Source organism: Chromobacterium sp. FG89, assembly GCF_057808735.1.
This window is the reverse complement of record NZ_JBMDIQ010000002.1, coordinates 113,093-226,033: the sequence shown is the minus strand read 5'-3', so window position 1 is coordinate 226,033 and position 112,941 is coordinate 113,093. Positions and strand designations below refer to the sequence as shown.

General features: G+C 63.6%; 106 protein-coding genes (1 of these 106 running past the window's edge). 44 read left to right on the top strand and 62 right to left on the bottom strand.

What is annotated here, in order from left to right:
- Nucleotides 1-354 carry the 3' portion of a hypothetical protein gene (locus ACODRW_RS02960; RefSeq protein ID WP_227107018.1) on the top strand. Its footprint begins 90 nt before the window's first position, so the window shows 354 of its 444 coding nt (coding positions 91-444); the start codon falls outside the window, past its left edge; its stop codon occupies nt 352-354.
- Nucleotides 355-407: 53 nt separating this feature from the next.
- Here the strand turns inward: ACODRW_RS02960 and ACODRW_RS02955 are convergent, their stop codons facing one another.
- Nucleotides 408-1,805: an amino acid permease gene (locus tag ACODRW_RS02955; protein ID WP_227107016.1), complete on the bottom strand. Its 1,398-nt coding sequence runs from the start codon at nt 1,803-1,805 to the stop codon at nt 408-410.
- Between the two features lie 484 nt (nt 1,806-2,289).
- On the opposite strand from ACODRW_RS02955, the gene ACODRW_RS02950 reads away from it, so the two are divergent.
- Nucleotides 2,290-3,687: a methyl-accepting chemotaxis protein gene (locus ACODRW_RS02950; protein WP_227107014.1), complete on the top strand. Its 1,398-nt coding sequence runs from the start codon at nt 2,290-2,292 to the stop codon at nt 3,685-3,687.
- Between the two features lie 60 nt (nt 3,688-3,747).
- Here ACODRW_RS02950 and adhE read toward each other — a convergent pair whose 3' ends face one another.
- From adhE to ACODRW_RS02935, 3 genes are all read right to left on the bottom strand, one after another.
- Nucleotides 3,748-6,417 (bottom strand): bifunctional acetaldehyde-CoA/alcohol dehydrogenase, encoded by a 2,670-nt coding sequence (gene adhE / locus ACODRW_RS02945; RefSeq protein ID WP_488905143.1) that lies wholly within the window; start codon nt 6,415-6,417, stop codon nt 3,748-3,750.
- 428 nt (nt 6,418-6,845) lie between these two features.
- Entirely contained in the window at nt 6,846-7,931 is a 1,086-nt protein-coding gene (locus ACODRW_RS02940) for a carbonic anhydrase (protein WP_474455713.1), read from the bottom strand.
- A gap of 200 nt (nt 7,932-8,131) precedes the next feature.
- Nucleotides 8,132-8,515, bottom strand: coding sequence for an ester cyclase (locus ACODRW_RS02935; RefSeq protein ID WP_235084320.1), 384 nt, complete (start codon nt 8,513-8,515; stop codon nt 8,132-8,134).
- Between the two features lie 327 nt (nt 8,516-8,842).
- Between ACODRW_RS02935 and ACODRW_RS02930 the strand changes: the two genes are divergently transcribed.
- From ACODRW_RS02930 to ACODRW_RS02920, 3 genes are all read left to right on the top strand, one after another.
- Nucleotides 8,843-9,775 carry a LysR family transcriptional regulator gene (locus ACODRW_RS02930; protein WP_253313828.1) on the top strand — a complete coding sequence of 311 codons (933 nt, stop codon included), beginning with the start codon at nt 8,843-8,845 and terminating at the stop codon, nt 9,773-9,775.
- A 94-nt stretch (nt 9,776-9,869) separates the two neighbouring features.
- Nucleotides 9,870-11,054 carry an FAD-dependent monooxygenase gene (locus ACODRW_RS02925; RefSeq protein ID WP_488905142.1) on the top strand — a complete coding sequence of 395 codons (1,185 nt, stop codon included), beginning with the start codon at nt 9,870-9,872 and terminating at the stop codon, nt 11,052-11,054.
- Between the two features lie 120 nt (nt 11,055-11,174).
- Nucleotides 11,175-11,603 carry a hypothetical protein gene (locus ACODRW_RS02920; RefSeq protein WP_488905141.1) on the top strand — a complete coding sequence of 143 codons (429 nt, stop codon included), beginning with the start codon at nt 11,175-11,177 and terminating at the stop codon, nt 11,601-11,603.
- Between the two features lie 87 nt (nt 11,604-11,690).
- Here the strand turns inward: ACODRW_RS02920 and ACODRW_RS02915 are convergent, their stop codons facing one another.
- From ACODRW_RS02915 to ACODRW_RS02895, 5 genes are all read right to left on the bottom strand, one after another.
- Complete coding sequence (locus tag ACODRW_RS02915; protein ID WP_107798199.1) at nt 11,691-13,127, bottom strand: EAL and HDOD domain-containing protein; 1,437 nt, start codon at nt 13,125-13,127, stop codon at nt 11,691-11,693.
- A 50-nt stretch (nt 13,128-13,177) separates the two neighbouring features.
- A complete protein-coding gene (aroC, locus tag ACODRW_RS02910; protein ID WP_488905140.1) occupies nt 13,178-14,278 on the bottom strand; it encodes a chorismate synthase in 1,101 nt (366 codons plus the stop codon).
- Between the two features lie 57 nt (nt 14,279-14,335).
- Nucleotides 14,336-14,980 (bottom strand): 2OG-Fe(II) oxygenase, encoded by a 645-nt coding sequence (locus ACODRW_RS02905; protein ID WP_488905139.1) that lies wholly within the window; start codon nt 14,978-14,980, stop codon nt 14,336-14,338.
- A gap of 59 nt (nt 14,981-15,039) precedes the next feature.
- Entirely contained in the window at nt 15,040-15,957 is a 918-nt protein-coding gene (locus ACODRW_RS02900; protein ID WP_488905138.1) for an alpha/beta fold hydrolase, read from the bottom strand.
- A 389-nt stretch (nt 15,958-16,346) separates the two neighbouring features.
- Complete coding sequence (locus ACODRW_RS02895) at nt 16,347-17,558, bottom strand: MFS transporter (protein ID WP_107798195.1); 1,212 nt, start codon at nt 17,556-17,558, stop codon at nt 16,347-16,349.
- Between the two features lie 119 nt (nt 17,559-17,677).
- On the opposite strand from ACODRW_RS02895, the gene ACODRW_RS02890 reads away from it, so the two are divergent.
- Both ACODRW_RS02890 and ACODRW_RS02885 read left to right on the top strand, forming a co-directional pair.
- On the top strand, nt 17,678-19,348 hold the full coding sequence (locus ACODRW_RS02890) for an SgrR family transcriptional regulator (protein WP_488905137.1): 1,671 nt from the start codon (nt 17,678-17,680) through the stop codon (nt 19,346-19,348).
- Between the two features lie 117 nt (nt 19,349-19,465).
- Complete coding sequence (locus ACODRW_RS02885; RefSeq protein WP_107798193.1) at nt 19,466-19,897, top strand: Hsp20/alpha crystallin family protein; 432 nt, start codon at nt 19,466-19,468, stop codon at nt 19,895-19,897.
- Between the two features lie 80 nt (nt 19,898-19,977).
- On the opposite strand, the gene pepN is transcribed toward ACODRW_RS02885, so the two are convergent.
- Together pepN and ACODRW_RS02875 are read right to left on the bottom strand one after the other, a co-directional pair.
- Nucleotides 19,978-22,602: an aminopeptidase N gene (gene pepN / locus ACODRW_RS02880; RefSeq protein WP_488876946.1), complete on the bottom strand. Its 2,625-nt coding sequence runs from the start codon at nt 22,600-22,602 to the stop codon at nt 19,978-19,980.
- A gap of 82 nt (nt 22,603-22,684) precedes the next feature.
- Nucleotides 22,685-24,463, bottom strand: a complete 1,779-nt coding sequence (locus ACODRW_RS02875) for a M61 family metallopeptidase (protein WP_488876947.1) — start codon at nt 24,461-24,463, stop codon at nt 22,685-22,687.
- Nucleotides 24,464-24,935: 472 nt separating this feature from the next.
- On the opposite strand from ACODRW_RS02875, the gene ccoN reads away from it, so the two are divergent.
- The 12 genes from ccoN to ACODRW_RS02815 all read left to right on the top strand — a co-directional run bounded on the left by ccoN (nt 24,936) and on the right by ACODRW_RS02815 (nt 36,444).
- Nucleotides 24,936-26,360: a cytochrome-c oxidase, cbb3-type subunit I gene (gene ccoN / locus ACODRW_RS02870; protein WP_488905136.1), complete on the top strand. Its 1,425-nt coding sequence runs from the start codon at nt 24,936-24,938 to the stop codon at nt 26,358-26,360.
- A gap of 16 nt (nt 26,361-26,376) precedes the next feature.
- Nucleotides 26,377-26,991 carry a cytochrome-c oxidase, cbb3-type subunit II gene (gene ccoO / locus ACODRW_RS02865; RefSeq protein WP_019102681.1) on the top strand — a complete coding sequence of 205 codons (615 nt, stop codon included), beginning with the start codon at nt 26,377-26,379 and terminating at the stop codon, nt 26,989-26,991.
- A gap of 3 nt (nt 26,992-26,994) precedes the next feature.
- On the top strand, nt 26,995-27,186 hold the full coding sequence (locus ACODRW_RS02860) for a cbb3-type cytochrome oxidase subunit 3 (RefSeq protein ID WP_048410958.1): 192 nt from the start codon (nt 26,995-26,997) through the stop codon (nt 27,184-27,186).
- Nucleotides 27,183-28,100: a cytochrome-c oxidase, cbb3-type subunit III gene (gene ccoP, locus ACODRW_RS02855; RefSeq protein ID WP_019102683.1), complete on the top strand. Its 918-nt coding sequence runs from the start codon at nt 27,183-27,185 to the stop codon at nt 28,098-28,100. Before ACODRW_RS02860 ends, ccoP begins: the two co-directional genes overlap by 4 nt.
- 155 nt (nt 28,101-28,255) lie before the next feature.
- Nucleotides 28,256-29,707: a cytochrome c oxidase accessory protein CcoG gene (gene ccoG, locus ACODRW_RS02850; protein WP_107798189.1), complete on the top strand. Its 1,452-nt coding sequence runs from the start codon at nt 28,256-28,258 to the stop codon at nt 29,705-29,707.
- A gap of 3 nt (nt 29,708-29,710) precedes the next feature.
- Nucleotides 29,711-30,238 (top strand): FixH family protein, encoded by a 528-nt coding sequence (locus ACODRW_RS02845; RefSeq protein WP_107798188.1) that lies wholly within the window; start codon nt 29,711-29,713, stop codon nt 30,236-30,238.
- Nucleotides 30,238-30,657 (top strand): YbaY family lipoprotein, encoded by a 420-nt coding sequence (locus ACODRW_RS02840; RefSeq protein WP_227106993.1) that lies wholly within the window; start codon nt 30,238-30,240, stop codon nt 30,655-30,657. Before ACODRW_RS02845 ends, ACODRW_RS02840 begins: the two co-directional genes overlap by 1 nt.
- A 446-nt stretch (nt 30,658-31,103) precedes the next feature.
- Nucleotides 31,104-32,480 carry a peptide MFS transporter gene (locus ACODRW_RS02835; protein ID WP_107798187.1) on the top strand — a complete coding sequence of 459 codons (1,377 nt, stop codon included), beginning with the start codon at nt 31,104-31,106 and terminating at the stop codon, nt 32,478-32,480.
- A gap of 179 nt (nt 32,481-32,659) precedes the next feature.
- A complete protein-coding gene (locus ACODRW_RS02830) occupies nt 32,660-34,156 on the top strand; it encodes an ArnT family glycosyltransferase (RefSeq protein WP_488905135.1) in 1,497 nt (498 codons plus the stop codon).
- Nucleotides 34,149-35,162, top strand: a complete 1,014-nt coding sequence (locus tag ACODRW_RS02825; RefSeq protein WP_107798185.1) for a glycosyltransferase family 2 protein — start codon at nt 34,149-34,151, stop codon at nt 35,160-35,162. The genes ACODRW_RS02830 and ACODRW_RS02825 overlap by 8 nt, the downstream gene beginning before the upstream one ends.
- Complete coding sequence (locus tag ACODRW_RS02820) at nt 35,159-35,566, top strand: GtrA family protein (RefSeq protein ID WP_107798184.1); 408 nt, start codon at nt 35,159-35,161, stop codon at nt 35,564-35,566. Before ACODRW_RS02825 ends, ACODRW_RS02820 begins: the two co-directional genes overlap by 4 nt.
- Before the next feature lie 53 nt (nt 35,567-35,619).
- The gene (locus ACODRW_RS02815) at nt 35,620-36,444 is read left to right on the top strand and encodes a ChbG/HpnK family deacetylase (RefSeq protein ID WP_488905134.1); all 825 of its coding nucleotides are present in this window, start codon (nt 35,620-35,622) and stop codon (nt 36,442-36,444) included.
- A 28-nt stretch (nt 36,445-36,472) separates the two neighbouring features.
- Here ACODRW_RS02815 and ACODRW_RS02810 read toward each other — a convergent pair whose 3' ends face one another.
- Both ACODRW_RS02810 and ACODRW_RS02805 read right to left on the bottom strand, forming a co-directional pair.
- A complete protein-coding gene (locus tag ACODRW_RS02810) occupies nt 36,473-37,159 on the bottom strand; it encodes a TIGR01621 family pseudouridine synthase (protein ID WP_488905133.1) in 687 nt (228 codons plus the stop codon).
- Nucleotides 37,152-37,658: an acyl-CoA thioesterase gene (locus ACODRW_RS02805; RefSeq protein WP_488905132.1), complete on the bottom strand. Its 507-nt coding sequence runs from the start codon at nt 37,656-37,658 to the stop codon at nt 37,152-37,154. Before ACODRW_RS02805 ends, ACODRW_RS02810 begins: the two co-directional genes overlap by 8 nt.
- A gap of 200 nt (nt 37,659-37,858) precedes the next feature.
- Here ACODRW_RS02805 and ACODRW_RS02800 point away from each other — a divergent pair, with 200 nt between their 5' ends.
- Complete coding sequence (locus tag ACODRW_RS02800) at nt 37,859-38,524, top strand: putative metalloprotease CJM1_0395 family protein (RefSeq protein ID WP_488905131.1); 666 nt, start codon at nt 37,859-37,861, stop codon at nt 38,522-38,524.
- Between the two features lie 73 nt (nt 38,525-38,597).
- On the opposite strand, the gene ACODRW_RS02795 is transcribed toward ACODRW_RS02800, so the two are convergent.
- Nucleotides 38,598-40,838 (bottom strand): heavy metal translocating P-type ATPase, encoded by a 2,241-nt coding sequence (locus tag ACODRW_RS02795; protein WP_227106987.1) that lies wholly within the window; start codon nt 40,836-40,838, stop codon nt 38,598-38,600.
- A gap of 273 nt (nt 40,839-41,111) precedes the next feature.
- Between ACODRW_RS02795 and ACODRW_RS02790 the strand changes: the two genes are divergently transcribed.
- Nucleotides 41,112-41,582, top strand: a complete 471-nt coding sequence (locus ACODRW_RS02790) for a Cd(II)/Pb(II)-responsive transcriptional regulator (RefSeq protein ID WP_107798179.1) — start codon at nt 41,112-41,114, stop codon at nt 41,580-41,582.
- Nucleotides 41,579-42,238, top strand: a complete 660-nt coding sequence (locus tag ACODRW_RS02785; protein WP_107798178.1) for a YiaD family glycine zipper/OmpA-like lipoprotein — start codon at nt 41,579-41,581, stop codon at nt 42,236-42,238. The genes ACODRW_RS02790 and ACODRW_RS02785 overlap by 4 nt, the downstream gene beginning before the upstream one ends.
- Before the next feature lie 180 nt (nt 42,239-42,418).
- Here ACODRW_RS02785 and ACODRW_RS02780 read toward each other — a convergent pair whose 3' ends face one another.
- Nucleotides 42,419-43,102, bottom strand: a complete 684-nt coding sequence (locus ACODRW_RS02780) for an LrgB family protein (RefSeq protein ID WP_048415644.1) — start codon at nt 43,100-43,102, stop codon at nt 42,419-42,421.
- Nucleotides 43,092-43,523 carry a CidA/LrgA family protein gene (locus ACODRW_RS02775; RefSeq protein WP_488905130.1) on the bottom strand — a complete coding sequence of 144 codons (432 nt, stop codon included), beginning with the start codon at nt 43,521-43,523 and terminating at the stop codon, nt 43,092-43,094. Before ACODRW_RS02775 ends, ACODRW_RS02780 begins: the two co-directional genes overlap by 11 nt.
- Before the next feature lie 121 nt (nt 43,524-43,644).
- Between ACODRW_RS02775 and ACODRW_RS02770 the strand changes: the two genes are divergently transcribed.
- Nucleotides 43,645-44,535 carry a LysR family transcriptional regulator gene (locus ACODRW_RS02770; RefSeq protein ID WP_107798176.1) on the top strand — a complete coding sequence of 297 codons (891 nt, stop codon included), beginning with the start codon at nt 43,645-43,647 and terminating at the stop codon, nt 44,533-44,535.
- 27 nt (nt 44,536-44,562) lie between these two features.
- On the top strand, nt 44,563-45,015 hold the full coding sequence (locus ACODRW_RS02765; RefSeq protein WP_107798175.1) for an LEA/WHy family protein: 453 nt from the start codon (nt 44,563-44,565) through the stop codon (nt 45,013-45,015).
- Nucleotides 45,016-45,102: 87 nt separating this feature from the next.
- Here the strand turns inward: ACODRW_RS02765 and ACODRW_RS02760 are convergent, their stop codons facing one another.
- Together ACODRW_RS02760 and ACODRW_RS02755 are read right to left on the bottom strand one after the other, a co-directional pair.
- Complete coding sequence (locus ACODRW_RS02760) at nt 45,103-45,537, bottom strand: hypothetical protein (RefSeq protein ID WP_227106984.1); 435 nt, start codon at nt 45,535-45,537, stop codon at nt 45,103-45,105.
- A gap of 131 nt (nt 45,538-45,668) precedes the next feature.
- Nucleotides 45,669-47,555 carry a methyl-accepting chemotaxis protein gene (locus ACODRW_RS02755; RefSeq protein WP_107798173.1) on the bottom strand — a complete coding sequence of 629 codons (1,887 nt, stop codon included), beginning with the start codon at nt 47,553-47,555 and terminating at the stop codon, nt 45,669-45,671.
- Between the two features lie 291 nt (nt 47,556-47,846).
- On the opposite strand from ACODRW_RS02755, the gene ACODRW_RS02750 reads away from it, so the two are divergent.
- Nucleotides 47,847-48,491, top strand: a complete 645-nt coding sequence (locus ACODRW_RS02750; protein ID WP_081544319.1) for a TetR/AcrR family transcriptional regulator — start codon at nt 47,847-47,849, stop codon at nt 48,489-48,491.
- A 68-nt stretch (nt 48,492-48,559) separates the two neighbouring features.
- Here the strand turns inward: ACODRW_RS02750 and sucD are convergent, their stop codons facing one another.
- The 13 genes from sucD to ACODRW_RS02685 form a co-directional block, all read right to left on the bottom strand.
- Nucleotides 48,560-49,444 (bottom strand): succinate--CoA ligase subunit alpha, encoded by an 885-nt coding sequence (sucD, locus tag ACODRW_RS02745; protein ID WP_043592732.1) that lies wholly within the window; start codon nt 49,442-49,444, stop codon nt 48,560-48,562.
- 27 nt (nt 49,445-49,471) lie between these two features.
- Nucleotides 49,472-50,644, bottom strand: coding sequence for an ADP-forming succinate--CoA ligase subunit beta (sucC, locus tag ACODRW_RS02740; RefSeq protein WP_048411387.1), 1,173 nt, complete (start codon nt 50,642-50,644; stop codon nt 49,472-49,474).
- A gap of 200 nt (nt 50,645-50,844) precedes the next feature.
- On the bottom strand, nt 50,845-52,278 hold the full coding sequence (gene lpdA / locus ACODRW_RS02735) for a dihydrolipoyl dehydrogenase (RefSeq protein WP_166450602.1): 1,434 nt from the start codon (nt 52,276-52,278) through the stop codon (nt 50,845-50,847).
- Between the two features lie 49 nt (nt 52,279-52,327).
- On the bottom strand, nt 52,328-52,510 hold the full coding sequence (locus ACODRW_RS02730) for a hypothetical protein (protein WP_048411385.1): 183 nt from the start codon (nt 52,508-52,510) through the stop codon (nt 52,328-52,330).
- 54 nt (nt 52,511-52,564) lie between these two features.
- Nucleotides 52,565-53,806: a 2-oxoglutarate dehydrogenase complex dihydrolipoyllysine-residue succinyltransferase gene (odhB, locus tag ACODRW_RS02725; protein ID WP_081544315.1), complete on the bottom strand. Its 1,242-nt coding sequence runs from the start codon at nt 53,804-53,806 to the stop codon at nt 52,565-52,567.
- A gap of 52 nt (nt 53,807-53,858) precedes the next feature.
- Nucleotides 53,859-56,687, bottom strand: coding sequence for a 2-oxoglutarate dehydrogenase E1 component (locus ACODRW_RS02720; RefSeq protein WP_107798171.1), 2,829 nt, complete (start codon nt 56,685-56,687; stop codon nt 53,859-53,861).
- A 198-nt stretch (nt 56,688-56,885) separates the two neighbouring features.
- The gene (gltA, locus tag ACODRW_RS02715) at nt 56,886-58,178 is read right to left on the bottom strand and encodes a citrate synthase (protein ID WP_107798170.1); all 1,293 of its coding nucleotides are present in this window, start codon (nt 58,176-58,178) and stop codon (nt 56,886-56,888) included.
- Between the two features lie 53 nt (nt 58,179-58,231).
- Nucleotides 58,232-58,480: an FAD assembly factor SdhE gene (locus tag ACODRW_RS02710; RefSeq protein ID WP_107798169.1), complete on the bottom strand. Its 249-nt coding sequence runs from the start codon at nt 58,478-58,480 to the stop codon at nt 58,232-58,234.
- Nucleotides 58,477-59,187, bottom strand: a complete 711-nt coding sequence (locus tag ACODRW_RS02705) for a succinate dehydrogenase iron-sulfur subunit (protein WP_107798168.1) — start codon at nt 59,185-59,187, stop codon at nt 58,477-58,479. The genes ACODRW_RS02710 and ACODRW_RS02705 overlap by 4 nt, the downstream gene beginning before the upstream one ends.
- Before the next feature lie 13 nt (nt 59,188-59,200).
- Entirely contained in the window at nt 59,201-60,973 is a 1,773-nt protein-coding gene (gene sdhA, locus ACODRW_RS02700; RefSeq protein WP_107798167.1) for a succinate dehydrogenase flavoprotein subunit, read from the bottom strand.
- Nucleotides 60,973-61,317: a succinate dehydrogenase, hydrophobic membrane anchor protein gene (gene sdhD, locus ACODRW_RS02695; protein WP_043592734.1), complete on the bottom strand. Its 345-nt coding sequence runs from the start codon at nt 61,315-61,317 to the stop codon at nt 60,973-60,975. The genes sdhA and sdhD overlap by 1 nt, the downstream gene beginning before the upstream one ends.
- Nucleotides 61,311-61,685, bottom strand: coding sequence for a succinate dehydrogenase, cytochrome b556 subunit (gene sdhC, locus ACODRW_RS02690; protein WP_019103264.1), 375 nt, complete (start codon nt 61,683-61,685; stop codon nt 61,311-61,313). Before sdhC ends, sdhD begins: the two co-directional genes overlap by 7 nt.
- Before the next feature lie 235 nt (nt 61,686-61,920).
- A complete protein-coding gene (locus ACODRW_RS02685) occupies nt 61,921-62,655 on the bottom strand; it encodes a GntR family transcriptional regulator (RefSeq protein ID WP_048415654.1) in 735 nt (244 codons plus the stop codon).
- Between the two features lie 210 nt (nt 62,656-62,865).
- Between ACODRW_RS02685 and ACODRW_RS02680 the strand changes: the two genes are divergently transcribed.
- The 3 genes from ACODRW_RS02680 (at nt 62,866) to lysS (ending at nt 66,645) form a co-directional block, all read left to right on the top strand.
- Nucleotides 62,866-63,846, top strand: a complete 981-nt coding sequence (locus ACODRW_RS02680) for a malate dehydrogenase (RefSeq protein WP_227106976.1) — start codon at nt 62,866-62,868, stop codon at nt 63,844-63,846.
- A gap of 116 nt (nt 63,847-63,962) precedes the next feature.
- Nucleotides 63,963-65,067 (top strand): peptide chain release factor 2 gene (gene prfB / locus ACODRW_RS02675; protein ID WP_146176780.1). Its coding sequence is split into 2 segments (ribosomal slippage): nt 63,963-64,043 and nt 64,045-65,067, totalling 1,104 coding nucleotides; the frame shifts between segments, so codons are not numbered across the junction.
- A gap of 72 nt (nt 65,068-65,139) precedes the next feature.
- The gene (lysS, locus tag ACODRW_RS02670; RefSeq protein ID WP_227106974.1) at nt 65,140-66,645 is read left to right on the top strand and encodes a lysine--tRNA ligase; all 1,506 of its coding nucleotides are present in this window, start codon (nt 65,140-65,142) and stop codon (nt 66,643-66,645) included.
- A 141-nt stretch (nt 66,646-66,786) separates the two neighbouring features.
- Here lysS and ACODRW_RS02665 read toward each other — a convergent pair whose 3' ends face one another.
- Nucleotides 66,787-67,119 carry a monooxygenase gene (locus tag ACODRW_RS02665; protein ID WP_486636548.1) on the bottom strand — a complete coding sequence of 111 codons (333 nt, stop codon included), beginning with the start codon at nt 67,117-67,119 and terminating at the stop codon, nt 66,787-66,789.
- Between the two features lie 211 nt (nt 67,120-67,330).
- On the opposite strand from ACODRW_RS02665, the gene ACODRW_RS02660 reads away from it, so the two are divergent.
- Nucleotides 67,331-67,780: a hypothetical protein gene (locus ACODRW_RS02660; RefSeq protein WP_107798162.1), complete on the top strand. Its 450-nt coding sequence runs from the start codon at nt 67,331-67,333 to the stop codon at nt 67,778-67,780.
- Between the two features lie 8 nt (nt 67,781-67,788).
- Here ACODRW_RS02660 and ACODRW_RS02655 read toward each other — a convergent pair whose 3' ends face one another.
- Nucleotides 67,789-68,778: an aldo/keto reductase gene (locus ACODRW_RS02655; protein ID WP_488905129.1), complete on the bottom strand. Its 990-nt coding sequence runs from the start codon at nt 68,776-68,778 to the stop codon at nt 67,789-67,791.
- A gap of 103 nt (nt 68,779-68,881) precedes the next feature.
- On the opposite strand from ACODRW_RS02655, the gene ACODRW_RS02650 reads away from it, so the two are divergent.
- A complete protein-coding gene (locus tag ACODRW_RS02650; protein WP_488905128.1) occupies nt 68,882-69,784 on the top strand; it encodes a LysR family transcriptional regulator in 903 nt (300 codons plus the stop codon).
- Between the two features lie 13 nt (nt 69,785-69,797).
- Here the strand turns inward: ACODRW_RS02650 and ACODRW_RS02645 are convergent, their stop codons facing one another.
- Both ACODRW_RS02645 and ACODRW_RS02640 read right to left on the bottom strand, forming a co-directional pair.
- A complete protein-coding gene (locus tag ACODRW_RS02645; RefSeq protein WP_488905127.1) occupies nt 69,798-70,739 on the bottom strand; it encodes a GGDEF domain-containing protein in 942 nt (313 codons plus the stop codon).
- Nucleotides 70,740-70,771: 32 nt separating this feature from the next.
- Complete coding sequence (locus tag ACODRW_RS02640) at nt 70,772-73,582, bottom strand: bifunctional diguanylate cyclase/phosphodiesterase (protein WP_107798158.1); 2,811 nt, start codon at nt 73,580-73,582, stop codon at nt 70,772-70,774.
- A gap of 254 nt (nt 73,583-73,836) precedes the next feature.
- Here ACODRW_RS02640 and ACODRW_RS02635 point away from each other — a divergent pair, with 254 nt between their 5' ends.
- The 3 genes from ACODRW_RS02635 (at nt 73,837) to ACODRW_RS02625 (ending at nt 77,023) form a co-directional block, all read left to right on the top strand.
- Nucleotides 73,837-75,156: a TRZ/ATZ family hydrolase gene (locus ACODRW_RS02635; protein ID WP_107798157.1), complete on the top strand. Its 1,320-nt coding sequence runs from the start codon at nt 73,837-73,839 to the stop codon at nt 75,154-75,156.
- 2 nt (nt 75,157-75,158) lie between these two features.
- Nucleotides 75,159-75,857 (top strand): bifunctional 2-polyprenyl-6-hydroxyphenol methylase/3-demethylubiquinol 3-O-methyltransferase UbiG, encoded by a 699-nt coding sequence (ubiG, locus tag ACODRW_RS02630; RefSeq protein WP_488905126.1) that lies wholly within the window; start codon nt 75,159-75,161, stop codon nt 75,855-75,857.
- A 497-nt stretch (nt 75,858-76,354) separates the two neighbouring features.
- A complete protein-coding gene (locus ACODRW_RS02625) occupies nt 76,355-77,023 on the top strand; it encodes a GntR family transcriptional regulator (protein WP_107798155.1) in 669 nt (222 codons plus the stop codon).
- Here the strand turns inward: ACODRW_RS02625 and ACODRW_RS02620 are convergent.
- Nucleotides 77,006-77,911, bottom strand: a complete 906-nt coding sequence (locus ACODRW_RS02620; protein ID WP_107798154.1) for a LysR family transcriptional regulator — start codon at nt 77,909-77,911, stop codon at nt 77,006-77,008. The genes ACODRW_RS02625 and ACODRW_RS02620 overlap by 18 nt on opposite strands.
- Nucleotides 77,912-77,998: 87 nt before the next feature.
- Between ACODRW_RS02620 and mdtH the strand changes: the two genes are divergently transcribed.
- Nucleotides 77,999-79,201 carry a multidrug efflux MFS transporter MdtH gene (gene mdtH, locus ACODRW_RS02615; protein ID WP_488905125.1) on the top strand — a complete coding sequence of 401 codons (1,203 nt, stop codon included), beginning with the start codon at nt 77,999-78,001 and terminating at the stop codon, nt 79,199-79,201.
- An 85-nt stretch (nt 79,202-79,286) separates the two neighbouring features.
- On the opposite strand, the gene ACODRW_RS02610 is transcribed toward mdtH, so the two are convergent.
- Nucleotides 79,287-79,490, bottom strand: coding sequence for a cold-shock protein (locus ACODRW_RS02610; protein WP_019101271.1), 204 nt, complete (start codon nt 79,488-79,490; stop codon nt 79,287-79,289).
- Nucleotides 79,491-79,721: 231 nt separating this feature from the next.
- Between ACODRW_RS02610 and clpS the strand changes: the two genes are divergently transcribed.
- Both clpS and clpA read left to right on the top strand, forming a co-directional pair.
- On the top strand, nt 79,722-80,030 hold the full coding sequence (gene clpS, locus ACODRW_RS02605) for an ATP-dependent Clp protease adapter ClpS (RefSeq protein ID WP_019101854.1): 309 nt from the start codon (nt 79,722-79,724) through the stop codon (nt 80,028-80,030).
- A complete protein-coding gene (gene clpA / locus ACODRW_RS02600; RefSeq protein ID WP_227106924.1) occupies nt 80,030-82,306 on the top strand; it encodes an ATP-dependent Clp protease ATP-binding subunit ClpA in 2,277 nt (758 codons plus the stop codon). The genes clpS and clpA overlap by 1 nt, the downstream gene beginning before the upstream one ends.
- Before the next feature lie 53 nt (nt 82,307-82,359).
- Here the strand turns inward: clpA and xerD are convergent, their stop codons facing one another.
- The 8 genes from xerD to ACODRW_RS02560 all read right to left on the bottom strand — a co-directional run bounded on the left by xerD (nt 82,360) and on the right by ACODRW_RS02560 (nt 89,736).
- Nucleotides 82,360-83,268 (bottom strand): site-specific tyrosine recombinase XerD, encoded by a 909-nt coding sequence (gene xerD, locus ACODRW_RS02595; RefSeq protein ID WP_488905124.1) that lies wholly within the window; start codon nt 83,266-83,268, stop codon nt 82,360-82,362.
- A gap of 196 nt (nt 83,269-83,464) precedes the next feature.
- Entirely contained in the window at nt 83,465-83,932 is a 468-nt protein-coding gene (locus ACODRW_RS02590; RefSeq protein ID WP_107798150.1) for a methylated-DNA--[protein]-cysteine S-methyltransferase, read from the bottom strand.
- An 85-nt stretch (nt 83,933-84,017) separates the two neighbouring features.
- Nucleotides 84,018-84,386 (bottom strand): 50S ribosomal protein L19, encoded by a 369-nt coding sequence (rplS, locus tag ACODRW_RS02585; protein WP_019102875.1) that lies wholly within the window; start codon nt 84,384-84,386, stop codon nt 84,018-84,020.
- A 3-nt stretch (nt 84,387-84,389) separates the two neighbouring features.
- Entirely contained in the window at nt 84,390-85,157 is a 768-nt protein-coding gene (gene trmD / locus ACODRW_RS02580; protein WP_048415670.1) for a tRNA (guanosine(37)-N1)-methyltransferase TrmD, read from the bottom strand.
- Nucleotides 85,157-85,663 (bottom strand): ribosome maturation factor RimM, encoded by a 507-nt coding sequence (gene rimM, locus ACODRW_RS02575; RefSeq protein ID WP_488905123.1) that lies wholly within the window; start codon nt 85,661-85,663, stop codon nt 85,157-85,159. Before rimM ends, trmD begins: the two co-directional genes overlap by 1 nt.
- A 35-nt stretch (nt 85,664-85,698) precedes the next feature.
- A complete protein-coding gene (gene rpsP, locus ACODRW_RS02570; RefSeq protein WP_019102878.1) occupies nt 85,699-85,947 on the bottom strand; it encodes a 30S ribosomal protein S16 in 249 nt (82 codons plus the stop codon).
- Between the two features lie 106 nt (nt 85,948-86,053).
- Nucleotides 86,054-88,729: a bifunctional acetate--CoA ligase family protein/GNAT family N-acetyltransferase gene (locus tag ACODRW_RS02565; RefSeq protein ID WP_107798148.1), complete on the bottom strand. Its 2,676-nt coding sequence runs from the start codon at nt 88,727-88,729 to the stop codon at nt 86,054-86,056.
- Nucleotides 88,726-89,736 (bottom strand): cation diffusion facilitator family transporter, encoded by a 1,011-nt coding sequence (locus ACODRW_RS02560; RefSeq protein WP_227106919.1) that lies wholly within the window; start codon nt 89,734-89,736, stop codon nt 88,726-88,728. Before ACODRW_RS02560 ends, ACODRW_RS02565 begins: the two co-directional genes overlap by 4 nt.
- 188 nt (nt 89,737-89,924) lie before the next feature.
- Here ACODRW_RS02560 and nadA point away from each other — a divergent pair, with 188 nt between their 5' ends.
- The 5 genes from nadA (at nt 89,925) to rpoS (ending at nt 94,541) form a co-directional block, all read left to right on the top strand.
- Entirely contained in the window at nt 89,925-90,842 is a 918-nt protein-coding gene (gene nadA, locus ACODRW_RS02555; RefSeq protein WP_107798147.1) for a quinolinate synthase NadA, read from the top strand.
- A 130-nt stretch (nt 90,843-90,972) separates the two neighbouring features.
- Nucleotides 90,973-91,719 carry a 5'/3'-nucleotidase SurE gene (surE, locus tag ACODRW_RS02550; protein WP_048415674.1) on the top strand — a complete coding sequence of 249 codons (747 nt, stop codon included), beginning with the start codon at nt 90,973-90,975 and terminating at the stop codon, nt 91,717-91,719.
- Nucleotides 91,701-92,372 (top strand): protein-L-isoaspartate(D-aspartate) O-methyltransferase, encoded by a 672-nt coding sequence (locus ACODRW_RS02545; RefSeq protein WP_019102883.1) that lies wholly within the window; start codon nt 91,701-91,703, stop codon nt 92,370-92,372. Before surE ends, ACODRW_RS02545 begins: the two co-directional genes overlap by 19 nt.
- Nucleotides 92,285-93,544: a peptidoglycan DD-metalloendopeptidase family protein gene (locus ACODRW_RS02540; RefSeq protein ID WP_488905122.1), complete on the top strand. Its 1,260-nt coding sequence runs from the start codon at nt 92,285-92,287 to the stop codon at nt 93,542-93,544. The genes ACODRW_RS02545 and ACODRW_RS02540 overlap by 88 nt, the downstream gene beginning before the upstream one ends.
- Nucleotides 93,545-93,593: 49 nt before the next feature.
- Nucleotides 93,594-94,541, top strand: coding sequence for an RNA polymerase sigma factor RpoS (rpoS, locus tag ACODRW_RS02535; RefSeq protein WP_019102885.1), 948 nt, complete (start codon nt 93,594-93,596; stop codon nt 94,539-94,541).
- Between the two features lie 50 nt (nt 94,542-94,591).
- Here the strand turns inward: rpoS and ACODRW_RS02530 are convergent, their stop codons facing one another.
- The 3 genes from ACODRW_RS02530 to ACODRW_RS02520 are packed head-to-tail and all read right to left on the bottom strand — an operon-like array spanning nt 94,592 to nt 98,364.
- The gene (locus ACODRW_RS02530; RefSeq protein ID WP_488905121.1) at nt 94,592-96,529 is read right to left on the bottom strand and encodes a transglutaminase TgpA family protein; all 1,938 of its coding nucleotides are present in this window, start codon (nt 96,527-96,529) and stop codon (nt 94,592-94,594) included.
- Complete coding sequence (locus tag ACODRW_RS02525) at nt 96,516-97,484, bottom strand: DUF58 domain-containing protein (RefSeq protein WP_488905120.1); 969 nt, start codon at nt 97,482-97,484, stop codon at nt 96,516-96,518. Before ACODRW_RS02525 ends, ACODRW_RS02530 begins: the two co-directional genes overlap by 14 nt.
- Complete coding sequence (locus ACODRW_RS02520; protein WP_488905119.1) at nt 97,468-98,364, bottom strand: AAA family ATPase; 897 nt, start codon at nt 98,362-98,364, stop codon at nt 97,468-97,470. The genes ACODRW_RS02525 and ACODRW_RS02520 overlap by 17 nt, the downstream gene beginning before the upstream one ends.
- 73 nt (nt 98,365-98,437) lie before the next feature.
- Here ACODRW_RS02520 and ACODRW_RS02515 point away from each other — a divergent pair, with 73 nt between their 5' ends.
- The gene (locus ACODRW_RS02515) at nt 98,438-99,397 is read left to right on the top strand and encodes a histone deacetylase family protein (protein ID WP_107798142.1); all 960 of its coding nucleotides are present in this window, start codon (nt 98,438-98,440) and stop codon (nt 99,395-99,397) included.
- A 62-nt stretch (nt 99,398-99,459) separates the two neighbouring features.
- Here ACODRW_RS02515 and plsY read toward each other — a convergent pair whose 3' ends face one another.
- Nucleotides 99,460-100,089 (bottom strand): glycerol-3-phosphate 1-O-acyltransferase PlsY, encoded by a 630-nt coding sequence (gene plsY / locus ACODRW_RS02510; protein WP_107798141.1) that lies wholly within the window; start codon nt 100,087-100,089, stop codon nt 99,460-99,462.
- Nucleotides 100,090-100,162: 73 nt separating this feature from the next.
- On the opposite strand from plsY, the gene ACODRW_RS02505 reads away from it, so the two are divergent.
- Complete coding sequence (locus tag ACODRW_RS02505) at nt 100,163-100,522, top strand: dihydroneopterin aldolase (RefSeq protein WP_048415680.1); 360 nt, start codon at nt 100,163-100,165, stop codon at nt 100,520-100,522.
- A gap of 73 nt (nt 100,523-100,595) precedes the next feature.
- Entirely contained in the window at nt 100,596-101,021 is a 426-nt protein-coding gene (locus tag ACODRW_RS02500; protein ID WP_488905118.1) for a PaaI family thioesterase, read from the top strand.
- A gap of 62 nt (nt 101,022-101,083) precedes the next feature.
- Here ACODRW_RS02500 and ACODRW_RS02495 read toward each other — a convergent pair whose 3' ends face one another.
- From ACODRW_RS02495 to deoC, 13 genes are all read right to left on the bottom strand, one after another.
- Nucleotides 101,084-101,374 carry a hypothetical protein gene (locus ACODRW_RS02495; RefSeq protein WP_488905117.1) on the bottom strand — a complete coding sequence of 97 codons (291 nt, stop codon included), beginning with the start codon at nt 101,372-101,374 and terminating at the stop codon, nt 101,084-101,086.
- A gap of 74 nt (nt 101,375-101,448) precedes the next feature.
- Nucleotides 101,449-101,841, bottom strand: a complete 393-nt coding sequence (locus ACODRW_RS02490) for a group II truncated hemoglobin (protein WP_227106904.1) — start codon at nt 101,839-101,841, stop codon at nt 101,449-101,451.
- On the bottom strand, nt 101,838-103,046 hold the full coding sequence (purT, locus tag ACODRW_RS02485) for a formate-dependent phosphoribosylglycinamide formyltransferase (protein WP_253313797.1): 1,209 nt from the start codon (nt 103,044-103,046) through the stop codon (nt 101,838-101,840). Before purT ends, ACODRW_RS02490 begins: the two co-directional genes overlap by 4 nt.
- A 115-nt stretch (nt 103,047-103,161) precedes the next feature.
- Entirely contained in the window at nt 103,162-104,418 is a 1,257-nt protein-coding gene (locus tag ACODRW_RS02480; RefSeq protein WP_235084377.1) for a D-amino acid dehydrogenase, read from the bottom strand.
- A gap of 67 nt (nt 104,419-104,485) precedes the next feature.
- Entirely contained in the window at nt 104,486-105,337 is an 852-nt protein-coding gene (locus ACODRW_RS02475) for a CheR family methyltransferase (RefSeq protein WP_107798136.1), read from the bottom strand.
- A 62-nt stretch (nt 105,338-105,399) separates the two neighbouring features.
- Nucleotides 105,400-105,732, bottom strand: coding sequence for an iron-sulfur cluster insertion protein ErpA (gene erpA, locus ACODRW_RS02470; protein WP_197083112.1), 333 nt, complete (start codon nt 105,730-105,732; stop codon nt 105,400-105,402).
- 219 nt (nt 105,733-105,951) lie between these two features.
- Nucleotides 105,952-106,980 (bottom strand): N-acetyl-gamma-glutamyl-phosphate reductase, encoded by a 1,029-nt coding sequence (argC, locus tag ACODRW_RS02465; RefSeq protein ID WP_488905116.1) that lies wholly within the window; start codon nt 106,978-106,980, stop codon nt 105,952-105,954.
- 156 nt (nt 106,981-107,136) lie between these two features.
- Nucleotides 107,137-107,529, bottom strand: coding sequence for a 30S ribosomal protein S9 (gene rpsI, locus ACODRW_RS02460; RefSeq protein ID WP_019102900.1), 393 nt, complete (start codon nt 107,527-107,529; stop codon nt 107,137-107,139).
- A 15-nt stretch (nt 107,530-107,544) separates the two neighbouring features.
- Nucleotides 107,545-107,973, bottom strand: a complete 429-nt coding sequence (gene rplM, locus ACODRW_RS02455; RefSeq protein WP_019102901.1) for a 50S ribosomal protein L13 — start codon at nt 107,971-107,973, stop codon at nt 107,545-107,547.
- A 499-nt stretch (nt 107,974-108,472) separates the two neighbouring features.
- Entirely contained in the window at nt 108,473-109,183 is a 711-nt protein-coding gene (deoD, locus tag ACODRW_RS02450; RefSeq protein WP_043632219.1) for a purine-nucleoside phosphorylase, read from the bottom strand.
- Nucleotides 109,184-109,253: 70 nt separating this feature from the next.
- Nucleotides 109,254-110,468, bottom strand: coding sequence for a phosphopentomutase (locus ACODRW_RS02445; protein WP_488905115.1), 1,215 nt, complete (start codon nt 110,466-110,468; stop codon nt 109,254-109,256).
- A gap of 15 nt (nt 110,469-110,483) precedes the next feature.
- Nucleotides 110,484-111,809, bottom strand: coding sequence for a thymidine phosphorylase (gene deoA, locus ACODRW_RS02440; protein ID WP_107798133.1), 1,326 nt, complete (start codon nt 111,807-111,809; stop codon nt 110,484-110,486).
- A 214-nt stretch (nt 111,810-112,023) separates the two neighbouring features.
- On the bottom strand, nt 112,024-112,791 hold the full coding sequence (gene deoC, locus ACODRW_RS02435; protein ID WP_107798132.1) for a deoxyribose-phosphate aldolase: 768 nt from the start codon (nt 112,789-112,791) through the stop codon (nt 112,024-112,026).
- Nucleotides 112,792-112,941: the final 150 nt, after the last annotated feature.

Below are 112,941 nucleotides of genomic sequence, written 5' to 3'. Positions count from 1 at the left end.
AAAGACCCTTGGGAGACGCGCGCCAAGCCGTCGATGAAGGCGAAGGACAAAACCGATAAAGCGCTCAAGTACAAGGGCGCGGTGCAATTGAAGAACCTGGACGCCGGTCCGGATTTCTCGGTCAAGGCCGAAATACGCAGCCCCAGCCTGCTGGAGCGGCGGCAAAGAGAGCAAATGCAGCATTGCGTCGGCGTCAACCCGCCGCCGGGCTGCCCCGGCTTCAACCCGCTGCCGCGCTGCTTCGGCCAGAGCGACTGCGGGCAGCACGCGCCGCCGCCGGCCCATCCGCTCAGCGGCCCCACGCGGCAGCAAGCCGGCGATTACTCGTTGAGCGGCAGCTGGCTGCCGCGTTAAGACGCAAAAAAGCCCGCTCCAAAAGAGCGGGCTGACAAGACGGCGGCGCGCGCTCAGCGAGCGTTCTGCGCCAGCCGCGCCACTTCCTCGGCGCTGCGCTTGTTGTAGCCCAACAGATAATAGGCCACCACCAGGAAGGCCAGCCAACCCGGGCCGATGATCAAGGCGATGCGGGTATCCGGGAAATAGGCCATCAAGCCCACCACCAGGATCAGGAAGCCCATGGCGATGTAGGAGCCATACGGCCATAACGGCATCTTGTAGGCCAGCGCCGCCAGCTGCTCGCGGCTCAAGGTGCGGCGGAAGCGCAGCTGGGCCAGCAGGATGATCACCCAGGTCCAGATCGCGCCGAAGGTGGAGATCGCGGTCAGCCAGGTGAACACTTCCTTGGGCGCCAGATAGTTGAGCAGCACGCCAACCAACAGCGCGAACACCGACATCAGCAAGGCGAACACCGGCACGCCCTGACGCGACACTTTGGCGAAGATGGGCAGCGCCTGCTGTTGCTGGGCCAGGTTGTACAACATGCGGCCGGTGCTGAAAATGCCGCTATTGCACGAGGACAGCGCGGCGGTGAGCACCACGAAGTTGATGATGCCGGCGGCGGCGGGGATGCCCAGCTGCTCGAAGGTGAGCACGAAGGGGCTGCCGCGGGTGCCCAGCTCGTTCCACGGATAAATCGCCAGGATCACGAACAGCGCGCCGATGTAGAAAATCAGGATGCGCCAGAACACCGAATCCACGGCGCGGGCCAGCGCTTTCTTCGGGTTCTTGGCTTCGCCAGCGGTCAGGCCCAGCATTTCCACGCCCAGGTAGGCGAACATCACCATTTGCAGCGACATCAGCACGCCGCCAAAGCCGTTGGGCATGAAGCCGCCGTGGCTCCACAGATTGGAGATGCCGGTGGCCACGCCGCCGTGTCCCAGGCCGAACACGATCATGCCCAGGCCGCCGATGATCATCAGCACGATGGTGACGATCTTGATCAGCGCGAACCAGAACTCGAATTCGCCATAAGCCTTGACCGCGATGAAGTTGACGCCGCCCATGGCCACCAGCGCGGCCAGCGCCCAGTACCAGGCCGGAATGTCCGGGAACCAGATGCCCATATAGACGCCGACGGCGGTGATTTCCGCCATGCAGGTCACCAGCCACAGAAACCAGTAATTCCAGCCGGTCAGGTAGCCGGCCAAGGGGCCGAGGTAATCCAGCGCGTAGCGGCTGAATGAGCCGGCCACCGGATTGTGGATGGCCATTTCGCCCAGCGCGCGCATGATGAGGAAGATGGCGAAACCGCCCAGGGCGTAAGCCAGCATGATGGCGGGGCCGGCCATCTTGATGGCGGTGGCCGATCCCAGAAACAGGCCGACGCCGATGGTGGCGCCCAAGGCCATGAGGTTGATATGCCGCTCTTCCAAACCCCGGTGCAGGGTGTCTTGAGCAGGTTGCATAGTTGCTCCTTTAACTGTCTTTGTATTGCGTAAGGGTTGTGGCCTTGGCGCTTAAGGCCTGTTCAAAGCGTCGCGTGCAAGAGCGAGACAAGGCGAAAACGGCTGAGAAAGCGCACGGCGCACAAGGCACATCGGCGTTTCGCAGCGGTACTCGCCGCGCCGGCTTTCACGAAGCGCAGCAAACTTTGAACAGGTAAACGGCAGCGCCGCCGCCGGTGCTATGGCTTTGGATTGTCGTTATGGCCCATAACACATGGGGGTCGAGATTACCTCAAGACCCTTGTCATGTCATGTTTCAGAATATACATGCGCGCAAAAGGCATAAACGCGACGCTTTGTGATCAAGCGTCCCCGCTTAATGCCATAAGGATTTAGCGCAAGCCCCGCCGCCGTTTCCGCCGCCGGCATCCGGCGGCCCGGCCCAAGCCGACAGGTGCTATCAATAAAGCGTTGAATCGGTTTATCGAGCCGGGAGCATGCACCCATGCGGCACCACAGCATCAGCCTGAAGCTCAACCTGGCCTTCATGCTCATCATGTCCGCCCTGCTGGCGGCCTTCGGCGCGCTGGACTATTGGCGCACCCAACAGGAACTGCGTCAGGAACTGGACGGAGAAATCGCCGCGATCAGCGCGCGGCTGGCGGCGAATCTGGCCGGCCCCATGTGGAATTTCGACAGCGCCCAAGGCTTGCGGGTGCTGGAGGCGGAGATGGGCAAACGCGCGCTCCGCGGCGTATTCGTCCGCGACGCCAACGGCGTTCCCTTCGCCGGCTACCGCCGCGAGGCCGACGGCTCGCTGCTGCGCGGCGCCGCGCCGGCGCCGGACGCGGACCTGACGCGCGAACGCGCCGTGGTCTTTCACGACGGCGCGACCGCGCGCGTCGTCGGCAAGCTGAGCCTGCAAGTGTCCACGGAAGAAATCCGCGAGAAACTGCGCGCGGTGCTGTGGCGGGTGACGGCGGAAATCCTGCTGCTGGACCTGGTCACCGTCCTGGTGCTGTCCCTGCTGGTGCGCCGCCTGCTGCACCGGCCCATCCGCGAGGTGAGCCAGGCGCTGCACGCCATCGCCGACGGCGATCTGACCGCGCCGCCGCGCTACGCCAGCCAGGACGAACTGGGCGATCTGGCCGAATCCACTCGCCGGCTGGTCGCCAAGCTGGCCGGCATTCTGGCGCATATCGACGCTTTTTCCTCGGACCTGGCCAACGCCGCGCGCCAGATCAGCCAGGCGGTGGACACCCTGAGCCAGCAAGCGTCGGAGCAGGCCAACAACATCGACAAGAACAGCGCCAGCCTGGAACAGATTTCCGCCTTCGTGTGGAAGAACCGGGACGACGCCCGCACCACGGATCAGATGGCCAGCGACAGCAGCAGGCACGCGGCGGCCGGCGGCCAGGCGGTGGACGAGACCATCGCCGCGATGTGGGACATCGCCAACAAGGTGCTGATCATCGACGACATCGCCTACCAGACCAATCTGCTGGCGCTGAACGCGGCGATCGAGGCGGCGCGCGCCGGCGAACACGGCCGCGGCTTCGCAGTGGTGGCCGGCGAAGTGCGCAAGCTGGCGGCGCGCAGCCAGCAGGCGGCCAAGGAAATCAGCCAGCTGACGCAAAGCAGCGTGCGCCGCGCCGAACACGCGGGCGAACTGTTCAATCAGATGTTGCCGACGATACAGAGCACCGCCAGCTTCGTGCAGGAAATCAATCAGTCCTCCAACCAGCAGGCGCAGCGGGTGGAGCAGATCAATCAGGGCGTCAGCGAAATCAGCCGTTCCATGCAGGCTAACGCCGCGGCGTCGGAACAGCTGACCGCCACCGCGCGCGGCATGAGCGAGCAGGCGGTGGAGCTGGCGCAGACCATAGGTTATTTCAAATACTGAGCCGCGCCGTGAAAAAGCCGCCGGGCTGAGGCGCGGCGGCTTGGCGGACGGCGGCGGGACTCACACCGCCTTGAGCTTGCCCTTGGCCGGGCGCGCGTCCGGCTTGGCCTCCGCGCCGGCTTCGCGCTCCCAGCTTTCCTTGTAGGCGCGGCCGTAATAGCTGTCCAACAGCAGCTGCTTCAGTTCGCTGATCAGCGGATAACGCGGGTTGGCGCCGGTGCACTGGTCATCGAAAGCGGCTTCCGCCAGCAAGTCCGCCTTGGCCAGGAAATCCGCCTCGGCCACGCCGGCGGCCTGGATGGACGCCGGAATGTCCAGCGTGCGCTTGAGCTCGTCCACCCACTCGATCAGCTTCTCCACCCGCTCGTGGTCGCGGCTGGCTTCCAGGCCCAGATGGCGGGCGATTTCAGCGTAGCGCGCCACGCTCTTGGGCCGGTCGTACTGGCTGAAGGCGGTCTGCTTGGTCGGCACGTCGGCCGCGTTGTAGCGGATCACATTGCTGATCAAGAGCGCGTTGGCCAGACCGTGGGCCAGGCCGAACTCGGCGCCTATCTTGTGCGCCATCGAGTGGCAGACGCCGAGGAAGGCGTTGGCGAAGGCGATGCCGGCGATGGTGGCGGCATTGTGCACCTGCTCGCGCGCCTTGGGGTCTCCGGCGCCGTTGCGGTAGGCGGACGGCAGATAGTCCTTGAGCATCTTCAAGGCCTGCAAGGCCTGAGGGTCGGAATACTCGTTGGCCATCACCGAGGCGTAGGCCTCCAGCGCGTGGGTCACCGCGTCGATGCCGCCGAAGGCGGTCAGCGACTTGGGCATATTCATCACCAGATTGGCGTCGACAATCGCCATGTTCGGCGTCAGCTCATAGTCGGCGATCGGGTATTTGACCCCGGTGTTCTCGTCGGTGACCACGGCGAACGGCGTCACTTCCGAACCGGTGCCGGAGGTGGTGGGCACGGCCACCAACTCCGCCTTGCGCCCCAGTTTGGGGAACTGGTAGATCCGTTTCCGGATATCCATGAAGCGCAGCGCCAGGTCTTCGAAATGTACTTCCGGGTGTTCGTACATCACCCAGATGATCTTGGCCGCGTCCATCGGCGAACCGCCGCCCAAGGCCATGATCACGTCCGGCTTGAAGGCGTGGGCCAGGTCCGCGCCCTTGCGCACCACCGCCAGCGTGGGATCGGCCGGCACCTCGAAGAACACTTCCACCTCCAGGCCCATTTTCTTCAGCAGGCGGATGGGCTCGTCGACGAAGCCGTTGTCGAACAGATACTGGCCGGTGACGATCAGACAGCGGCGTTTGCCGGACAGATCCTCCAAGGCCACCGGCAGGCAGCCGCGGCGGAAGTAAATCGACTTGGGCAGCTTATGCCACAACATGTTCTCCGCCCTCTTGGCCACGGTTTTCTTGTTGATCAGGTGTTTGGGCCCGACGTTCTCCGAGATCGAGTTGCCGCCCCAGGAGCCGCAGCCCAGGGTCAGCGACGGCGCCAGGCTGAAGTTGTAGAGGTCGCCGATGCCGCCTTGGGACGACGGCGTGTTGATCAGGATGCGCGCGGTCTTCATCTTGTCGCCGAAGTAGCGGATGCGCTCGCCTTGCAGATCCTGGTCGGTGTACAGCGCCGAGGTGTGGCCGATGCCGCCCATCGCCACCAGCGCCGCGGCCTTGTCGCAGGCGTCGATGAAATCGCCGGCGCGGTACATCGCCAGCGTCGGCGACAGCTTTTCATGCGCAAAGGCCTCAGCGGCGGACACATCGCTGACTTCGCCGATCAGCACCTTGGTGGCCGGCGGCGCTTCGATGCCGGCCATCGCGGCGATCTTGGCCGCGCTCTGGCCGACGATGGCGGCGTTGAGGCTGCCGTCCTGCAGAATCACCTTGCGCACCGCCTCCGCTTCGCGCTTGGACAGGATGTAACCGCCGTGCTTGGCGAAGCGCTCGCGCACCGCCTCGTAGATTTCATCGACGATGATGACGGACTGCTCGGACGCGCAGACCACGCCGTTGTCGAAAGTCTTGGACATCAGGATGGAGGCGACGGCGCGCTTGATGTCGGCGGTCTCGTCTATCACCGCCGGGGTGTTGCCGGCGCCCACGCCGATGGCGGGCTTGCCGGAAGAATAGGCGGCGCGCACCATGCCCGGCCCGCCGGTGGCCAGGATCAGATTGAGGTCAGGGTGGTGCATCAGCTGATTGGACAGCGCCACCGAGGGCTCGTCTATCCAGCCGATGATGTCCGGCGGCGCGCCGGCCGCCACCGCCGCCTGCAACACCAGCCGCGCCGCCTCGCAAGTGGAACGCTTGGCGCGCGGATGCGGCGAGAAAATGATGCCGTTGCGCGTTTTCAAGGAGATCAGCGCCTTGAAGATGGCGGTGGAAGTGGGATTGGTGGTGGGCACGATGCCGCAGATCAGACCGATGGGCTCGGCGATGGTGATGGTGCCGAAGGTGTCGTCCTCGGCCAGCACGCCGCAGGTTTTATCGTCCTTGTACTTGTTGTAGATGTATTCGGAGGCGAAGTGGTTTTTGATCACCTTGTCCTCCAGCACGCCCATGCCGGTTTCCGCCACCGCCATCTTGGCCAGCGGTATCCGCGCGTCCGCGGCGGCCAGCGCCGCGGAGCGGAAGATGTGGTCCACCTGCTCCTGGCTGAAGCCGGCAAACGCGGCCTGCGCCTTTTTCACCCGCGCCACCAGCGCGTCCAGTTCCAGTTCATTGCCAACGGTCATTTCAAGTCTCCCAAACAGTTAAACCTGTCGCAGCGAGAGAATGACTAATTAGTGACATTTTACTTTCATTTATGAAAATAAAATCTAGACAATAATATTGTCCATTCACCGCCCATTCTCATCGCTTCAAAACTTTTTTGTAGCAAGCGCATTACAGCGATACGCTTTCAACACCGAAAAACCCTGTCGCCCGCAAACGCGAAACCATAGCGGCGGCATCAATAAGTCCATGCTAAGCGAAAAAACGATATTCGTTTTTGCGCATTGCCAAACAAATACGGATTAAGCGGAGAAAAAATGTCACAACCGGAATCATGAGGGGAAACGCGCGCGCATCGGCTGTAACGGCGACGCTACCGCGCCGACGCCGCGCAAATAGAATGGCCGCCTGTCGGCGGCCATGGGCGAAGCGGAAATGCGGCGCGCCGCTATTTCATGAAACTGTATTTGAAGAACTGGCCGGCGCGGCTCATTTCGCGGATCTTGGCCGGATCGGTCTCGCCGTTCAGATTGGTGATCACCAGCTTGCCATAGCCTTGCTTCAGATCGTTGCGGAAGTCGTAGAACGCGCCCAGCACCGCCAGCTTGCCCGCCTCCACCTCGCCGGCGTAGGTCATGATCGCGGTTTCCACCTGATTGTTGACGTTCAGCAGCGCGCCGTTGGTGGGGTCTATGCCCTTGGGAATGTCGATGGTGGACAGCTCTTTGCGGATTGCCGGCTCCAGCCCGCCGTAGTCGCCGGAGGCGGCCTTGATCGCGCCGCAGGCGGCATGGCCGATGATGATCAGCAAGGGGGTATGCAAATGCCTCACCCCGTATTCGACCGAACCCTCGGCGGTGGCCAATTGATTGCCGATGTCCCGCACCATGAACAGATCGTTGACCGCGTCGCCGTGGAAGGCATTGGTTTGCACCCGGGAATCCGAGCAAGTCACCACGGTGGCGCGCGGGCTCTGATGCTCGGCGAAGCGCTCAAAATAGGCTTTGTCGTGCGCCTTCATATAGCGGGCGTTGGCTTCGACTATGGTCTCCACCACGCCGCGCACTTGCTGGGCCTCGGAGGCCAAATGCGCGCCGGCGTGCGCGTCGCCGTGCTCGGCAGCAACCGCCTTGCGCTTGGGCTTGACCACGCGGCGCTTTTTCACCGGCGCGTGCACTTCCGGACTGGGTTCGCTCAAATTCTTGGCCGCCGGCGGCGGCGCCATCTTCACCGCCGGTTCCATTTTCTCCGGCGGTTTGGCCTCGGCGTGTTTGGCTTCAGCGGGCTTGGCCTCCGCCGGTTTGGCTTCCGCGTGCTTCGCCTCCGGCTTGGCCTCCGCTTTGGCCTCCGCCTTGGCGGCGGGCTTGGCCTCGGTCTTGTGTTCCGCCGCCGGCGCGGCCGGCTTGGCCGGCTCCGCCTTGTGGGCTTCCGGCGCCGCCGGCTTCAACTTCAGCGGCAGCTTGATCACCGTCTTGGGCTGAGACCCTTCGGCCGGCGCCGCCTCCTCCGCCCAAGCCTGGGCCGTCAACAACAAGAGACAAAGCGCCAGTCGGCGCCTGCGTCCAAGCATCCCCATTTACCACTCCTTATTGTCATCTTGGCGGTCATTATATTTATGCAATATCGGCTATGTTTGATAAAACTGAAAGACGATATTAATTGACCGGTAATTAGCCCAAAAAAATGACAATAACTTAAATTAACGCCGTTCAACATGCAAACGGCGCCGGCGGCTCAGCTGCTTTGTATCCAGTACTCGACAATGCGGCCATCCGCCACCCGGTAGCAGGCGCTGCCGATCTGGCGCAGCGGCTCGCCGCTGGGCGGGCGGCCGTCCAGGCCGGCCAAGTCATGTCCCAACTGGGTCCAGCGCGCGTAAGCCTTGTCTCCGTCCACCAGCAATTCGTCCACCCTCAGTTCAAAGGCGCCGTAGTCGCGCAGAAAGTCCCGCACATGGGCGGCGTAGTCGGCCGGGCTGCGCTCCAGCGTATGCGGCGACTCCGCCACCAATTGATGCGCCAATACCTTGGGCGCCAGATAATCGCCGGCCGCGTCCGGATTGCGTCCGGAACGCACCTCCTTCAAAAACCCCGTCACTACCGCTCTGGTATCCTGCATTTCGTTTCTCCTCGATTCGACATCACGGTCAATGAAACACCCGTCGGTTCCGCGCGCAATCCACCGGATTGGCGCACTGCCGCCCTCCGTTCGACGCCGCGCACCTCGCCCGCTCCAGCGCCTCGGTTTCATCGCGCAACGCCCGCCGCGTGTGGGCTTGCATGCCCTGCCACCACAAACGGCCCAGCCGCCCCCAGAATCGACTCCACGCCCCCCAGGCTCCCAATGCCATGATGCGCTCCAATTGTTCTGCTATTGATCACGCAAGCATGCTAATCTACATGCGCATACAATAAAATCCGTGAAATATCCACACACTGTTCTGAAATGAAAACAAACCACCCTCCCTCTCCGGATGCTCTGCTGGCCTTCGACGCGCTGGCCCGCCACGGCAGTTTCACCGCGGCGGCCGACGCGCTCGGCTGCGCCAAAAGCCGCGTCAGCCAATTGGTCAAGCAACTGGAGCTGGAGCTGGGCGCGGTGCTGGTGCTGCGCAATACCCGGCGCGTGGCGCTGACCGAGGCCGGCCAGCGGCTGGCCGTGCACGCGCGCCAGCTGCGCGAGATGCTGGACCGGGTGCGCGGCGACGTCGGCAATGTGCAGGATTGCGTGGAAGGGCCGCTGGTGATCAGCTCCGCGTCCGCCTTCGCCCAGTTCCTGCTGGTGCCCATCCTGTCCGAGCTGTCCAATCAATACCCGGGGCTGGAGATGCAGCTGCAAGTGGAGAACCGGCTACAAGACCCGGTGGCGGAAGGGCTGGATTTTTGCGTGCGCACGCGCAATGTCTACGACGACGGACTGGTGGCCAAACCGCTGGGCTTCATGCGCGAAACCGTCTACGCCTCGCCCGGCTACCTGGCCCAGGCGCCCAGGCTGGAACACCCGGAAGACCTGTGCCTGCACCGCGTGCTCTACGATTCCAGCAAGGCGCCCAGCGAGGCGGTGGAATGGGCGCTGGAGAAGGACGGCGTCTATGTGCGCATGCCGGTGCGGCCGGTGCTCAGCTGCAATCAGTATTCGCCGCTGGTGTCCGGCGCGGTGGCCGGCTGCGGACTGGCGCTGCTGCCCCACTACGTGGCCAGCAGCTTTCTCGCCACCGGCCAGTTGGTGCCGGTGCTGCCGGGCTGGAGCCACGATTGCTGGCCGGCCTTCCTGGTCTACCCTTACCGTCACCCGCTGCCGCGCAAGAACGAGATCTTCGTCCAGCACGTGGTGCCGCGGCTGCGCGCGCTGCTGGCGGCGGAACCGCAAACGGCTTGATCCAGGCCAAGACGCGCGGCGCCTCCCCTGGGCTATGCTGGCGCGCGACCCGGCGCTCGGCGAAAAGCGCGGGCAAACGATTGGAAAGGGATTTATGCAATACAGCGATATTCTCATCGTCGGCGGCGGCATGGTGGGCTCGGCGCTGGCCGCCGCGCTGTCCGGCCACGGCCTGAGCATTGCGGTGCTGGAGCAAGCGCCGCCCTCCCCGTTCGACGCGGCCCAGCCGCCGGATCTGCGGGTTTCGGCGATCAGTCCGGCCTCGGCTCGCTTTCTGGCCGGCATCGGCGCCTGGGACGCGGTGCTGGCGATGCGCGCGGCCCCCTATCTGCGCATGCAGGTGTGGGAGGGCGAAGAAGCCGACGGCACGCTGTTCACCGCCGAGGAGGCCGGCGAGGCCGCGCTCGGCCACATCGTGGAAAACCGGGTGGTGCAACTGGCCGCCACCCAGGCCCTGCGCCAATGCGCCGACGTCGACTATCTGGCCCCGGCCGCCATCCGCCGCATCGTCTACCAGCCCTTCGCCTCCCGCGTGGAGCTGGAAGACGGCCGTCAACTGAGCGCCCGCTTGCTGATCGCCGCCGACGGCGCGCGCTCGTCGGTGCGCGACGCCGCCGGCATCGGCGTCACCAGTTGGGACTATCCCATGCACGCGCTGGTGGCTTGCTGCGAGCAAGAGCAAACGCAGCAGGACATCACCTGGCAACGCTTCACCCCCACCGGCCCGCAAGCCTTTTTGCCGCTGACCGGCGAATACGGCTCGCTGGTCTGGTATCACCGTCCGCCGGACGTCCAGCGGCTGCTGGCGCTGGACGAGGCCGAGCTGGCCGCGGCCTTTCACGCCGCCTTCCCCCGCAAGCTGGGCGCGATCCGCCGCATCGTGGCCAAGGGCAGCTTCGCGCTGACCCGCCGCCACGCGCAGCGCTACGTCAAGGACGGCGTGGCCCTGGTGGGCGACGCCGCCCACACCATCCACCCCTTGGCCGGCCAGGGCGTGAACCTGGGCTTCCAGGACGCGGCCAAGCTGGCCGAGGTGATACGGGAAGCCGCGGCCCAAGGCCGGGACTTCGCCGCCGTCGACGCGCTGCAACGCTACCAGCGCGCGCGCAAGCCGGCCAATCTGGCGATGCAGACCGCGATGGACGCCTTCTGCTACGGCTTCGGCAACGATATCGCCCCGCTGCGGCTGGCTCGCAAGCTGGGGATGCGCGTGGCCAACCACGCCGGCCCGCTGAAACGCGAAGCGATACGCTACGCGCTGGGCTTGAAAGGCGGCTGACGCCGGCGGCGTCTCCTTGAGCGGCCGGCGTCATCGCCCCTTGGCGGCTATGCTGAAGCGTCTGGCCCTCTTCAGCGCCGCCGTCGCGGCGGGTCGGCCATCGCTCAAGGAGGCCATTCCATGACACGTCTGACATTGCTGGCGGCGCTGCTTTACGCGCTCGGCGCCCTTTCCTCCCCCGCCTGGTCCGTCTCGCCTGCCCACGGGCCGCTGCTCAGCCAGGCTGGCGGCGGTGGCGGTGGCGGTGGCGGTGGCGGTGGCGGTGGCGGTGGCGGTGGACACGAGGGCGGCGGCGGAGGTTCCGGCGGCGGCGGACATGAGGGAGGCGGCGCCGGCGGTGGCTCCGGAGGCGGCGGCAACCATGACGGCGGCCCACAGGGCGGCGGTCATGCTCCCGGCAACGCCAACGGCGGCCCGCAACACGGCGCGGCCCCCGGCAACGCGCCTTCCGGCGCGCCCCATGGGGAACCGCCGGGAGACCGCCGCGCGGCGCCGGGCGCCGACGATGCGGCCGCTCAGGGACAGGCTCCGGCCGGCAACGGCCAATAAACAAGTACAGGAAAGCAAACAGGCCGCATCTGAGGATGCGGCCTGTTTGCTGTCAGCGCGCCGTCATGCCTGATTTGGAACAGGCCCTCAAACCGCCTCCACATTGTTGTGGACTTCGCTGTCGCGCAAGACCACCTGCGCCCACACCGCGGCGTCCATATAGTACTGGTTGACCAATTCCACCTCGAAATCCAGCACCTTGGCCAAGGCTTCGATTTGCTCGGTGTCGCCCTGCTCGCAGGCCAGCGCCATCGCCAGGAAGGGCGCGAACATGCCGCGGCGCTCCACCACCGCCTCGCGCACCGGCGAGGCCAGCTCCAGCGGGTCCAGCACATCGGGAAACGGCACCCCGAGCAAAACGTCCAGCATGGAGAACATGCCGGTGAGGAACAGATGCTCGGCCTCCACCCGGTTGCCGCGATAGCTGCCCATGCGCTCCAGCAGGCGGGCGCGGATCAGCGACTTTTCCAGCAGCGACACCGCGGTGCCGTCGTCCTTGCGCGCGGTGAACAACAGCATGGACAGCCACTTGAACAAGGTTTCCCGGCCCAGCAGCAGCAGGGTTTCCTCTATGGTCTGCACCTTGCGCGACAAACCGTGCACCGGCGAATTCATGAAACGCAGCAGTTTGAACAGCAGCACCGAGTCCAGCTTGAACTGGGTCTCGATCTCGGCGGCTTCGGCATTGGCGCGCAACATGCGCATGATTTGCAGCACCCGGGTCTGGCTGGCGTCCACCTTGCCGCCCTCCAGCGCGCGCACGGTGGCGATGAAGGGGCCGTGGAACAAGGCGAAACGATTATGCCCCGGCCCGCGCAGACAGACGTCCAGATCCTCGGCAGTGCCGACGTTGCGCGCCATCCAGCGCACAGTGGGATAACGCTTGGGCAGTTGATCCAGAATGGGCTCCAGCACCTTGCCGGACGGCGCGTCGAAGTCCAGGATCATGAAGTCCATGCGGCTGAACAAATCGTTCTGCAGGTGCGCCGGCAGGCTGCCCGGATCGTAGCCGGCCGGCTCCAGCGCAAAGCGCATCGCTTTTTGCTTGAGCGCGTCCAGCTGCCGGATCATCTCCTCGGACACCGAACCGGTCTGGGACGGCTCCAGCACGAAGATCACGCTGCTGGCCGGCATATTCGACAGCATAGGCTCGTCCAGGGTGTCGATGGAGATATGGACAAAGGCGCGGCGGAAAGCCAGCAAGCGGAAGATGTCCATATTCTGCAGCGTGCTGAGCATCAGCCTGTCGAACTCTTGCTGCTTGCCGGCGGCGATATTGCGCTTGCCCTGGCGCACGAAGAAATCGTAAGCCACCACCCTTTGCAGCCTGTCCATCACCGGCTGGTGCGAAACAAAGCCCAGGGTGGGCGGCAAATCCAGCGGCGGCGCGTTTTCCAGCTGCCGGCTGGCCGGTGAGTCGTGCGCCAGCTCGGTGAACGGCGCGGGCACGACCTGTTCGTCGCTGGAGGAGTCCGAAGATTTCTTCATACGGCCGGTCAGGCCGCTGATCAGATTTTTCAGCATGTTCCATCCTACCGGATATGCCGGCGTCGTCCCGGCTTACGGTTTACAGTCTAGCCGATTCGGCCGGCAATTCTGGGAGTATCTACCGAAACATCACCGCATTGCGCGCGATGGCGCAAGGCGTGGTCGATCAACACCAGCGCCAGCATCGCCTCGGCGATCGGCGTGGCGCGGATGCCGACGCAAGGATCGTGGCGGCCGTGGGTTTCCATGGTCAGCGGCTGGCCCTGCTTGTCTATGGAGCGGCGCGGCTGGGCGATGGAGGACGTCGGCTTGATGGCGATGGACACTTCGATCTCCTGGCCGGTGGAAATGCCGCCGAGCACGCCGCCGGCGTGATTGCTGGCGAAGCCCTGCGGCGTCAGTTCATCGCCGTGCTCGCTGCCGCGCTGGGTCACGCAGCCGAAGCCGGCGCCGATCTCCACGCCCTTGACCGCGTTGATGCTCATCATCGCGTGGGCGATGTCGGCGTCCAGCCGGTCGAACACCGGCTCGCCCCAGCCCACCGGCACATTTTCAGCCACCACCCGCAGCCGCGCGCCGATGGAGTCCAGGCTCTTGCGCACGCTGTCCATATAGCTTTCCAGCTGCGGCACCACCTCGGGATCGGCGGCGAAGAAGGGGTTGCCGGACACATGCTTCCAGCCCTTGAACGGGATGGCGATTTCGCCGATCTGGCTCATGTGGCCGCGGATGACGATGCCGTAGCGCTGATGCAGCCATTTCTTGGCGATGGCGCCGGCGGCCACCCGCACCGCGGTTTCGCGGGCGGAGGAACGGCCGCCGCCGCGCGGATCGCGGATGCCGTACTTATGCCAATAGCAGTAATCCGCATGGCCGGGACGGAAGGTGTCGGCGATATTGCCGTAGTCCTTGCTGCGCTGATCGGTGTTGCGGATCAGCAGCGCGATCGGCGTGCCGGTGGTCTTGCCCTCGTACACGCCGGACAGGATTTCCACCGCGTCCGGCTCGCGGCGCTGGGTGACGTGGCGGCTGGTGCCGGGCTTGCGCCGGTCCAGCTCCGCCTGGATGTCGGCTTCGCTGATCTCCAGCCCCGGCGGGCAGCCGTCCACCACGCAGCCAATGGCCGGGCCGTGGCTTTCGCCGAAGGAAGTCACCGTGAACAACAACCCCATGGTATTGCCTGACATCTTCACTGTCCTTTGTATGCGGAATCCTTGGCGAAGATTCTAGCACGAGCCGTCGGCCTACCAGCCGGCCGCCGTCGCCATGCGGCGGCGAAACCAGCCGGTGATGGACAAACGCTGCCGGCCGGCCGGCAACACCTCGTGCCAGAAGCGGTCGGACAAAAACAGCGCCAGGGTGCCGGCCTCCGGCCGGACGTCGACATGGCGCTCGCCGTCCTCGTCCAGATAAAGCCGCATCTCGCCGCCGGCGTCGGCCGGCCAGTCGTCGTTCAGGTAGAGCACCGCGGTCAGCGCGCGCGCGTCGTCGTCGCGGAAGCGGTCCAGGTGTTTTTTATAGAAAGCGCCCTGCGGATACACGGCGAAGTGGGACTCCAAGTCCTCCAGCCCCATGTAGAAGGCCTGGTTGACCGCCTGGCGGACGGCGTCCAGCTTGGAGAAATACAAGGATGCGGCGGAATCGGCATTGTCCGGCTCCAGCCACAGCACCGAGTCGGAACGGATTTCGCTGCGGCGGTTTTGCTGCGCGGCGCGCCCGACGGCGGCTTCATGGAACTTGCCCTGCTGCCAGTGGACGAGGCATTCCTCGCGCAGCAGGCAGATGTCTTCGGCAGAGAACAGGCTGCGGTCTACGACCCAGCCCTGTTCGGCAAGGTTGTCGATAACGGGCCCTAGCAAATAGGGCGAAACTTCAAAGTCTTGTGTCATGGTTCATTCTCCCAGGCGCGATTTCTACCACAGCCGCGCGCCAAGGAAAATGTCATTTATCAGTAATTTTCGCTGACCTGATCATACTCACCATGCAGCCATGCCAATACCAGCGGGAAATGGTCCCGGATGGCATCAGGATGGGTCAATAATGACACATGGTTGTAATCGTGCAGATGGCCGACGCGCCGGGACAGCAGGCGCAGCCGCGACAGGTGCGGGCCGGATTCGTCGCGGAAACGACGCACGTCCTCCGGATGGCCGCGGCAGGGATCGTGGCCGGCGGCGAAGTACAGGGCCGGCGGCAAACAGGCGCCTTGGGCGGCGGCGCCGTAATCGAAGCCGTCGTCGCTGTCCACCCAGGGCTTGGGCTGCGCCCACAGCTTGCTTTGCAGATGGCTCTTGTCGCTCTCGTCGTCCGCCCCCAGCCGGATGCGCCGCGCCGGCAGATAGCCGAACAGGCGGATCAAGACCCGCGAGGCGATATTCCACATGAAGTCCACCTCCACCAGCTTGTTCAGATTGCGCACCCGCACGCTGCGCTTGCTGCCGAAGTAAACCAGGCTGGCCACTTGCTCAGCCAGCTCGGGAAAGCGGATCAGGCAGCTGGACATATGCACGCCGCCCCAGGAATGAGCCATCCAATGCAGCGGCGCGCCGTTCTTGAGTTCGCGGATGTGGCGATGCAGCGCCGGCAAATCCTCGCAGATGGTCTCGGTCTGCCCGTGGCGCGAAGCGCGGCTGATCTTGGGCAGGCTGCGACCGCGGCCCCGCAGATCGGCGACGAACACATCGTAGCCGGCCTCGGCCAGGTAATGAGCCAGCCCTCGGCCGGAATCGCTGTAAAAAGTGCGGCCGTTGGCCATCACCCCGTGCAACAACAGCACCGGCGGGCCATCCTCGCGGCAATAAATGCGTTTCAGATACAACTGCTCGCCGCCCACCGCGACAAAGCGGTCCTGCTGGCGCTTTTCCATGCATTCTCCTCGTATCGGCGTCTGCTTCGTCGTCTGCGCGACAATTCAAACAAGCGCTTGATCATGACAAAAAAGCCGCCAAAGAGAAAGCCCGCCCTGCGTCAGAACCTGTTCAAAGCCTCTCGAGCCAGAGCGAGACAAGGCGGACACGGCTGAAGAAGCGGAATGTACGGGTGGTAATGAGCATTCTGAAGACGTTTTCAACGCCGTATCGCCGACGCGTAGCAGATCGTAAACAAGTTCTCAGAGCCTGTTCAAAGTCTCGCGAGCAAGGGCGAGACAAGGCGAAAACGAGCGAAAAAGCGGAGTGTACAAGTGGTACATGAGCATTTTGAGCTTGTACTCACCGTGCAACGCTTCACGAAGCGCAGCAGACTTTGAACAGGTTCTCAGGTCTTCAAGGCCGAAGCCTGCCACACGCCGCCGCCCCGGGCCTGCCGCAAAGCCTCGCCGCGCAGCGCCAGCCACCAGGCCAGCGCGCACAAGCTCGCCATCGCCGCGAATAAAGTCCCGCCGGACGCGCGGGCCAGCATCCAGCCGGCCAGCATCGGCCCCAGCGCTCCGCCCAGACTGGCCAGATTCTGCGCGCCGTAGTAGACGCCCTTGCAGTCCTCCGGCGCGATCGCGTCTATGTACAGGTATTCGGCCGGCACCAGCACGATCTCGCCCACGGTGAACACCAGCATCGCCGCGCACATGCCCAGCAGCCCGCCGGGGACCCAGCCCAAGCCCAAGGTGCCCAGCCCCAGCAGCAGAAAGCCGGCGCCGATGGCCTTCATCAAGCCGGCGTCGCCTATCCGCCGGCCCAGCGGGTATTGCAGCAAGATCACGCCGACCGCGTTGCAGCTGATCAGCGCCGACATCCAGCGCAGCACCTCGGCCTCCGGCAAGCTCTGCATCAGATACAGGGGCAGATAGCTGGAAAAACGCGCGTACACCAGGTTGGCCAAGGCGCAACTCAGGGTGAACAAGACCAGCACCCGGTCTTGCCGCAAACGGCCCAGCGTCGCCAAAAAGCCCGGCGCCGGCGCGCCGGCCTCCCGGCTGGGCGCGCAAGGGCCGCGCGGCGTCGCCGCTCCGCCGGCCGCGGCCAGCGCGATCGCGCACCAGAACGGCCAGTTCCCGTCCCAAGCCAACAGCAGGCTGCACAGCAAGGGCCCCAGCGCCCAGCCGACGTTGGCCAGGGTGTAACGCAGGGAAAAGGCTTTGCCGCGCCGCTCCGGCGGCAGCAAATCGCTGATCATGGCCTTGATCGCGATGCTGTGCACCGCCTGGCCGATCTCGCTGAGCGCCAGCGCCAGCGCGCTCCACCACAGCTGCTGGCTCAGCGGCAGCACCAGATAGTTCAACGCGATCAAGGCCGCCGCGCCCAGCAACACCGGCCGCCGCGGCCAACGATCCAGCAAATGGCCGCCGTACAAGCCCATCAAGGCGGACAGCAGCAAGACGCCGCCCAGCAGCAGGCCGGTCTGCTCGCCGCTCAAGCTCAGTTGCCGTCCCAGGGTCAGCACCAGCAGCGGCGCGATCACCGCCCGGCTCATCGTCAACAACCAGGAGCCGGCCAGCAGCCAACGCACCTGGATTTCTTTTTCGCCAATCATGCCAAGGCCTATGCAAACAGGAAGTGCCCCCAGTATCCTGCTAAAAGCGGAATGTAAAAATGGATGCGAACCAAACAAATTGCTTCCGCTTTTAGCCTAGCTCTCAACCGGAAACGAGCATGAAGCTGGAACGACAATATCAGGCGCTGCACCAGGCCTACGCCGGCCGGCAGCCCGCCCAGCCGGGGCTGGCCGAGCTGTGCGCGCTGTGGGACTGCAGCGAGCGCAACGCCCGGCTGCAGCTGGCCAAGATGCGCGAGCGCGGCTGGCTGGTCTGGGAGCCGGGCCGGGGGCGCGGCCGCAAATCGCGGCTAAGCCTGCTCTGCCCGCCGGAACAGCTGGAATGGCAGCGTCTGCAGCGCTTGCTGCGCGACGGCAAGCTGGAGCAGGCCTTCGCCCAATTGCCGCCGCAGCGGCGCGAACAATTGCTGAGCGCGCTGCCGCAATACCTGGGCAGCGCCGCGCAAGGCCGCTGCCTGCGCATCCCGATACCGCATGCGCCGCTGAGCCTGGACCCGGTCACCGTCAGCGGCCGGCTGGAATCCCATCTGGTCCGGCAGATATTCGACCGGCTATGCCGTTTCGACCGCGCGCTGCAAAGCCTGCAGGGCGGCCTGGCCCATCACTGGGAAAGCGACGCCGCGGCCAGGCGCTGGCGCTTCTGGCTGCGCCCCGGCCTGCAATTCCACGACGGCTCGCCCTTGCAGGCCGACGCCGCGGCCGCCAGCCTGCTGCGACTGCGCGAATCCGACAATCCTTATCAGCGGCAATACCGCCACCTGAGCGCGGTCGAGGTCCACGATCCGCTGTCCTTCAGCTGTCGCTTGGACGACGGAGATTTTCTATGGCCGCAGCGGCTGGCCACCGCCAACAGCTCCATCGTTCCCTTGCGGCGCGGCGCCGACTTCGAACGCCTGCCGGTGGGCAGCGGTCCGTTCCGGGCGCTGCGCCACAGCGAGCAGCGGCTGAGCCTGGCCGCCTTCGCCGCCCATTACCGCGAGCGGGCGCTGCTGGACGAGATCGAGCTGTGGTTCATTCCCGCCGGCGACGACGGCCAGGACTTCCACCTGCGCCTGGATTACGCCAACGACGACGCCAACGGCACGCTGCAATCGGCCTGCACCTATTTGCTGCTGAACCCGGCCTTGCCGGACAGCGAGCGCGCTCCGCTGATGCGCTGGCTGGCCGAGCCCGCGCTGGTCCAGGTCAACGACGTTCTGCAGACGCCGGCCGCCGGCCTGCTGCCGGGCTGGCGCCACCCCTTGCCGCGGGCCGAGCGCCGCCCCGGGCTGGACCGCGCCCGCCTGCGCCTGTTCCATTACGACCTGCCCTGCTTTCCGCCGCTGGCCGCCGCCATCCGCCAGCGCCTGGCCGCCCTGTCCATCGACCTGGAGATCCACGCCCTCAGCCGGCGCGCCTTTTTTCACGATCAGGACTGGTGGCGGCAGGCCGATCTGATGTTGTGCAGCGAGGTCTTGCACGACGATCGCGACTACAGCTGCCACGAATGGCTGGGCACCCGGCAACCGTTGCAGCGCGGCCTGGGCGCGGCGGCGCAGGCGCGGCTGAACGCGCAATTGCGGGACATCCAGCGCCAGCCGGACACCCAACAGCGGATGGCCGGTTACGCCGCCATCGGCGACTGGCTGTGCGCCGAGGGCTGGGTGCTGCCGCTATCGCATGAGCGCCAGGGCCATCAAGCCAGCCCGCAACTGGCCGGCCTGCAAATGAGCGAAAACGGCTGGACCGATTTCGCCGGCCTATGGCTGAGACCTGTCCAATCGGACTGATACGCGCGCGTCCCGCCACATTCCGTCCGCGCCGGGGCTTGAGAATCCGCGCGGCGTCCCTATATCGACAACAGGGCCCGTTTTACATCTAATCCATTGATCTAAAAGGAGAGTAAGATGAACATCCTGCCTTCCCGCGGCAATGTTAGCCTGTTTGACGAACTGTTCCGCGACTTCAGCCCCGGCTTTTTCATCAAGCCGCTGCACGGCGATCCCCTGCCCAGCCAGATCAAGATCGACGTGAGGGAATCCGAAACCCAGTTCACTGTTCACGCGGAAATCCCCGGCGTCGGCAAGGAGGATATCCATGTGGAAGTGGACGGCCCGCTGGTCACCATCAAGGCGGAAGTGCGCCAGACGGACAGCGAGCGCAAGGACGAACGCCTGCTGCGCACCGAGCGGTTTTACGGCGCGGTGTCGCGCAGCTTCCAGCTGCCGGCCGAGATCGAACGCAACGCGGCCAGCGCCAAGTATGAAAATGGCGTGCTCAGCCTGACGCTGCCGAAGAAACAAGGCGGACAGGGCGGGCAACGGCTGCGCGTAGAATAAGCCGCGCCGGGCAACCCAAGCCGCCATGAAAAAAGCCCCGGTTTGAAACCGGGGCTTTGTTTTGAGCGGCGCGAGACGGCTCAGGCTTCCAAAATCTTGGACACGATCTCGTACACGTCCTTGGACAGCGTTTGCCCGGCCAGGCGCTGCAATTGCTCGCGCATCAGCGCCTGACGCGCCGGCTCCAGCTTCTTCAGCCGGCGGAAGGCGTTGACGATGCGGCTGGCCACCTGCGGATTGATCGCGTCCAGCGCCAGCACCTGATCGGCGAGGAAGCGATAGCCGCTGCCGTCGGCGGCGTGGAACAAGGCCATATTGGCGCCGAAGGTGCCGATCAGCGCGCGCGCCTTATTGGGGTTCTTCAAGGTGAAGGCCGGATGCTGCATCGCCGCCTGCACATGCTCCAGCGTGCCCGGCAGCTGGCTGCTGGCCACCAGCATGAAGAACTTGTCCATCACCAGCGCGTCGCCCTGCCAGCGGGCGGCGAAGGCGGTGAAGCAATCGTCGCGCTCGGCGCCGTCGCGATCGCGCAAGGCCAGCATCGCGCCCATCTGGTCGGTCATATTGTCCGCCTCCTGGCACTGCTTGGAGGCGGCCTCCGCCGGCCAGGCGTCGTCCAGGCGGTTCAGCATGGCCAGCGCGCGGTTCTTCAGATCGCGCTTGCCGGCGTCCTGCGGCTTGTAATCGCGGGTCTGGCTCAGCTCGTACGCCTCGCGCCACTCGCCGCGCAGCGCCTGCGCCAGCTCGTCCAGCACGAAATCGCGCACCTGATGGATGCTCGCCGGATCGGCCGCCTCCACCATCTCCAGGATTTCCGCCTCGGAAGGCAAAGCCAGCATCAAGGCCTTGAACGCCGGATCGGCGACATGGTCCTTGAGCACCGCGCGGAAGGCGGCGACGAAGGTTTCCGGCAACTTCAGCTCGCCGCCGGCGGCCAGCGTCGTCAACAGCTGCTTGAACAGGCGCTCGGCCAAGGTCTGGCCGGCCTCCCAGCGGCTGAAGCTGTCGCTGTCGTTGGCCATCAGGAAAGCCAGTTGGTCGTCGCGCCAATCGAAATCCAGCTTCACCGGCGCGGAGAAGCCGCGCAGCAGCGAAGGCACCGGCTCGGCCGGCACGTCGACGAAGGTGAAGCTCTGCTCCGCCGCCTTGACGTCCAGCACCCGGGTGCCGCCCTGCGCCTCGGCCTCGCCTTCCAGCCGCAGCGGCAGGTCGGCGCCGTCCGCGCCCACCAGACCCAGGGCCAGCGGGATGTGGAAGGGCTGCTTCTGCTCCTGGCCCGGGGTGGCCGGGCAGGATTGGCGCACGTTCAGGGTGTAACTGCGCGCCACGCTGTCGTAACGGCCGCTGACGCTGAGCACCGGGGTGCCGGCCTGGCTGTACCACAGGCCGAACTGGCCCAGGTCCACGTCGTTGGCGTCGGCCATCGCCGCGCGGAAGTCGTCGCAGGTCACCGCCTGGCCGTCATGGCGTTTGAAATACAGGTCCATGCCCTTGCGGAAGCCGGCTTCGCCCAGCAAGGTGTGATACATGCGCACTACTTCCGCGCCTTTTTCATACACCGTCATGGTGTAGAAATTATTCATCTCGATATAGCTGTCCGGGCGGATGGGATGGGAGGTGGGGCCCGCGTCCTCCGGGAACTGATGAGCGCGCAGGCCCTTGACGTCCTCGATGCGCTTGACCGCGCGGCTGCTCATGTCGGCGCCGAACTCCTGGTCGCGGAACACGGTCAGGCCTTCCTTCAGCGACAGCTGGAACCAGTCGCGGCAGGTGACGCGGTTGCCGGTCCAGTTGTGGAAGTATTCATGGCCGATCACCCGCTCCACGCCCTGGAAGTCGGCGTCGGTGGCGGTGTCCTTGCGCGCCAGCACGTACTTGGTGTTGAAGACGTTGAGGCCCTTGTTCTCCATCGCGCCCATATTGAAGTCGCCGACGGCGACGATCATATAGATGTCCAGATCGTATTCCAGGCCGAAGCGCTGCTCGTCCCACTTCATCGAGTGCTTCAGGGACTCCATCGCGTGCTGGGTCTTGTCCTGATCGGCCGGTTCGGTCCAGATCTCCAGCGCCACTTCGCGGCCGCGCATGGTGACGAACTTGTCCTTCAACGCCGTCAGCTTGCCGGCCACCAAGGCGAACAGATAAGACGGCTTCTTGTACGGGTCCACCCACTTCACCCAGTGGCGCTTCTTGTCCACCATGCCCTCGCCCACCTTGTTGCCGTTGGAGAGCAGCACCGGGAATTTGTGCTTGTCCGCCATGATGGTGGTGGTGAACTTGGCCATCACGTCGGGACGGTCCAGGTAATAGGTGATTTTGCGGAAGCCTTCCGGCTCGCATTGGGTGAACAGATTGCCGTTGGACGCGTACAAGCCCATCAGACTGGTGTTGGCCGCCGGATCGATCTCGGTTTCCACTTCCAGGATGAAGCTGTCCGGCACGCCGCGCACGGTCAGTTGATCGTTGGCCAGCACGTAGCCGCCTTCGCCCAGGCGTTCGCCGTCCAGCGTCACCGCCACCAATGCGGCGCTGCCGTCCAGCACCAGATCGTCCTGGCGCGCGGCCTTGTCGTTGCGGGTCACCACCAGACGCGCGTGCACGCGGGTGGCGTCGTCTTCGATGTCGAAGCTCAGATCGACGCGGTCGATCAGAAAAGCGGGGGCTGCGTAGTCGTTGCGGTACTTGACTTGCGGCTGTTGAGCCATGTCTACGTCTCCTTCGATGCCGGCTGCGCCGGTCTTGGCTGGAGGGGGACGACGCCGGGCAGCGGCGCCGACCCGATGAATATTAGCGGCGCAGCCACTGCGCGCCGCCGTCCTGCAACAGCAGGCGGCAGGCGTCGGCAGGAGCGGCTTGCAGCTCCACTTGCGCGCTGATCAGTTCGTCGCGGCGGAACCAGTGCAGTTTCAGCTTATCGCCGGGCTGGTAGCGCGCCAGCGCCTTGTCCAGGTCCACCGCCTTGAGCTTGTCTATGGCCACGATCACGTCGCCGCCGGACAGGCCGGCGCCTTGCGCCGCGCCGCCGTCGTAGACATTGAGCACGCGCACGCCCTGGGTCTCGGCCACGGCCTTGACCCCCAGGCTGGCCGGCGCAGGCTTGCCGCTCAGCGCCAGACCGCCGCGGTCGCCGGCGTTGGCCGCCGGCTCGAAGCGCAGCTCCACGCCCTGGGCCGCCAACAGTTCGGCCAGCGGCAGGGACTCAACGCCGCGCAGCGCGCGATCGAAAAAGGCCTTGAGGTCCAGGCCGGTGACGGCCTGCGCCTGGCTTTCCCACTCGTCCTCGGCCAGGCCCTTGCCGTCGTCCAGCCATTTGCGCCACAGCGCGCGCATCACGTCGTCCAGCGACTGACGGCCCTGGCTGTCGCGGCGTATGGTCAGGTCCAGCGCCAGCGCGGCCAGCGCGCCCTTGGTGTAATAGCTGACGATGCTGTTGGGGCTGTTTTCGTCTTGCCGGTAGTACTTGGTCCACGCTTCGAAGCTGGATTGCTCCAGCGTCTGCTTCAAGCGACCGGCGCCGCGCTCGACGCCGCTGATGGTTTCCGCCAACAGGCCCAGATAGCGCTTCTCGTCTATCAGGCCGCAACGCACCAGGCTCAAGTCGTCGTAATAGGAAGTGATGCCCTCGAAGGCCCACAGCAGACGGGTATAGCCTTCCTGGTTCAGATCGTAGGGCGTGAACGCCGCCGGCTTCATCCGCTTGACGTTCCAGCTGTGGAAATATTCGTGGCTGATCAGGCCCAGCAGCTTCAGATAGCCGTCGCCGATCTCCTCGACGCCCTGCTGCGGCAAGTCGTCGCGGTTGGCCACCAGCGCGGTGGAGGCGCGATGCTCCAGGCCGCCGTAGATGTCCTTGCCGACGAAAAGCATGAATACGTAGCGCTCGAAGGGCGCCGGCTCGCCGAACAGCTTGATCTGGTATTCGCAGATTTTCTTGGCGTCGCGCGCCAGGCGCTTGAGGTCGGCGCGGGAGCGGCCGGAGACGACGAATTCGTGCGGCACGCCGCAGGCTTTGAAGCTGACGCGTTCGAAAGCGCCCAGTTCCACCGGATGGTCGATCAACTCGTCGTAAGAGGCGGCCTGATAGCCGCCGAAGCCGGTTTTCTTGTCCGCGCCGCGCGCCGGCAAGCTGGTCGCCACCTTCCAATCGGCATAGGCCTTGCCTTCCGGCGGCAGGATCTCCACCTCGCAAGCCTCGTTCTCGTAGCCGTCCGCCGCCAGGAAAACGCTGCTGCCGTTATAGAAGCCGCGCTGCGCGTCCAGATAAGCGCCGCGCACCGACAGATCAAACGCATAAACTTTATAGCGTAGAACCAACGAGCCCTTGACTGGCGCGGCTTGCCAACTGTTTTTTGTCAGCTGGACCAGCCGCACCGCTTTTCCCGCGGATTCTGCGCGAATTTCCACAATATGTTTGGAGAACTCCCGGATCATGTAACTGCCGGGAATCCACGCCGGCAATGAGAAAATCTGGCCATTCTTGGCGGGCCGGGAAACGGTCAGGACGACCTCGAAAAGATGCGCCTCCGGGGCGCTCGGACATAGGGTGTAGCGGACGGAAACGGTCATGATCTGCCTGCAATCGTTGCAAAACCTTCTGATTTTAGCACTTGCTGCGGGTAAACGCTGCGTTTTATGACATCTTGATCCAGGTCAAGAAGGCTGGGCCGCCAGACAATACAATCTCGGTCAGTAGCAACAGTATTTGCAAGAACTGTCACGCTCGCTTGAGACATAAATAAAGACAAATGGGAAAGCGACATCCCCCGGCCGTCCAAACTGGCCCGATATGGGTAATTGATTTAGAATGCCGGGTTAACTAAATGGGGAAATTGCGCTGTCGCAATACGGGATGAACTGCTAATACAGACATCAGTACCGCTGCGATCTGGGTCAAGCGCTTGATTTTAATAAAAGTCGTTTTCCCTGCGGCATCGTCTGGATACAGTCACATCGGTACAGATGGGGACAGTTTCCCGGACTTCAAGCCGCCGATTAGATATGTCACGTTCTGAGTTAGCAACCTTGGAGAAAACCCTAAATGGAAACGCAATCCACTTATAACTATAAGGTGGTGCGCCAATTTGCCATCATGACCGTCGTGTGGGGCATTGTCGGCATGTTGGTGGGCGTCATCATTGCGGCCCAACTGGTCTGGCCCGAATTGAACTTCGGCCCCTGGTTCCACTTCGGCCGCCTGCGTCCTCTGCACACCAATGCGGTCATCTTCGCCTTTGGCGGTTGCGGCCTGTTCGCCACCTCCTATTACGTGGTGCAGCGTACCTGTAACGTCCGGCTGATCTCCGACAAGCTCGCCGCCTTCACCTTCTGGGGCTGGCAGCTGGTGATCGTGCTGGCCGCCATCACCTTGCCGCTGGGCCTGACCACCAGCAAGGAATACGCCGAGCTGGAATGGCCGATCAAACTGCTGATCGCGGTGATCTGGGTTGTTTACGCCATCGTTTTCTTCGGCACCATCGCCATCCGCAAGGTCAAGCACATCTACGTGGCCAACTGGTTCTACGGCGCCTTCATCCTGGCCGTGGCCCTGCTGCACATCGTCAACTCCGCCTTCGTGCCGGTGTCGCTGTGGAAATCCTACTCCGCCTACTCCGGCGCCGTGGACGCCATGGTGCAATGGTGGTACGGCCACAACGCCGTGGGCTTCTTCCTGACCGCCGCCTTCCTGGGCATGATGTACTACTTCATCCCGAAACAGGCTGGCCGTCCGGTTTACTCCTACCGCCTGTCCGTGGTGCACTTCTGGGCGCTGATCTTCACCTATATGTGGGCCGGTCCTCACCACCTGCATTACACCAGCCTGCCTGACTGGACCCAGTCCGTAGGCATGGTGTTCTCCCTGGTGCTGCTGGCTCCGAGCTGGGGCGGCATGATCAACGGCATCATGACGCTGTCCGGCGCCTGGCATAAGCTGCGCACCGACCCGGTGCTGAAATTCCTGGTGGTTTCGCTGTCCTTCTACGGCATGTCCACCTTCGAAGGCCCGATGATGTCGATCAAGACCGTCAACGCCTTGTCCCACTACACCGACTGGACCATCGGCCACGTGCACTCCGGCGCGCTGGGCTGGGTGGGCTTCATCACCATCGGTTCCATGTACTACCTGATTCCGCGCCTGTTCGGCCGCGAATCCATGTTCAGCCTGAAGCTGGTTGAAGCCCATTTCTGGCTCGCCACCGTCGGCGTGGTGCTGTACATCGCCGCGCTGTGGATCTCCGGCGTGACCCAGGGCCTGATGTGGCGCGCGCTGAACCCGGACGGCACCCTGACCTACGCCTTCGTAGAGGCGGTCAAGGCCACCTATCCGTACCACTTCGTGCGTCTGCTTGGCGGCTTCCTGTACCTGCTCGGCATGTTCCTGATGACCTACAACACCTTCCGCACCGTAACCGCGGGCCGTGCCGTAGACGCCAAGATCCCGGCCATCACCGCCCACGCTCATTGAGGCGCAAGGAAACATCATGGATAAGATACAAAAACTGATCGAAGAACACGTCGGCTATCTGATCGTGTTTACCCTGCTGGTCGTCAGCGTGGCCGGTCTGGTGGAAATTCTGCCGCTGGCCTTCCAGAAATCGACCACTCAGCCGGTGGCCGGCGTCAAGCCCTACACCGCCGTGCAGCTGGCCGGCCGCGACATCTACATCCGCGAAGGCTGCCATACCTGCCACACGCAGATGATCCGTCCGTTCCGCGCTGAAACCGAGCGCTATGGCCACTACTCCGTGGCCGGCGAATCGGTGTACGACCACCCCTTCCTGTGGGGCTCCAAGCGCACCGGTCCGGACCTGGCCCGCGTGGGCGCCCGTTACTCCGACGAATGGCACCGCGTGCACCTGATCAACCCGCGCGACGTGGTTCCCGAGTCCAATATGCCGGCCTTCCCGTGGCTGGCCAAGAATCTGGCCGACGCCGACATTGTGCCGACCAAGATGAAGGCGCTGCGCCTGGTGGGCGTTCCCTATACCGACAAGGACATCGCCGAGGCCAAGGCCCAGGTGGAGGGCAAGTCGGAAATGGACGTGCTGGTCGCTTACCTGCAAGGCCTGGGCCTTGCCTTGAAGAACGTTCGTTAAGCCATGGACTGGGTAACCATCGGACGCTCGCTGTTCACGGTAGTGTGCTTTGCATTCTTCATCGTGGTGCTGGGCATCGCCTACAGCAAGCGCTCCAAGAACCGGTATGAGGACGCGGCCAACCTGCCCTTCCTCGACGACGACAAGGTGCAGGAAGCGGAACAAGACCAAGCTTCCAACGGAGCAAGAAAATGAGTGATTTCGTGAGCGAATTCTGGAACATCTGGATCACCGCGATCGTGCTGGGCGGCCTCGTCTGGCTGACCTATCTGGTGTTTTCGCAATCCAAGATCAAGGTGCAAAAGGGCGAACAGGTGGAGATCACCGGCCACGTGTGGGACGGCGACCTCTCCGAGTACAACCACCCGCTGCCGCGCTGGTGGATGCTGATGTTCTACGTGACCCTGGCCTTCGCCGTGGTCTATCTGATCCTGTATCCCGGCCTCGGCACCTGGAAAGGCGTGTTCGGCTGGACCTCGGTAGACCAGTACAAGAAGGAACGCGCGCAGGCGGAAGCCAAGTATCAGCCGCTGTATGACCAGTTCCTGAAGCAGGACGTCAAGGCCGTGGCCGCGGATCCCAAGGCTCAGGAAATGGGCAAGCGCCTGTTCCAGACCTACTGCGTGCAGTGCCACGGTTCCGACGCCCGCGGCGCCAAGGGCTTCCCCAACCTGACCGACAACAAGTGGCTGTGGGGCGGCGACATCAAGACCATCCACACCACCATCTCCGAAGGCCGTCACGGACAGATGCCGGCCTGGGGCGCGGCGTTCGGCGAGGAAAAGGTCAAGGACGTGGCCAACTACGTGCTCTCCCTGTCCAAGCGCAAGCATGACGCGGAGCGCGCGGTGCGCGGCAAGGAAACCTTCGCCACGGTCTGTATCGCCTGCCACGGCGCGGACGGCAAGGGCAACCCGCAGCTGGGCGCGCCCAATCTGACCGACAACAACTGGCTGTACGGCGGCAGCGAGAAAACCATCATCGAAACCATCACCAACGGCCGCAACAACCAGATGCCGGCCTGGAAAGACTTCCTGGGTGAAGGCAAGGTGCATCTGTTGACCGCTTACGTCTGGGGCTTGTCCAACAACCCCAAAGCGCCGCAATAAACCGGTACCGACCTACTGCCCGCTCACGCGGGCAGTATTCTTTCGCGAGGATGTTATATGATTTCATATAACATCTCCGCTCCGACGCAGCCGCGCATTTCGCCAAGTCCATGCCGCGCATGGCTTTGGCCAAATCCGCAGAGAAGGAAACGCCCATGTCCGATTCGCTCAAGGAAATTCCGATCAAGGTCGAACCGCCGCGCCAGGCCGGCCAGCAGCCCGACGCCACCGAGACCGTTTCTCTGTACGAGTCGCATACCAAGATCTATCCGCGCGCCGTCAAAGGCCTGTTCAACAATCTGCGCGTGCTCTTCGTCATAGGCACCCAGCTGGTCTTCCTCGGCCTGCCCTGGCTGAGCTGGAACGGACGCCAGGCGCTGCATTTCGACCTGATCGAACGCAAATTCCACCTGTTCGGCCTCACCATCTGGCCACAGGACTTCGTCTATTTGGCCGCGCTGCTGATGTGCTGCGCCTTCGCCCTGTTCACCTGGACCACCATCGCCGGCCGGCTGTGGTGCGGTTATTCCTGTCCGCAGACGGTCTACACCGAAATCATGCTGTGGATAGAGCAATGGGTGGAAGGCGACCGCAACAAGCGCATCAAGCTGGACAAGTCGCCGATGAGCTTGCGCAAATTCCGCCTCAAATTCACCAAGCACGCCTTGATGATCCTGTTCTCGCTGTGGACCGGCTTCACCCTGGTGGGCTACTTCACGCCGATCCGCGATCTGGTGGCCGCCGCGCCGCGCTTCGACTACGGGCCCTGGGAAGCGTTCTGGATGTTCTTCTACGCCGGCTTCACCTATCTGCTGGCCAACTTCATGCGCGAGCAGGTCTGCAAATACATGTGCCCGTACGCGCGCTTCCAGAGCGTGATGTTCGACGCCGACACTCTGATCATTTCCTATGACGAAAAGCGCGGCGAACCGCGCGGCGCGCGCAAGAAAGGCAGCGACCCGAAGGAACAGGGTCTGGGCGCCTGCATCAACTGCAGCATCTGCGTTCAAGTCTGCCCGGTGGGCATAGACATCCGCAACGGCCTGCAATACGAGTGCATAGGCTGCGCGGCCTGCATCGACGCCTGCGACGAGGTGATGGATAAAATGGCCTATCCGCGCGGCCTGATCCGTTACACCACGGAAAACGCGCTGGAAGGCAAATACCCGGAAAAGGCCATCGCCTCCCGGCTCAAGCGCCCGCGCGTGATACTGTATACGCTGGTGCTCAGCGTCGTCATCGCCACCTCCATCGGCTCCATGCTGATGCGCAAGCCCTTCAAGGTGGACGTGCTGCGCGACCGCGCCTCGCTGGTGCGCGAAACCGATGCCGGCTGGCTGGAAAACACCTATATCATTAAAATTATCAATACTACGGAACAGAATCAGCATTTCAGGATCACAGCATCGGGCTTGCCCGGCCTGAAAGTGCAGGCCGACCGCAAGGACATCGCCGTCGCGGCCACCGGCAACACCGACGTCACCGTCCACGTCCAGGCCGATCCGCAGTACGCGACCAAGGGCAGCCACGAGATCCGCTTCCTGATCGAGTCCATCAACAACCCTTCCCTGCAAGTGGAAGAGAAGTCCAGCTTCATCGGAGAGTAATACATGCAGCACACCCACCCTGCTCCGCGCCCCTGGTACCGCGAGCCCTGGCCCTGGATTCTGTTCGGCCTGCCGCTGATTTCCGTCATCGTCGGCGTGATGTTCCTCGCCACCGCGATCCGCACCGACGACGGCCTGGTCACCGACGACTATTACAAAAAGGGCAAGGCCATCAATATGGAGCTGCGCCGCGACAAGCAAGCCTTCAATATGGGCCTGAGCGCGCAGCTGATGGTGGGCTCGGATCAGCGCACGCTGCGGCTGATCACCACCAGCAAGGTGGCGCTGCCCGCCACCATCACCATGCGCATGGTGCATCCGGCTCAGGACGACTTCGACCAACAAGTGGATATGCGCCAAGCCGGCCCCAATCTCTACCAAGCCACGCTGCCGACGGTTCCGGTCAAGGCCAACCACTGGTACATCCTGCTGGAAGACCAGGCCAAGCAATGGCGGCTGCAGGGCGAGTGGAAGCCGGCTGAAGGCCAGACCGTCTCGCTGGGCCACCCCAACCTGGAGCCGGCGGACTGATGATGACGCGATGGTTCCGCGCCCTGTGCGCGCTGACTCTGGGCCTGGCCATGAGCGCCGCCCACGCCGGCGGCTTCGTGCCCGCCTACCTGACCGGCAATATCGCGCCGCAGCAGAGCGCGACGCTGTCCCAGGCCAAGGACGTACTGGTCAAGGTTCGCCTGCTGGATCAAAGCCGTCAGGACGCGCCGCCGCAGCTGCTGGCCGAGCAAATCCTGGAAAAGCCGCGCAGCATCCCGGCGGACTTCTCCCTGTGCTACGACAAGCAGGCGATCAAACCCGACGGCCGCTACGTGGTGGAAGGCCAGATCTTCGTTGACGGCGAACTGCGCTACAACAGCAGCCGCCAGACCGAGGTGCTGCGCGCCGGCGCCGACGAACACCCGCAGCTGAGGCTGGACACCGTCGGCGGCAATTAAACGCCGAAGCGCTCCGCCTCCCGGCCCTGCTTCCCGCAGGGCTTTTTCTTTGTCCGCCGCCGCCGGCGCCCGATCAAGTGTTGCTGTTTTGCCTCAGCGCCGGCGAGCCCAGCCCTCAGCCTCCCCTCCAAGGCCGGCAGCGCCGCAAACACGCTTAAGCCCTTCTCCCGCCGGGATTTTCGACAATAGCCCGAATGTGAAGCCTCACAGCACCCATGTCATTTTGCTTACAAATAAATATGACAAATAAAGACAGTTAGTGACGCATTTACTCTATAAACACTGATTGTATGGCAACAAATATTAAAAAATTTTCACATCCAAACATTTCCTAGTTATTATCAAAAATTGCCTACAAAATCCAAGGCAAGTAAAAACTACAACAACACCTCACTCGATCTTGCTCGTTCAAGTGGTGTCACTCAAGTCACACAAGGAAATAATCTATGTCGACCACTTCGCATCCCAAAGGGCTCTATCTGCTTTTTGTGACCGAAATGTGGGAGCGCTTCAGCTATTACGGCATGCGCGCCATTTTCGTGCTGTTCATGATCAAGGCTCTGATGTTCGACAAGGCTCACGCCGCCGACATCTACGGCACTTATACCGGCCTGGTCTACCTGACTCCGCTGATCGGCGGTTATATCGCCGACCGCTACTGGGGCAACCGCCGTTCCATCCTGGTGGGCGGCGTGCTGATGGCCATTGGCCAGTTCATGCTGTTCTTCTCCGGATCGCTGCACGACAGCAATGTGCAAAGCGCCTCCTGGCTGCTGTACGGCGGCCTGGGCATGCTGATTGCCGGCAACGGCCTGTTCAAGCCGAACATTTCCTCGATGGTGGGCCAGCTCTACCCTGAGGGCGACAAGCGCGTCGACTCCGCCTTCACCATCTTCTACATGGGCATCAACGCCGGCTCGCTGATCGCGCCGCTGGTCTGCGGCACCCTGGGCGACACCGGCCACCCGGCCGACTTCAAATGGGGCTTCATGGCCGCCGGCTTCGGCATGCTGCTGAGCCTGGTCGTGTTCTCGCTGTTCAAGAACAAATACCTGGTGACCCCGGAAGGCAAGCCCATCGGCATGGCGCCCAAGCGCCACCACGACAGCGGCGAAAAAGTGGTTCACGCCCCGCTGACCCGCATAGAGAAAGAGCGCCTGGCGGTGATCCTGATCGTGTCCGCCTTCGTGATCTTCTTCTGGTCCGCCTTTGAGCAAGCCGGCGCCTCGCTGACCTTCTTCGCCGAAGAGCAGACCAACCGCAACCTGCTCGGCTTCACCGTGCCGGCCTCCTACTTCCAGTCCATCAACCCGATTTCGGTGGTGATCTTCGCGCCCATCTTCGCCCTCATCTGGACCAAGCTGGGCCACAACAACCGCGAGCCTAACTCCCCGGTGAAAATGGCGCTGGGCCTGTTCTTCCTGGCGCTGGGCTATCTGGTGATCGCCTTCGGCGTGGAAGGCCTGGAACCGGGCGTCAAGGTCAGCATGCTGTGGCTGGTCAGCCTGTACGTGCTGCACACCTTCGGCGAACTGTGCCTGTCCCCGATTGGCCTGTCCCTGGTGGTGAAACTGTCCCCGGCCCGCTTCACCGGTCTGATGATGGGCATCTGGTTCCTGTCCAACGCCGCCGCCAACAAGTTCGCCGGCACCCTGTCTGAACTGTACCCGGACCCGAGCAAGCCGGTGCCGCACTTCCTCGGCTACGCCATCAGCAATCTGCACGACTTCTTCATGCTGTTCGTGGCCATGGCCGGCGTCAGCTCGCTGGTGCTGTTCGCGCTGTCCTACAAACTGAAGAAAATGATGCACGGCCTGCAATAAGGCCAAGCGTCGACGGCCGGGCTCCCAGCCCGGCCCCGCAAGCAGCCGGCGGACGCCGGCTTTTTTTGCGCCGTCCCCGGCCAACACAGACCGGAGAAAAGGCTTTATCATACGGGGCTTCCAGATTCCGGCCCTTATTCGCCGCCGCGCCCGCGCGCGCCGACGGCCCTCCACCCCGAATGAAAAGATCAAGTCTCTCCTGGCAGCAAGGCGCCGTCGCCGTCCTGCTGCTGCTATTGCTGCTCCGCCTCGCCGGCATGTGGGCGATTCCGCTCACCGACACCACCGAGGCGCGCTACGGCGAAATCGCCCGCAAGATGCTGGAAACCGGCAACTGGGTGACCCTGTGGCACGATTACGGCATTCCGTTCTGGGCCAAACCGCCGCTGTCCAGCTGGCTGTCCGCCGCCGGCATGGGCCTGTTCGGCGTCAATGAAATCGCCGCGCGCCTGCCCTCGCTGCTACTGGCCGTCGCCACCCTGGGCCTCAGCGCCCACCTGATGCGCCGCCGCAGCGGCGGAGACGCCGCCATGGCCGCCGCGCTGATCCTGGCCAGCGGCCTGCTCTTCCTCGGCGCCGCCGGCACGGTGATGACCGATCCGGCGCTGCTCTTCTGCGTGACCCTGAGCCAGGTCGCTTTCTGGCACGCTCTGGCGCGCGACAGCCGCCGCTGGGGCTATGTCTTCTTTGTCGGCCTGGGACTCGGCCTGTTGGCCAAGGGCCCGCTGGCCGTGGTGCTGGTGGGCATGCCCATCTTCTTCTGGGTCTTGCTGCGCAATCAATGGCTGGCGCTGTGGCGCAAGCTGCCGTGGATCGGCGGCGTCTTGCTGATGTTCGCCGTCGCCGCGCCCTGGTACGCTCTGGCGGAACAACGCACCCCGGGCTTCCTCGATTACTTCATCATGGGCGAACACGTCAGCCGCTTCCTGGATTCCGGCTGGAAAGGCGACAAATACGGCTTCGCCCACGCCACGCCGCGCGGCATGATCTGGCTGTACGCGCTGGGCGCCATCTTTCCCTGGTCCGTCGCCATGCTGGCCTGGCTGGTCCGCCACGGCGCCAAGCTGCCGCGGCTCTGCCGCGACGACGACGGCTGGCTACTTTATCTCTCGCTGTGGACGCTGATGACGCTGCTGTTCTTCACGATGTCCGGCAACATCATCTTCCCCTACTCCCTGCCCATGCTGCCGGGCTGCGCGCTGCTGTTCGCCGAACTGTGGCGTCGCGCGCGCGCCGACGACGCGAAGCGCAGCGCGCTGCCCTGGATCGCCGCGATCGGCGGCGTGGTGCTGCTGGCGCTGCTGGCCTTCAACCACTACGACGGCAATCGCTACCTGCGCACCCAGAAACAGGTGATCGCCGCTTGGCGCGCGCAAAACCCGAGCGCGGACAGCGCCTTGGTCTATTGGGCCGGCCGCCGCGAATTCTCCGCCGAGTTCTACTCCCACGGCCGCGCGCGCACCACGCAGGACCCGCAGCAACTGCGCGCCTGGCTGGCGGGCAAACCCGGCAGCTTCATCGTGGCCGACGAAAACGAGCTGGCGCGGCTGCCGACCGACATCCGCGCCCGCTTCGCGCCGCTGGGCCGCTTCCAGGTCATGAACGACACCATGCTGCTGCTCGGCAACGCCCCGGGCGCGCGGCAAGCTCACCACGAGGACGCCCAGCATGACTGAGGCTTTTGTGCCGCCCTATCTATTGGCCCAACGCGCCAAGGAGCGCCCGGCCGATCCGCTGGTCAGCTGCGTGGTGCCGGCCTACAACGAATCCGCCAACATCGTGCCGATGCTGCAAACCCTGCATCAGTTGCTCGCCGACGCCGGCTACCGCCACGAACTGGTGGTGGTGGACGACGGCAGCCGCGACGACACCGTGGAACAGGTGCTGACCCACGCCGCCGGTCTGCCGGTAACGCTGATCCAGCTGTCCCGCAACTTCGGCAAGGAGATCGCGCTCACCGCCGGCGTCGACCACGTCCAGGGCGACGTGGCCGTGCTGATAGACAGCGATTTCCAGCATCCGCCGGAAATGGTGCCGGTGTTCCTGCAGGAATGGCGCCAAGGCTACGACATGGTCTACAGCGTGCGCAGCAGCCGCGAGGACGAGCCGCTGGCCAAGCGCCTGTTCACCCGAGCCTTCTACCAACTGGCCAATAGCGGCAGCCGCCACAAGATGCCGGCCGACACCCAGGACTTCCGCGTGCTGGACCGCTGCGTGGTGGAAGCGCTGCGCCAGATGCCGGAGCGCAACCGCTTCATGAAGGGCTTGTACCACTGGGTGGGCTTCACCCAGCGCCCGATGCCGACCCAGACCCGCGAGCGCCGCGCCGGCCAGAGCAGCTTCAACTACCGCCGGCTGCTGGATCTGGGCATCACCGGCCTGACCGCCTTCTCCAATATGCCGCTGCGCATCTGGACCGTGGTCGGCTGCCTGATTTCGCTGTGCTCCATCGGCTACGCCGCCTGGGAGCTGACCCACACCCTGCTGTTCGGCAACCCGGTCAGCGGCTGGCCCACGCTGGCGGTGGCGATCAGCTTCCTCGGCGGCGTGCAACTGCTGTCCATCGGCATACTGGGCGAATACGTGGGCCGTATTTTCGACGAGGTCAAACAGCGCCCCACCTATCTGGTCAGCCGCATCAGCGGCCGCGGGCGGCCGGACGCCGGGGACGCAGGGGAATGAGCCGGGAGCTGTTCTGGTTCGGCGTGGTCGGCGTATCCGCCATGCTGGTGCATTTCGGCGTGGTGGCCTGGCTGCTGGTGCCGCTGGGCATGGCGCCGCTGCAAGCCAATGTGCTGGGCTTTCTGATCGCTTTCCAGGTCAGCTACTGGGGCCACCGGCTGCAAACCTTCCAAGCCGCCCACATCCCCCACCGCCAGGCCTTGCCGCGCTTCTTCGGCGTCGCCTGCCTGAGCTTTCTCGTCAACGAGGCGATGTACGCGCTCTTGCTGCGCTTTACCCCGCTGAATTATCGCGCCGCCCTGTTGCTGGTGCTCGTCGTCGTCGCGGCGCTGACCTTCGCGCTCAGCAAGCTATGGGCCTTCCGTGAGCCGCCGTCGACACAGAAACTACACAGAAGCCCTTAATTTTCAGCACAAAGGGATATAAAACTTTACCCGCTTGTCGCGGTCACACTCCCATGACAAAACGACTGACACTCTGCGCCGACGACTTCGCCCAGTCCGACGCCATCAGCGCCGGCATTCTGGAACTGCTGGCCGCCGGCCGCCTGTCCGCCACCAGCGTGATGAGCCAGGCGCCCAGCTGGGCCAGCCGCGCTGCCGAGCTAAAAACCTTCGACGGTAAAGCCGACATCGGCCTGCATTTCAATTTGACTCACCCCTTTGGCGAGCAGGCGCGTCCCTTATCGCATTGGCTGATGAAGAGTCAATTGCGCCAGCTATCGCGCCCGACGCTGCGTGATGCCGCCGTCATGCAAATCGATCTGTTCTGCCAGCATTTCGGCCGGCTGCCGGACTTCATCGACGGCCACCAGCATGTGCATGCGCTGCCGGTGGTCCGCGACGCCTTGTTCGAAGCCGTTGCCCAGCGCTGGCAGGACCAGACGCTGCCCTATTTGCGCTCTCCGGACCGCCTGGGCCACCCCGGCGACAACCGGCTCAAGGCCCTGGTGCTGCGCAGCGTCAGCACCGGTTTCGACGACGGCGCTCGCGAACTGGGCTTCAACACCACGCCCTGGTTCGGCGGCATGTACTCGCTGACGCCGCAAGCCGACTTCGCCGGCCTGATGCAGCAATGGCTGGCCCGCACGCCGGACCGCGGGCTGATCATGTGCCACCCCGGCCACCCGGCTCAAGACAAGGAAGACCCGATCGCCGCGACGCGGGACAAGGAATTCCGCTTCCTCTCCAGCCAGGCCTTCGTCGAACTCTGCGGACAATACGGCGTGGAATTGGCTCGCTTCGACCAGGCCGCGCCCGCTCCCGCGCCGATGGCGGCCTGAAAGCCGGACCCCGGCCCAGCCTAGCCGCTTACGCCGCCGGCCACCCCAAATCCCAGGGTTGGCCCAAGTCCCGCAACGCCGCGAGGCAGGTCTCGGACAAGAAGGCCTCGCCTCGGCTCGGCGGGCAGACAAAGCGGAAACTTTCGCCCTCCAGTTCGAAGCGCAGCGCATAGGCGTGCAGATAGCCGCGATCCGCCGGCGTTCCGCCGTATAGCAGATCCCCCAGTATCGGCGCGGACTGCGACTTCAAGGCCACCCTCAGCTGATGGGTCTTGCCGCTGCGCGGCCGCAGCAGGAACAAGCGCAGACCCGGCTGCAGCGAATAGCTGAAGAACTGCGTCACCGCCGGGTTCTGCTGGCTATTCAGCAAGCGCCAGGCGCCGCCTCGGCCCTTGGCCATATCGCCGGCCACCTTGCCCTGTTTCTTGCCCGGCTTGCGGTCCGACAAGGCCAGATAATATTTCTCTATCTCTCGCCCGGCGAAGGCTTCGCCCAGCCGCGCCGCCGTCTCGGCCGAGCGCGCCACCAGGATCAGGCCGGAGGTGATGCGGTCCAGCCGGTGCACCGGCCACAGCGCCGCGTCGCTCAAGCCGGCGCGCAAGGCCTCCATCAGGCCGGCCTCCTCGCCCTCGCGGTGGAAGCTGACGCCGGGCGCCTTGTCCACCAGATAAAAGCGGGGATCGCTATGCAATAGAGTGAACGCCGCCTCAGGCATCGGCGCCGTCCTGCTTGGAGGCCTGGCGCATGCGCTGTTCGGTTTCCATCCTCATCTTCTTGCGGATTTCCGCGTCGCGGAAACGGTGTTGCTGCTCCGTCGTTTCCAGCATCAGCGGCGGCACCGGCACCGCCTTGCCGTTTTCGAACGCCACCATGGTGAAATAGCAGCTATTGGTGTGGCGCACCGTGCGCTTCTGAATATCCTCGGCCACCACCTTGATGCCCACCTCCATCGAGGTGCGGCCCACATGATTGACGCAGGCGAGAAAAGTCACCAGTTCGCCCACGTGGATGGCCTGCTTGAACAGCACCTGATCCACCGACAAGGTCACCACGTAACAGCCGGCGTAACGGCTGGCGCAGGCGTAAGCCACCTGGTCCAGCAGCTTCAACAGCACCCCGCCGTGGACATTGCCGGAAAAATTGGCCATGTCCGGCGTCATCAACACCGACATCACCAGTTCGCGCTGGCTCGCCTGATCCACCTGTTGCCCCATGCCATACTCCCAAAAGCGGACCTCGCCCGACGCCGGCCGGCGTGGCCCCGCAAAGATTCGAAACCGCGTATTCTGCGCCCTTAAGCTTGTTTTAAACAGTTTTTAGCGGAATTTCCGCCCCTGTCGCCGCCGCAACAGCTTTTGGACAAAAACCCCGCATAGCGGCTAAACTGGAAATATCAAGCTAAGACGATGAATTCATGAGCATTTCCGGGATATCCAGCTACGGCGGCTATGGCGGCTACGCCTTGCAAGCCAGCCATGGCGCCAACTGCCAGTGCCCGGCCTGCCAGCAAAACCTGGCCAGCGCCGCGGCGCCGGCGGCGCCTGCCTCTGCGCCCGGAAACAACGCGGCCGATCCTAGCGCCGCCGATCAAAAAGAGCCAGCCCGGCCCAATGCCACGCTAGGCGCCGACGGCAAACCCCTGGACGAGCCGCAGCAAAAACAAGTGGAAGCGCTCAAGGCGAGAGACAGCGAAGTGCGCCAGCATGAGCAAGCCCATCTGACCAGCGGCGGCGCGCTGGCCGGCGGCGGCGCCACCTACACTTATCAGCAAGGCCCGGACGGCAAGCAATACGCGATAGGCGGCGAGGTGGGCATCCGCCTGGCTCGGGGCAGCACGCCGCAGGAAACCATCTCCAACGCCCAAACCGTGCAAAGGGCCGCGCTGGCGCCGGCCGACCCCTCCGGCCAGGATCGCGCGGTGGCCGCGGCGGCCGCGCAGATGGAACAGCAGGCCCGCATCGAGCTGATGCAGCAACAGGCCGGCAAACAGGGAATGAGTCCGCTGCAGGCGCGCCAACACATCAACAGCCCCGAGCGGCAAGGCCCGGGGCTGGGGTCCAACATCGATACCTACGCCTGAGAACCTGTTCAAAATCCGCTGCGCTTCGGCGATACGGCGTTGAACAGGCCCGGAGAACCAGGCGTCGTTTCTATCACTCCGCCTTGCGCACGCCGCGCGCCAGCCTCAGGCCGTTGGCGATCACCACCAGACTGGTGCCCACGTCGGCGAACACCGCCATCCACAAGCTGGCCATGCCCAGCATCGCCAACACGAAGAACACCAGCTTGGTGAGCAGCGCCACCGCGATATTCACCTTCAACACCCGCGAGGTGCGCCGCGCGTGGCTGAGCATATCGGCCAGCTTGGCCAGCTTGTCGTCCATCAGCGCCACGCCGGCGGTTTCCAGCGCGCTGTCGGAGCCTGCCGCGCCCATGGCGATGCCCAGATCGGCGCGGGCCAGCGCCGGCGCGTCGTTGACGCCGTCGCCCACCATCGCCACCGTCTTGCCGGAGGCCTGCAAGCGAACGATGCGTTCCAGCTTGTCTTCCGGCAGCAAGCCGCCGTGCGCCTCGACGATGCCGGTCTGCGCCGCCACCGCCTGCGCCACCTGCTGGTTGTCGCCGCTCAACATCACGGTCGCCACGCCCAGCTTGGCCAATTGCCGCAAAGCCGCCGGCGCTTCCGGACGAATCCGGTCGGCCACCGCGATCACGCCCAGCGCGCGCTCGCCCTCCAGCAACACCAGCGCGCCCTGGCCGGCCAGCTCCAGCCGCGACAGCTCGGCTTGCAAGGCCTCGTTCAAAGCGCCCTGCTCCCGCGCCAGCCGGCTGCTGCCCAAGGCCAGCTTCCTGCCGTCCGCCAGGCCGCTGACGCCGCGCCCGGCCTGTTCGCTGACTTGCTCCGCCTCCGGCCAGGACAGGCCGCGGGCGCTAGCCGCCGCCAGCACCGCCTTGGCCAGCGGGTGGGTGGAATGCGCGTCCAGGGCGGCGGCCCAGCGCAGCAGCTGATCCTGATCCGCGTCGGCCAGCGCCACCACCTCGGTCACCTGCGGTTCGCCCTCGGTCAAAGTGCCGGTCTTGTCGAAACACACCGCGTCTATCCTGGCCGCCGTTTCCAGCGGCGCGCCGCCCTTGATCAGCAAACCGTGCTTGGCGGCGGAGGCCAGCGCGCTGACCACGGTCACCGGCGTGGCGATCACCAGCGCGCACGGGCAGGCGATCACCAGCATCACCAGCGCGTTGTAAACCGCCTCGCCCCAGCTCAGCCAGCCCAGCAAGGGCGTGGCCACGGCGAATAGCAGCGCGGCGACCAGCACCACCGGGGTGTAGATCTCGGCGAAGCGGTCGATGAAGCGCTGCGTCGGCGCCTTGCTGGCCTGGGCGTTGCGCACGGTGTCGATGATGCGCGCCAGCACGCTGCCGTTGGCCGCCGCCGTGGTCAGCACTTCCACCACGCCGCTGCCGTTGATGCTGCCGGCGAACACCGCGTCGCCCGGCGATTTGTCCACCGGCAGGCTCTCGCCGGTGATCGGCGCCTCGTTGAAGGCGCTATGGCCCTGGTCGATGCGGCCGTCCAGCGGCACACGCTCGCCCGGACGCACCCGCACTCGGCTGCCCGGCGCCACTTCGGCGGCCGGACGCTCCACCCATTCCCCACCGCTTTGCAACCAGGCGGTTTCCGGCGCCAGCGACATCAAGGCCTTCACCGCCTCGCCGGCGCGCGCCAGCGACATCGCCTCCAGGCGCTCGGCGATGGCGAACAGAAACAGCACCATCGCCGCCTCCGGCCACTGACCGATCAGCATCGCGCCTATCACCGCCACCGACATCAGGAAATGAATGTTGAGCGTGCGCGTGGACAAGGCGATCCAGCCCTTTTTCAAGGTGGGAATGCCGCCCAGCAGGATGGAGGCCAGGGCCAGCGCCGCGCTGCCCCAGCCCTGATCCGCGCCACTGAGCCAGGCCACGCCTTCCGAACCCGCCGCAGCCAAACCGGACAAGGCCAGCAGCCAATTGCCGCGGCGCGAGGATTTGGGCTGCTCCACCGGCGCCGAGGCGTCCGTCAGCTCCACCGCCTTCATGCCCACCTTGGCGATGGCCTGTTTGACTCCGTCCAGATTGGGCAGATCGTGACGCACCAGCAGCACGCGTTCGATGAAGTTGAACTCCAGCGCGGCCACCCCCGTCATACCGCCCAGGGCTTTTTCAATCAGCTTGGCCTCGGTCGGGCAGTCCATCGCTTGGATGTGCAAGCGCGCCTGCTGCCGGCCGCCCTCGCCCAAGGACACCGCGCGCGGCGCTTCCGCGCCGTGGTCGTGACCCGAGCAGGCCTTGCCCGCAGCGTCGTGGCTGTGATCGTGATCATGCGCGGCGGCGGGCCGTTGGGCCGGCATCGCCGCCTCCAATTTATGGCCGCAGCAATCGTCCGCCGGGCGCGGATCGGGCTTGCCCTCTCCGCCGCGGCAAGAAGCATGGCCGGCATGCGGAGCAAGCTTGTTTCGCCTTCTTTGCGCTGGATGGAACACGGTGGCCTCCCTTGATCGGATTGATATAGCTTCATTGCAAACCCTATAGTCGCTACAAGGTCAAGCTTTTTTGCTAAAATATCCTCACCCGGCGGCACATCGTCGCCATCGCCCAACGGGGCGTCTTGCGGGAGAACTGAGATGCTGATTGGAGAACTGGCGCGCCAGACCGGCTGCGAAGTGGAAACCATCCGTTATTACGAGCGCGAAGGCCTGCTGTCCGCGCCGCTGCGCAGCGCCTCCGGCTACCGACGCTACAACGCCGAGCAATTGGGCGAACTGAATTTCATCCTGCACTGCCGCTCGCTGGGCATGTCGCTGGCCGACATCCGCCAGCTGGCCGCGTTCAAGGCCGACTCCTCGCTGGCCTGCGACGATATCAATCAATTGATAGACCGCCAGGTGAGCAAGGTCCATCAGCAAGTGGAAAGCCTGCGCCTGCTGGAACAACAGCTGCTGGCGCTGCGCGACCGCTGCCACGACCATCACACCGTGGCGGAATGCGGCATTCTGCAAACCCTGGTGGAGGCGTCCGAAGGCGAACCCTGCGTCTGCCACACGCCCTTCGGCCAGGACCCGCACCCCCATCACCCTTCAGTGGAGAAGCAATGACCCGTTTGTTCAAGCCCGCCACCGCCGCCGCGACCCTGATCGCGCTGGCTCTGTCCGCCTGCACCACCAACCCGCAAACCGGCCAGACCGAGATCAGCAAGACAGCTCTCTACGGCCTGGGCGGCGCGGCGGCCTGCGGCCTGGTGGGCGCGCTGACTCATGGCGGCAAAGGCGCCCGCAATTCGGCGCTGGCCTGCGGCGCGATCGGCGCCGGCATCGGCGGCTATATGGATTACCAGGAAAAACAATTGCGCGAGAAGCTGAAGAATAGCCAGATCGCCGTCGAGCGCATCGGCGACCAGCTCAAGCTGTCCCTGCCCGACAACATCACCTTCCCCACCAACGGCTATCAGCTGAACGCCAGGGCGCAAAAACCGCTGGGCGACATCGCCGGCGTGCTGGTGCAGTTCCCGGACACCTCGATCACCGTGGCCGGCCACACCGACAGCAGCGGCGCCGCCGCCTACAATCAGACCTTGTCGGAAAAACGCGCCCAATCGGTGACCGAATACCTGCAAGGCCAGGGCGTCAACTCGGTACGGGTGCGCACCATGGGTTACGGCGCGGCCCAGCCGGTGGCCAGCAACGCCAGCGACAGCGGCAAGGCGCGCAACCGCCGCGTGGAGATCATGATCACCCCGCAGCAAATGGGCTGAACGATCTTGATGCCCAACCCGGCTCCGGCCGGGTTTTTTATCGTCCATGCGCAGGGGAATAGGCAAAAAAAAGGGGCCGACCCACTGGGTCGGCCCTAACAACGCTCGTTTGGGGAGATGAGGAGAAACCACCGCACGCCACCCCACGGGAATGCGGGTCACAACAAGTACACACACAAACTACAACAACAAACCTATCAGCGGCGCGGCGAACACCGTCGCCAAACCGCCCAGCATCATGGTCAGGCTGGCCACCACGCCTTCTTCGGCGCCCAGCTCGCTGGCCTTGGCGGTGCCGGCCGCGTGGGCGGCGGCGCCAAACAGGGCCCCGCGCGCCAGGCTGGAGCGCAGCGGCATCCAGGCCAGCATCACTTCGCCCAGCAACATGCCGCACACCCCGGTCATCACCACGAACACCGCGGTCAGATCCGGCGAGGCGCCGATGCCGGAGGCCGTGGCCAGGGCGAACGGGGTGCTGATCGAACGCGGCGCCAGGCTGCGCTGCAAGAGCTCGGACAAGCCCAGCAGGCGCGCCAGCCAGATCGAACTGAACACCGCCACCGGCATGCCCACCAGCACGCCGCAGCTCAGCGACAGCCAGTGACGGCGTATCATCGCCCGGTGCTCATAGATTGGCACCGCGAAGGCCACCGTGGCCGGGCCCAGCATCCAGGTCAGCCAGCGGGTGTCTTCGAAATACACCCGGTACGGCACCTTGGCCAGGACCACCAGCGCAATCACCAACAGCGGCACCGCCAGAATCGGGGCGCTCCACCAATTGCGCTTTTTCAGATAAAACTTTTTGACCAGTCCGTACAAGACAACGGTAATCAGCAGACTGGCCAGTGCGATTTCATGCTCCATGCGTCTTCACCTGTTTCTGGCGGCCATGCCAGCGCAGGGCCACTTCCAAGCGGTAACATTTGTCCACCACCCAGGAGGTCGCCGCCATCACCAGCAAGGTGGACAGCACGATCACCGCCACGATCCGCAGCCCGGCGGCCATGATCACGTCCGGGTACTGGATCACCGCCACCACGGCGGGGATGAAGAACAACAACATTTCGGCCAGCAACCAGCGGGCGCCGCTGCGACACCAATCCAGCGGCAACCAGCCCAGCCAGAGCACCGCCAGCACCAGGAACATCCCCAGCACGCCGGCAGGCACCACAGGCAGGAAATGGCTGCTCAACTGGCTGGCCGCTATCCACACCACGCTCAGCAAGGCCACCTGACCAACGGTCAGCGCCACTTGCTTGAATGCGGGAAGGTTCGGGTTTGCCATGATTGAGCCACTACACAACACAGGGAGTGTTTCGAGTATAGAGCGCCGGCATGCATTCAAAAAATGAATTAAAATTATTTCACGCATTCCAATCTGGAATACATGATCCGGACAAGCACACATGGACATCCGCGCGCTGCGCTATTTCATCGAGGTTGTCAAACGCCAAAGCTTCACCAAGGCGGCCGAAGCCCTCTATGTGACCCAGCCCACCATCAGCAAGATGGTGCGCCAGCTGGAGGAGGAGCTGGGCTGCCCGCTGATCCTGCGCGAAGGCCGCAGCTTCCGCCTCACCGACGCCGGCCGGGCCACTTATGAGCGCGGCCTGGACGTGCTGTCGGCGATGAACCAGTTGAAAACCGAGCTGTCCGACTTGTCTGCGCTCAAGCGCGGCGAACTGGTGGTCGGCCTGCCGCCGATGGTGGGCGTGGCCTTCTTCGCGCCGGTGGTCAGCAGCTTCCGTCAACGCTATCCGCAGATCGAACTGAAAATGGTGGAAGACGGCGCGCTGGCCATCGAGAGCAGCGTGCGCAGCGGCGAACTGGAAATCGGCGTGGCGGTGCTGCCGGTGGACAATCAGGCTTTCGATCAATTCGCCGTGGTGCGCGATCCGCTGTGCCTGGTGGCGCCGGCCGGCTCGGAGTGGCGGGGCCAGAGCGTGGTGAGGCTGGAACAGATCGCCGGCCAGCCCTTCGTGCTGTATCCGCAGGATTTCACGCTGGCGCGCCGGGTCAGCGACGCCTTCCGCGAGCTGGGCCGCCCGCTGCACGTGGTGGGACGCAGCGCGCACTGGGACTTCATCGTGGAACTGGTCTCCGCCCACATGGGCGTCACCCTGCTGCCGCGCTCCATCGTGGAGCGGCTGGACCGCGCCGCCTACGACGTGATTCCGCTGGCCGAACCCAAGCTGGTCTGGCATCTGGCGCTGATCTGGCAAAAGAACGGATACTTGTCGCACGCCGCGCGCGCCTGGCTGGCGGTGACGCGCGATGTGCTGGGCGGTTTGGAATAAAGCCAGTCAACCCTAGGAAAACCGAATATGAAACGATATCTGAGCATCGCCCTGTTCGCCCTGCTGCTAAGCGGCTGCGCAGCGCTGAACTATCAGAAACCGCAGATCAGCATCGCCGACGTCAAGCCCGGCAAGACCACCCTGTTCGAGCAAAGCTTCGAAGTCAGCCTGCGGGTCAGCAATCCCAATAATCTGGCCTTGAACGCCAAGGGCATGACGTTGGAGCTGAACGTGGCCGGAGAAAAGCTGGCCACCGGGCTCAGCAATCAAGCCATCGCGGTGCCGGCGCTGGGCGAAGGCATGGTCACCCTGCAATTGCACACCTCGCTGGCCGGCTGGCTGAAACAGATCGGCAAGGCGATGGAGGCCGGCAACGGCGGCAAGCTGGAATACCAGCTGAACGGCACGCTGGAGGACCTCAACGGCATGGGCCGGGTGCCTTTCCGCAGCAAGGGGGAATGGAAGCTGCCCGGCCAATAAGAACCGGTTACGATCCGCGGCGCGAGCCGGCGAGATCGTGAACATGCTTTACATGTCCGCAGCCCCGCCATCTGGCGGGGCCGGAACTCACTGCCGCGGCACCGCCACGCAGTTGTTGCCGTCGAAGCTGACGGTCTCCACCAGCTGGCTCTTGGGATTGACCACGAAATTGGTGGTGCAGCTGTAATGGGTGGAACCGCCGCCTATCATACCGGTGTTGACCCAGCGTCCCGGCGTTTCTATGGTCTTGGTCTGGCCGTTCTCGTTGTAAGTCACCTTGGCGCCCGGCTCGTACACGCGGTTCTCGCGCAGCGGCTCGCGCTGGGTGAATTCCTTGCTGTAGGTGTAGAGCATGTTGCCGTTCGGCATCTTCAGGGTTTTCTGCGGCGCGCCCCACTCCGCCAGCAATTGATTCACATCGCGCCCCTGCCAGTAATACGCCTTCTGCGCATAGCCTTCCTGGGTCGGAAAGGTGCCGCAGGCGGTCAGCAGCAGCGCCGACATCATCATCAGTCTTTTCATCCGAAATCCTTCAATCCCCGTTTCACTATCCATAGCATAACAAAACGCCGGCCCCTGAACGGAGCCGGCGTTGTATGACTGACCATGCGAAAGCGCGAGAGTTTCCTTACGCGGACAATCGCTGAGTCGGTTTAGAGCCGGAAGCGGTTGAAGGTGCTCTGCATGCCGCGGGCCAGGTCGTTCAAGGAGCCCAGGGTCTGCATCGCCGATTGCAGCGCGGAGTCGGAGTCGATGATCTGGTTGTTGATCGACTCGGTGCTCTGCGCCATCGCCGTGGTGGCGTTGTGCTGCTCGCTGGTGGACAGGGCCACGTCGCCGATCTTGTCCACCACCTGCTGCATCGCCTCGCTGATGGCGGTCAGGCGCGCGCGCGCCTGAGCGGTCAGGTCCACGCTGTTGTCCACCGCGCCGACGGTGCTGTTCATGTTCTGCACCGCTTTGCCGGTTTCGCCCAGAATGTTTTCCACCATCTGGCTGATTTCCACCGTGGCCTGGCCGGTGCGCTCGGCCAGCTTGCGCACTTCGTCGGCCACCACGGCGAAGCCGCGGCCCTGCTCGCCGGCGCGCGCGGCTTCGATCGCCGCGTTCAAGGCCAGCAGATTGGTCTGGTCGGCGATGTCGCGGATCACATTGGTGATCTTGGAGATTTCCTGCGAACGCTGTTCCAAGGACGCCAGCAGGCCGGACAGTTCGCCCACCGATTCGCTGGTGCGCGACATCTCGCTGCTGATGCGCTGCATATCGTTGGCGCTCTCGCGCGAATGCTCGCCGGTATTGCGCGCCAGGCTGTCGGTCTCGCGGGTGGCGTCGGCGATGTGGGAGATGCTCACCGTCACTTCTTCGATCGCCGCGGCGTTGGAGCTGGAGATGTCCGCCAACACGTGGGAATCATCGGCCAGACGCTTCACCGCGCCGCTGACTTCGATCACGCCCTGGGTCAGTTGCCCGGCTTCGTCGCGCAGTTCGCGGAACATGCCGTTCAGCCGCTGCACGAACTGGTTGAAGGCCTGCGCGGTCTGCGCCACCTCGTCTTCGCCGGCCACTTCGATGCGGCGGGTCAGATCGCCTTCGCCCTGGGAGATTTCGCGCATCGCGTCGCGCACCTGGAACAGGCCCTTGAGCAGGCGGCCCAGATAGGCGGAGCTGAAGGTCAGCATCACCGCCAGCACGATGGCGACGGCGCCGGCGATCAGCCAGATGATGCCGTTGACCTGGGAGGAGATCACGTCTTCGTCCGCGGCCACGCCCATCACCCAGTCGGAACCCGCGATCGGACGCAAGGCCACCATATAGGCGCCGCCGTCAATGTCCACGCTCTTGGCCTGGTCGCTTTGCAACAGGCTGGCGAAGGCGGCTTCGTCCAAGGCCGGAATCACGCTGCCGATGGGCTTGAGCTCATTGCCCGGCTTGGGATAGGCGATGATCTTGCCCTGCTTGGTCAGCAGGAAGGCATGGCCCTTGCCGGCCAGCTTGATGTCCAGCACCGACTTGACCAGCTTGTCGATCAGGATGTCGCCGCCCACCACGATCTCCTGGCCCTTGACCTTGTCGGCGATGGTGATCACCAGCTTGTCCTTGGTTTCCGGCTCGGAATCCTTGTAGGGATCGGTGACGATCAGGCCGTCCTGGGCCTTGGACTGCTGGAACCAGGGACGCTGGGCCGGCTGGTAGTCGGCGCTGGGCTTGGGACGCCCCGGCACCGAGTACTTCATGTCACCGGTGACGCCGTTGCCGGCGTAGATCACATTGAAGCCGCCGCCCTTGGCCAGCTGCTGCAGATAGTAGCTGACCTGAGCGTCGTCGGCGTGGCTGAGGCTGGCGCTGATCAGATTCTTGCGGACCGACAGCCATTCGGACACGAAGCCGCCCTGTAGCTGGGCGACCTGATTGATCTCGCGCTCCGCTTCTTGATAAGCGTGGGAGCGGATATTCAGGCAGGCGGTGATGGTGATGCTGAGCGTGGCGACCAGAATGGACACCGCTGTCAGCAGCGTGAGCTTGTGACGGATGGAGCGCATGATAAGCCGTTGCTGATAAAAGCGTTATTATCCGTCATACGAGATGTCATGCATTGTTAAAAATAACAATGTCTTTAAATATTTGCGCATGTTTTAAATCAAACTACCAACTCAATCATGCATTTCAAATACTCGTAACGCCTGCGAAGCTTATCTTGCCGACGCTTGCGTCACAAAATGTCGACAATTTGCCCTAACCACGACAATTTCACCCCAATTTGAGCGATACTTGCGCCTGGACGCAGCCACGGCAATGGGCGGCGCCCGGTTATTAGACAGAAAGGGGCCAAGATGAGTAAAAGCGGCGAACGGTCGCAAACCTTTCAGAACATCGTTGACGCCAGCTTGCAGCTGTTCAATCAGGAGGGCGAGCGCGTCATCACCACCAACCATATCGCCGAGCGGATGAATATCAGCACCGGCAAGCTCTACTATCACTTCCGCAACAAGGAAGAGATCATCAGCGAGCTCTACCAGCGCTACGTCAAGGGCATGGCCGAGCAGCTGTCCGCCGCGCTCCGGCACAGCAACTCGATAGAGGCGATGGTGGGGGCGATGGAAAAAACGCTGCGGCACATCTGGAGCTTCCGCTTCCTGCCCAAGAGCATGCCCAGCCTGTACTACCTGCACCCGGAACTGGCGGAAAACCACCAGCAGCTGTCGCGCGGCCAATTGGCCGGCAAGCTGGCCCAGCTGTTCTCACGGCTGCGCGAAGAGGGCGTGCTGCTGGGCGACGACAAGCAGTTGGCGCACCTGGTCCAGCACTTTCAGATGGTGCAGACCGGCTGGGTGACCACGCTCAAGCACTCCGCCACGCCCAGCGAGCTGGAGCGCATGGTGAAAGACGGCTGTCGCAGCCTGCTCTATCTGCTGACGCCCTACGTCGATCCGCGCTACCGGCCGCCGTTCGACCGCGTCTGCGCGCGCTACGCCTGAACGGCGACGCATAAAAAAACACCCCTGGCTGGCCAGGGGTGTTTTGTTTGCGGCTTGCTTGTAAGCGCTTAGATCATGCCCTTGCTTTTCAGCAGCTCGAACATGGTCTTGCCGATTTCCGCCGGGCTGCGGGTGTAGGCGATGCCGGCCTTCTCGAAGGCCTTGAACTTCTCTTCCGCCGTGCCCTTGCCGCCGGAAATGATGGCGCCCGCGTGGCCCATGCGCTTGCCCTTGGGAGCGGTCACGCCGGCGATGTAGCCGACCACCGGCTTGGTCACGTAGGACTTGGCGAACTCGGCCGCCTCTTCCTCGGCGGAACCGCCGATTTCGCCGATCATCACGATGGCGTCGGTGTCCGGATCATCCTGGAACAGCTTCAGCGCGTCGATGTGGCTGGTGCCCGGGATCGGGTCGCCGCCGATGCCGATGCAGGTGGACTGGCCCAGGCCCAGAGCGGTGGTTTGCGCCACGGCTTCATAGGTCAGGGTGCCGGAACGGGACACGATGCCGATGCGGCCCGGGTTGTGGATGTGCCACGGCATGATGCCGATCTTGCACTCGCCCGGGGTGATGATGCCGGGGCAGTTCGGGCCGATCAGGCGGATGCCGGCTTCGTCCACGGCCTTCTTCACGTAGAGCATGTCCAGGGTGGGCACGCCTTCGGTGATGCAGACGATCAACTTCACGCCGCTGTCGATGGCTTCCAGGATGGAGTCCTTGGCGAAGGCTGCGGGCACGTAGATCACCGAGGCGTCGGCCTGGGTCTGACGTACGGCGTCCTTCATGGTGTTGAACACCGGCAGGCCCAGATGCTCGGAACCGCCCTTGCCCGGGGTTACGCCGCCTACGACCTTGGTGCCCACTTTCAGCGCCTGCTCGGCGTGGAAAGTGCCGTTCTTGCCGGTGAAGCCTTGCACCAGCACTTTGGTGTCTTTGTTTACCAATACGCTCATTTTGTATTCCTCAGCTCAGTGCGGGTCTCAGGCAGCGGCCTTGACGGCGGCGACGATCTTCTCGGCAGCGTCGTTCAGACCCTGGGCGGAAGTCAGTTTCAGACCGGAATCATCCAGGATCTTGGCGCCCAGTTCGGCGTTGTTGCCTTCCAGACGCACTACGACCGGCACGGTCACGTTCACTTCCTTCACCGCGGCGATGATGGCTTCGGCGATCATGTCGCAACGCACGATGCCGCCGAAGATGTTGATCAGCACGCCCTGCACCGAGGTGTCGGCCAGGATCAGCTTGAACGCTTCGATCACGCGCTCCTTGGTGGCGCCGCCGCCCACGTCCAGGAAGTTGGCCGGCTGGCCGCCCTTCAGCTTGATGATGTCCATGGTGGCCATCGCCAGGCCGGCGCCGTTCACCATGCAGCCGATATTGCCTTCCAGCGCCACATAGTTCAGATCGAACTCGGAAGCCTTCACTTCGCGTTCGTTTTCCTGGCTCTTGTCGCGTTGCGCCAGCAGTTCCGGGTGACGGTACAGGGCGTTGGAGTCCAGGTTGATCTTGCCGTCCACGCAGGCCAGCTGGCCGTTTTCACGCAGCGCCAGCGGGTTCACTTCGAACAGGGCGAAGTCGTTTTCAACAAAGGCCTTGTAAGAACCCAGCATCAGCTTGGTGAAGGCGGCAACCTGCTCGCCCTTCAGTTCCAGCGCGAAAGCGGCGTCGCGGGCCTGGAACGGCTGCATGCCCACCAGCGGATCAACCTCGATCTTGATGATCTTTTCCGGGGTTTCCTCGGCGACTTTCTCGATTTCCACGCCGCCTTCGGTGGACACCATGAACACCACGCGCTGGCTGCCGCGGTCAACCACGGCGCCCAGATAGAGTTCGCGCTGCACCGGGTACATGTCTTCGCACACCAGCACGCTGTTCACCGGCTGGCCGGCGGCGTCGGTCTGGTAGGTCACCAGATTCTTGCCGATCAGGCCCTTGGCCACTTCGGCGGCTTCTTCGCGGCTTTTCACCACTTTCACGCCACCGGCCTTGCCGCGGCCGCCGGCATGCACCTGGGCCTTGACGACGGCGAATTTGCCGCCCAGTTTGTCATAAGCGGCAGCGGCTTCTTCCGGCGTGGCGGCCAGAATGCCCTGTTGCACCGGCAGGCCGTATTTGGCCAGCAGCTCTTTCGCTTGGTATTCGTGCAGGTTCATCTATGGTTTCCTTTCGGAGAAATGGATGGCGGGCTGAAACCGACGCCCCTATTTCTTTGAGTCGCTTGTAAACCTTGAATGTATCTGGCGCGCGGCGCTTACCCCCCAGGCTAAACGCCGCCGCCGCATACTCCGTCAACCGGCCCCCGAGGAGGCCGTTTTGCCGGGCCGTGCGCGATTGTACACGACCCGGCCAACGCTTAGCCGTGCAAAGCGCGCTTGTCGGCGGCCAGAGCGGCTTCGTGTATCACTTCCGACAAGGACGGGTGGGCGTGGACAATGCGCGCCAGGTCTTCGCTGGCGGCCTTGAACTCCATCGACACCACGCCTTCGCTGACCAGCTCGGACACCATCGGGCCTATCATGTGCAGGCCCAGGATGCGGTCGGTCTTGGCGCAGGCCAGGATCTTGACCGTGCCTTGCGCCTGGCCCAGACCCAGCGCGCGGCCGTTGGCGCCGAAGCCCGAACTGCCTTTTTTGTACTCGACGCCCTCGGCTTTGAGCTGTTCCTCGGTCTTGCCGACCCAGGCGATCTCCGGAGAAGTGTAGATCACCCACGGAATCACGCCGAAGTCCACGTGCGGCTTCTGGCCGGCGATGCGCTCGGCCACGGCCACGCCCTCTTCCGACGCCTTGTGCGCCAGCATCGGGCCGCGCACCACGTCGCCGATCGCCCAGACATTGGGCAGATTGGTGTGGCAATGGTCGTCCACCGCCACAAAGCCGCGCTCGTCCAGCTGCAGACCCACCGCATCGGCGCCCAGGCCCTGGGTGTTGGGCACGCGGCCGATGGACACGATCAGCTTGTCGAACTCGGCCTTGACCGCTTCGCCGTTCAGTTCGTAATTGACGGTGACGCTCTTCTTGCCGGCCTTCACTTCACCGATCTTGACGCCCAGCTTGATGTCCAGGCCGGTGTCCTTGGTCAGGGTCTTGAAGGCTTCCTTGGCGATCTGCTGGTCGGCCGCTGCGAGGAAGGTCGGCATCGCTTCCAGGATGGTGACTTCCGCGCCCAGACGCTTCCAGACCGAGCCCATTTCCAGGCCGATCACGCCGGCGCCGATCACGCCCAGGCGCTTGGGCACGTCCGTCAGCGCCAACGCGCCTTCATTGTCCAGCACCAGCTTGTTGTCGGTGGCCAGGCCCGGCAGCGCGCGCGGGCTGGAACCGGTAGCCACGATCACGTGGCCGGCTTCCAGGGTGTCCACCACCTTGCCGCCGTCGCTGACCTCGATCACCCATTTCTCGCCCTGGCGGCCCTTGAAGGCGGCCAGACCGTGGATGTTGGCGACCTTGTTCTTTTTGAACAGGAAGCTGATGCCGGCGGCGTTCTTGCTGATGATGTCGGTCTTGCGCGAAATCATCTGCGCCACATCCATCTTGGCGCCGGAGACACTGATGCCGTGCTTGGCGAAATCGTGCTGCACCGCGTGGAAGTTTTCAGACGACTGCAGCAGCGCCTTGGACGGGATGCAACCGACGTTCAGGCAGGTGCCGCCCAGCGACGCCTTGCCTTCCGGGTTCTTGAATGCGTCCACGCAGGCGGTGTTGAAGCCCAGCTGGGCGGCGCGGATGGCGGCCACATAGCCGCCGGGGCCGCCGCCGATCACCACTACATCAAACGATTGGCTCATCTTGTTTTCCTTTGTCGGTGGCGGGCGCGCGGCCCGCCGGCTGCCGGGTCTACTTGCCGACCTTCAGCAGCAGAATGCCGAATGCGATCATGAACAGACAGAGAATGCTTTTGCCGATCAGGCTGTACAGGTCTTCGCGCACGCCGTTGCGGCGTTTTTTCCAGGTCAGCCAGCCTATGGCCACGCCGGCCAGGATGGCGGCGATTCCGTAAAACCAGTCGGGCAACTGCATTCAAGCTCCATTCATCGCAAGACAGGCCGGGAGCGCGCTCCCGGCCGCGGGTGATTACAAGTCGAGGATCAGGCGGGCCGGATCTTCAATCGCGTCCTTGATCGCCACCAGGCTCAGCACGGCTTCGCGGCCGTCGATGATGCGGTGGTCGTAGGACTGGGCAAGATACATCATCGGGCGCACCACCACTTGACCGTTCTCAACCACGGCGCGCTCCTTGGTGGCGTGCATGCCCAGGATGGCGGACTGCGGCGGGTTGATGATGGGGGTGGACATCATCGAGCCGAAGGTGCCGCCGTTGGAGATGGTGTAGGTGCCGCCAGTCAGTTCTTCCACGGTCAGCTTGCCTTCCTGGGCGCGCTTGCCGAATTCGGAGATCTGCTTCTCGATGTCGGCCAGGCTCAGCTGGTCGGCGTTGCGGATCACCGGCACCACCAGGCCGCGCGGGCTGCCCACGGCCACGCCGATATCGAAGTAGCCGTGATAGATGATGTTGTTGCCATCCACCGAGGCGTTGACGATGGGGTATTTCTTCAGCGCGGCGACCACGGCCTTGACGAAGAAGCCCATGAAACCCAGCTTGATGCCGTGTTCCTTCTCGAAGCGGTCCTTATACTTGGCGCGCAGGTCCATCACCGGCTTCATGTTCACTTCATTGAAGGTGGTGAGGATGGCGTTGGTCTGCTGCGACAGGATCAGACGCTCGGCCACGCGCTGACGCAGGCGGGACATCGGCACGCTCTGTTCCGGACGGTCGGACAGAATGGCGGCGACATTGACCGCGGCCGGGGTGGCGGACAGCGCGGCGCCGGCGGCGGCCGGAGCCAGCACCGGGCCGGCCTGGGCCGGAGCGGCTTGCTTGGCGGCCTGCACGTCTTCCTTCAGCACGCGGCCGTCGCGGCCGGAACCGGCCACCTTGGACAGGTCCACGCCGGTTTCGGCGGCCAGCTTGGCGGCGGACGGCATGGCGGCTCCGCCTGCCGGAGCGGCGGCGGGCGCCGGGGCGGCTGCCGGAGCCGGCGCGGCGGCTGCGGCCGGAGCCACGTCGCCGGCCTTGGCGGCGGTGTCGATCTTGGCGATCAGCTGGCCGGACACCACGGTGGCGCCGTCTTCCACGATGATTTCAACGATCACGCCTGCCTGGGGCGCCGGCAGTTCCAGCACCACCTTGTCGGTTTCCAGGTCGATCAGGTTCTCGTCGCGGCTGACGGCTTGGCCAACCTTCTTGTGCCAGCTCATCAGCGTGGCTTCGGATACGGACTCGGGCAGTTGCGGGACGGTGACTTCAATCAGCATGTTCTTCTCCATGTAGAGGCAGCCCTCCGGCTGCCTCGAACTCATTCAGTGGTTATTTGGCGACCGACATGGCTTCTTCAACGAAAGCCTTGAGTTGGGCGACGTGTTTGCTCATATAGCCTACGGCCGGGGAAGCGGACGACGGACGGCCGGCGAAGGACAGCGACTGCTTGGCGCCCAGCAGGCCTTCCAGGCGGTGGCGGATCTGATACCAGGCGCCCTGGTTGCGCGGCTCTTCCTGCACCCACATCACTTCGCGCGCCTGCGGGAAGCGCGCCAGTTCGGCGGCCACCTGCTCGGTCGGGAACGGATACAGCTGCTCGATGCGGACGATGGCGATATCGTCGTCCAGGCCGCGCTCCTTGCGGGCGGCGGCGAGGTCGTAATACACCTGGCCGGCGCACAGCAGCACGCGCTTGACCTTCTTGGCGTCCTGCACCACCGCGTCGCCGATCACCGGGCGGAAACCGCCGCTGGTGAACGCTTCGATCGGGCTCATCGAATCCTTGAAGCGCAGCAGGCGCTTGGACAGGAAGATGACCAGCGGCTTGCGATACGGGCGCAGCACCTGGCGACGCAGCATGTGGAACATCTGCGAGGCTTCGGACGGCATCACCACCTGCATATTGTGCTCGGCGCACAGTTGCAGCCAACGCTCCAGGCGCGCGGACGAGTGTTCCGGGCCCTGGCCGTCGTAGCCGTGCGGCAGGATGGTGGTCAGGCCGCACAGACGGCCCCACTTGGTCTCGCCGGAGGAAATGAACTGGTCGATGGCCACCTGGGCGCCGTTGGCGAAGTCGCCGAACTGGGCTTCCCAGATCACCAGCTGATCCGGAGCGGAACAGGCATAGCCGTATTCATAGGCCAGCACCGCTTCTTCGTTCAGGATGGAGTCGATCACCAGGAAATCGGCCTGGTTGTCGGACATATTGCGCAGCGGCACATAGCTGCCCTGGTCCCAGCTCTCGCGGTTTTGGTCGTGCAAGACCGAATGACGATGGGAGAAGGTGCCGCGGCCGGAGTCTTCGCCGGACAGGCGCACGCCGAAGCCGTTGGTCACCAGGCTGGCGTAGGCCAGGGTCTCGGCCATGCCCCAGTCCGCGTTCTGCTCGCCGGCGGCCATCGCCTTGCGCGCGGCCAGCACCTTCTGCACCGTCGGATGCAGCTTGAAGCCGTCCGGCAGCGAGGTGAACTTCTCGGTCAGGCGCTGGATGTCGGCCTGCGGCAAGGAGGTGTCGGTCGGATGCGCCCAGTGGGTGCCCAAGTACTGGCTGAAGTCCAGCGCGTGTTCGCGCTTGTAATTGGTCAGCGCGGTCTGCTCTACGTGCTCGCCCTTATCCAGCGCGTCGCGGTAGGCCTGGATCTGAGCGTCGGCCTCTTCCGCCTTCAGCACGCCTTCCTGCACCAGACGTTCGGCGTACATCGCGCGCACGCCTTGGTGCTTGGCGATCTTCTTGTACATCATCGGCTGGGTCAGGAACGGGTCGTCGCCCTCGTTATGGCCCAGTTTGCGATAGCACACCAGATCGATGACCACGTCCTTCTTGAAGGTCATCCGGTAGTCCAGCGCGGCCTGCATCACATAGCAGACGGCTTCCGGATCATCGCCGTTGACGTGGAAGATCGGCGCTTCGATCATCTTGGCCACGTCGGTGCAATACATGGTGGAGCGGATGTCGCGGGTGTCCGAGGTGGTGAAGCCCACCTGGTTGTTGATCACGATGTGTATCGTGCCGCCGGTGCCGTAGCCGCGGGTCTGCGACAGGTTGAAGGTGCCCTGGTTGACGCCCAGGCCGCCAAAGGCGGAGTCGCCGTGGATCAATACCGGCACCGCGGTCTTGCGTTCCGCGTCCTTGCGGCGTTCCTGCCGCGCGCGCACCGAGCCCTCCACCACCGGGTTGACGATTTCCAGGTGCGAGGGGTTGAAGGCCAGCGACACATGCATCGGGCCGTCGGCGGTCGGGATGTCGGAGGAGAAGCCCATGTGGTACTTCACGTCGCCGGAGGCCATTTGCTGGGCGGCCTTGCCTTCGAATTCGGCGAACAGATCGCGCGGCAGCTTGCCCAGGGTGTTGACCAGCACGTTCAGACGGCCGCGGTGGGCCATGCCGATGATCAGTTCCTGCACGCCCTGGCCGGTGGCGTTCTGGATCAGGTGATCCAGCGCGGCGATGGCGGACTCGCCGCCTTCCAGCGAGAAGCGCTTCTGGCCGACATATTTGGTGTGCAGATAGCGTTCCAGCGTCTCGGACGCGGTGATCTGCTTCAGGATGCGCTGCTTCTTGGCCGCGTCGTAATGCGGCGTGGACAGATCGCCCTCGAAGCGCTTTTGCACCCAATGCTTTTCATCCGACTTGGTGATGTGCATGTACTCGACGCCGATATTGCCGCAGTAGGTCTGCTTCAGGCGCGCCAGGATGTCGGACAGCGGCATCTTCTGCGGCCCCACCAGCGAGCCGGCGTTGAATTGCACCGCCATGTCGGCGCCGGTCAAACCGTGGGTAGCCGGGTCCAGTTCGCGCACCAGTTCCTGGTCCATGCGCTTGAGCGGGTCCAGATTGGCCTGGCGGCTGCCCAGCACGCGGTAGGCGGAAATCAGTTTCAGCACCCCCACCTGCTTTTGCATGGTGTCCCATTCCGCCCCGCTGCTGGCGCGCTGGCCGGCGGCCGGCTTCTTGGCCAGCTGAATGAAGGATTCCTGGATCGGCATGTGCGGCACATCGCGTTCGGCAGCGCCCGGCGCTTGCGCCAGCTTGTCGAAATAGTCGCGCCACTCGTTCGGAACGGAGTTGGCGTCAGCGAGGTACTGTTCGTACAGCTCCTCGATGAACGGTGCATTCCCACCGAACAGGTAAGAATGGCTGTACATGGATTGCATCATGGGGCTACCCTTTGTCGTTTCTGTTCGGAATCCGGCCAGCTACGCCCTGGCGCGAACTCCCTGTTGCTGCATGGGGAAAACGCTATCGGAAAAACTTTTTGTTGTGCTTCCCATAACATTCTGACCCTGCCCCGGCCCGCCGTCGGGCCCGAAAAAAAGGCTGGCTGAAGCCCTGCTCCAGCCAACCCTTGTTCCTGCTTACTTGCGCTTCTCCACCGGAATGAAATCGCGGCGGGGGGCGCCGGTGTACAACTGACGCGGACGGCCGATCTTCATCGCCGGGTCGGAGATCATTTCGCTCCAGTGGGCGATCCAGCCCACGGTGCGGGCCAGCGCGAAGATCGGGGTGAACATCGACACCGGGATGCCGATGGCCGACAAGACGATGCCAGAGTAGAAGTCCACGTTCGGGTACAGCTTGCGCTCGATGAAGTAGGGATCGGACAGCGCGATCTTTTCCAGTTCCATCGCCAGCTTGAACTTGGGATCGTTGTGCAGGCCCAGTTCGTTCAACACTTCGTCGCAGGTCTGCTTCATGATGGAAGCGCGCGGGTCCATGTTCTTGTACACGCGGTGGCCAAAGCCCATCAGCTTGTAGCGCTTGTCCTTCACGCCTTGCATGAAGTCGGCCACGTTTTCCACGCTGCCGATTTCGTCCAGCATCTTCAGCACGGCTTCGTTGGCGCCGCCATGGGACGGGCCCCACAGGCAGGCGATGCCGGCGGCGATACACGCGAAGGGGTTGGCGCCGGAGGAGCCGGCCAGACGCACGGTGGAGGTGGAGGCGTTCTGCTCGTGATCGGCGTGCAGGGTGAAGATGCGGTCCAGCGCGCGCGCCAGCACCGGGTTCACCTTGTACTCTTCGCACGGGGTGGAGAACATCATGTGCAGGAAGTTTTCCGCGTAGGTCAGGCCGTTTTTCGGGTAGGAGAACGGCAGACCCTTGTTGTAGCGGTAAGCTTGCGCGGCGATGGTCGGCAGCTTGGCCACCAGGCGATGCGCGGAAATGCGGCGATGCTCAGGATTGGAGATGTCCAGCGAGTCATGGTAGAAGGCGGACAGCGCGCCCACCACGCCCACCATCACCGCCATCGGGTGCGCGTCGCGACGGAAGCCCTTGAACAGGCTCATCAGCTGATCGTGCAGCATATTGTGGCGCATGATGCCGCGCTCGAAGTCCTTGCGCTGCGCCGCGGTCGGTAGCTCGCCGTTCAGCAGCAGGTAGCAGACTTCCAGGTAATCGCTCTTCTCGGCGAGTTGCTCGATCGGGTAGCCGCGATAGTAGAGCTGGCCCAGATCGCCGTCGATGAAGGTGATGCCGGACTCGCAGCTGGCGGTGGCCAGGAAGCCCGGGTCGAACGTGAACATGCCGGTTTTGGAGAAGGTGCGGATGTCGACGACATCCGGCCCCAAAGTGCCGCTCTGGACCGGCAAATCCAGAGTTTCCTTACCCTCGTTGTATGTGAGCGTTACTTTGCGATCAGTTTCCACAGCAATACTCCCAGTCGGTTTATGGTCGTTGTAATTGGGGTGATGCACAGCCGTCAGAGCGAACGGAGAATCGCCACGATGCCCATCTCTTCCGGGTCGTCCAGATCGGCCTTGCCGCTGACGACGTCCAGAAAATCGGTATCGGGCAAATCCAGCAACCGCCGATAAGCCTCAATCTCGGCGGGGGCGAGCTGGTCGAAGGGGCCGGCGAAGAATTTCTCCAGCACCAGATCCAGCTCCAGCAGCCCCCGCCGGGACCGCCAACGGATCCGCTTGAGTTCAATCGGATCGTAGGCGGTCATACTGCACGCTTGACCATCAGGTCCTTGATCTTGCCAATCGCCTTGGTCGGATTCAGGCCCTTAGGACACACGTCCACGCAGTTCATGATGGTGTGGCAACGGAACAGGCGGTACGGGTCTTCCAGGTTGTCCAGGCGCTCCTTGGTCGCTTCGTCGCGGGTGTCCGCGATAAAGCGATAGGCGGCCAACAGGCCGGCCGGACCGACGAACTTGTCCGGGTTCCACCAGAAGGACGGGCAGGACGTCGAGCAGCAAGCGCACAGAATGCACTCGTACAGGCCGTCCAGTTCCTTGCGGTCTTCCGGTGACTGCTTGCGCTCGCGTTCCGGCGGCGGCGTGTCGTTGATCACATAAGGCTTGATCGAGTGGTACTGCTTGAAGAACTGGGTCATGTCCACGATCAGATCGCGGATCACCGGCAGACCCGGCAGCGGACGCAGCTCGATCGGCTGTTTCAGGTCGCGGAAGTCGGTCAGGCAGGCCAGGCCGTTCTTACCGTTGATGTTCATCGCGTCGGAACCGCACACGCCTTCGCGACAGGAGCGGCGGAAGCTCAGCGTGTCGTCCTTCACCTTCAGCTTGACCAGCGCGTCCAAGAGCTTGTGCTCGGTAGAGTCCATCTCCACGCTGATGTCCTGCATATACGGCTTGGCATCGGTTTCCGGATTGTAGCGGTAGATGCGGAATTTGACGGTTTCGGTAGTCATCTTGATGGAACCCTTAGTAGGAGCGGGTCTTCAGCGCGATCGTATCGACCGACAGCGGCTTCAGATTGACCGGCTTGTAATCCAGACGGTTGGCTTCGCGATACCACAAGGTATGCTTCAGCCAGTTCTTGTCGTCGCGGCCGTTCGGGGTTTCCTCGGTGTCCTTGGCGTCGTCGCGCACATGGGCGCCGCGGCTCTCGGTGCGGGCGTTGGCCGAGATCATGGTGGCCTTGGCCACTTCGATCAGGTTCTCCAGCTCCAGCGCCTCGATGCGGGCGGTGTTGAAGACATTGGACTTGTCGGAGATCTCGGTGCGCTGCACCATCTTCTCCACTTCCAGAATCTTCTCCACGCCTTCGGCCAGCATGTCCTTGAAGCGGAACACGCCGCAGTGCGCCTGCATGGTGCGCTGCATGGCTTCGCGCGCGTCGTTGACTTGCACGCCACCGGTCTGCTGATTCAGGCGCTCGACGCGGGCGACGGAGCGCTCGACATCGGCCAGCGCCAGTTCCGGCAGGTCTTCCGGATGCTGCTTGATGAACTCGATCATCGAGTTGGCCGAGCTCTTGCCGAACACCAGCAAGTCCAACAGCGAGTTGGTGCCCAGGCGGTTGGCGCCGTGCACCGACGCGCAGGCGCATTCGCCGGCCGCGTAGAAGCCCTGCACTTTTTCGCCCTGCACCACCACTTCGCCGTGGTAGTTGGTGGGAATGCCGCCCATCTGGTAATGGCAAGTCGGCACCACCGGAATCGGGGCCTTGATCGGGTCCACGCCGGCGAACTTGATCGAAATCTCGCGGATGCCCGGCAGCTTGGACATGATCACTTCCGGATCCAGGTGAGTGATGTCCAGCAGCACGTGATCCTTGTTCGGACCGCAGCCGCGGCCTTCGTTGATCTCGGTCACCATCGCGCGCGACACCACGTCGCGGGACGCCAGGTCCTTGGCGTTGGGCGCGTAGCGCTCCATGAAGCGTTCGCCCTGCGCATTGCGCAGAATGCCGCCTTCGCCGCGCACGCCTTCGGTGATCAACACGCCGGCGCCGGCCACGCCGGTCGGGTGGAACTGCCAGAACTCCATGTCTTCCAGCGGGATGCCCGCGCGGGAAGCCATGCCCAGGCCGTCGCCGGTATTGATGAAGGCGTTGGTGGACGAGGAGAAGATGCGGCCGGCGCCGCCGGTGGCGAACAAGGTGGCCTTGGCCTGGAACACGACGATTTCCGAGGTTTCCATTTCCATGGCGATCACGCCCTGGACATTGCCGTCGGCGTCGCGGATCAGGTCCAGCGCCATCCATTCAACGAAGAAATGGGTATTGGCGCGCACATTGCGCTGGTATAGCGCGTGCAGCATGGCGTGGCCGGTGCGGTCGGCTGCGGCGCAGGCGCGGCGCACCGGCTTTTCGCCGAAATTCGACATATGGCCGCCGAACGGGCGCTGGTAGATGGAACCGTCGGCGTTGCGGTCGAACGGCATGCCGAAGTGCTCCAGCTCCACCACCACCTTGGGCGCTTCGCGGCACATGAACTCGATGGCGTCCTGATCGCCCAGCCAGTCCGACCCCTTGACGGTGTCGTACATATGCCAGTGCCAATGATCTTCCTCGGAGTTGCCGAGAGAAGCGGACACGCCGCCCTGGGCGGCAACGGTGTGGGAGCGGGTCGGGAATACCTTGGACAGCACCGCTGTCTTCAGGCCGGCCTCGGACAATTGCAAGGCCGCGCGCATGCCTGCTCCGCCTGCCCCAACGATAACGGCGTCGAAATGACGAACAGGAATACCCATTACAGCCCCCAGACCACTTTAACGGAATAGATAAAACAGGAAACCAGCCAGACGATGGTGAACACGTGCAGCGCCAGGCGTACGCCCACCGGCTTCACATAGTCCATCCACAGATCGCGGATACCCACCCATACGTGGAGGAACAGAGCGATCAGGCTCACCTGAGTCAGCAACTGCACCCAGAACTGGCCGAAGAACGCCTTCCAGCCTTCGTAGCCGGACGGCATGGTCAACAGGAACAAAGCCAAAGCCACGGTGTAGATCAACATGATCACCGCGGTGACGCGCTGCATGATCCAATCGCGCAGGCCATAGCCGGCGCCGACGACATTGCGATTTACCATAGAGCAACTCCCAGAACCACGGTCAGCGCCAGGCTGACGGCCACGACGGTCTTGGCGGTGGCGCGGGCGGTCTGCAGTTCGAGACCTTTATGAATATCGAGGAAGAGGAAACGGATACCGGCACAGAAGTGGTGCATATACGCCCACAACAGGCCGAGCAACACCAGCTTCATCAGCGGGTTGCCCACCACGGCGCGGTAGGTTTCGAACGATTCGGCCGAACTCAGCGAACCGTGCAACAGGTAAATCAACAGTGGGAGAGAAAAGAACAGCGCAACACCGCTGATCCGGTGCAAGATCGAGACGATGCCGGGAATCGGCAATCTGATCTTGGCCAGATCCAGGTGCTTTGGTCGTTGCTTCTGCATATGGCTTCCTTGGATGTTTTTAGAACCAAGAGGTTACACAACAGACGGTCCGCTACGAGACCGCCCGCTTGAAGGGCTCCGTTGTTGTTATGGCTGGATGCCCGTCATTACCGCTCATGCCGCACCAGGAATATCGCGGTGCAATATGACCCGGGGATTCTAGCAAAACTGGCTGGCCGCGGCCCGTTTTTCGCCGCCGGCCCAGCCGTCCACGTCACGTCAAAAGCCCGCCGCGTCAAGCCCGGCGGGCGGTGTAAGCCCAGTTGTGCGTCAGACAGTAACGCTGCCGCCACTCCAGCGGCACGCCCTCCATCGAGCCGGAAATCCGGATCAGGCTCAAGGCCGGCGCCTCGGCCACCATGCCGGTGACGCCGAGCAGCGCGCTTTCCTCGCGCGGCAGCATCAACGCGCGAAACTGCTCGCACAATACTTTCAAACGGATGCCGAAACGCTGCTGCAGCGCCTGGTACACCCCGGACGAGCCGCGCAGCCATCGCGCGTCCAGCCCCTCGAACTCGTCGGCCGGCAAGAAGGCCTCGTCCACCGCGACCGGGATGCCGTGCCAACGCCACAGCTGCCGAACTCTCAATAAAGGCGCAGCGCGCCGCAATTGCAATGCCGCGGCCATGTCGTCGCTGGCGTTGCCCCGCGAAATGCCGAGGAACTCCCGCGCCAGATCGTCCGGCTGCTCGTTGAACAGGCCCGGCGTCAGCAGCAGGCCTTCGCCCCACTCGCTGGGCGCCGGCGCCACGAAAGTGCCCCTGCCCTGCGCGCGATACAGCAGGCCGTCGGCCACCAGTTCGCCCAAGGCCTTGCGCACCGTGCCCTGGCTTGCGCCCAGCTCGTCCGCCAAGTCCCATTCGCTGGGCAAGGCATCGTTCTCCTGCCATTCGCCATCGCCGATCCGGCGCAGCAACTGCTGCTTGATCTGGCTGTACAGCGGCTGTCTACGCAGCGGTCGATCTGTCATGTTCTCTGTTGTATCACCAAACAAATCAAGCGTAAATACAAGTCTTATATAAGATACAAGACTTTACTGGACCCATCAGCTTTTCTGATGAGGATTACACCCCCACTTTGGCTATACTCCGTGTTACACTCAGCCGCACAAAAGCATTCAATGCTGCAGAGCAACATCTGCATATCGTCATTATCGGATACATCAAAGGAGAGTCCGCCAATGAAAGCTCCCGTTCGCGTCGCCGTCACCGGCGCAGCCGGCCAAATCGGCTATAGTCTGCTGTTCCGCATTGCCAGCGGCGAAATGCTCGGCAAGGATCAACCGGTCATCCTGCAACTGCTGGACCTGCCGCAAGCCCAAACCGCCCTCAAGGGCGTGATGATGGAACTGGAAGACTGCGCCTTCCCGCTGTTGGCCGGCATGGTTGCCACCGACGACCCGAACGTGGCCTTCAAGGACGTCAAGGTCGCGCTGCTGGTGGGCGCCCGCCCGCGCAGCAAGGGCATGGAGCGCAAGGATCTGCTGGAAGCCAACGGCGCCATCTTCACCGTTCAAGGCAAGGCGCTGAACGACCACGCCGCCCGCGACGTGAAAGTGCTGGTAGTGGGCAACCCGGCCAACACCAACGCCTGGATCGCGATGAAGTCCGCTCCGGACCTGAATCCGAAAAACTTCACCGCCATGTTGCGTCTTGACCACAACCGCGCGCTGTCCCAGATCGCCGCCAAGACCGGCAAGCCGGTGGCCGCCATCGAGAAGCTGGCGGTATGGGGCAACCACTCGCCGACCATGTACGCCGACTACCGCTTCGCCAGCATCGCCGGCCAGCCGGTCAAGGCCATGATCAACGACGAAGCCTGGAACCGCGACGTATTCCTGCCCACCGTGGGCAAGCGCGGCGCCGCCATCATCGAAGCGCGCGGCCTGTCTTCCGCCGCCTCCGCCGCCAACGCCGCCATCGACCACGTCCACGACTGGGTACTGGGCAGCCAAGGCAAATGGGTGACCATGGGCATTCCGTCCGACGGCTCCTACGGCATCCCGGAAGGCGTGATGTACGGCTTCCCGGTTGTATGCGAAAATGGCGAATACAAGATTGTGCAAGGTCTGGAAATCGACGAGTTCAGCCGCGAGCGGATGAACTTCACCCTGGCCGAACTGGAAGAAGAGCGCGCCGCCATCGCTCACCTGTTTGGCTGATCCATCCCAAGTCTTTTCAGCAAAAGCGCACCTTACGGTGCGCTTTTTTGTCTTTGATCAAGACCCGATTTCCCGACTGCCTATATTTAACAGACTGCCATTTGGAGTTGAGCATGATTGAAGTCGAAGTACTGAACCAAATCGCGGCCAAGATAGACGACCTGGCCACCCGTGGCGCCGACATCCGGGGGTATCTTTGACTACGACGGTAAAAAAGACCGTCTGGAAGAAGTTTCCCGCCTGACCGAAGACCCGGACATCTGGAATGATCCCAAGCGCGCCCAGGAACTGGGCCGCGAGCGCAAACAGCTGGAAGACGTGGTGCTGGTGATCGACGAGATCAGCGCCATGGTCGGCGACAGCGCCGAATTGTTCGAGATGGGCCGCGCCGAAAACGACGACGACACCATCCTGGCCGTGCAGGCCGATCTGGACACCGCCGAAGCCAAGCTCGCGCAGCTGGAATTCCGCCGGATGTTCCACGATCCGATGGACCCGAACAACTGCTTCCTGGACATCCAGGCCGGCGCCGGCGGCACCGAGGCCCAGGACTGGGCCGGCATGCTGCTGCGCATGTATATCCGCTACGCCGAACGCAAGGGCTTCAGCGTGGAAGTGCTGGAAGAATCCGAAGGCGAAGTGGCCGGCATCACCAGCGCCACGCTGAAGATCAGCGGCGAATACGCCTACGGCCTGCTGCGCTCTGAAGTGGGCGTGCACCGCCTGGTGCGCGTGTCGCCGTTCGACTCCAACGCGCGCCGCCACACCTCCTTCTCCTCGGTCTTCGTCTATCCGGAAGTGGACGACAGCTTCGTGATCGACATCAATCCGGCCGATCTGCGCGTCGACACCTACCGCGCCTCCGGCGCCGGCGGTCAGCACATCAACAAGACCGACTCCGCCGTGCGCATCACCCACAATCCCACCGGGATCGTGGTGCAGTGCCAGAACGACCGCTCCCAGCACCGCAACCGCGACGAAGCGATGCAGATGCTGCGCGCCAAGCTGTACGAACTGGAACTGAAAAAGCGCAACGAGGCCAAGCAGGCTCTGGAAGACACCAAGACCGATGTGGGCTGGGGCCACCAGATCCGCTCCTATGTCTTCGACCAGTCCCGCATCAAGGATCTGCGCACCAGCTACGAAGTGGGCAATATCAAGGGCGTGATGGACGGCGACCTGGACGGCTTCATCGAGGCCAGCCTGAAACAGGGCGTCTGAACCTAAACCCGCTTAACCCGGCCGCCGCCCCTGCGGCGGCCAACAGCCATTGCATTGAATTACGGAGTGAACATGTCTGAACACGAGCAAGCATCGCCCAGCCAGGACGAAAACCAGATCATGGCGGAGCGCCGCCAAAAGCTGAAGAGCATCCGCGAACAGCGCATCGCCTTCCCCAACGACTTCAAGCGCAGCCACTTCGCGCAAGTCCTGCAGGACGCTCACGCCGGCAAGGAAAAGGAAGCGCTGGAAGCCGAAAAGATCGAGGTTGCCGTCGCCGGCCGCATGATGTTGAAACGTGTGATGGGCAAGGCCAGCTTCGCCACGCTGCAAGACGGCAGCGGCCGCATCCAGGCCTATATCTCCAATGACGGCGTGGGCGAAGAGCTGCACGCCGAGTTCAAGCACTGGGATCTGGGCGACATCGTCGCCGTCAAGGGCGTGCTGTTCAAGACCAAGACCGGCGAACTGACGGTGCAGGCCAGCGAAGTGCGCCTGCTGTCCAAGAACATCCGTCCGCTGCCGGAGAAATTCCACGGCATCACCGATCAGGAAACCAAGTACCGTCAGCGCTACGCAGACCTAATCATGAACGAGGACAGCCGCCAGACCTTCATCAAGCGCTCCAAGATCATCCAGAAGGTGCGCGACGTGATGGTGGGCGAAGGCTATCTGGAAGTGGAAACCCCGATGATGCACCCGATCCCGGGCGGCGCCGCGGCCAAGCCTTTCGTCACCCACCACAATGCGCTGGACATGCCCTTGTACCTGCGCATCGCGCCTGAGCTGTATCTGAAGCGCCTGGTGGTGGGCGGTCTGGAGCGCGTGTTCGAGATCAACCGCAACTTCCGCAACGAGGGGATGAGCACGCGCCACAACCCCGAGTTCACCATGATCGAGTTCTACGAGGCTTACAGCGACTACCAGCGCATGATGGAGATGACCGAAGCCATCATCCGCGAATGCGCGCTGGTATCCTGCGGCTCCACCACCGTCAGCTACCAGGGCAAGGAAGTGGATCTGGGCAAACCGTTCGACCGCTTCACCATCGTCGGCGCGATCAAGCACTACAACCCGCAATACACAGATGCCCAACTGGACGACGCAGCCTGGGTGGCCAGCGAGATCAAGCGCCTGGGCGGCAAGCTGCCGCCGGCGCCGGGCCTGGGCAGCCTGCAACTGGCGCTGTTTGAAGAGTGCGCCGAAAGCCTGCTGTGGAACCCGACCTTCATCATCGACTACCCGGTGGAAGTGTCCCCGCTGGCGCGCGGTTCCGACAGCAAGCCGGGCCTGACCGAACGCTTCGAGCTGTTCATCGTCGGCCGCGAACACGCCAACGGCTACTCCGAGTTGAACGATCCGGAAGACCAGGCTGCGCGCTTCCTGTCCCAGGTGGCGCAGAAGGACGCCGGCGACGACGAGGCGATGCACTACGACGCCGACTACATCCGCGCGATGGAATACGGCCTGCCGCCGACCGGCGGCTGCGGCATCGGCATCGACCGCCTGGTGATGCTGCTGACCGACGCGCCGTCCATCCGCGACGTCATTCTGTTCCCTCAGATGCGTCCGGAATAAGCGCTTCAAGCCTACGGCTCGACCCAGCCGCCCGCCTTCCGGCGAGCGGCTTTTTCTTTTCCCGCACCCCCTCCCCCCGCATCGCGCTTTTCACGCGCGGGCAAGGCCTTGGCGCGGAGTCCCGCTGACCAGAGCTGCCGGCTACTCGGCCCCAAGCGGCTCCGGCCCGCGCGCAAAGCCCGCATGATTGAGCTCGCTGAGCGCCAGGTTCACGTCGAAAATCCTGCCGCTGACCTCGGCCACCCCCAAGGCTTTCAGTCTTGCGCTGTGCATGCGCAGATAAGCTTGCGCCGTTTCTTCGCTGGCAAACAGATAAATGCCGCCGGCCTCTTGCCGGTCCGGGCTCTCCGTCCATATTTTCCAGATGAAGCCGGGCTCCTGATTGATGGACGCCGCCAGCTCTTGCAAGCGGCTTGCCATCTCGTCGCCGAAAGGACCGGAAAAATCAAAGTGGACTTGCAGAAGTTTTTGCATGAAAGCGTTTCCTATAGAAGGCAAGACTCGCGGCAACGCAGGGCGCCATGCCAGGCCGTCCATCGCGGCCGAGAAGTTTTGCTTTTGTTTGCTAAACCTCCTTTCCGCCAACAATAGACATCATTCCGTCCTTCAGCTTCGCGCATGCGCAATAGTGCCGGACGATATTGGCAGTACAACACTCGCTTGTACGACTAAAAGGACATTCGCCATGAAACGTCTATTCGCATTCGCCGCGCTGAGCGCCTCGGCATGGCTCTGCGCCATGCCGGCCCAGGCCGGCGTCTCCATCACCATCGGCCAGCCCGGTTTCTACGGACAACTCAGCCTGGGCGGTTTCCCGACGCCGCAGCTGATCTATCCGCAACCGGTGGTCATCCAGCCCGCCCCGGTGGCGGTGGCACCGATGTATCTGCGGGTGCCGCCCGGCCACATGAAGGATTGGCGTCGCTACTGCGGCCGCTACGGCGCCTGCGGCCGCCCGGTCTACTTCGTTCGCGACGAGTGGTACCGCCAAGTCTATGTGCCGCGTTATCAGCAGGTTCAACGCGGCCATGAGTACAGGCGCGAACACGAACGCCACGGCTGGCATGGCGACGACGATCACGACCATGGCCGCGGCCATGAGCGCGACCGCCGCGACTGGCGGCGAGACCGCTAGAACCGCGCTCAGCGCTGCACCGTCGCCATCACCTCGGACGCGTAGCGCAGGCCGCTGACGGCCTCCGGCGGAAAGAGCGCGTCGATTTCCGCCCGCTCCGCCGGACTCAGTTCCAGCGTCAGCGCGCCCAGATTGTCGTCCAGATTGCGGATGCGGCGCGCGCCGGGAATGGCGACGATGTGATCGCCGTGCGCCAGCACCCAGGCCAGCGCCAATTGCGCCGGCGTGCAGCCCTTGGCTTCGGCCAAGGCCTTCACCCGGTCCACCAGCGCCAGATTGCGGCGGAAATTCTCGCCGAGAAAGCGCGGATTGCCGCGCCGGTAGTCGTCGGCGTCGAAGTCGTCCGGGCTTCGGATCGCCCCGGTCAAAAAACCGCGCCCCAGCGGGCTGTAGGCGACGAAACCGACGCCCAGCTCCCGGCACAAGGCCAGCGTTTGCTGCTCCGGGTCCCGCGTCCACAACGAGTATTCGCTTTGCAGCGCGTGGATGGGATGGACGGCGTGCGCGCGGCGCAAGGTGTCGGGCGCGGCCTCGGACAGGCCCAGGTAACGGACCTTGCCGGCGCGCACCAGCTCCGCCATCGCGCCCACCGTTTCTTCGATAGGCACTTGCGGGTCCACACGGTGCAGATAGTAAAGATCGATGACGTCGACACCCAGCCGCTTGAGGCTGCCTTCGCAACTGCTGCGCACGTATTCCGGCCGTCCGTTGACGCCGCGCGCGGCCGGATTGGCCGGGTCCATCACGATGCCGAACTTGGTGGCCAGCACCACCTCGCTACGGCGCGACTTCAGCAGCTGCGCCAGCAATTCCTCGTTGCGGTAAGGTCCGTACATATCCGCGGTGTCCAGCAGATTGACGCCGCGATCCAGCGCGTGATTCAGCGTGCGCAGCGATTCCGCGTCGTCATGCGCGCCGTAGAAAGCGCTCATGCCCATGCAGCCCAAGCCCAAAGCGGAAACGGAGGGGCCGTTACGGCCCAAGATACGTTGTTTCATGCCAGCCATCCTTCGTGGTCGGTTAAGATGCCTGAAGCATATGCGCTTGCCTTCATCGGAAAAACCGGCTTAATCTGCATGCATTACGTAGAAAATCTTCACAATGTCGCAAAACTCCCTGCACGCCTTGCAAGCCTTCCGCCTCATCGCCCAGCACGGCAGCTTCACCCGCGCCGCCGCCCAGCAAGAGGTCACGCCCTCGGCGCTGAGCCAGACGCTGCGTCAATTGGAGGCGCAACTGGGCGTGCGCCTGCTGAACCGCACCACCCGCAAGGTTGGGCTGACCGAAGCCGGCCAGGCGCTGCTGGCGCGGATAAGGCCGCTGCTGGAACAGTTGGACGGCGCGCTGGAAGACACTCGCCAATGGCAAGGTCAGCTCAGCGGCACCCTAAAGCTGACCTTGCCGCATACCGCCGCCGCCCTGCTGCTGTATCCCTTGCTGGCCGGCTTCATGCGCGCGCATCCGCAGCTAAAGCTGGAACTGGACGTGAACAATCAATTGGTGGATATCGTGGAGCGCGGTCTGGACGCCGGCCTGCGCTTCGGCGAGAGCCTGCAACAGGATATGCAGGCGGTGGCGGTCAGCGCCCCGCTCCGCTTTTGCGTGGCGGCCAGCCCGGCTTATTTGCAAACGCGCGGCGTACCCGCGCATCCGGCCATGTTGCGACAACATGATTGCCTGCGCTATCGCTTCGCCAGCAGCGGCCAAGTCTACCGCTGGCAATTCGTCGACGCCGGCCGGCCGTTCGAAGTCGCGGTGCAAGGGCCGCTAACCGCCAACGACACCGCGGCGGCGCTGCACGTCGCGCTGGGCGGACTCGGCCTCGTCTATCTGCCGCAGGCGATGGCCGAACCCCATCTGACGGACGGCGGCCTGATCGCCGTATTGGAAGAATGGATGCCGCCGGCGGAGGCCTTCTACCTGTATTACCCGCACCACCTGCATCAGCCGGCGAAACTGCGGGCGTTCATCGACTACCTGAGACAGGCGATGACCGCCCGTTGACGGCCCGCCGGCCTCACCCCGCCCGGCAGCAATTGCGCCCCGCCGCCTTGGCCTGGTACAAGGCGGCGTCCGCGCGCTGCAGCAAGACCTCCACTTCCAGGCCCGGCTGCGCGCAGACATGGCCTATGCTCAGGGTCAAGGGCACCGGATGCTGCTGCCATTGCAGACTGGCGGCGGCGAGCCGCTGCCGGGCCTGTTCCGCCAAGGCGGCGGCCTTGGCCTGATCGGCGTCCGGAGCCAGCAGCAGAAACTCTTCCCCGCCCCAGCGCGAACAGAGCAAGTCCGGAAACGTCTCGCTCAGCAAGCGCGCCGCTTCCACCAGCACATAGTCGCCGCCGTCATGGCCGAAATGGTCGTTCACCAGCTTGAAATGGTCGATATCGCACAACAAGACCGCGAACGGCCGGCGCGTCTGCAGCCATTGCAGCCAGGCGGCCTCCATCTGACGCACCGCCTCGCGGCGGTTGATCAAACCGGTGAGAAAATCCGTGCGCGACAACCTGACGTTTTCGTCCATCGCGCACTTGAGGTCGTCCACGTCGCGGAAGGTGACGATGTGCCAGTTGGGCAGCAGATCGGCATGCAGTTGCGCGGTGACGATGAACCAGCGCAGGCGGCCGTCCGCGCAGCACACCCTCACCGTCATCTCCGCCAGGTTGCGGCCCAGCGCCAGGCTGTCCTTCACCGCCTGCAGCCAACTTTGCTCCACCTCCAAACGGTAGGCCGGATCAGGATAAGCCAGACGGAACCAGGCCTCCATGTCCGGCATCTGCTCCAGCGTGTAGCCTATCTGCTGCAGGAAAGCGCGGTTCAGATAGCGATGCACGCGCCGGCCGGGCTGATCCAGCTTGGCGTCGGACTCTGAAATCAGGATGGGAATGGGCACGAAGTCCAGGCTGCGCGACAGCACTTCCTTGCCGACATCCACCGCCTCGTCGCCAATCTTGAAAGTCATCCGCGCGCTCCCGTCCCTGCCCTTGGGTCAGCTCACTCCTGCGGCAACAGGCAGTCCTGGGCCAGCAGTTTGACGAACTCGTCCGCCGGCAGCGGCCGGGCGATCAAGTAGCCTTGCACGTATTCGCAGCCTTCGCGTTGCAGGAAGTGCCATTGCTCTATCGTTTCCACCCCTTCCGCCACCACCTTCATATTCAGGTTCTTGGCCATATTGATGATGGCGCGGGCAATGGCGGTGTCGTCGGCGTCGTGCGGGATGTCGCGCACGAAGGAACGGTCGATCTTCAGCTTGTCCGCCTTGAAGCGCTTCAGATAGGACAGGCTGGAATAGCCGGTGCCGAAATCGTCGATGGACAGCTTCAGCCCCATATTCTTCATATTGTCGATGGCCTGTATGGTGGCCATCGCATCTTCCATCACCACGCTCTCGGTCACCTCGATGTCCAGCGCGTGACCGGGCAGGCCGTTGGTGGCCAGCGCCGAGGTGATCTGATCCGCCAGATCGGACTGGCGGAACTGCAAGGCGGACAGATTGATGGCCAGGGTCAGTTCCGGCAGGCCCTGGCTGCGCCAGGCGGCCAGCTGACGCGTGGCCTCGCCTATCACCCAGTTGCCGATCTGCACGATGAAGCCACGCTCCTCCGCCACCTCGATGAAACGCACCGGCCCCAGCACGCCCAGCGACGGATGGTTCCAGCGAATCAGCGCCTCGGCGCCTATGATGCGGCCGCTGGCCATTTCCACTTGCGGCTGATAATGCAGCACGAACTCCTCGCGCTCCAGCGCGAAGCGCAGCTGGCTTTCAATCGCCAGGATTTCGCGGGCGCGGGCGTTGAGGTCGGCGGTGTAGAACTTATAGCTGTTGCGGCCCGAGGATTTGGCGTGGTACATCGCCGCGTCGGCGTTGCGCACCAGAGTCTCGTAGTCGCGGCCGTCGTCCGGGTAGACGCTGATGCCGATGGACGGCGTGATGGTGATCACATGATTGTGCAACTCTATCGACGCAGTGAAGGCGTCGCGGATGCGCTCCGCCGCCATCGCCGCCTCGCCCGGATCGGAAATCACCGGCAACAGCACGATGAATTCGTCGCCGCCCTGGCGCGCCAGCATCTCTCCCGGTCCCAGCACGCCCTTGATCCGATCCGCCGCCACCTGCAGCAGGGTGTCGCCGGCGGTGTGGCCCAGCGATTCGTTGACGGTCTTGAAGCGGTCCAGGTCCAGCAGCAACAAGGCCAGCCGCTCGTTGTCGCGGCCGGCGTTGTGGATAGCCAGCTCCACCCGGTCCTGCATGTGCACGCGGTTGGGCAAGCTGGTCAGCACGTCGAAATGGGCGAGGAACTGGATGCGCTCATCGGCCGCCTTGCGTTCGGTCAGATCGCTGAAGATGGCCACGTAATGGGTGATTTCGCCCAGGCTGTTGCGCACCGCGTTGATCGCCAGCCATTCCGGGAACACCTCGCCGTTCTTGCGGCGGTTCCACAACTCGCCTTGCCAGGAGCCGTGGTCGGCGATGGACTGCCACATCTGTTCGTAGAAGGGCTGGTCGTGGCGGCCGGAGGACAGCACGCTGGTCTTCTGGCCCAGCACCTCGTGCTGGGTGTAGCCGGTGATCTCGGTGAAAGCGCGGTTGACGCTGCGGATGCGTTTGTCCGCATCGGTGATCATGATGCCTTCCACCGTGTTCTCGAACACCTTGGCGGCCAGTTGCACCCTTTCCTCCGCCGCGCGTTTCTCGGAGATGTCGCGCACCATGCGCCATACCGCGTTGATGCGGCCGAAGGCGTCGCGCATCGCCACGGTCTTGACGCTGACCGGCACCGGGTTGCCGAAACGGTTGATATAGGTGGCCTCGAACTCGTCGCAGTAGCCGAAGCGCAATACCTTGTTATCCAGATTGAAGCGCTCTAGCGCCTCGCTCTCCGGCCCCACCAGCGTCCAGAAATTCTGCAGCTTGAGCTGATCCAGGCTGTAGCACATCAGGTTGAGGAAGGCGGGGTTGGCGTCTATCACCTGGCCGTCCAGCGAGCTGATCACAATGCCGTCGAGGTTGGACCAGAACAGCTCGCGGTATTTGTTCTCGGAGCGGCGCAGCGCGTCCTCCACCTCGCGGCGGCGGGAAATGTCCGCCTCCAGCGCCAGCGTCTTGGCGCGCAGCTCGTCCAGCAAGCGCTTGAGTTCCGCGCGGGTCCATTCCAAGTGTTTGCCCAGATGGCCGATCTCGTCGCGGCGCTGCCATTCGAACGGCCGGTCCAGCTTGAGTTCGGCCAGCAAGCGCGCCTGTTCGGTCAGGGCCTTCATCGGGCTGAGGAAGCGCGAGTGCAGAATGCTCATGATCAGCAGAATGGACAACACCAGCTGCGCCGCCAGAATCATCAGAATATTCTTGATCTGGTTGTTGAGCGCGATGGCGAGGTGTTCATTGTCGAATTCCAGCGTCACCTGGCCGATTTCCTCGCCGCGGTAGATCACCGGTTTTTCCACAAAGGAGACGCTGCCGATGCGGCGCTCCGCGCGCACCGAAGACAGAAAGATCTGATTGGACTGGGTGTCGGTGACGCGGATGGAAACCACCCTCGCGTCTTCCATCACCGAAGCGATCAACGGGTTGCCGGCCTGGCGGCTCAGATTCCACAAGGGCTCCTGCATGCCCAGAGCGACGATGTCCAGCAGGCGTTTTTGATCGGTTTCCAACTGGGCGGTCAACGCGTCCCGTTGAATATTGAAACTCAGATAACTGATGATGGACGCGGGAATCAGCAAGCCCAGCACCACGGCGATGAGAAAGACAGCCCTGAGGGAAAGGCCGGTACTGGCTGTGGATTTATCGTCAGCGTGGTGTGCCATGTTTGCGTTTATTATCGCTCGCCATTAGCCGCAGGCAATTGAGCCCATGCGTCAGTTGTTCATATTTTCAAAAGTATACACCGGATAATCGCGGCAAAATGCTGGAATATTCACTAGTCATCGCCTTGTCAAGCCCGGATCCGGCAAGCCTTGCGCCGGCCTGCTTCGCCGCCGCTTCCCACGCTCCGTCATTGCCTTGCATTTAGCCTCGGCCTACAATCCACGTCACTTCAAAATCGCGCCAGGATTGCCCCATGTCCCAGTCCCGTTATGACAAAATTATCACCGCCCGCTGGATCATTACCGTCGAGGAAGACGGCGAAATCCTGGAAAACCACGCCATTGCTCTGAAGGATGGCAGGATTGCCGCGATTATTCCAGCCGACCAAGCCGGCGCGCTGGAAGCGGATCAACGCGTGGAATTGCCCAACCACGTGCTGATGCCGGGCCTGATCAATCTGCACGGCCACTCCGCGATGACGCTCTTGCGCGGCCTCGCCGACGACAAGGCGCTGATGGACTGGCTAACCAATCATATCTGGCCGGCCGAAGGCAAACACGTGCGCGACGATTTCGTGTTCGACGGCGCGCTGCTGGCGATGGGGGAGATGATCCGCGGCGGCACCACCACCATCAACGACATGTATTTCTATCACGGCGCGATGGCCCGCGCCGGCCTGGCCTCCGGCATGCGCACTTTTGTCGGCTGTTCCATCCTGGAGTTCCCCACCAATTACGCCAGCAACGCCGACGACTACATCAGCAAGTCCCTGGCCGAGCGCCGCCAGTTCCTGGGCGAAGAACTGATCACCTTCACCCTGGCGCCGCACGCGCCCTACACGGTGTCGGACGACACCTTCGCCAAGGTTGTGACGCTGGCGGAACAGGAAGACATGCTGATCCACTGCCATATCCACGAAACCGCGGACGAGGTCAGCAACAGCGTCAAGGAGCGGCACCAGCGCCCGCTGGCCCGCCTGCAACAGCTGGGCCTGCTGTCGCCGCGCCTGATCGCCGCCCACATGGTGCATCTGAACGACGAGGAAATCGAACTGGCGGCCAAGCACGGCGTGTCGGTGGCGCACAATCCCTCGTCCAATATGAAGCTGGCTTCCGGCATCGCCCCCATTCCCAAGATGCTGCAGGCCGGCATCGCGGTGGGCATAGGCACCGACGGCGCCGCCTCCAACAACAAACTGGACATGCTGGCGGAAACCCGGCTGGCGGCGCTGCTGGCCAAAGTGGGCACGCTGGACCCCACCTCGGTGCCCGCCGCCGCCGCCATCCGCATGGCTACGCTCAACGGCGCGCGCGCGCTGGGCATCGCCGACAAAGTCGGCTCGATCAAGACCGGCAAGCAGGCCGACCTGATCGCCATCGATCTGTCCGCCATCGAAACCGCGCCGGCCTTCGACCCGATCTCCCACGTGGTCTACGCGGCCGGCCGCGAACAAGTCAGCCATGTCTGGGTCAAAGGTCAGGCCCTATTGGAACAACGCCAACTCAAAACTCTGGACGAAGCCGCGCTCAAGGCTCGCGCGGAAGATTGGCGTCATCGCATTCTGGCGAAATAATCATGATTAATGTAGACGAAACCGAAATCGACAAATTCAGCCAGCTGGCGCACAAGTGGTGGGACATGAGCGGCGAGTTCAAGCCACTGCATGAAATCAATCCGCTGCGCCTGGACTTCATCGACGCGCGCGCGACCATCGCCGGCAAGCAAGTGCTGGACGTGGGCTGCGGCGGCGGCATCCTGGCGGAAAGCATGGCCGCGCGCGGCGCCGGCGTCACCGGCATCGACCTGGCCAAGAAATCGCTGAAAGTGGCTCAGCTGCACAGCCTGGAGTCCGGCGTGGCGGTGGATTACCGCTGCGTGGCGGTGGAAGAACTGGCGGAGGAAGCGCCGGCCAGCTTCGACGTGGTCACCTGCATGGAAATGCTGGAACACGTGCCGGACCCGCAAAGCGTGGTGCGCAGCTGCGCCAGCCTGGTCAAACCCGGCGGCTGGGTGTTTTTCTCCACGCTCAACCGCAACGCCAAATCCTATCTGCTGGCGGTGATCGGCGCCGAATACGTGCTGAACATGCTGCCACGCGGCACCCATGAATACGCGCGCTTCCTCAAGCCTTCGGAATTGTCGCGCATGGCCCGCAACGCCGGTCTGGAGCTGGATGTCGTCCGCGGCATGAGTTACAACCCGCTGACGCGCATCTACGCGCTGGGCGACGACACCGCCGTCAATTATCTGATGGCCTGCCGTCGTCCCGAATAAGCGGCAAGAAAAAAGGCCTTCGCCATGGGCGAAGGCCTGAATCACACTCCCGGTTCCACACCGGACACAACCCGCTAAAGTTCGCAAACGCCGCGCCGGCTTCGACGCCCCCGCGGGACGGCCCGCTTGCGGCGGCGTTCGGCTTGCGCCGCTCGTCGCCTGCGAGGCTGCTGTTCCCGCTCGGGCCGGCCGCCGGCCGGGTCCGCAAGACGGCGGAAATGCCTCTCCGTCGCCTCTCGCCTATTTTGATAGCCCCTCTCGTGTCAGCCATTTCAAACAAGCGTTTTAATCGTATGATTGATATGATGAATGCGCAAGTAAAACCTTCGCAACGCTTGTCTAGTGCGGCAAGTTGACAACAGTCGACGCCAAAACCGCTGATAATGTTTTGATAACAACAACCTGTCGGACAAACTACTGCCAGACAAACGTTGCAGTTTGATTGCCGGCGCATATCAAACATAGGAAAATAATAATATTCTATTCCGGAGAGCAAGATGACGTTCAAAGCGAACGACTCACTGACCGAACAAATTGCCCAATACCTGGGCAAACAAATCATACAAGGCACGATGCAAGCCGGAGAGCGCATCCAGGAATTGCGCATTGCGTCGGAACTGGAAGTCAGCCGCGGGTCCGTACGCGAAGCTTTATTGATTTTGCAACGCCGCCATCTGGTGGAGATTTTCCCGCGTCGCGGCGCGGTGGTGTCCAGCATCACCGGTCAGGATGTGCGCCATTTCTTCGAACTGTGGTTCCTGCTGCTGGATCAAGCGGTCTGTAACCTCGCCACCTCCTGGCAAAACGACGACCTGGCCCACTTCTTCGAAGTCACCACCCAGTTAGCCGAATGCAACCGCAAAGACGATTTGCACGGCTTTTACGACCACGGCGTCGATTTTCTCGACACCCTGTACCGCTACGCCGGCAACCGCTACCTGGAACACACGCTGAAGGACTTGCTGCCGCTGACTCAGCGCTGCCTGTTCGCCATTCTGCGCGCCGGCAAGAGCCAGATGGACCAGACCCAACTCTTCCTGGAAAACCTGCTCAAGACCATCATCGCCCGCGACACCGCCAGATTGCGCCAGATGGTGGCCGAGTTCGGTCAGCAATACAGCCAACTGGCGCAAAGCGCCGCCGAATCGCTAGCCGGACGCCATTGAGGCCCACCGCCCGGCCAAAGCCCGGGCGGCGTCCAGCACCAGCTCCTTCCCCGCATCCCTGCGCTTGCCGGCGCGCCAGGCCATGGTGACCTCCCACTGCCAGGCCGGCAGGTCGGCAATGCTCAGCCGTCGCAAAACCCCGTCGGCCAGATCGGACTGAATCGACAGCTCCGGCATGAAACACAGAAAACCGTGACGCAAGGCCAACTCCCTGGCCGCCGACGCCGGCTGGATCGCATGGATGGGCTGGGCCACGGTGCGCGCCAGCCGCAGCCGGCGTATCAACTCGTCGCACTCCACGCCCCAGTACTGGGGCGCGATCCGGTAGGACGCCACCTCCTCCAGACTCAGCGGCTGCTCCCGCTCCGCCAAGGGATGCCCAGCCGCCGCCACCGCCACGATGGGAGAGCGCCACAGCGTTTCCATCTGAATGCCCGCCATCGCCGGACACCGCAGCACAAAGCCGACCTGCACCAGACCGGACAACAGGTTCTGCATGATTAGCGGCGAGTGATCGGTGTCGCAGCGGATTTCCAGCGGCGCCTCGGCCAGGTCCAGCAATAAAGGACCGAAAACCGCCGAAGTCAGCGACGGCAGACAAGACAGCCGCAGGCAGGGCAAGGCCGGCGTGCCCTGCAGGATCTCCCTCCCCTGCTCCAAGGCCGACACCGCCTGCTGCGCCGATGGCAAAAAGGCCAGGCAGGCCGCTGTGGGCTCCGCGCCACGACGGTGGCGATGAAACAGGCAAGTCCCCAGCTCCTGCTCCAGCAATTGCACTCGCTGACTGACCTGGGGCTGCGACCAGCCGCGCTTGGCGGCGGCCTGGCTGAAACTGCCCAGCTCGGCGATATCCAGCAATAGGCGCAAATCGGAGAGCGCGATAGACATAAGAAAATCCAATATTAACTATTACGGATTAGTCAGTTTCAGAATATCAGGAGCCTTCATAGAATGACATGAAAATAAGGAGATTTCATGGCGCTGCTAAAGCGGGCCCGGACCTTGGGCAAAGGCTTCATCCTGCTGGACAACCTGATCGTGGTATTTGGTTTCTTCATGGTCTTTCCGCTGATCAGCCTGCATTTCGTCGATCAACTGGGCTGGACCGCGGCCGCGGTGGGCTTTGGGCTGGGTTTGCGCCAGTTCACCCAGCAAGGACTGGGCTTGTTCGGCGGCTCCCTGGCCGACCGTTTCGGCGCCAAACCGCTGATCGTGGCCGGCATGCTGCTGCGAGCCGCCGGCTTTGCCGCCATGGCGCTGGCGAACGCGCCGTGGCAGCTCTGGCTGTCCTGCCTGCTCTCCGGCCTGGGCGGCACGCTGTTCGATCCGCCGCGCTCCGCGCTGGTGGCCAAATTGACGCGGCCGCGCGAACGCAACCGCTTCTATTCGCTGCTGATGATGCAGGACAGCGCCGGCGCGGTGGGCGGCGCCTTGTTCGGCTCCTGGCTGCTGCAATTCGACTTCCGCTGGGTATGCCTGGGCGGCGCCATCGCGTTTTTGGCGGCGGCGGCGGCAAACGCCTGCCTGCTGCCGAACTACCGCGTCGCCGCCCGGCGGGCGCCCGCGCTGGCCTCCATCCGCATCGTGCTGAACGATCATCGTTTCCTGAAGCTGGTGCTCACGCTCAGCGGTTATTACCTGCTCAGCGTGCAGATCATGCTGTTGCTGCCCATCGCCATCAAGCAATTGACCGGCACCGCCCAGGCCGTGGGCTGGATGTACGGCCTGGAAACCGCCTTGTCGCTGAGCCTGCTCTATCCTTTGGCGCGGCTGGGCGAACGCCATTTCCGCCTGGAAACCCGGGTACTGGCCGGCATCGCGTTGATGAGCCTCAGCCTGGCCTGCATGGCCGTGGCGCGGCAGCCGCTGACCGCCTTCCTCATCCTGGCCGCCTTCTTTCTCGGTACCCTCATCACCGAACCGGCGCGGGAAACCCTGGTGGCCAGCCTGGCCCGTCCGGAAGCCAGAGCCAGCTATATGGGCGCCAGCCGGCTGGGCCTGGCCCTGGGCGGCGGCGGCGGCTTTCTCGCCGGCGGCTGGCTCTACGACTTTGCCCAAAGCCGGCATCAAGCCGGCCTGCCCTGGCTGCTGCTGGCCGCAGCGGGCGCGCTCACCTTCATCGCGCTGGCGCGCCAGTTTGGTCCCACCGCGCCGCGGACGCTCAAACAAGCGGCCTGACAACAACAAAAGCCCGCCGGATGGCGGGCTTTTCATCAATCAGCTGGGCTGTTTGCCTTGCGACAAACAGACAGTAAAACCGGTGTTACGCGTTCTGAATATTGGACGCTTGCTTGCCCTTCGGACCGGACACCACTTCAAAGCTTACACGTTGCCCTTCTTTCAGGGTTTTGAAGCCTTGCATGTTGATGGCCGAGAAGTGAGCGAACAAATCCTCGCCGCCTTCATCCGGAGTAATGAAGCCAAAGCCTTTAGCGTCATTGAACCACTTAACGGTACCTAATGCCATTCTTACTTCCTTGCAAAAAAAGGCTGGTGAAGCCGACCAACTTAGAGCTTAATAAGAGTTGTCTGGCTTGCCTTGCGCAAAAAAATGCCAAACAGTTAAGCCAAGCACCAGCTGCATTTCTACGCAACCCGCCGCTCATCGTCAAGTCGTAGAGGAAAAGTGCCAGTCCCCTTGAAAAAAACTCTCGGGGAACCCAAATTGAAGTAAGACGCAGATTCCACGAAAGCCGACATGTCTACGCAGTTCAAGGACGATGCCATACAAGAGGCGTCCCGGGTTAGGGAAAACCCACCCCCGATGTATAAGGTCTTGTTATTGAACGATGATTTTACCCCGATGGATTTTGTGATCCAGGTCCTCCAGCAGTTCTTCTACATGAACCGCGAAAAGGCCACTCACATCATGCTGCAAGTCCACACGCAAGGTCACGGCGTGTGTGGCGTTTATACCAAAGACGTGGCTGCAACAAAGGTCGAGCAGGTGTTGCAATATGCGAAAGCGCACCAGCATCCGCTCCAGTGCGTTATGGAGGAAAACTGATGATTGCCCAGGAGCTTGAAGTAAGCCTGCACATGGCGTTCATGGACGCAAGGCGCAAGCGCCACGAGTTCATCAGCGTGGAGCATCTGTTACTCGCGATGACCGACAACCCGTCGGCCGCCGAAGTACTGCGCGCATGTGGAGCCAACATCGACCAGCTGAAAAAACAGCTGGGCGATTTCATCGATGAGCACACCCCCACCGTGCCCGGGGAGGCGGAGGTGGAAACTCAACCCACTCTCGGCTTCCAGCGCGTGATACAGCGCGCGATCCTGCACGTGCAGTCTTCCGGCAAAAAAGAGGTGACCGGGGCTAACATCCTGGTGGCCATCTTCGGCGAGAAGGACTCCCACGCGGTGTACTATCTGCACCAGCAAGGCATTTCGCGGCTGGACGTGGTGAATTTCATTTCTCACGGAATCACCAAGCAGCGCTCGCAGCAGCAGCCGCAGGAGCCGCGCGACAGCAGCGGCGAAGCGGAGAGCGAGGAGCAGGCCACCGGTCCGGGCGGCGCGCTGGAAAACTACACGCTGAACCTCAACCAGCAGGCGCGCGACGGCAGGATAGATCCGCTGATCGGCCGCGAGTCCGAGCTGGAGCGCACCGTGCAGATTCTGTGCCGTCGCCGCAAGAACAACCCCTTGCTGGTGGGCGAGGCCGGCGTGGGCAAGACCGCCATCGCCGAAGGCCTGGCGCGCCGCATCGTCAACGGCGAAGTGCCGGAGATTCTGGGCAAGTCCACCGTCTACGCGCTGGACATGGGGGCGCTGCTGGCCGGCACCAAATACCGCGGCGATTTCGAACAGCGGCTGAAGGCGGTGATCAAGCAATTGACCGAGGACAGCAACGCCATTCTGTTCATCGACGAGATTCACACGCTGATCGGCGCCGGGGCGGCCTCGGGCGGCACGCTGGACGCGTCCAACCTGCTGAAGCCGGCCTTGTCCAACGGCAGCCTGCGCTGTATCGGGGCGACCACCTACAACGAATACCGCAGCATCTTCGAGAAGGACAACGCGCTGTCGCGCCGTTTCCAGAAGATCGACGTCAACGAGCCGACGGTGGAGCAGACCGTGGAAATCCTCAAGGGGCTGAAATCCCGCTTCGAGGCCCACCACGGCGTCAAATACACCCAGTCCGCGCTGTCCACCGCGGCGGAGCTGTCGGCGCGCTTCATCAACGACCGCCATCTGCCGGACAAGGCCATCGACGTGATCGACGAGGCCGGCGCCGCGCAGAAGATTCTGCCCAAGTCCAAGCAGAAGAAGGTCATCAACAAGACCGAGATCGAGGACATCGTCGCCAAGATCGCGCGCATTCCGCCCAAGACCGTGTCGTCCGACGACAAGAACGTGCTGAAGAACCTGGAGCGCGATCTGAAAAACGTGGTCTTTGGTCAGGAAAAAGCCATCGAAGGGCTGGCCAGCGCCATCAAGATGACGCGTTCCGGCCTGGGCAATCCGCAAAAGCCGATCGGTTCCTTCCTGTTCTCCGGTCCCACCGGCGTCGGCAAGACCGAAGTGGCGCGGCAACTGGCCTATATCCTGGGCGTGGAGCTGATCCGCTTCGACATGTCCGAGTACATGGAGCGCCACGCGGTGTCTCGGCTGATCGGCGCGCCTCCGGGCTATGTCGGCTTCGAACAGGGCGGCCAGTTGACCGAGGCGGTTAACAAGCATCCGTACGCGGTGGTCTTGCTGGATGAGATCGAAAAAGCGCATCCGGACATCTACAACGTGCTGTTGCAGGTGATGGACCACGGCACCCTGACCGACAACAACGGCCGCAAGGCGGACTTCCGCAACGTGGTGATCATCATGACCACCAACGCGGGCGCGGAGTCCCTGTCCAAGCCGACGCTGGGCTTCACCCAGACCAAGGCGGCCGGCGACGAGATGGGCGACATCAAGAAACAGTTCAGTCCGGAATTCCGCAACCGCCTGGACGCCATCATCCCGTTCAAGATGCTGGACGAGCAGATCATCCTGCAAGTGGTGGACAAGTTCCTGATGCAGCTGGAGCAGCAGTTGGCGGAGAAGCGGGTGGACATCCACTTCACCGACGAGCTGCGGCGCTACCTGGCGAAGAACGGCTTCGACCCGCTGATGGGCGCCCGCCCGATGGCGCGTCTGATCCAGGACACGCTGCGCAAGGCGCTGGCCGACGAGTTGCTGTTCGGCCGTCTGGTCACCGGCGGCGAAGTCACCGTCACCGTGGTAGACGACAAGGTGGAGCTGCAGTTCGACCACCAGGCCTTAGCGCCCGAACCGGCCTGATCTTGATACGGCAATACGCAACGCCCGCTGACGCGGGCGTTTTTCTTTTCATCTCAACCGCGAGGATGATGTTTGGCGTGCAGCTGTTTCAAGCGCTCGCGCGCCACATGGGTATAGATCTGCGTGGTGGAAATGTCAGAATGCCCCAGCAGCAGCTGCACCACGCGCAAATCCGCGCCGTGGTTGACCAGATGGGTGGCAAAGGCGTGACGCAACACGTGCGGGCTCACCGCCGGCAAGCCCTGGCGCTTGGCGTACTGCGAGATCAGATGCCAGGCCATCTGCCGCGTCATGCCCGCCTTGCGCTGGGTCACGAACACCGTGTCGCAGACCGCGCCCGCCAGCAATAGCGGCCTCGCCTCGGACAGATAACGCTGCAGCCACTCCTGGGCCAGCTCCCCCAAGGGCACCAGTCTCTCCTTATTGCCCTTGCCCATGGTCTTGACCAGGCCGTCCAGCAAATTCACTTGTTGCAGGGTCAAGCCCACCAGCTCCGACACCCGCAAGCCGCTGGCGTAAAGCAGCTCCAGCATCGCGCGGTCGCGCAGGCCCAGCGGCGTGCCCACGTCCGGCGCTTCCAGCAAGGCTTCCACATGCCGCTCGGACAGGGATTTGGGCAAGCGCGGCCCTTGTTTGGGCGCGCGCAAGCGCGCGCAAGGGTCGTCGCCGCGCAAACCCGCCTGCGCCAGATATTGATAAAAGCGCTTCATCGCCGACACCATCCGCGCCCGGGTCGCCGGCTTCTCTCGGTCCACGCCCAGCAAAAGCGCCTGCTCCAGGTGCTCAGAAGCGGCCTCCGTCAGGCTAACGCCCTCGTCTCCCAGTCTCGCTGCCAGCTTGCCCAGATCGCGCCGATACGCGGCCAGGGTGTTCTTGGACAGGCCGTCGCTCAACCATAACTGGTCCAGAAACGCGTCGATGACCTCCTCGGCCGCCTTCATTGCTTCGCTGCTCGCATCCATTATTGTCGTCGTCCGCCGATATGCGCGTCAGGCCGCCGCCCGCGCGAAACATCCATACTGAATAACCCTCAGTCTTTGTCCGCCTCGCGGGCAAAACATTCCCCTGCTCCCCTTCAAGGCGAGCCCGGGCCTCGCGCAATGCCCTCGACTCGCGCCTCAACAGACGCAAAGCGGCGCCTTGCGCGCGTCCCTCCGCTCAACAACCGAACTCATGCGCCAGCAGCCACTGCTTGATGTCCACGGTTTCCCGGCCCAAGGAGCGATTGAAGCCGCCTAGGCTGTTGCGGGCCACCACACGGTGGCAAGGCACGATGATGGGCACCGGATTGCGCCCGCAGGCATTGCCCACCGCCCGCGCCGACGAGCCCAGCGCCGTGGCGATATCCTGATAGCGCGCCATCTGCCCGCAGGGAATCCGTTCTATCTCGCGCCAGACGCGCTGCTGGTGCTCGCTGCCCCGCAAACGATAAGGCAGGCTGAAGCCAAAGCGCGGATCGACGAAATAAGCGCGCAGCTGTTCCGCCACCTCCTGCTCCAGACTGCGCGGTTCCGGCGGCCTGAGGGCTTGCCGCTCAGCCAGGAATTCCAGATTCACCAGCGCGCCGTCGAGACATACCATGCCCAGCTGCCCGAACGGCGCGTCGATCACCGCGCTGTATTCCATGTGTCCGCCTCCGGATAATAAAAAAGCGCAAGGCATCGCCTTGCGCTTTGAACTGTCATCAAGCCTAAGCCTGACTCGACAAGGCTTAGCCTTGCTTGCGAGCCGGCAGTTTTTCCTTGATGCGTGCGGATTTGCCGGTACGGCCGCGCAGGTAGTACAGCTTGGCGCGACGCACATCACCACGGCGCTTCACTTCAACGGAAGCCACCAGCGGGGAGTAGGTTTGGAAAGTACGCTCTACGCCTTCGCCGGCGGACATCTTGCGCACGGTGAAAGCGCTGTTCAGGCCAGCGTTTTTCTTGGCGATAACCACGCCTTCGTAAGCCTGCAGACGTTCGCGGTTGCCTTCCTTAACCTTCACCTGAACGACGATGGTGTCGCCCGGGGCGAATTCCGGCAGGGTTTTGCCCAGGCGGGCGATTTCTTCTTGCTCGAGTTTCTGGATCAGATCCATGATTCACTCCTGGTTTTTCTGGAGATCTTGTTCCTGCTGGTACTCCGCCAGCAGCCGAGATTCCTGTTTTGTCAAAATACGGCCTTGCAGCAAATCCGGGCGACGTTGCATCGTCCTGCCCAGAGCCTGTTTCAGCCGCCATTTAGCGATCAGCGCATGATTACCGGACAACAGCACGTCCGGCACCCGCATGCCCTGATAGTCTTCGGGTCGGGTATAGTGCGGACAATCAAGAAGCCCGTCCACAAATGAATCTTCGTAAGCCGACTGCGCGTCGTTCAGGACGCCGGGCAGCAAACGCACCACCGCGTCCATCAGCACCATGGCCGGCAGCTCGCCGCCGGACAGCACGTAGTCGCCTATGGAAATCTCCTCGTCGACCTCGCGCTGGATCAACCTCTCGTCCACGCCCTCGTAGCGGCCGCACAGCAGGATCAGGCCTGCTCTTTGCGACAGCTCCGCCGCCTTCGCATGCGTCAGCGGACGGCCTTGCGGCGAAAGATAAATCACATGGCTGCGCTCGGCTCCGGCTTGCGCCTGCCTCGCCCTGGCCGCCGCGATGGACTGCGCCAGGGGCTCGATCTGCATCACCATGCCGGGGCCGCCGCCATAAGGCCGGTCGTCTACCCGGCGGTAGTTGTCATGCGTGAAATCGCGAGGATTCCAGGCCTGAAAACCCCAAATGCCCAAATCAAGCGCCCGCTGGCTAACGCCAAAGCGGGCGATGGAATCGAACATCTCCGGAAACAGCGTTACCGCGTCGATCTGCATCAGTAGTCCAGACCCCAGTCCACCTGGATCTTGCCTGCGGCAAGCTGAACTTCCAGCACATACTGATCCACAAAGGGAATCATGCGCTGGCCGTCCGCGCCTTGCACCACCAACACATCGTGCGCGCCGGTTTCCATCAATTCGCTGACTTTGCCCAGCACTTCGCCTTGCAGATTGACGACTTCCAGACCGATCAGATCGGTCCAGTAGTATTCGCCTTCCTCGGCGGCCGGCAACTCTTCGCGCGGCACGGCGATCTGCATGCCGCGCAGGGCTTCGGCCGCATCGCGGTCTTCCACGCCTTCCAGCTTGGCGGCAAGCGCCTTGGGCTGGAGAGCGCCGTTTTCAAATGTGTACGGCTTCCAGTCGTTCTCCTTGCCCAGCCACCAGACCGGGTAGTCGAACAGACCGTCAGCGTATTCGGTGTCGGCCTGGACTTTCACCCAGCCCTTGACACCAAAGGCGCCACGCACAAACCCCATCACTACGAGATCTTCGTTGCGCATGCGCCTAGTCCGTCAGTTGATGTGTCAACGAACGCTTAGGCAGCGGCCTTCTGCTCTTTCAGCAGCTTGGCAACGGCGTCGGAAACTTGAGCGCCAACGCCAACCCAGTGGTTCAGGCGGTCCATGGTGAAACGAACGCGCTCTTGCTTCTCGTTGGCAACCGGGTTGTAGAAGCCAACGCGCTCGATGAAGCGACCGTCACGACGGTTACGGGAATCGGTCACCACGATGTTGTAGAACGGACGGTTCTTGGCGCCGCCACGTGCCAGACGAATCACTACCATTGTCGATTGTCCTTGAATAAAAACGGTATGAGAAAAGCCCACGATTTTAGGTCAGTTTTCCCTTATCTTGCAAGCGCTTAATGCAAGACGCCTGTCAAGCCCGCCGTTACAAGCTCTTGGACACCATGGTCAGGGCCCGGTCTTCCGGGTGCGGCTCCACGGAAAAGCCCAGCTTGTGCATCAGTTTCAACATGCCCTTATTGCCGGCCAACACCTCGCCGCGCATCACTTTCAGGCCCTGCTCCCGCGCCGCGTCGAACAAGGCGCTCATCAGAAGATAGCCTATGCCCTTGCCTTGCCAGCGGTCGGCCACCTCCAGCGCGAACTCGCAGCCCTCGTTGTCCGGATCGGTGATGAAACGCGCCACCGCCAGCATTTCCTCGCCGTCTTTTTGTTCGCGCGTCATCGCCAGCGCCATCTCGCGGTCGTAATCCAGCTGGGTGAATCGCACCAACATGCTTTGCGACAATTGCTTGATGCTGGACAGGTAGCGGTTGTAGCGGCTCTCCTCGGACAGATTGCGTACGAACTCCTGTTGCATATCCGCATCTTCCGGACGCACCGGCCGCACCATCACATTGGTGCCGTCCTTCAATTTGGCGCACACCACCATATGGCTGGGATAAGGCATGATGGCCATATGGGCGTAGCGCTTCAAGTCCGGCCGCCGCGGCCTGACGATGATGCGGGCGTCCAGCGCGATCACGCCCTGCTCGTCGGCCACCAACGGATTGATGTCCATCTCGCGCAGCTCGGGCAGCTCGCACACCATTTCCGACACATGCAGCAGCACATCCTCCAACTCGTCCTGATCCACCGCCGGCAGGTTCTTGAACGCGCCCAGCAATTGGCCGATGCGGGTATGCCGGATCATGCTGGCCACCAGATAACCGTTGAGCGGCGGCAGGGATAGCGCGCGGTCGTGCATCACCTCCACCGCGATGCCCCCGGCGCCGAAAGTGATCACCGGCCCGAAGGCTTCGTCGTGGGTAACGCCTACCATCACTTCGCGGGCGAAGCGGCGCTTGCGCATGGGCTGCACCGACACCCCGTCGATGCGCGCCTCCGGCCGCGCCTGGCGCGTGCGGCCGATGATGGCGTCGAACGCCTCGCGCAGCGTCGCCTCATTGCTGATGTTCAGCTCCACGCCGCCAACGTCCGACTTATAAATAATGTCCGGCGAATCGATCTTCAGCACCACCGGGTAGCCGATCTTGTCGGCCTGCTTGACCGCCTCGTTGGCGGTACGCGCCAGCCGGGTGGGATTGACCGGAATCTGGAAGGCGGCCAGCACCTCCTTAGACTCGCGCTCGGACAGAATGTCGCGGCCGTCCTTCAACGCCGAGGCGATCACCTTGCGCGCCTTGGCCACGTCCGGGTCGGCGCGCTTGCCCTCCAGCGGCCCCGGCGTCTGCAACAGCAACTGCTGGTTGCGCTGATAAGCCGCCAGATTGCGGAACACTTCGATGCCGTACTCCGGCGCGCGGAAGTGAGCGCACTTGGCTTTGGAAAACAGTTCGCGGCTTTCCGACACCTTGGCGTCGCCCAGCCAAGACAGGAACAGCGGCTTGGCGGATTCGCGCTGCAAGCCGATCATCAACTGCGCCGTGGTCAGGTGGTCGGTGCCGGCCTGCGGGGTGAACACCACCATCACGCCATCCACATTGGGGTCGTCCAGACAGGCCTTCACCGCGGTGCGAAAACGCGAGGGACTGGCGTCGCCTATGATGTCCAGCGGGTTGCCATGCGACCAATTGCGCGGCAAGACCCCGTTGAGCAGTTCCACGGTGGAATCAGACAGCTTGGCCAGCTCCACCCGGTTGGAATAGGCGCTGTCGGCGGCCAGCACGCCGGGGCCGATGCCGTTGGTGACGATGGCCAGCCGCTTGCCGCCCACCCGGTAGTTGGCTGCCAGCACCTTGGCCGCCGTGAACAGCTGGGCGATGGTGTCGACCCGCAGCACGCCGGCGCGCGCCAGCGCGGCGTCGAACACATCGCCGCTCTCCACCAGATTGCTGGAATGCGTGACCCCGGTCACCGCGTCTTCATAGCGGCCGGACTTGATCACCACCACCGGCTTGGTGCGCGCCGCGGCGCGCAGCGCCGACATGAAGCGGCGCGCGTCGTGAATGTGGTGGACATGCAACAGAATGCCCTGGGTAAAGTTGTCCGCCACCAGGTAATCCAGAATTTCGCCGAAGCCGACGTCCAGCGCGTTGCCCACAGAAATCACGCTGGAAAAACCGATGCCCTTGCTGTCCGCCCAATCCAGCATCGCCGTGCACAGCGCCGACGACTGCGACACCAGCGCCAGATTGCCCGGCCTCACCTTGCTGGTGTAGTTGCTGGCGTTGAAGCCGGCCACCGGCCGCATCAGGCCCAGCACGTTCGGCCCCAGGATGCGGATGCCGAAATGGCGGCTGATGGACAGCGTCTCGTTGATGATCTCCCGCTCCAGCTGCTCACTGTCGGCGAACTCCTTGGCCAGCAGCACCGCCTTGATGCCCTTCTTGCCGCAGTCCTTCATGATCGCCGGCAGGGTGCGGGTGGCGGTCACCACCACCGCCAGATCCACGGGCTCGCTGATCTGGCGCACCGAAGCCACCGCGGGCACCCCGGCCACCACCTTGTGGTTGAGGTTGACCGGAAACAGCTTGCCCTGGAAGTTGCCCGCCAGCAGATTGGCGAACACCGCCTGCCCGATCGAGCCCGGCGTATCGCTGGCGCCGATCACGGCGACGCTGCGCGGCGAAAACAACGGTGTCAGGTAATGCGGCCTCATTGATGCTTATCCTCGGAAATAATGGTAACCGGCACGGTTTTCCCCGCCGGCGGCGGCAACGGCCACTCCGGCTGCAAAGTCACATGATCGATGCCGTACTCGCGCGACAGCATGCGCTGGCAAGCCGCCAGAATGCGCGGCCAATCCTGCGGCGCGGCCACCTGCAAATGCGCGGACAAGGCCACGCGGTCCGCGGCCATGGTCCAGACGTGCAGATCGTGCACCGATCTCACCCCGGCGATGCCGCCCAGGGCGCGGCCGATGCGGTTAAAATCCAGCTCCGCCGGCACCTCCTCCATCAACACCGCCAGCGACTTGCGCAGCAGCCGCCAGGTAGACGACAGAATCAGACAGGCCACCAGCATGGACAAGATCGGATCCGCCGGCGTCCAACCGGTCCAGTACACGATGGCCCCGGAAGCGATCGCCGCCAGCGAGCCCAGCAAATCCCCCATCACGTGCAGCAGCGCCGCCTTGCTGTTAAGGCTGTGCGCGCCGCGGCTCAGAATCCACACGGCCAGCACATTCACCAGCAGGCCGGCCACGGCGATGCCCATCACCCCCAGGCCGTTGACCGCGTGCGGCTCCAGCAAGCGCCGCACCGCCTCCACCGCGATGAAAACGATGACGCCGAACATGAACAAGCTGTTCAGAAACGCGCCTATCACCTCCGCGCGGCCATGGCCGAAAGAATGCGACTCGTCCGCAGGACGGCGGCCGATATGCGCCACCCACAAGGCCAGCAACAGCGAAATGGAATCGGTCAGCATATGGCCGGCGTCCGACAACAAGGCCAGCGATCCCGTCGCCCAGCCGCCCACCGCTTCCACGCAGGCGAAGCCTATCGTCAGCAGCGCCACCCAGCGCAAGGCGCGCATGCTGGCGGCGCGCGCCGCCGCGCCCGTCACCCCGCCGTGGGGATGGCGATGCGGGTGATTGTAATCGTGCTCGTCGTCATGCTCACCGCCCGCCGAGCCATCATCATGCAGACTGAACCTTGACGTCATCTTGACCTCCGGCAAGCCGAATCCATCGCGCCCCGCTTCGCCGCAAGGGCCTAACAAGAATGGACTGGCGCGGACACTACAATATTGTTAATCTTTGCTGTTTAGCAATAGCTCTTTACTGCACCGCACAAAGTCGCCACGCGCCCCTTGCTCCAACAAGGCCGGATGGCGGCGGGAGTCGATCCATCATGACGAAACGCGTCGTCACGCTTGCCCATTACTATACCCAGCCTGAAATCCAGAAAATGGCCGACAAGGTTGGCGACAGCCTGGAACTTTCTTTGTACGCCAAGGAAGCCAATGCCGACATCATCGTTTTTGCCGGCGTGCGCTTCATGGCGGAAACCGCGAAAATCCTCAATCCCCAGGCGGAAGTGATTCTGCCCGACGCCGGTTCCACCTGTTCGCTGGTGACACAGACCGACGTCGCCGCGCTGGCCAAATGGCGCAAGCAGCACCCGGACCACGTGCACGTTTCCTATATCAACTCCAGCGCCGAGCACAAAGCGCTGTCCGACTGGATCGTCACCAGCCGCAATGTGGACGACATCATTGCCCACCTGTACGCCGAAGGCAAAAAAGTGATCTTCTCGCCGGACCGCAATATGGGCGGCTACCTCAACTATCAGTACGGCTACGACATGCCGCTGTGGTCGGCGGTGTGCGAGGTGCACGACAAATTCAACGAAGCGGCGCTGGACGAGGCCTTCGCGGTCGCCGGCGCGGAGAAATACCTGATCGCCCATCCGGAAAGCCCGCTGCCGGTGCTGAAGAAGGCCGATTACGTCGGCTCCACCTCCGGCATGCTCAACTGGGTCAAGCAATTCTCCGGCAGCCCGGACGCGGTGATCTTCGTTGCCACCGAAGACGGCATCCTCTACAACATGGGACTGGCCCGTCCGGATCTGGACCTGCGTCAGGCGCCGATCTACGCCGGCTGCCAATGCAACTCCTGTCCGTACATGAAGATGAACACCATAGAAGCGGTCAAGCGCGCCCAGCAGGGCGTGGGCTTGCGCATCGACTACCTCAGCCGGGAACAGATGGACGCGGCGCGGCTGCCGATCGAGCGCATGCTGGAATTCAGCCAGCGTTACTACGCCTGAGCCGCTTTCCCCAACCCGCCCACCGGCGGGTTTTGTTTGTCCGTCTTCCACGCCGGACTTTTCCGCGTCATCGTTGGAGCGATACAATCAGCCGGGCCACCTTTGCCGGCAAGAACAATAGAAAGACAGCATGAAGTTTCTCATCAGCAACGACGACGGTTATTTCGCTCCGGGACTGGCTATGCTGGCGCAAACCCTGTCCCGCCACGGCGAAGTCGTCGTTGTCGCGCCGGAGCGGGACCGCAGCGGCGCCAGCAACTCCCTGACCCTGGATCGCCCCTTGACCGTGCGCAAGGCCGCCAACGGCTTTCACTACGTCAACGGCACCCCCACCGACTGCGTGCACCTCGCCGTGACCGGCATGCTGGACTTCAAGCCGGACATGGTGTTCAGCGGCATCAACCACGGCCCCAATATGGGCGACGACACCCTGTACTCCGGCACCGTGGCCGCCGCCACAGAAGGCTTCATGCTGGGCATTCCCTCCATCGCGGTGTCGCTGGCCGGCTATAGCGGCCAGCACTTCGCCAGCGCCGGCCTGGTCGTCGATCAACTGGTGGAACGCTGCAAGCGCAACCCCTTCCGCGAGCCGGTGCTGCTCAACGTCAACGTGCCCGACATCGCTCCGGAAGCGCTGGGCCAATTGACCGTCACCCGCCTGGGCCGCCGCCACTGCGCGCAGCCGGTGATCAAGTCTCAGAATCCTCGCGGCGAGACGATATACTGGGTAGGACCGGTCGGCAATGTGCAGGACGCCGGCGCGGGCACGGACTTCGGCGCGCTGGCCAACAACGATATTTCAGTGACGCCGCTGATGCTGGATTTAACCGCCTATGGCCAACTAGACGGAATCAAAACATGGCTACACCACAGCTGACGCCGGGCCAGCCGGCCTACGGCATGCTTTCCGACCGCACCCGACGCCGCATGGTCGAGCGCCTGCGCCAGAACGGCGTGGCCGACGAACGCGTGCTGACCGCGATGTCGGACGTGCCGCGTCACCTGTTTGTAGACCAGGCGCTGGCCACCCGCGCCTACGACGACGTGTCGCTGCCCATAGGCCACGGCCAGACCATCTCCCAGCCTTTCACCGTGGCGCGGATGACGGAAATCCTGTTGAATGGCAAGAAACCGGGCAAAGTATTGGAGATAGGCACCGGCTGCGGCTATCAGACCGCGGTGCTGCTGAAGACCGGCGCCGAGGTCTACTCCATTGAACGCTTGGGCGTCATTCTTGACAAAGCCAGACGCAATTTGCGCGCCGCCAAGCTGGTGCACGCCCGCCTGGTCCACGGCGACGGCCATTTCGGCCTGGCCGAGGCCGCGCCCTTCGACGGCATCATCATGACCGCCGCCGCGCGCAACATCCCCCAGGCCCTGGTCGAACAACTCAACGACGGCGGCCGCATGATCATGCCGATAGGCGAAGAGGAACAGTACTTGTGGCTGATAGAGAAAACCGCGCAAGGCCTGCAGAAAAGCCGGCTGGACCCGGTGAAATTCGTACCCTTGCTTGCCGGACGCAGTTAAAACTGCAAAAACACAACAGTTTCTTTGTCCGACAATTTATCAAATCACTTAAACAGACTATAAAAAACAAAAGTATGCTAAAAATGCATTGCAGCTATGCATATATATTCACGGCTTCGATCGGCATCGCCCTGAGCGGATGCAGCAGCATCGCCCAGCAACCGGCCCCCGTGGAAAGCGCAACGCCGGCCGTCGCGCGCAGCGCGCCGCCTTCGGCGCCCGTCGCGACAGGCGGCAACAGTGCGGCGGTGACGACGCCGTACCAGGATAACGGAGGAGTGTCCGCCGCGCCGATAGGCTCCGCCTCGGCGGCGGGCGCAACAACAAAAGAAAAGACCCATGTGGTTCAGCCGGGGGAAAACCTGTTCCGCATCTCTCTGAACAACGGCCTGAAATACAAGGACGTCGCGGCCTGGAACAACCTGCCGGACAACAACATCAAAGTAGGACAAGTACTGCGCTTGACCCCGCCCGGCGGCGATGCCCCTCCGGCGGCCAACGCCGGCCAGCCGACGGCCGGCGCCGCGCCGGTTCAGCCCAACGCGCCGGTGGAAAGTGCAACTGTCCAAGCAGGCGGTGTCAAGGCCTACCCCAAAGCCCTGAAACTGCCATACAGCGCAGAAGCAGCAAAAACCCTGTCCGCCCAGAGCGAGGGAGGACCGGGCAACAACAAGAACGCTCAAGCCCCGATCAGCGCCGCCGGCTCGCCGGCGACGGCAAGCGCTCCGGCCAAGACCGAAGCGCCGGCGGCAACGCCGTCCAGCAAGCCCGAGGCCAGCAAGCCCGCGGCGAAAACGGACGAAGACGCGGTGCCGTGGCTGTGGCCGACCGAAGGCAAGATGATCCGGGGATATTCCGATAGCAGCAAGGGCATAGACATCAGCGGCCGCAGCGGCCAGCCGGTGTTGGCGGCGGGAGACGGCAAAGTGGTGTACAGCGGCACCGGCCTGCGTGGCTACGGCAAGCTGATCATCATCAAGCACAATAAATCCTTCCTGTCGGCCTACGCCCACAATAGCCAGTTGCTCGTAAAGGAGGGCCAGTCTGTCAAGCGAGGGCAGAAGATTGCCGAAATGGGCAATTCCGACGCCGACCAAGTGAAACTGCACTTTGAAATCCGCCGCCTCGGCAAGCCGGTGGATCCGATGCAGTACCTTGACCATAAGTCCTGACGGGCGGCCGGGGCCCCCGTCCAGGATCAGAAAGAGACGGGGGTAGAACATGAGTAGCGAACTCGACATTCTCGAAGAGCAAGAAATTCTCGACGAGGAAAGCAATGAGGAAGCCGTTGCCGAAGTGGAGGCAGAGGAAGTCGGCGAAGCGCAGCCGGTATACGAAGAAGTTGCCGACGTCACCCAAATCTACCTCAACGATATCGGCAACAACGCCCTGTTGACGCCGCAGGAAGAACTGGCTCTGGCCCGCCGCGTGGTGGCCGGAGAGTTCGAAGCGCGGCAGAAGATGATCGAACACAATCTGCGGCTGGTGGTGAACATCGCCAAGCATTACATCAACCGCGGCCTGGCGCTGTTGGATCTGATCGAGGAAGGCAATATCGGTCTGATGCACGCGCTGGAGAAGTTCGACCCCGAGCGCGGCTTCCGCTTCTCCACCTATGCCACCTGGTGGATACGCCAGAGCATAGAGCGCGCCATCATGAACCAATCTCGCACCATCCGCCTGCCGGTGCACGTGATCAAGGAGCTCAACGTTTATCTGCGCGCTTCGCGCCACCTGGAAAGCCAGATCGGCCGCGAGCCGACGCTGGACGAAATCGCCCACCTGGTGGGCAAGCCGGTGGACGATGTGCGCAAGGTGATGAACCTCAACGAGCGCATGGCCTCGCTGGACGCGCCGCTGGACATCGATCCGATGCTGTCTATCGGCGAGTCCATCCCGGACGAGCAGCACGACGAGCCGGAAATCCAGTTGCACAACAGCCAGCTGGAGCATTTCGTCCATGAATGGCTGGGCCAGTTGAACGAGAAGCAGAAACTGGTGATCGAACGCCGTTACGGTCTGAACGGCTACGAGATCTGCACGCTGGAGGAATTGGCCGCCGCGCTGAGCCTGACCCGCGAACGCGTGCGCCAGATCCAGATCGAAGGCCTGGAACAGCTGCGCCGCATCCTGCGCCGCAAGGGCATCTCCAAGGACTTCCTGCTGTAGCGCGCCAGCGTCGACCGCAGCCAGCAGCCCCCGGCTCTCCGGGGGCTTCGTCATTTCCTCGCCAGACGGAAACGGCGGCTGCGACGCAGCCAGTCCCGCTGCCGGGCGGCGTCCGCGGCGCGCGAACGATAACGCAAGGCCACGTATTCGCTCACCAGGGTTTTCAACTGCGCGTATTCCGCTGCCGCCAGGTCGGGCTTGGCGCGACGCAGCAGCTCCAAGGGCCCGTCGCAAGGACCGGCCTCTATCCGCCGCCGGCGCAATTGCGCCAACAACAGCCGCCAGCCCCTCGCCATCGGCTCCTCGCGTCCGCGCCCTCGCCGCCACCACCAGGCCAGCGGCAAACCCGCCAGCAAGACGCCGACGAACAGGGCCTGCAACACGCTGCTCGCGCTCACGCTCTCGCCCAGGCCCAAGCGTTGAAACACATTGCGCTGCCGCGCGGCGTCGTAGCCCACCACCCATTGCTGCCAGGCGAAACCCGCGGCCTGCCAGTTCTGGCGCAGATTGCGCAACCAGGCCGGCGGCAAACCCGCCATCCCGCGCTCCCTCAAGGCCGGCACGCTCTGCTCCGCGCCATCCGCCAGGCGCAGCGGCGCCACCGCGCTAGTGGGATCGACGCGCAGCCATTGCCGGCTTTCCGCCAGCCAAATCTCCACCCAGGCGTGCGCGTCGGACGACTTCACCTGCCAGAAACGCCCCACCGGATTGTATTCTCCGCCCTGATAACCGACGACAATCCGCGCCGGCATGCCCGCGGCGCGCGCCAGAAACGCCAGTGCCGACGCGTAATGCTCGCAAAAGCCCTGCCGGCTGGAAAACAGGAATTGATCGACCTCGTCTTGCCGGTCCAGCAAGGGCGGATTCAGCGTATAGCGAAAGCCCTGGCTTCGAAACGCTTGCAAGGCGGCCTGCGCGAAAGCGCCCTCCCCGCGCGCCGCCAGCTCTCGCGCCCAAGCGCGCGCGCGTGGATTGCCGGACGGCAAGCGCAGGTAAAACGCGCGCTCGGACTCGGACAAAACCGCCTGATAACGCGCGCCTAAGCGGCTGACGGCGTAAAAACGCTGAGTCCTCCTGTCCTTGGCGTCCCCGCGCAACACCATGCCGTACCGCAAACGCGACGCCTCGTCCGGCAGCGGCACATCCAGCGCCGGCAAGCGCCCCTTGTCCGGCTCCAGCGTAACCGCGTACTCCACCGTCTCCCCGCCGCTGACGCCCTCCGCTCCCGCGCCGCGCGCCTCCCCGTCGCCGCTCCAACGGCTGCCGTCGAAGCGGTCCAGCAACAAGACCCGCCAGTACATCTGCTCCCGCGGCGGCGCCCGCTGCGGGAACACCGCGGAAAACGCCGGTTCCCGGCTCAGAATCAGCTGGCTGACGCTGCCCGGCTCCAGGCTGTCGCCCAGGCCGCTGACCGCCTGCCTGCCCGGTTCGCTGGGCATGCTCCACAAGGGGCCGGACAGCCGCGGCATGATCACGAACAAGACCAGCATCAAGGGCAGCGCCAAGCCCAGGGCCGACGCGGCGGAGCGCAAGCTGCCGCGCCATGGCGCGCCCTCCAGCGCCGCCATCGCGCCGGTCAGCGCCAACAAACTCACGGCCAGCCAGGCCGCGGCCAACGGCGACTGGTCGAACAGCAAGGGCATGGCGGCCAGAAACACCCCCAAGGCGATCAACACCCGCCAATCCCGCAACTGAGCGCACTCCTGCGCCTTGAACCCCAGCAGCAACAGCAAAATGCCGACGCCGCCCTCGCGCCCCACCAGGGTGCCCAGCGTGCGCCAGGACAGCCAGGCGGCCAGCAGCAAGGGGGGCAACAACCACCAGAACGCCGGAGGCGCTCTGCGCCGCCAGACCAAGGCCGCCTTGCCCAGCAATAAGGCGAAGGCCAAGGCGACCAGCCAAAACGGCAGATGCAGCCATAGCGGCGCGGCGCTCAAGGCCACCGCGGCCAGCGCCGGCCACACTCTGGCGCGATCAGGAACGCTCATCGCCGCGCTCCAGATACAGGGCCAGAGCCGTCAGCGCCAATAAGCGCTGTTGCGGCTGCGGTCCCACGTTGCGCACCGGCAGCTTCAGCACATAGGGCTGGCGCTGGCGCTCGCACTGCTCCACGCGCCAGGCCAGGCGCGACAGCTTGAGCTCCACATCGCCGCCTCGACCGTAATCCTGCCAGTCCAAGGCCAGCAAGCCGGCCCGCCCTTCCCCGGCGAACTGCTTGCTGACCAGCGCACCGCGGCGCGCCAGCACTTTCCAGGCGATGCGGCGCGGCGAATCCCCGACTCGATACGTGTCCAGATGGGAGAAGTCCTCCTCCTCGCCCGGCAGCTCGCAGGGCTGATCCCCGCCGCCCTGGCTGCGGCCGCGCTGGCCGTCCTGCAAAGGCGCGGGAAACAGCAGCACCTGGGCCCTCAGCCTGACCCAGGCGCTGGCGCGCACCAGGCCGAACGGCGCCTCGCTCCAGACCTGGCAAGCCGGCAGGGCCATATAGCCGCGCCGGCTGCCGCAAACGCTCAGCGCCACCTCGAACTCCGCTCCGCCGGGCAGACGGTCAATCCGGGTTTCCATCCCGTCCTCCAGCGCCAGGCTCAGTTGACGCTCGCCCTCGTCCTCATGCTTCAACAAGACGCGGAAACGCGCGGCGTCGCCGGCGAAGACCGGCTCCGCGTCCAGCGCGCGCAGCTGCAGGCCGGCCAGCTGCCGGTAAGCCAAGAGCACGGCCACAAGCAATAAACCGGCCACCCAGAACGACAGCGCGTAAGCAAGGCTGACGTCGTAGTTCAAAGCGCCTATCCATACCGCCAGCGCCACCAGGCCCAGCGTCATGCCGAAACGGGTGGGCAGCAGATAGATGCGGTTTTGCTCCAGCCGGCAATGCGGCTGCGGCGTCGCGCGGCGCAACATCCATTGCCGCAGACGGCGACGCGGATCAAGGAATGGGAACATGAGCGAGCAGGCCGCCGGCGGCGTCGCCGCCGTTGCCGCCGAGCAGGCGATGGCCGGCCACGCTGGGAAAGACCGCTTTCACGTCCTCCGGCAACACGTGATCGCGCCCTTCCAGCAAGGCCCAGGCGCGCGCCGCAGCCGCCAGCGCCAGACCGGCGCGCGGGCTCAGCCCCGAAGCGAAGCGGCTGTCGCGGCGCGTGGCTTCGACCAAGGCCAGCACATAGCCGGCCAAGGCCGGACTGACGGTCAGCTCCGCGGCCTGGCGCTGCAGCGCGATCAAGTCGCCGGGACGCAGGGCCGGCACCAGCTTGGCCAGCAGCTGACGGCGGTCTTCGCCTTGCAGCAAGGCCAGTTCGGCCTCGCGCGGCGGGTAGCCCAGGGAGATGCGCATCAAGAAGCGGTCCTGCTGCGACTCCGGCAACGGAAAAGTGCCGGCCTGCTCCGCCGGGTTCTGGGTGGCGATGACGAAGAAGGGCTCGGGCAAGGGATAGGTGGCGCCGTCGACCGAAACCTGGCGCTCCTCCATTGCCTCCAGCAAGGCGGACTGGACCTTGGGCGAGGCGCGATTGATCTCGTCGGCCAGCAGCACCTGGGAAAACACCGGGCCTTGATGGAAGTGGAAGGAGGCGGAATCGCGCTGATAGATATTGACGCCGAGAATGTCCGAAGGAAGCAGATCGCTGGTGAACTGCACCCGGCGATATTCCAGGCCCAAGACCCCGGCCAGACCGTGAGCCAACGTGGTCTTGCCCACGCCGGGCACGTCCTCGATCAATAAATGACCCCGGGCGATCAGACAGGTCAAGGCCAGGCGGATCGCCTGCGGCTTGCCCAGGATCAGCTGATTCAGTTGACGATACGCAATGGAGAGAGATTGCATTTGCACCTGCTAACGCGCACTATTTATCGATATCGGATATCCTGCGTTCATTGTACGCAACAAGGAATCGCACGTGTTGACCTGGCTGAAAAAACGCTTGCAGCGTTCAGGCCTCACCGCCTACATCTCCCATCCCGAATGCCTGCAACACAATATGGGCGTCGGCCACCCGGAATGCCCCGAGCGCCTGATCGCCATCCGCGATCAATTGATGGCCTCGCAGATTCTGGACGGGCTGCAAGAGATCGAAGCGCCGGAGGTCACCGAACAGCAACTGGCCCGCGTGCATCCCCCCCACTATCTCGAATACCTGGAATCCTGCTCTCCCAGCATAGGCACTTTTCGCGTGGACCCGGACACCGCGATGTCCGCCGGCACGCTGCAAGCCGCCCGACGCGCCGCCGGCGCCGTGGTCAAGGCGGTGGAACTGGTGGCGGAGGACAAGGCGCCCAACGCCTTCTGCGCGATCCGCCCGCCCGGCCATCACGCCGAAAGCGGCAAGGCGATGGGCTTCTGCTTCTTCAACAATCTGGCGATCGGCGTCACCCACGCGCTGGCCCATTATCAGTTTGAACGGGTGGCGGTGATAGATTTCGACGTCCACCACGGCAACGGCACCGAGGAAATCCTGCGCGACGATCCGCGGGTCTTGATGGTGTCCATCTTCCAGCACCCCTTCTATCCCTATAGCGGCGACGAGCCGCTGGGCCCGAACATGCACAATGTGCCGCTCAAGGCCGGCAGCGGCGGCCGCGAGTTCCGCGAGGCGGTGGAAACGGTGTGGCTGCCGCTATTGCACGACTTCCAGCCGCAGATTCTTTTCATTTCCGCCGGCTTCGACGCTCATCGCGAAGACGATATGGGTTCGCTGGGGCTGGTAGAGGCCGACTACGAGTGGGTGACCCGCCACCTGATGCAGATCGCCGACCTCTACGCCGACGGCCGCGTGGTCTCGGTGCTGGAGGGCGGCTACGATCTGTCCGCGCTGGGCCGCAGCGTGGCCGCCCATCTGCGGGTGCTGTCCGACGGCTGAAACAGACCGCGCCAAAACAAAAGGCCGTCCAAGAGACGGCCTTTTCATGGGCTAAGCAAGGCTCAGGAAGAACTCTTGTCCGTCCCCTTGTCGCCTATTTTGTCCTCTTGACCGGTCAAGAGCTTGATCAGATTGGACTTGTGGCGATGCACCACCAGGATGGCGATGATGATGCAGCTGCCGAAGTACACGCTCTGCGGCCCGACGATGAAGTAGGCGTACACCGGCGTCAGCACGCAGGCGACGATGGCGGACAGCGAGGAAATCTTCAGCACGAAGGCGACGAACAGCCAGGTGGCCAGCGCCGCCAGCGCCAGCCACGGGCTGAAGCCCAACAGCACGCCCACCGCGGTGGCCACGCCCTTGCCGCCCTTGAAGCCGAAGAACACCGGCCACATGTGGCCGATCAGCACCGCCAGCGCCGCCAGCGCGATCGCCTGCTCGCCCAGGCCGTATCGCGGCCCGAACCAGGCGGTCAGCGCCACCGCCACCCAGCCCTTGATCCCGTCGCCGAGCAGGGTCAGCGCCGCCGCCAGCTTCTTGCCGCTGCGCAGCACATTGGTGGCGCCGGGGTTGCCGGAACCGTAACTGCGCGGGTCGGCCATGCCCATGGCCTTGCTGACAATCACCGCGAACGAGAGCGAGCCGATCAGATAGGCCGCAACAACAAAGGCAAAAGCTGTCGTGGTCATGGTGTATCCATTAGAATAGAAGGCTTCGGATTTTACGGTATCGGGCGGCAAACCCCAACTCCCAGACAGACTGATGGACATCATATTCCTGCGCGAAGTGCGCGCCGACACCATTATCGGTGTCTACGAATGGGAGCGGAAAGCCCCGCAAACCATTGAAATCGACCTGGAAATCGGCATTCCCAGCGAAGCGCCCTGTCACAGCGACAATATCGGCGACACCATACACTACGGCGTGGTGGTGGAGCGGCTGCGCAAGGCGCTGTCCGAACAGCATTTCCTGCTGCTGGAAGCGCTGGCCGAATACATCGCCAAGGTGATCCGCGAAGACTTCGGCGCGCCCTGGGCGCGCGTCTCGGTCACCAAGCTGGGCATCCTGCCCGGCGTCAAGCGCGTCGGCGTCTTGATCGAACGCGGCCACCGCCCGCGCTGAAGCCGAGCCGCCGGGCATTGACGCCCGCGCCCCGGCGCTTGATGATGTTTAGATCACAGCGCCGGAGCGCCTCATGTCTCGCTTATCCGTCCCGGAATTCCAGAACCTGATCGATCAGGAACTGCCCTTGGTCCGCCTGTTCGGCATCCAAACCGAATCCATCGCCGACGGCGGCGCAGTGTTGCGCATGCGCTTCAACCCGGATTTGATCCGGCCGGGCGGCACGATCGCCGGCCCCGCCTTAATGGCGCTGGCGGACGCCACGCTGTACGCGGTGGTGCTGGGGATGATAGGTCGGGTGGAGCTGGCGGTGACCACCAGCCTCAACATCAACTTCCTGCGCAAGCCGCCGCCGGCGGACGTGATCGCGGAAGGCCGCATTCTGAAGCTGGGCAAACGTTTGGCGGTGGGGGAAGTCTTGCTGCTGTCGGCCGAGCTGGAAGAAGCGGTGGCCCATGTCACCGGCACCTACTCAATCCCGCCTGCTCCCGGACGTTGAAGCGACGCCTTGTTTTAGGGCGCGTTAGACAGTCTCGCGGGCAAGCGCGGGGGAACACGCTCTCAGTCGGTGTTCACTTTCAAACGCAAGCCGAACTGCTTGGGCGTCAGACGCAAAGACAACTGGGCTTGCTTGTTCAGGTCCAGCACCGGAGATAGCGACAAACGGTTGCTGACCGCCTCCCGCTCAAAGCGCAGACCGCCGATGGTAATGTCCTTGCCGGCGTCCCGGGGCGCGGATTTGATCTCCCCGTCGGACGGAGAGGCGCAGGCCCAGGCTTGCGGCAGACACGCCGCCGCGGCGCCCGCACCCGCCCACAGTCCCAGCCACAACAGCAACAGCTTGCACGCCATGCGCTCCATCTCCGCCAGATGAAATGCGAGAACCTTCTCTCATCATGGACAATGGCGCGCCGGCCGCAAGTTTTTTATTGATTGCGCATGAAGTCGGCGGTGTTGTGAAAAGCCTCGATCAGTTTTTGCTTCAACCAATCTTCGGCCACCAGTTCATCCACCGCGCGGCGCATGCAGGACATCCATTGATCGCGCGCCGCCTCGTCCACCGCAAACGGCATATGGCGCATGCGCAGCCGCGGGTGGCCAAAGGCCTCCATGTACAAGGACGGGCCGCCCAGCCAGCCGGACAGGAACATGAACAGCTTCTGGCGCGAACCGGCCAGATCCTGCGGATGCATGTCGCGCAGCGGCTTGACCGACGGGTCGCTGTCCATGATGTCGTAAAAGCGGTCCGTCAGCCAACGCACCACGCCTTCGCCGCCCAATAATTGATAGGGCGTCATTTCCCGCACTTCATCGCTCACGCTTCATTCCCCGTCGTCGGCCGCACCAGCGCGGCCGCTGTCCTGGCCCGCTCGCGGGCCTGTTCCACCGTCTCGGCCGTGGCCAGCGCCACGCCCATGCGGCGCTTCAAATAACTTTCAGGCTTGCCGAACAAGCGCAGGTCCGCGCCCGGCACCCGCAAAGCCTGGTCCACGCCGTCAAAGACGATTCCGGCCTCGTCCAGGCCGCCGTATATCACCGCCGACGCGCCGGCGCTGGAGATCTCCGCGTCCACCGGCAGGCCCAGGATGGCACGCGCGTGCAGCTCGAACTCGGACCAGCGTTGGGTGGCCAGCGTCACCAAGCCGGTATCGTGCGGCCGCGGGCTCACCTCGGAGAACCACACTTGTTCGCCCTTGATGAACAGTTCGACGCCGAACAGGCCGCGGCCGCCCAGCGCGTCGGTCACCGCCTTGGCCACTTCGCGCGCGCGCAGCAAGGCCAGTTCGCTCATGGGCTGGGGCTGCCAGCTCTCCACGTAATCGCCGCTGCGCTGCAAATGGCCGACCGGCGCGCAGAAATGCGTGGCGATGCCGCCCGCGCCGTCCGCCGCGCGCACGGTCAGCTGGGTGATTTCGTAATCGAAATCGATGAAGCCCTCGACGATCACCCGGCCCTTGTCCACCCGGCCGCTGCTGGCCGCGTATTGCCAAGCCTGAGCCACGTCCTCCGGCCCGCGCAACAGCGACTGGCCCTTGCCACTGGACGACATCACCGGCTTCACCAGGCAGGGGTAGCCGATGCCGTCGTCGATTGCGGCTTGCAGTTCTTCCAAGCTGGAGGCGAAGGCGTACGGCGAGGTGGGCAGGCCCAGCTCCTCCGCCGCCAGCCGCCGTATCCCTTCGCGGTTCATCGTCAGATGGGCGGCGCGCGCGGTGGGTATCACCTCGGCCAGACCGTCCGCCTCGATGCGCAACAGCTCGTCGGTGGCGATGGCCTCGATCTCCGGCACGATCAGATGCGGGCGCACTTGCTCCACCAGCCGGCGCAAAGCCGCGGCGTCCGACATGTCGATCACGTGGCTGGCGTGGGCGACCTGCATCGCCGGCGCGCCGGCGTAGCGGTCCACGGCGATGGTTTCCACGCCCAGCCGCTGCAAGGCGATCACCACCTCCTTGCCCAGCTCCCCGCTGCCCAACAACATCACCCTGACGGCACTGCGACTTTGCGGCGTTCCGATACGCATGACGATCTTCCTTGCAAATGAATGGCTTGGCCCGCCGGCGGCGGACGATGGGAATCCGAATCGGCGCGATTTTACCATGCGTCGGGCATCGGCTCGCTTCAGTTCAACCTATCGCTCAGGCGCGGCAGAACGCGAAATCCAGCGCCGGCGTTTCGCCGCTGATGATCTCGGCCAGCGCCCGCCCGGAGCCGGCGCCCTCGGTCCAGCCCAAGGTGCCGTGGCCGGTGTTCAGATACAAGCGCCGCAAGCGGCTGGGGCCGATCAGCGGCACATTGCCCGGGGTGGCCGGCCGCAGGCCGCTCCAGAAACGCGCGCGCTCCCAGTCGCAGGCGTCGCCGAACAAGGCGCGGCCGCGCTGCAGCAGCAAGTCGCAACGCCGCGGCTCCAGATGGGTGGAATAACCGGACAATTCGGCGGTGCCGGCGATGCGCAGCTCGTCGCCCAGCCGCGACACCACCACCTTGTGGGCTTCGTCGGTAATGCTGGTCAGCGGCGCGGCGGCGGCGTCCAGAATCGGCAGGGTGGCGGAATAACCCTTGGCCGGGTACACCGGCAAGCGCAAGCCGGCCTGCGCCGCCAACAAGGGAGAATAAGAACCCAGCGCCAAGACATAGGCGTCCGCCTCTAGCCGCTCGTAAGCGCCGTCGGCCGCAGTGACGGAGACGCCGCTCACCTCCCCGTCCGCGCGCTCCAGCGCGTTGACCCGGGTCTGGAAGCGGAACTCCACGCCCCGCATAGCGCAAGCCTGGGCCAGGGCGACGGTGAAGAGATGGACATTGCCGGATTCGTCGTCCGGGCTCCAGCACGCCCCGCTCAGTTCAGGCAGAATGCGCGCCAAGGCCGGCTCCCGCTCCAGCGCCTGCAACGGCGTCAGCAGGCTTTTCTCCACGCCCAGCGCTTGCAGCCGCGCGCAGCCGGCCTGGGCCTGGGCCCGTTCCGCATCGGAGAACAGCAGGGTCAGAATGCCCCGCTGCAATTGCTGGTAATCAATGCCCAGTTCCCGGCGCAAACCGCGCAGCGTGTCGCGGCTGTACAAGCCCAGCGCCACCATCTGGCGCATATTGCGCTGGCTGCGTCCCGGCAGGCATTCGCGCAGGAAATCCAGGCCCCAGCGCCATTGCTGCGCGTCCAGCCGCGGCCGGAACAGCAGCGGCGCGTCGTCGCGCAACAGCCAGCGCAACACTCGCCACGGCGCGCGCGGATTGGCCCAAGGCTCGGACTGGCTAACTGAAATCTGGCCGCCGTTGGCGAAACTGGTTTCTCTCGCCGCGCCGCTGGCGCGGTCCACCACCACCACCTGGTGGCCCTTCTCCGCCAAAAACCAGGCGGTGGATACGCCGATGACGCCGGCGCCCAGGACAACTACTCGCATCGACTCTCCACAAAAGCCAATGGGCAAGACCCGCTTGCCCATTGGCCGTGCCAGCCGCGATCTGCCGTTACGGCTTCTTCGCGTGCTCGTAAACCGTCTTGCCGCGCAGATGGAAATAGTCCGACGCGAAATAGAAATTCTCGGAATGACCGACGAAGAGCAGGCCGTCCGGCTTCAATAGCGGCGCAAAGCGCTTGAGCACGCCGAACTGAGTGTCGCGGTCGAAATAAATCATCACGTTGCGGCAGAAAATGGCGTCGAACTGGCGCTTGACCGACCAGTTACTCTCCACCAGGTTCAAACGCTGGAAGGTGATCATATTGCGCAGCTGGGCCTTGGCCTGGAAGCTGCCGTCCGGCTGCTTGTCGAAATACTTGGCGGCGTAGCCCGGCGGCAGGCGCGCCACCTTGTCGGCGGCGTAAATGCCCTTGCGGCCGGTTTCCAGCACGCTGGTGTCCAAGTCCGTGGCCAACACGCTGATGCGCGCGCCCGGCACCGCCTCCAGCGCGGTGATCGCCAGCGAGTACGGCTCTTCGCCGGTGGACGAGGCCGCGCACCAGATCGCCAGTTCTCCGCCGGCCGTCGCTTTTTTCTTAAGATGCTCGGCCAGCAGCGGGAAATGGTGTTCTTCGCGGAAGAAGAAAGTCAGATTGGTGGTCAGCGCGTTGACGAACTGTTCGAACTCGCGCTTGCCGCTGATCGACTCCAGGAAATCGACGTAGGCGGCGAAGCCAGGCAGCTTCAGTTCGCGGATGCGACGCACCAGGCGGCCGTAAACCATGTCTTTCTTCGACGGGTTCAACGAAATGCCCGCTTCCTTGTAGATCAGTTTGCGAATGCGCTCGAAGTCGGCGTCGCTAAACGCGAACTCACGGGTGAATTCGATCTTCGGCAAGACGACGGGTGGCGGCTTATTCATTTTGTTGTCCCCATAAAAAAGGCCCGGGCAAAAGCCCGAGCCTGTATTCTACCGCGTCCGGATCACACCGAGAACGACGAACCACAACCGCAGGTGGTGGTGGCGTTCGGATTGCGGATCACGAACTGGGAGCCCTCCAGGCTTTCCTGATAATCGATTTCGGCGCCGACCAGGTACTGGTAGCTCATCGGATCCACCAGGAAGGTCACGCCTTGTCTCTCTATAGCGGTATCGTCTTCATTTGCAATTTCGTCAAATGTGAAACCGTATTGGAAGCCGGAGCAGCCGCCGCCGGTCACGAAGACGCGCAGTTTCAGATCGGGATTGCCTTCCTCGGCGATCAGCTCCTGCACCTTGGAACAAGCGCTTGCGCTGAAGTTGATCGGGGACGGCATTTCAGTTGCAGCAGTAGTCATGTCAAACCTCGCAATTCAGTTCCGGGGCCTTGAGAAACCCGCCAACGGTCCGCTAGCGGCCTGGCTGCGTGCGCGCTGCGGTTTCTCAAACCCCTTCTAAAGCCGGCAGAGCGGCATTCACCCACTATTTTAGTCGGATATTGGGGCCGATGGCGAGTCTTCAAGCGAACTAGTTCTTTCCGCGCATGCGCCGACGCCTCAAGGCAGCAAGGGAACGATGTCCAGTCCGGCCCGCTCCGGCTGGCCGAACATCAGGTTCATATTCTGCACCGCCTGGCCGGCCGCGCCCTTGACCAGATTGTCTATCACCGACAACACCACCACGGTATCCCCGCCCTGCGGCCTGTGCGCGGCGATGCGGCAGACATTGGCGCCGCGCACAGAACGCGTCTCCGGATGGCTGCCGGCCGGCAGCACGTCGACGAAGTGCTCGCCCTCGTAGCGACGCTCGAACAACGCCTGCACGTCCACGTCGGCCTTCAGCCGCGCGTAAAGCGTTGCGTGGATGCCGCGTATCATCGGCGTCAGGTGCGGCACGAAGGTCAGGCCCACCGGCTGCGCGGCCGCCCGGCCCAGGCCCTGGCGGATTTCAGGCAAATGCCGGTGACCGGACACGCCGTAAGCCTTGAAGGAATCTCCCGCCTCGGCCAGCAAGGCGCCCACCTCCGCCTTGCGCCCTGCGCCGGACACGCCCGACTTGCAATCGGCGATCAGGCTGGAAAGCTCCACCGCGCCGGCTTCGATCAAGGGCAGGAAGCCCAATTGCACCGCGGTCGGATAGCAGCCCGGATTCGCCACCAGCCGCGCGCCGCGGATGGCCTCGCGGTTGATTTCCGGCAGACCGTACACCGCTTCGGCCACCAGGTCCGGCGAGCCGTGGCTCATGCCGTACCATTTTTCCCATTCGGCGACGTCCCGGATCCGGTAATCGGCGGCCAGATCCACCACCCGCACGCCGGCGGCCAGCAATTCTCGCGCCTCGTTCATCGCAATGCCGTTGGGTGTGGCGAAAAACACCACATCGCAATCCCGCAAGCGCGCTTCGTCGGGCGTGGAGAAGGCCAGATCGATGCGGCCTCGCAAGCTGGGGAACAGGTCGGCCACTTTCATGCCGGCCTCCTTGCGCGAGGTGACCGCGGTCACGCGCGCCGACGGATGGCCCGCCAGCAAGCGCAGCAGTTCGACACCCGTGTAGCCGGTGCCCCCGACGATTCCCACCTTGATCATGCCCATTCCTTTATGTAAAAGCGCGTCGCAAAAACGACAGTGTAGGCACTGCGATGCTGCCTTGCAATATGGATGGGATGGAAGCGGAGAAACGACAGGCAAGAAAAAACCGCCTGGCAAACGCAGGCGGTTTTCTTGAAAACAGAATTCGGCGAATTAACGCTTGGAGAACTGCTTGGCGCGGCGAGCTTTGCGCAGGCCGACTTTTTTACGCTCAACTTCACGAGCGTCGCGGGTCACGTAACCAGCAGCGGACAAAGCCGGCTTCAACGCGGTGTCGAAGTCGATCAGCGCGCGGGTGATGCCGTGACGGATCGCGCCGGCTTGGCCGGTTTCGCCGCCGCCGACAACGTTCACCTTGATGTCGAAGGACTCGAGGTTTTCGGTCAGCGCCAGCGGCTGGCGGATTACCATGCGGCCGGTTTCACGAGCGAAATATTCATCAACGGGCTTGCCGTTAACGATGATCTGGCCCGAGCCCTTTTGCATGAACACGCGAGCAACGGAGCTCTTGCGACGGCCGGTGCCGTAGTAGTATTTACCGTTCATTTCTACGCCTTAAAATCAGATTTCCAGCACTTTCGGCTGTTGAGCAGTGTGCGGATGCTCGGAACCGGAGTACACCTTGAGCTTCTTGATCATGGCGTAACCCAGCGGGCCCTTCGGCAGCATGCCTTTAACGGCTTTTTCCAGAACGCGCTCAGGGAACTTGTCTTGCAGTTCGGTGAAGCTGCGCTCGTAGATACCACCCGGGTAGCCGGAGTGACGGTAGTACTTCTTGTCTTGTGCCTTGGCACCGGTAACGCGCAGCTTCTCGACGTTGACCACGACGATGAAATCGCCGGTATCTACGTGCGGGGTGTATTCCGGCTTGTGCTTGCCACGCAGGCGACGGGCGATCTCAGCGGCGAGGCGGCCCAAAACCTTGTCGTTGGCATCGACCACAAACCAGTCGCGTTTAACCTCATGCGGCTTGGCAGAAAAGGTCTTCATGGAACTCTTCCATCGTAATTCTTGAAAGTTACGGATTCTATTACAGCCCCGATCCAGCTGTCAAACCCTTGTGAGACAACAGAAATCCGGCTACTTGACGGCGGTGCTCGCGCAGAGGGGAAAATGCAGGCGGAATAAGGAGATTAGCGGCGGCGGGGCAAAAAAAAAGCGCAACATCTAGCTTTGTTGCGCCAAGTTCCACCTAAAGAAGGAGGATGGAGGAGACAACACCAAAACGCACACTTTGCATGCCACGTCCTGATGCAGGTTTCATTATCTGCATAGGTTTGCTTCATTGCAAGGCTTTTTGTGCATTGCACTATAAAGCGTGGCTTTTTACGCCACATCTGGCTGGAGTCTCTGTTAAATCAAGGACAAAAGCACTGCGGCACTGCAAGGAAAAAATAAGGCGATTTCATTTTTCGCCCTGATTTCCCCGCCTGGCAACGCTAAGGCGGGAGCCCAGCCCCCGCCACGCTGTCTGACAATCGGCAAAGGCTTACAGCTTGATCGCCGCCGCCAAAGCCACTTCCATCATGTCGCGGAAAGTGGTTTGACGCTCTTCGGCGCTGGTGGCCTCGCCGGTGGGGATGATGTCGGACACGGTCAGAATGCCCACCGCGCGCGCGCCGTATTGCGCGGCCACGCTGTAGATGCCGGCCAGTTCCATCTCGATCACCTTGACCTGCATCTTGTCCAGCACTTCCAGCATATTGGGCTGAACGCCGTAGAACAGGTCGGCGGAGAACACATTGCCCACCGTCACCGGCTTGCCCTGCTCCGCCGCGGTGTCCACCACGGCGCGCAGCAGGCCGTAATCGGCGATGGCGGCGTAGTCGTGGTCGTTGAAGCGCATGCGGTTGACCTTGCTGTCAGTGGACGCGCCCATGGCGACGAAGAGCTCACGCAGCTTGATGTCCGGCGTCACCGCGCCGCAGGAACCGATGCGGATGATGTTCTTGACGCCGTAGTCCTTGATCAGCTCGGTGGTGTAGATGCTGGCGGACGGAATGCCCATGCCGTGGGCCATCACCGACAGGCGCTTGCCCTGGTAAGTGCCGGTGTAGCCGAACACATTGCGCACCGTGGTCACCAGCTTGGCGTCTTCCAGGAAGGTTTCCGCGATCATCTTGGCGCGCAGCGGATCGCCGGGCATCAATACGGTTTCGGCAAAATCGCCCGGCTGGGCGTTGATATGCGGGGTCGCCATCGTCTTTAGTCTCCAGATTCAAAAGAGCCCCGGCGCACAGACGCCGGGGCGTGCGTCATTCAGCCTCGCCTCACAGGAAGGACTGGCCGTAATCCATAGGGCTCAGGCCCAGGTGGGCCGCCACGGTCTGGCCGATGTCGGCGAAGGTGGCGCGCTCGCCCAGCGAGCCCGCCGGCACCTTCTTGCCGTAGCACAGCACCGGAATATGTTCGCGGGTATGGTCCGTGCCTTCCCAGGTGGGGTCGCAACCGTGGTCGGCGGACAGGATCAGGATATCGTCGTCGCCCAGCGCCGCCATCACTTCCGGCAGCCGCGCGTCGAACTCCTCCAGCGCGCGGGCGTAGCCGGCGGTGTCGCGGCGGTGGCCGTAGCTGGAGTCGAAGTCGACGAAGTTGGCCATGATGATGGCCGGGCGTTCGCCATGATCGCGCATCGCGCCCAGGGTGGCGTCCCACAGCTGATCAAAGCCGGTGGCCTTGTGCTTGTGGGTGATGCCCACATGGGCGTAGATGTCGGCGATCTTGCCGATGGACACCACGTCGCCGCCGGCCTTGGCCAGCTTTTCCAGCACCGTGGTCGCCGGCGGTTCCACCGCCAGGTCCTTGCGGTTGCCGGTGCGCACGAACTGGCCCTTGCCCTCGCCCACGAAGGGCCGCGCGATGACGCGGCCGATATTGTAGGGCTCCAGCAGTTCGCGGGTGATCTTGCACAGCTGATACAGCCGCTCCAGCCCGAACGTCTCTTCATGACAGGCGATCTGGAACACCGAATCCGCCGAGGTGTAGAAGATGGGCTTGCCGCTCTTCATATGCTCCTCGCCCAGACGGTCCAAAATCTCGGTGCCGGAGGCGTGGCAGTTGCCCAGATAGCCGGGCAGCTCCGCCTTGGCGACGATGGCGTCCAGCAGCTCCTGCGGGAAGCTGTTGTCGTGATCGCTGAAATAGCCCCAGTCGAACAGCACCGGCACGCCGGCGATTTCCCAATGGCCGGACGGCGTGTCCTTGCCGCTGGACAGCTCGCGCGCGTAACCGTAAGCCGCCACCGGCTCGGACGGGTCCATGCCTTCCGGGAAATAGCCGGAGGACAAGCGGCAGGCGTGGCCCAAGCCCATGCGGGACAGATTGGGCAGGGTCAGCGCGCCGTGGCGGCCGACGTTGGCGCGGCCGGCGGCCGCCTCCATGGCGATGTGGCCCAGCGTATTGCTGCCGGCGTCGCCGAACTGCGGGGCGTCGGCGGCGGCGCCGATGCCCAGCGAGTCCAGAATCAGAATGATGGCTCGTTTCATATTGCCGCTCCGGGATTACTGCTGGCGAATCTTCTGATAGACCAGCGGCAGCGCGGAAGGTGCCGCGTCTGCCAGTTGGATCGCCGCCTTGAGGCGGCGCTCCGCGTCGGCGAAGCTGTTTTCGTCGGCCGCATGAATATAAGCCAAGGGCGCGCCGGCGTCGATGCGCTGGCCCAGCTCGACGAAGCGGGACAGACCAACGCGGAAGTCCAGCTCGTCGCTGGGCAGGCGGCGTCCGCCGCCCAGCGCGCACACCGCCATGCCGATGCCGCGGGTGTCCATGCCGCCGACGAAGCCGGCGCGTTCCGCAAACACCGGGCGCACGATGGGCGCGGCCGCCATATGGGAATCATAGTTCTCCATGAAGTCGGCCGGGCCGCCCAGCGCGGCCACCATGCGGCCGAAGATCTCGGCGGCGCGGCCGGAATCCAATGCGGTCTGCAGCTTGTCGCGCGCCTCGGCCTCGTCCTTGGCCAGCTTGCCCACCACCAGCATCTCGGCGCACAGCGCCATGGTCACTTCATGCAAGCGCGGATTGCGCTCGTCGCCCTTCAGGTAACGCACCGCCTCGCGGGTTTCTATGCTGTTGCCGGCGGTCCAGGCCAGGGGCTGGCTCATCTCGGTGATCAGCGCGCTGGTGGCCACGCCGGCGCCGTTGCCCACCTTGACGATGCGCTCGGCCAGCTCCACGGATTTCTCCATCGTCGGCATGAAGGCGCCGGTGCCGGCCTTCACGTCCATCACCAGGGCGTCCAGGCCGGCGGCCAGCTTCTTGGACAGGATGGACGCGGTGATCATCGCCACCGATTCCACCGTCGCGGTCACATCGCGCACCGCGTAAACGCGGCGGTCGGCCGGCGCCAGGTCAGAAGTCTGGCCGATGATGGCCACGCCCACGTCCTTGACCACGCGGCGAAACTCGTCCGGGCTGGGGAAGGGATTGTAGCCGGGGATCGCCGACAGCTTGTCCAGCGTGCCGCCGGTATGGCCCAGGCCGCGGCCGGAGATCATCGGCACGAAGCCGCCGCAGGCGGCCACCATCGGCCCCAACATCAGCGACACCACGTCGCCGACGCCGCCGGTGGAATGCTTGTCCACCACTGGGCCCGGCAAATTAAGGTCGCCCCAGTGCATGCGGCGGCCGGAGTCGCGCATCGCCAGCGCCATGTGCACGTTTTCTTCCAACGCCATGCCGTTGAAGTACACCGCCATGGTCAGCGCGGAGATTTGGCTGTCCGCCACGCTGCCGTCGGTGATGCCGGCGACGAACTGCTGGATGTCCTGTTGCGACAGCGCCTGGCCGTCGCGTTTCTTGCGAATGATTTCCTGAGGCAAAAACATGGCATTCTCCCTGCCTTGCGCCTGCCGCGGCGAAACCCGCCGCGAGCAATAAATAATGGCCGGGACCCACGCCACGGCCAAGAATTAAGAGCCGCTAACAAAACCGCTTAGCGCACCTGAGGCAAGGCGCACCGACGCAGGCAGTACTTGAGTACGACAAGTCGGTGCAACGCAGCATCAGGGGTTTTGTCAGCGGCGATGAAACGGCGAGCGATCAATAGCCGCTGATCGGCTTGACCTCGCCCCCTTCGATTTCCGCCTGCAAATTGCCCAGCAGGCCGGAAGCGCCGAAACGGAAGCGCTCGGCGCTCACCCAGCCCGCGCCCAGCAGATGCTCGGCCAAGTCCAGGTATTCCGCCGCCTCGGCCGCGGTGCGCACGCCGCCTGCGGCCTTGAAGCCGCAAGCGCCGCCGGTTTCGCGGATGGCGGACAGCATCACGCCGGCCGCTTCCAGCGTGGCGTTCACCGGCACCTTGCCGGTGGAGGTCTTGATGAAATCGGCGCCGGCCTGGATCGAGATCAGGCTGGCCTCGCGGATCAGCGCCTCGTCCTTCAGCTCGCCGCTTTCAATGATGACTTTCAGCGTCTTGCCTTCGCAGGCGTCCTTGCAGGCCGCCACCAGTTGCGCGCCCACCTCGCGGTTACCGGCCATCAGCGCGCGGTACGGGAACACCACGTCGACTTCGTCCGCGCCGTAGGCGATCGCGGCGCGGGTTTCCGCCACCGCGACGGCGATGTCCTCATCGCCGGCCGGGAAGTTGGTGACGGTGGCCACTTTGACCTCGGGGCAGCCGGCCTCGCGCAGGGTTTTCTTGGCGATGGGCACGAAGCGCGGATACACGCAGACCGCGGCCACGGTGCCGGCGTCGCTCTTGGCCTTGCGGCACAGCGCGGCGACCTTGTCGTTGGTATCGTCGTCGTTCAGCGTGGTGAGATCCATCAGGGACAGGGCGCGGCGGGCCGCGGCGATCAGTTCGGACATGAGCTAACAAACCTTTCAAAATTGAACGGCCAGGCGCGCTCGCCAAGCGTTCCAAAACCTCAGCGCCGCCGGCGGGCGGCGGCGCAAAAAAACCATTATGAAAATTTCTTTAAGTCAAAGCAATGCACAGCCACAGTGAACTTGTGCCAA

Coding starts and splice junctions, on each gene's coding strand:
- ACODRW_RS02955 (WP_227107016.1), bottom strand. CDS start 1,805: ATGCAACCTGCTCAAGACACCCTGCACCGGGGTTTGGAAGAGCGGCAT.
- ACODRW_RS02950 (WP_227107014.1), top strand. CDS start 2,290: ATGCGGCACCACAGCATCAGCCTGAAGCTCAACCTGGCCTTCATGCTC.
- adhE (WP_488905143.1), bottom strand. CDS start 6,417: ATGACCGTTGGCAATGAACTGGAACTGGACGCGCTGGTGGCGCGGGTG.
- ACODRW_RS02935 (WP_235084320.1), bottom strand. CDS start 8,515: ATGCAGGATACCAGAGCGGTAGTGACGGGGTTTTTGAAGGAGGTGCGT.
- ACODRW_RS02930 (WP_253313828.1), top strand. CDS start 8,843: ATGAAAACAAACCACCCTCCCTCTCCGGATGCTCTGCTGGCCTTCGAC.
- ACODRW_RS02925 (WP_488905142.1), top strand. CDS start 9,870: ATGCAATACAGCGATATTCTCATCGTCGGCGGCGGCATGGTGGGCTCG.
- ACODRW_RS02920 (WP_488905141.1), top strand. CDS start 11,175: ATGACACGTCTGACATTGCTGGCGGCGCTGCTTTACGCGCTCGGCGCC.
- ACODRW_RS02915 (WP_107798199.1), bottom strand. CDS start 13,127: ATGCTGAAAAATCTGATCAGCGGCCTGACCGGCCGTATGAAGAAATCT.
- aroC (WP_488905140.1), bottom strand. CDS start 14,278: ATGTCAGGCAATACCATGGGGTTGTTGTTCACGGTGACTTCCTTCGGC.
- ACODRW_RS02905 (WP_488905139.1), bottom strand. CDS start 14,980: ATGACACAAGACTTTGAAGTTTCGCCCTATTTGCTAGGGCCCGTTATC.
- ACODRW_RS02900 (WP_488905138.1), bottom strand. CDS start 15,957: ATGGAAAAGCGCCAGCAGGACCGCTTTGTCGCGGTGGGCGGCGAGCAG.
- ACODRW_RS02895 (WP_107798195.1), bottom strand. CDS start 17,558: ATGATTGGCGAAAAAGAAATCCAGGTGCGTTGGCTGCTGGCCGGCTCC.
- ACODRW_RS02890 (WP_488905137.1), top strand. CDS start 17,678: ATGAAGCTGGAACGACAATATCAGGCGCTGCACCAGGCCTACGCCGGC.
- ACODRW_RS02885 (WP_107798193.1), top strand. CDS start 19,466: ATGAACATCCTGCCTTCCCGCGGCAATGTTAGCCTGTTTGACGAACTG.
- pepN (WP_488876946.1), bottom strand. CDS start 22,602: ATGGCTCAACAGCCGCAAGTCAAGTACCGCAACGACTACGCAGCCCCC.
- ACODRW_RS02875 (WP_488876947.1), bottom strand. CDS start 24,463: ATGACCGTTTCCGTCCGCTACACCCTATGTCCGAGCGCCCCGGAGGCG.
- ccoN (WP_488905136.1), top strand. CDS start 24,936: ATGGAAACGCAATCCACTTATAACTATAAGGTGGTGCGCCAATTTGCC.
- ccoO (WP_019102681.1), top strand. CDS start 26,377: ATGGATAAGATACAAAAACTGATCGAAGAACACGTCGGCTATCTGATC.
- ACODRW_RS02860 (WP_048410958.1), top strand. CDS start 26,995: ATGGACTGGGTAACCATCGGACGCTCGCTGTTCACGGTAGTGTGCTTT.
- ccoP (WP_019102683.1), top strand. CDS start 27,183: ATGAGTGATTTCGTGAGCGAATTCTGGAACATCTGGATCACCGCGATC.
- ccoG (WP_107798189.1), top strand. CDS start 28,256: ATGTCCGATTCGCTCAAGGAAATTCCGATCAAGGTCGAACCGCCGCGC.
- ACODRW_RS02845 (WP_107798188.1), top strand. CDS start 29,711: ATGCAGCACACCCACCCTGCTCCGCGCCCCTGGTACCGCGAGCCCTGG.
- ACODRW_RS02840 (WP_227106993.1), top strand. CDS start 30,238: ATGATGACGCGATGGTTCCGCGCCCTGTGCGCGCTGACTCTGGGCCTG.
- ACODRW_RS02835 (WP_107798187.1), top strand. CDS start 31,104: ATGTCGACCACTTCGCATCCCAAAGGGCTCTATCTGCTTTTTGTGACC.
- ACODRW_RS02830 (WP_488905135.1), top strand. CDS start 32,660: ATGAAAAGATCAAGTCTCTCCTGGCAGCAAGGCGCCGTCGCCGTCCTG.
- ACODRW_RS02825 (WP_107798185.1), top strand. CDS start 34,149: ATGACTGAGGCTTTTGTGCCGCCCTATCTATTGGCCCAACGCGCCAAG.
- ACODRW_RS02820 (WP_107798184.1), top strand. CDS start 35,159: ATGAGCCGGGAGCTGTTCTGGTTCGGCGTGGTCGGCGTATCCGCCATG.
- ACODRW_RS02815 (WP_488905134.1), top strand. CDS start 35,620: ATGACAAAACGACTGACACTCTGCGCCGACGACTTCGCCCAGTCCGAC.
- ACODRW_RS02810 (WP_488905133.1), bottom strand. CDS start 37,159: ATGCCTGAGGCGGCGTTCACTCTATTGCATAGCGATCCCCGCTTTTAT.
- ACODRW_RS02805 (WP_488905132.1), bottom strand. CDS start 37,658: ATGGGGCAACAGGTGGATCAGGCGAGCCAGCGCGAACTGGTGATGTCG.
- ACODRW_RS02800 (WP_488905131.1), top strand. CDS start 37,859: ATGAGCATTTCCGGGATATCCAGCTACGGCGGCTATGGCGGCTACGCC.
- ACODRW_RS02795 (WP_227106987.1), bottom strand. CDS start 40,838: ATGCCGGCCCAACGGCCCGCCGCCGCGCATGATCACGATCACAGCCAC.
- ACODRW_RS02790 (WP_107798179.1), top strand. CDS start 41,112: ATGCTGATTGGAGAACTGGCGCGCCAGACCGGCTGCGAAGTGGAAACC.
- ACODRW_RS02785 (WP_107798178.1), top strand. CDS start 41,579: ATGACCCGTTTGTTCAAGCCCGCCACCGCCGCCGCGACCCTGATCGCG.
- ACODRW_RS02780 (WP_048415644.1), bottom strand. CDS start 43,102: ATGGAGCATGAAATCGCACTGGCCAGTCTGCTGATTACCGTTGTCTTG.
- ACODRW_RS02775 (WP_488905130.1), bottom strand. CDS start 43,523: ATGGCAAACCCGAACCTTCCCGCATTCAAGCAAGTGGCGCTGACCGTT.
- ACODRW_RS02770 (WP_107798176.1), top strand. CDS start 43,645: ATGGACATCCGCGCGCTGCGCTATTTCATCGAGGTTGTCAAACGCCAA.
- ACODRW_RS02765 (WP_107798175.1), top strand. CDS start 44,563: ATGAAACGATATCTGAGCATCGCCCTGTTCGCCCTGCTGCTAAGCGGC.
- ACODRW_RS02760 (WP_227106984.1), bottom strand. CDS start 45,537: ATGAAAAGACTGATGATGATGTCGGCGCTGCTGCTGACCGCCTGCGGC.
- ACODRW_RS02755 (WP_107798173.1), bottom strand. CDS start 47,555: ATGCGCTCCATCCGTCACAAGCTCACGCTGCTGACAGCGGTGTCCATT.
- ACODRW_RS02750 (WP_081544319.1), top strand. CDS start 47,847: ATGAGTAAAAGCGGCGAACGGTCGCAAACCTTTCAGAACATCGTTGAC.
- sucD (WP_043592732.1), bottom strand. CDS start 49,444: ATGAGCGTATTGGTAAACAAAGACACCAAAGTGCTGGTGCAAGGCTTC.
- sucC (WP_048411387.1), bottom strand. CDS start 50,644: ATGAACCTGCACGAATACCAAGCGAAAGAGCTGCTGGCCAAATACGGC.
- lpdA (WP_166450602.1), bottom strand. CDS start 52,278: ATGAGCCAATCGTTTGATGTAGTGGTGATCGGCGGCGGCCCCGGCGGC.
- ACODRW_RS02730 (WP_048411385.1), bottom strand. CDS start 52,510: ATGCAGTTGCCCGACTGGTTTTACGGAATCGCCGCCATCCTGGCCGGC.
- odhB (WP_081544315.1), bottom strand. CDS start 53,806: ATGCTGATTGAAGTCACCGTCCCGCAACTGCCCGAGTCCGTATCCGAA.
- ACODRW_RS02720 (WP_107798171.1), bottom strand. CDS start 56,687: ATGATGCAATCCATGTACAGCCATTCTTACCTGTTCGGTGGGAATGCA.
- ACODRW_RS02710 (WP_107798169.1), bottom strand. CDS start 58,480: ATGACCGCCTACGATCCGATTGAACTCAAGCGGATCCGTTGGCGGTCC.
- ACODRW_RS02705 (WP_107798168.1), bottom strand. CDS start 59,187: ATGACTACCGAAACCGTCAAATTCCGCATCTACCGCTACAATCCGGAA.
- sdhA (WP_107798167.1), bottom strand. CDS start 60,973: ATGGGTATTCCTGTTCGTCATTTCGACGCCGTTATCGTTGGGGCAGGC.
- sdhD (WP_043592734.1), bottom strand. CDS start 61,317: ATGGTAAATCGCAATGTCGTCGGCGCCGGCTATGGCCTGCGCGATTGG.
- sdhC (WP_019103264.1), bottom strand. CDS start 61,685: ATGCAGAAGCAACGACCAAAGCACCTGGATCTGGCCAAGATCAGATTG.
- ACODRW_RS02685 (WP_048415654.1), bottom strand. CDS start 62,655: ATGACAGATCGACCGCTGCGTAGACAGCCGCTGTACAGCCAGATCAAG.
- ACODRW_RS02680 (WP_227106976.1), top strand. CDS start 62,866: ATGAAAGCTCCCGTTCGCGTCGCCGTCACCGGCGCAGCCGGCCAAATC.
- lysS (WP_227106974.1), top strand. CDS start 65,140: ATGTCTGAACACGAGCAAGCATCGCCCAGCCAGGACGAAAACCAGATC.
- ACODRW_RS02665 (WP_486636548.1), bottom strand. CDS start 67,119: ATGCAAAAACTTCTGCAAGTCCACTTTGATTTTTCCGGTCCTTTCGGC.
- ACODRW_RS02660 (WP_107798162.1), top strand. CDS start 67,331: ATGAAACGTCTATTCGCATTCGCCGCGCTGAGCGCCTCGGCATGGCTC.
- ACODRW_RS02655 (WP_488905129.1), bottom strand. CDS start 68,778: ATGAAACAACGTATCTTGGGCCGTAACGGCCCCTCCGTTTCCGCTTTG.
- ACODRW_RS02650 (WP_488905128.1), top strand. CDS start 68,882: ATGTCGCAAAACTCCCTGCACGCCTTGCAAGCCTTCCGCCTCATCGCC.
- ACODRW_RS02645 (WP_488905127.1), bottom strand. CDS start 70,739: ATGACTTTCAAGATTGGCGACGAGGCGGTGGATGTCGGCAAGGAAGTG.
- ACODRW_RS02640 (WP_107798158.1), bottom strand. CDS start 73,582: ATGGCACACCACGCTGACGATAAATCCACAGCCAGTACCGGCCTTTCC.
- ACODRW_RS02635 (WP_107798157.1), top strand. CDS start 73,837: ATGTCCCAGTCCCGTTATGACAAAATTATCACCGCCCGCTGGATCATT.
- ubiG (WP_488905126.1), top strand. CDS start 75,159: ATGATTAATGTAGACGAAACCGAAATCGACAAATTCAGCCAGCTGGCG.
- ACODRW_RS02625 (WP_107798155.1), top strand. CDS start 76,355: ATGACGTTCAAAGCGAACGACTCACTGACCGAACAAATTGCCCAATAC.
- ACODRW_RS02620 (WP_107798154.1), bottom strand. CDS start 77,911: ATGTCTATCGCGCTCTCCGATTTGCGCCTATTGCTGGATATCGCCGAG.
- mdtH (WP_488905125.1), top strand. CDS start 77,999: ATGGCGCTGCTAAAGCGGGCCCGGACCTTGGGCAAAGGCTTCATCCTG.
- ACODRW_RS02610 (WP_019101271.1), bottom strand. CDS start 79,490: ATGGCATTAGGTACCGTTAAGTGGTTCAATGACGCTAAAGGCTTTGGC.
- clpS (WP_019101854.1), top strand. CDS start 79,722: ATGTCTACGCAGTTCAAGGACGATGCCATACAAGAGGCGTCCCGGGTT.
- clpA (WP_227106924.1), top strand. CDS start 80,030: ATGATTGCCCAGGAGCTTGAAGTAAGCCTGCACATGGCGTTCATGGAC.
- xerD (WP_488905124.1), bottom strand. CDS start 83,268: ATGGATGCGAGCAGCGAAGCAATGAAGGCGGCCGAGGAGGTCATCGAC.
- ACODRW_RS02590 (WP_107798150.1), bottom strand. CDS start 83,932: ATGGAATACAGCGCGGTGATCGACGCGCCGTTCGGGCAGCTGGGCATG.
- rplS (WP_019102875.1), bottom strand. CDS start 84,386: ATGGATCTGATCCAGAAACTCGAGCAAGAAGAAATCGCCCGCCTGGGC.
- trmD (WP_048415670.1), bottom strand. CDS start 85,157: ATGCAGATCGACGCGGTAACGCTGTTTCCGGAGATGTTCGATTCCATC.
- rimM (WP_488905123.1), bottom strand. CDS start 85,663: ATGCGCAACGAAGATCTCGTAGTGATGGGGTTTGTGCGTGGCGCCTTT.
- rpsP (WP_019102878.1), bottom strand. CDS start 85,947: ATGGTAGTGATTCGTCTGGCACGTGGCGGCGCCAAGAACCGTCCGTTC.
- ACODRW_RS02565 (WP_107798148.1), bottom strand. CDS start 88,729: ATGAGGCCGCATTACCTGACACCGTTGTTTTCGCCGCGCAGCGTCGCC.
- ACODRW_RS02560 (WP_227106919.1), bottom strand. CDS start 89,736: ATGACGTCAAGGTTCAGTCTGCATGATGATGGCTCGGCGGGCGGTGAG.
- nadA (WP_107798147.1), top strand. CDS start 89,925: ATGACGAAACGCGTCGTCACGCTTGCCCATTACTATACCCAGCCTGAA.
- surE (WP_048415674.1), top strand. CDS start 90,973: ATGAAGTTTCTCATCAGCAACGACGACGGTTATTTCGCTCCGGGACTG.
- ACODRW_RS02545 (WP_019102883.1), top strand. CDS start 91,701: ATGGCTACACCACAGCTGACGCCGGGCCAGCCGGCCTACGGCATGCTT.
- rpoS (WP_019102885.1), top strand. CDS start 93,594: ATGAGTAGCGAACTCGACATTCTCGAAGAGCAAGAAATTCTCGACGAG.
- ACODRW_RS02530 (WP_488905121.1), bottom strand. CDS start 96,529: ATGAGCGTTCCTGATCGCGCCAGAGTGTGGCCGGCGCTGGCCGCGGTG.
- ACODRW_RS02525 (WP_488905120.1), bottom strand. CDS start 97,484: ATGTTCCCATTCCTTGATCCGCGTCGCCGTCTGCGGCAATGGATGTTG.
- ACODRW_RS02520 (WP_488905119.1), bottom strand. CDS start 98,364: ATGCAATCTCTCTCCATTGCGTATCGTCAACTGAATCAGCTGATCCTG.
- plsY (WP_107798141.1), bottom strand. CDS start 100,089: ATGACCACGACAGCTTTTGCCTTTGTTGTTGCGGCCTATCTGATCGGC.
- ACODRW_RS02505 (WP_048415680.1), top strand. CDS start 100,163: ATGGACATCATATTCCTGCGCGAAGTGCGCGCCGACACCATTATCGGT.
- ACODRW_RS02500 (WP_488905118.1), top strand. CDS start 100,596: ATGTCTCGCTTATCCGTCCCGGAATTCCAGAACCTGATCGATCAGGAA.
- ACODRW_RS02495 (WP_488905117.1), bottom strand. CDS start 101,374: ATGGCGTGCAAGCTGTTGCTGTTGTGGCTGGGACTGTGGGCGGGTGCG.
- purT (WP_253313797.1), bottom strand. CDS start 103,046: ATGCGTATCGGAACGCCGCAAAGTCGCAGTGCCGTCAGGGTGATGTTG.
- ACODRW_RS02480 (WP_235084377.1), bottom strand. CDS start 104,418: ATGCGAGTAGTTGTCCTGGGCGCCGGCGTCATCGGCGTATCCACCGCC.
- ACODRW_RS02475 (WP_107798136.1), bottom strand. CDS start 105,337: ATGAATAAGCCGCCACCCGTCGTCTTGCCGAAGATCGAATTCACCCGT.
- erpA (WP_197083112.1), bottom strand. CDS start 105,732: ATGCCGTCCCCGATCAACTTCAGCGCAAGCGCTTGTTCCAAGGTGCAG.
- argC (WP_488905116.1), bottom strand. CDS start 106,980: ATGATCAAGGTGGGAATCGTCGGGGGCACCGGCTACACGGGTGTCGAA.
- rpsI (WP_019102900.1), bottom strand. CDS start 107,529: ATGAACGGTAAATACTACTACGGCACCGGCCGTCGCAAGAGCTCCGTT.
- rplM (WP_019102901.1), bottom strand. CDS start 107,973: ATGAAGACCTTTTCTGCCAAGCCGCATGAGGTTAAACGCGACTGGTTT.
- deoD (WP_043632219.1), bottom strand. CDS start 109,183: ATGGCGACCCCGCATATCAACGCCCAGCCGGGCGATTTTGCCGAAACC.
- ACODRW_RS02445 (WP_488905115.1), bottom strand. CDS start 110,468: ATGAAACGAGCCATCATTCTGATTCTGGACTCGCTGGGCATCGGCGCC.
- deoA (WP_107798133.1), bottom strand. CDS start 111,809: ATGTTTTTGCCTCAGGAAATCATTCGCAAGAAACGCGACGGCCAGGCG.
- deoC (WP_107798132.1), bottom strand. CDS start 112,791: ATGTCCGAACTGATCGCCGCGGCCCGCCGCGCCCTGTCCCTGATGGAT.